100 protein-coding genes, 2 tRNA genes and 5 pseudogenes (2 of these 107 running past the window's edge) are annotated in these 113,782 nt (G+C 70.1%); 61 read left to right on the plus strand and 46 right to left on the minus strand.

What is annotated here, in order from left to right; all coding sequences use genetic code 11:
• On the minus strand, positions 1-765 hold the 5' portion of the coding sequence (locus ACIRP2_RS05325) for a hypothetical protein (protein WP_404246710.1). Its footprint begins 150 nt before the window's first position; the window shows 765 of its 915 coding nt (coding positions 1-765); it begins with the start codon at positions 763-765; its stop codon lies off the left edge, out of view.
• Positions 766-990: 225 nt separating this feature from the next.
• Between ACIRP2_RS05325 and ACIRP2_RS05330 the strand changes: the two genes are divergently transcribed.
• Entirely contained in the window at positions 991-1,767 is a 777-nt protein-coding gene (locus ACIRP2_RS05330) for a S1 family peptidase (RefSeq protein ID WP_404246712.1), read from the plus strand.
• Positions 1,768-1,809: 42 nt separating this feature from the next.
• Here ACIRP2_RS05330 and ACIRP2_RS05335 read toward each other — a convergent pair whose 3' ends face one another.
• The gene (locus ACIRP2_RS05335) at positions 1,810-3,624 is read right to left on the minus strand and encodes a beta-galactosidase family protein (RefSeq protein ID WP_404246714.1); all 1,815 of its coding nucleotides are present in this window, start codon (positions 3,622-3,624) and stop codon (positions 1,810-1,812) included.
• Positions 3,625-3,832: 208 nt separating this feature from the next.
• Between ACIRP2_RS05335 and ACIRP2_RS05340 the strand changes: the two genes are divergently transcribed.
• The gene (locus ACIRP2_RS05340; RefSeq protein ID WP_404246716.1) at positions 3,833-4,726 is read left to right on the plus strand and encodes a helix-turn-helix domain-containing protein; all 894 of its coding nucleotides are present in this window, start codon (positions 3,833-3,835) and stop codon (positions 4,724-4,726) included.
• Between the two features lie 77 nt (positions 4,727-4,803).
• On the plus strand, positions 4,804-5,133 hold the full coding sequence (locus ACIRP2_RS05345; RefSeq protein WP_404246718.1) for a chorismate mutase: 330 nt from the start codon (positions 4,804-4,806) through the stop codon (positions 5,131-5,133).
• Positions 5,134-5,235: 102 nt separating this feature from the next.
• On the opposite strand, the gene ACIRP2_RS05350 is transcribed toward ACIRP2_RS05345, so the two are convergent.
• Complete coding sequence (locus ACIRP2_RS05350) at positions 5,236-5,790, minus strand: TetR/AcrR family transcriptional regulator (RefSeq protein WP_404246720.1); 555 nt, start codon at positions 5,788-5,790, stop codon at positions 5,236-5,238.
• Positions 5,783-6,619: an alpha/beta fold hydrolase gene (locus ACIRP2_RS05355; protein ID WP_404246722.1), complete on the minus strand. Its 837-nt coding sequence runs from the start codon at positions 6,617-6,619 to the stop codon at positions 5,783-5,785. The genes ACIRP2_RS05350 and ACIRP2_RS05355 overlap by 8 nt, the downstream gene beginning before the upstream one ends.
• Before the next feature lie 178 nt (positions 6,620-6,797).
• Between ACIRP2_RS05355 and pepN the strand changes: the two genes are divergently transcribed.
• The 3 genes from pepN (at position 6,798) to ACIRP2_RS05370 (ending at position 12,397) form a co-directional block, all read left to right on the plus strand.
• A complete protein-coding gene (pepN, locus tag ACIRP2_RS05360) occupies positions 6,798-9,302 on the plus strand; it encodes an aminopeptidase N (RefSeq protein WP_404246724.1) in 2,505 nt (834 codons plus the stop codon).
• A gap of 279 nt (positions 9,303-9,581) precedes the next feature.
• Entirely contained in the window at positions 9,582-10,979 is a 1,398-nt protein-coding gene (locus ACIRP2_RS05365; RefSeq protein ID WP_404247187.1) for a pyridoxal phosphate-dependent decarboxylase family protein, read from the plus strand.
• The gene (locus ACIRP2_RS05370) at positions 10,976-12,397 is read left to right on the plus strand and encodes a lysine N(6)-hydroxylase/L-ornithine N(5)-oxygenase family protein (protein ID WP_404246726.1); all 1,422 of its coding nucleotides are present in this window, start codon (positions 10,976-10,978) and stop codon (positions 12,395-12,397) included. The genes ACIRP2_RS05365 and ACIRP2_RS05370 overlap by 4 nt, the downstream gene beginning before the upstream one ends.
• 290 nt (positions 12,398-12,687) lie before the next feature.
• On the opposite strand, the gene ACIRP2_RS05375 is transcribed toward ACIRP2_RS05370, so the two are convergent.
• Positions 12,688-14,499 carry a bifunctional metallophosphatase/5'-nucleotidase gene (locus ACIRP2_RS05375; RefSeq protein ID WP_404246728.1) on the minus strand — a complete coding sequence of 604 codons (1,812 nt, stop codon included), beginning with the start codon at positions 14,497-14,499 and terminating at the stop codon, positions 12,688-12,690.
• A 135-nt stretch (positions 14,500-14,634) separates the two neighbouring features.
• Here ACIRP2_RS05375 and ACIRP2_RS05380 point away from each other — a divergent pair, with 135 nt between their 5' ends.
• Both ACIRP2_RS05380 and pyk read left to right on the plus strand, forming a co-directional pair.
• Positions 14,635-15,336: an SIMPL domain-containing protein gene (locus ACIRP2_RS05380; protein ID WP_404246730.1), complete on the plus strand. Its 702-nt coding sequence runs from the start codon at positions 14,635-14,637 to the stop codon at positions 15,334-15,336.
• A gap of 125 nt (positions 15,337-15,461) precedes the next feature.
• Positions 15,462-16,895: a pyruvate kinase gene (gene pyk / locus ACIRP2_RS05385; protein WP_404246732.1), complete on the plus strand. Its 1,434-nt coding sequence runs from the start codon at positions 15,462-15,464 to the stop codon at positions 16,893-16,895.
• Between the two features lie 15 nt (positions 16,896-16,910).
• Here pyk and ACIRP2_RS05390 read toward each other — a convergent pair whose 3' ends face one another.
• Positions 16,911-17,696 (minus strand): helix-turn-helix domain-containing protein, encoded by a 786-nt coding sequence (locus ACIRP2_RS05390; RefSeq protein ID WP_404246734.1) that lies wholly within the window; start codon positions 17,694-17,696, stop codon positions 16,911-16,913.
• An 86-nt stretch (positions 17,697-17,782) separates the two neighbouring features.
• A tRNA-Leu gene (locus ACIRP2_RS05395) sits at positions 17,783-17,865 on the minus strand.
• A gap of 95 nt (positions 17,866-17,960) precedes the next feature.
• On the opposite strand from ACIRP2_RS05395, the gene ACIRP2_RS05400 reads away from it, so the two are divergent.
• Complete coding sequence (locus ACIRP2_RS05400; protein ID WP_404246736.1) at positions 17,961-18,620, plus strand: ANTAR domain-containing response regulator; 660 nt, start codon at positions 17,961-17,963, stop codon at positions 18,618-18,620.
• Positions 18,621-18,700: 80 nt separating this feature from the next.
• On the opposite strand, the gene ACIRP2_RS05405 is transcribed toward ACIRP2_RS05400, so the two are convergent.
• The 7 genes from ACIRP2_RS05405 to ACIRP2_RS05435 all read right to left on the minus strand — a co-directional run bounded on the left by ACIRP2_RS05405 (position 18,701) and on the right by ACIRP2_RS05435 (position 27,999).
• Entirely contained in the window at positions 18,701-19,417 is a 717-nt protein-coding gene (locus ACIRP2_RS05405) for an ABC transporter ATP-binding protein (RefSeq protein WP_404246738.1), read from the minus strand.
• Positions 19,414-20,361, minus strand: coding sequence for an ABC transporter ATP-binding protein (locus ACIRP2_RS05410; protein WP_404247189.1), 948 nt, complete (start codon positions 20,359-20,361; stop codon positions 19,414-19,416). Before ACIRP2_RS05410 ends, ACIRP2_RS05405 begins: the two co-directional genes overlap by 4 nt.
• Positions 20,362-20,366: 5 nt before the next feature.
• Positions 20,367-22,166 carry a branched-chain amino acid ABC transporter permease gene (locus tag ACIRP2_RS05415; protein ID WP_404246740.1) on the minus strand — a complete coding sequence of 600 codons (1,800 nt, stop codon included), beginning with the start codon at positions 22,164-22,166 and terminating at the stop codon, positions 20,367-20,369.
• A gap of 5 nt (positions 22,167-22,171) precedes the next feature.
• Entirely contained in the window at positions 22,172-23,101 is a 930-nt protein-coding gene (locus ACIRP2_RS05420) for a branched-chain amino acid ABC transporter permease (RefSeq protein WP_351081541.1), read from the minus strand.
• Positions 23,102-23,203: 102 nt separating this feature from the next.
• Positions 23,204-24,412, minus strand: coding sequence for a branched-chain amino acid ABC transporter substrate-binding protein (locus ACIRP2_RS05425; protein ID WP_404247191.1), 1,209 nt, complete (start codon positions 24,410-24,412; stop codon positions 23,204-23,206).
• A 670-nt stretch (positions 24,413-25,082) separates the two neighbouring features.
• Positions 25,083-25,553, minus strand: a complete 471-nt coding sequence (locus ACIRP2_RS05430; RefSeq protein ID WP_404246742.1) for a PaaI family thioesterase — start codon at positions 25,551-25,553, stop codon at positions 25,083-25,085.
• A 124-nt stretch (positions 25,554-25,677) separates the two neighbouring features.
• Entirely contained in the window at positions 25,678-27,999 is a 2,322-nt protein-coding gene (locus tag ACIRP2_RS05435) for an FdhF/YdeP family oxidoreductase (RefSeq protein WP_404246744.1), read from the minus strand.
• A 157-nt stretch (positions 28,000-28,156) separates the two neighbouring features.
• On the opposite strand from ACIRP2_RS05435, the gene polA reads away from it, so the two are divergent.
• Complete coding sequence (gene polA, locus ACIRP2_RS05440; protein ID WP_404246746.1) at positions 28,157-30,868, plus strand: DNA polymerase I; 2,712 nt, start codon at positions 28,157-28,159, stop codon at positions 30,866-30,868.
• Between the two features lie 49 nt (positions 30,869-30,917).
• Here polA and ACIRP2_RS05445 read toward each other — a convergent pair whose 3' ends face one another.
• Positions 30,918-31,745, minus strand: coding sequence for a DUF4184 family protein (locus tag ACIRP2_RS05445; protein WP_404246748.1), 828 nt, complete (start codon positions 31,743-31,745; stop codon positions 30,918-30,920).
• A gap of 186 nt (positions 31,746-31,931) precedes the next feature.
• Between ACIRP2_RS05445 and ACIRP2_RS05450 the strand changes: the two genes are divergently transcribed.
• The 3 genes from ACIRP2_RS05450 (at position 31,932) to ACIRP2_RS05460 (ending at position 34,953) form a co-directional block, all read left to right on the plus strand.
• A complete protein-coding gene (locus ACIRP2_RS05450; RefSeq protein ID WP_404246750.1) occupies positions 31,932-33,623 on the plus strand; it encodes a lytic murein transglycosylase in 1,692 nt (563 codons plus the stop codon).
• A 142-nt stretch (positions 33,624-33,765) separates the two neighbouring features.
• On the plus strand, positions 33,766-33,903 hold the full coding sequence (locus tag ACIRP2_RS05455) for an SPW_0924 family protein (RefSeq protein ID WP_351081551.1): 138 nt from the start codon (positions 33,766-33,768) through the stop codon (positions 33,901-33,903).
• 39 nt (positions 33,904-33,942) lie between these two features.
• Positions 33,943-34,953, plus strand: a complete 1,011-nt coding sequence (locus ACIRP2_RS05460) for a DUF3068 domain-containing protein (protein WP_404246752.1) — start codon at positions 33,943-33,945, stop codon at positions 34,951-34,953.
• A gap of 42 nt (positions 34,954-34,995) precedes the next feature.
• Here ACIRP2_RS05460 and hrpB read toward each other — a convergent pair whose 3' ends face one another.
• Positions 34,996-37,488: an ATP-dependent helicase HrpB gene (gene hrpB, locus ACIRP2_RS05465; protein ID WP_404246754.1), complete on the minus strand. Its 2,493-nt coding sequence runs from the start codon at positions 37,486-37,488 to the stop codon at positions 34,996-34,998.
• A gap of 67 nt (positions 37,489-37,555) precedes the next feature.
• A complete protein-coding gene (locus tag ACIRP2_RS05470) occupies positions 37,556-38,380 on the minus strand; it encodes a class I SAM-dependent methyltransferase (RefSeq protein WP_404246756.1) in 825 nt (274 codons plus the stop codon).
• A gap of 398 nt (positions 38,381-38,778) precedes the next feature.
• Between ACIRP2_RS05470 and rpsA the strand changes: the two genes are divergently transcribed.
• Positions 38,779-40,290, plus strand: coding sequence for a 30S ribosomal protein S1 (rpsA, locus tag ACIRP2_RS05475; protein WP_072483117.1), 1,512 nt, complete (start codon positions 38,779-38,781; stop codon positions 40,288-40,290).
• 103 nt (positions 40,291-40,393) lie between these two features.
• Here the strand turns inward: rpsA and ACIRP2_RS05480 are convergent, their stop codons facing one another.
• Entirely contained in the window at positions 40,394-41,356 is a 963-nt protein-coding gene (locus ACIRP2_RS05480; protein WP_404246758.1) for a right-handed parallel beta-helix repeat-containing protein, read from the minus strand.
• A 727-nt stretch (positions 41,357-42,083) separates the two neighbouring features.
• Here ACIRP2_RS05480 and ACIRP2_RS05485 point away from each other — a divergent pair.
• The 3 genes from ACIRP2_RS05485 (at position 42,084) to ACIRP2_RS05495 (ending at position 44,181) form a co-directional block, all read left to right on the plus strand.
• The gene (locus tag ACIRP2_RS05485; protein WP_404246760.1) at positions 42,084-43,022 is read left to right on the plus strand and encodes a PAC2 family protein; all 939 of its coding nucleotides are present in this window, start codon (positions 42,084-42,086) and stop codon (positions 43,020-43,022) included.
• A gap of 89 nt (positions 43,023-43,111) precedes the next feature.
• Positions 43,112-43,714 (plus strand): dephospho-CoA kinase, encoded by a 603-nt coding sequence (coaE, locus tag ACIRP2_RS05490; RefSeq protein ID WP_404246762.1) that lies wholly within the window; start codon positions 43,112-43,114, stop codon positions 43,712-43,714.
• A 98-nt stretch (positions 43,715-43,812) separates the two neighbouring features.
• The gene (locus ACIRP2_RS05495) at positions 43,813-44,181 is read left to right on the plus strand and encodes a tetratricopeptide repeat protein (protein ID WP_351081567.1); all 369 of its coding nucleotides are present in this window, start codon (positions 43,813-43,815) and stop codon (positions 44,179-44,181) included.
• Positions 44,182-44,240: 59 nt separating this feature from the next.
• Here the strand turns inward: ACIRP2_RS05495 and ACIRP2_RS05500 are convergent, their stop codons facing one another.
• Entirely contained in the window at positions 44,241-44,519 is a 279-nt protein-coding gene (locus ACIRP2_RS05500) for a DUF6343 family protein (protein WP_404246765.1), read from the minus strand.
• A gap of 55 nt (positions 44,520-44,574) precedes the next feature.
• On the opposite strand from ACIRP2_RS05500, the gene ACIRP2_RS05505 reads away from it, so the two are divergent.
• Both ACIRP2_RS05505 and ACIRP2_RS05510 read left to right on the plus strand, forming a co-directional pair.
• The gene (locus ACIRP2_RS05505; protein ID WP_404246767.1) at positions 44,575-45,723 is read left to right on the plus strand and encodes an ADP-ribosylglycohydrolase family protein; all 1,149 of its coding nucleotides are present in this window, start codon (positions 44,575-44,577) and stop codon (positions 45,721-45,723) included.
• Between the two features lie 305 nt (positions 45,724-46,028).
• Positions 46,029-46,484, plus strand: a complete 456-nt coding sequence (locus ACIRP2_RS05510; RefSeq protein ID WP_404246769.1) for a DoxX family protein — start codon at positions 46,029-46,031, stop codon at positions 46,482-46,484.
• A 184-nt stretch (positions 46,485-46,668) separates the two neighbouring features.
• On the opposite strand, the gene ACIRP2_RS05515 is transcribed toward ACIRP2_RS05510, so the two are convergent.
• Positions 46,669-47,016, minus strand: a complete 348-nt coding sequence (locus ACIRP2_RS05515; RefSeq protein ID WP_404246771.1) for a hypothetical protein — start codon at positions 47,014-47,016, stop codon at positions 46,669-46,671.
• Between the two features lie 259 nt (positions 47,017-47,275).
• Between ACIRP2_RS05515 and ACIRP2_RS05520 the strand changes: the two genes are divergently transcribed.
• The 3 genes from ACIRP2_RS05520 (at position 47,276) to ACIRP2_RS05530 (ending at position 52,773) form a co-directional block, all read left to right on the plus strand.
• The gene (locus ACIRP2_RS05520) at positions 47,276-48,262 is read left to right on the plus strand and encodes a slipin family protein (RefSeq protein ID WP_404246773.1); all 987 of its coding nucleotides are present in this window, start codon (positions 47,276-47,278) and stop codon (positions 48,260-48,262) included.
• Positions 48,263-48,508: 246 nt separating this feature from the next.
• The gene (locus ACIRP2_RS05525; protein WP_404246775.1) at positions 48,509-51,460 is read left to right on the plus strand and encodes a DEAD/DEAH box helicase; all 2,952 of its coding nucleotides are present in this window, start codon (positions 48,509-48,511) and stop codon (positions 51,458-51,460) included.
• Positions 51,457-52,773 (plus strand): SWIM zinc finger family protein, encoded by a 1,317-nt coding sequence (locus ACIRP2_RS05530; protein ID WP_404246780.1) that lies wholly within the window; start codon positions 51,457-51,459, stop codon positions 52,771-52,773. Before ACIRP2_RS05525 ends, ACIRP2_RS05530 begins: the two co-directional genes overlap by 4 nt.
• A 291-nt stretch (positions 52,774-53,064) precedes the next feature.
• On the opposite strand, the gene ACIRP2_RS05535 is transcribed toward ACIRP2_RS05530, so the two are convergent.
• Positions 53,065-53,493 carry a DUF3574 domain-containing protein gene (locus ACIRP2_RS05535; RefSeq protein ID WP_404247193.1) on the minus strand — a complete coding sequence of 143 codons (429 nt, stop codon included), beginning with the start codon at positions 53,491-53,493 and terminating at the stop codon, positions 53,065-53,067.
• Between the two features lie 152 nt (positions 53,494-53,645).
• Here ACIRP2_RS05535 and ACIRP2_RS05540 point away from each other — a divergent pair, with 152 nt between their 5' ends.
• The 3 genes from ACIRP2_RS05540 to ACIRP2_RS05550 all read left to right on the plus strand — a co-directional run bounded on the left by ACIRP2_RS05540 (position 53,646) and on the right by ACIRP2_RS05550 (position 55,254).
• Positions 53,646-54,326 carry a hypothetical protein gene (locus ACIRP2_RS05540; protein WP_404246782.1) on the plus strand — a complete coding sequence of 227 codons (681 nt, stop codon included), beginning with the start codon at positions 53,646-53,648 and terminating at the stop codon, positions 54,324-54,326.
• Positions 54,327-54,405: 79 nt separating this feature from the next.
• Entirely contained in the window at positions 54,406-55,137 is a 732-nt protein-coding gene (locus ACIRP2_RS05545) for a hypothetical protein (protein WP_404246784.1), read from the plus strand.
• Between the two features lie 31 nt (positions 55,138-55,168).
• Positions 55,169-55,254, plus strand: a tRNA-OTHER gene (locus ACIRP2_RS05550).
• A gap of 276 nt (positions 55,255-55,530) precedes the next feature.
• On the opposite strand, the gene ACIRP2_RS05555 is transcribed toward ACIRP2_RS05550, so the two are convergent.
• Entirely contained in the window at positions 55,531-56,190 is a 660-nt protein-coding gene (locus ACIRP2_RS05555; RefSeq protein WP_404246786.1) for a peptidase, read from the minus strand.
• A 13-nt stretch (positions 56,191-56,203) separates the two neighbouring features.
• Positions 56,204-57,415 carry a pyridoxal phosphate-dependent aminotransferase gene (locus ACIRP2_RS05560; protein ID WP_404246788.1) on the minus strand — a complete coding sequence of 404 codons (1,212 nt, stop codon included), beginning with the start codon at positions 57,413-57,415 and terminating at the stop codon, positions 56,204-56,206.
• Between the two features lie 86 nt (positions 57,416-57,501).
• On the opposite strand from ACIRP2_RS05560, the gene ACIRP2_RS05565 reads away from it, so the two are divergent.
• From ACIRP2_RS05565 to ACIRP2_RS05580, 4 genes are all read left to right on the plus strand, one after another.
• Positions 57,502-58,170, plus strand: coding sequence for a winged helix-turn-helix transcriptional regulator (locus ACIRP2_RS05565; protein ID WP_404246790.1), 669 nt, complete (start codon positions 57,502-57,504; stop codon positions 58,168-58,170).
• 141 nt (positions 58,171-58,311) lie between these two features.
• On the plus strand, positions 58,312-58,782 hold the full coding sequence (locus ACIRP2_RS05570) for a cupin domain-containing protein (protein WP_404246792.1): 471 nt from the start codon (positions 58,312-58,314) through the stop codon (positions 58,780-58,782).
• A 27-nt stretch (positions 58,783-58,809) separates the two neighbouring features.
• Positions 58,810-59,109: a nucleotidyltransferase domain-containing protein gene (locus tag ACIRP2_RS05575; RefSeq protein ID WP_404246794.1), complete on the plus strand. Its 300-nt coding sequence runs from the start codon at positions 58,810-58,812 to the stop codon at positions 59,107-59,109.
• A 189-nt stretch (positions 59,110-59,298) separates the two neighbouring features.
• The gene (locus tag ACIRP2_RS05580; protein WP_404246796.1) at positions 59,299-59,946 is read left to right on the plus strand and encodes a uridine kinase; all 648 of its coding nucleotides are present in this window, start codon (positions 59,299-59,301) and stop codon (positions 59,944-59,946) included.
• Between the two features lie 29 nt (positions 59,947-59,975).
• On the opposite strand, the gene ACIRP2_RS05585 is transcribed toward ACIRP2_RS05580, so the two are convergent.
• Positions 59,976-60,872, minus strand: coding sequence for a carbohydrate kinase family protein (locus ACIRP2_RS05585; RefSeq protein WP_404246798.1), 897 nt, complete (start codon positions 60,870-60,872; stop codon positions 59,976-59,978).
• Entirely contained in the window at positions 60,869-61,909 is a 1,041-nt protein-coding gene (locus ACIRP2_RS05590) for a pseudouridine-5'-phosphate glycosidase (RefSeq protein WP_404246800.1), read from the minus strand. Before ACIRP2_RS05590 ends, ACIRP2_RS05585 begins: the two co-directional genes overlap by 4 nt.
• 132 nt (positions 61,910-62,041) lie before the next feature.
• Here ACIRP2_RS05590 and ACIRP2_RS05595 point away from each other — a divergent pair, with 132 nt between their 5' ends.
• Positions 62,042-62,404 carry a cupin domain-containing protein gene (locus ACIRP2_RS05595; protein ID WP_259929375.1) on the plus strand — a complete coding sequence of 121 codons (363 nt, stop codon included), beginning with the start codon at positions 62,042-62,044 and terminating at the stop codon, positions 62,402-62,404.
• A gap of 4 nt (positions 62,405-62,408) precedes the next feature.
• Here the strand turns inward: ACIRP2_RS05595 and ACIRP2_RS05600 are convergent, their stop codons facing one another.
• From ACIRP2_RS05600 to ACIRP2_RS05610, 3 genes are all read right to left on the minus strand, one after another.
• On the minus strand, positions 62,409-63,752 hold the full coding sequence (locus tag ACIRP2_RS05600) for an MFS transporter (protein WP_404246802.1): 1,344 nt from the start codon (positions 63,750-63,752) through the stop codon (positions 62,409-62,411).
• A gap of 186 nt (positions 63,753-63,938) precedes the next feature.
• On the minus strand, positions 63,939-64,481 hold the full coding sequence (locus ACIRP2_RS05605; protein WP_404246804.1) for a methylated-DNA--[protein]-cysteine S-methyltransferase: 543 nt from the start codon (positions 64,479-64,481) through the stop codon (positions 63,939-63,941).
• Positions 64,482-64,541: 60 nt separating this feature from the next.
• Positions 64,542-65,486: a glycerophosphodiester phosphodiesterase gene (locus ACIRP2_RS05610; RefSeq protein WP_404246806.1), complete on the minus strand. Its 945-nt coding sequence runs from the start codon at positions 65,484-65,486 to the stop codon at positions 64,542-64,544.
• A gap of 214 nt (positions 65,487-65,700) precedes the next feature.
• Between ACIRP2_RS05610 and ACIRP2_RS05615 the strand changes: the two genes are divergently transcribed.
• From ACIRP2_RS05615 to ACIRP2_RS05635, 5 genes are all read left to right on the plus strand, one after another.
• Complete coding sequence (locus ACIRP2_RS05615; protein ID WP_404246808.1) at positions 65,701-66,588, plus strand: MHYT domain-containing protein; 888 nt, start codon at positions 65,701-65,703, stop codon at positions 66,586-66,588.
• 62 nt (positions 66,589-66,650) lie between these two features.
• Entirely contained in the window at positions 66,651-68,771 is a 2,121-nt protein-coding gene (uvrB, locus tag ACIRP2_RS05620; protein ID WP_404246810.1) for an excinuclease ABC subunit UvrB, read from the plus strand.
• 131 nt (positions 68,772-68,902) lie between these two features.
• Complete coding sequence (locus ACIRP2_RS05625; protein ID WP_351081610.1) at positions 68,903-69,481, plus strand: TerD family protein; 579 nt, start codon at positions 68,903-68,905, stop codon at positions 69,479-69,481.
• A gap of 128 nt (positions 69,482-69,609) precedes the next feature.
• Positions 69,610-71,541: a TerD family protein gene (locus ACIRP2_RS05630; RefSeq protein ID WP_404246812.1), complete on the plus strand. Its 1,932-nt coding sequence runs from the start codon at positions 69,610-69,612 to the stop codon at positions 71,539-71,541.
• A gap of 257 nt (positions 71,542-71,798) precedes the next feature.
• Complete coding sequence (locus ACIRP2_RS05635) at positions 71,799-72,803, plus strand: TerC family protein (protein WP_404246814.1); 1,005 nt, start codon at positions 71,799-71,801, stop codon at positions 72,801-72,803.
• Between the two features lie 199 nt (positions 72,804-73,002).
• Here the strand turns inward: ACIRP2_RS05635 and ACIRP2_RS05640 are convergent.
• Positions 73,003-73,131 (minus strand): annotated as a pseudogene (locus tag ACIRP2_RS05640) (MBL fold metallo-hydrolase); the annotation flags it as partial.
• On the opposite strand from ACIRP2_RS05640, the gene ACIRP2_RS05645 reads away from it, so the two are divergent.
• From ACIRP2_RS05645 to ACIRP2_RS05655, 3 genes are all read left to right on the plus strand, one after another.
• The gene (locus tag ACIRP2_RS05645; RefSeq protein ID WP_404247206.1) at positions 73,111-73,509 is read left to right on the plus strand and encodes a hypothetical protein; all 399 of its coding nucleotides are present in this window, start codon (positions 73,111-73,113) and stop codon (positions 73,507-73,509) included. The pseudogene ACIRP2_RS05640 and the gene ACIRP2_RS05645 overlap by 21 nt on opposite strands.
• A complete protein-coding gene (locus ACIRP2_RS05650; protein ID WP_404246816.1) occupies positions 73,506-73,814 on the plus strand; it encodes a hypothetical protein in 309 nt (102 codons plus the stop codon). The genes ACIRP2_RS05645 and ACIRP2_RS05650 overlap by 4 nt, the downstream gene beginning before the upstream one ends.
• 157 nt (positions 73,815-73,971) lie before the next feature.
• On the plus strand, positions 73,972-74,370 hold the full coding sequence (locus ACIRP2_RS05655) for a hypothetical protein (protein ID WP_404246818.1): 399 nt from the start codon (positions 73,972-73,974) through the stop codon (positions 74,368-74,370).
• 259 nt (positions 74,371-74,629) lie between these two features.
• Here the strand turns inward: ACIRP2_RS05655 and ACIRP2_RS05660 are convergent.
• Positions 74,630-74,920, minus strand: a pseudogene (locus ACIRP2_RS05660) (hypothetical protein); the annotation flags it as partial.
• 55 nt (positions 74,921-74,975) lie between these two features.
• On the minus strand, positions 74,976-75,620 hold the full coding sequence (locus ACIRP2_RS05665; RefSeq protein WP_404246820.1) for a hypothetical protein: 645 nt from the start codon (positions 75,618-75,620) through the stop codon (positions 74,976-74,978).
• Positions 75,621-76,056: 436 nt separating this feature from the next.
• Here ACIRP2_RS05665 and ACIRP2_RS05670 point away from each other — a divergent pair, with 436 nt between their 5' ends.
• The gene (locus ACIRP2_RS05670) at positions 76,057-76,827 is read left to right on the plus strand and encodes a site-specific integrase (RefSeq protein ID WP_404246822.1); all 771 of its coding nucleotides are present in this window, start codon (positions 76,057-76,059) and stop codon (positions 76,825-76,827) included.
• Positions 76,828-77,083: 256 nt separating this feature from the next.
• Here ACIRP2_RS05670 and ACIRP2_RS05675 read toward each other — a convergent pair whose 3' ends face one another.
• Positions 77,084-77,428, minus strand: a complete 345-nt coding sequence (locus ACIRP2_RS05675) for a hypothetical protein (protein WP_404246824.1) — start codon at positions 77,426-77,428, stop codon at positions 77,084-77,086.
• 457 nt (positions 77,429-77,885) lie between these two features.
• On the opposite strand from ACIRP2_RS05675, the gene ACIRP2_RS05680 reads away from it, so the two are divergent.
• Positions 77,886-78,461: a hypothetical protein gene (locus ACIRP2_RS05680; RefSeq protein ID WP_404246826.1), complete on the plus strand. Its 576-nt coding sequence runs from the start codon at positions 77,886-77,888 to the stop codon at positions 78,459-78,461.
• A 344-nt stretch (positions 78,462-78,805) separates the two neighbouring features.
• On the opposite strand, the pseudogene ACIRP2_RS05685 reads toward ACIRP2_RS05680, so the two are convergent.
• The 3 genes and pseudogenes from ACIRP2_RS05685 to ACIRP2_RS05695 form a co-directional block, all read right to left on the minus strand.
• Positions 78,806-78,919 (minus strand): annotated as a pseudogene (locus ACIRP2_RS05685) (MBL fold metallo-hydrolase); the annotation flags it as partial.
• 180 nt (positions 78,920-79,099) lie between these two features.
• Positions 79,100-79,906, minus strand: coding sequence for a hypothetical protein (locus ACIRP2_RS05690; RefSeq protein ID WP_404246828.1), 807 nt, complete (start codon positions 79,904-79,906; stop codon positions 79,100-79,102).
• Between the two features lie 486 nt (positions 79,907-80,392).
• A pseudogene (locus tag ACIRP2_RS05695) lies at positions 80,393-80,602 on the minus strand (MBL fold metallo-hydrolase); the annotation flags it as partial.
• Between the two features lie 84 nt (positions 80,603-80,686).
• On the opposite strand from ACIRP2_RS05695, the gene ACIRP2_RS05700 reads away from it, so the two are divergent.
• Positions 80,687-81,334 carry a DUF6518 family protein gene (locus tag ACIRP2_RS05700; protein WP_404246830.1) on the plus strand — a complete coding sequence of 216 codons (648 nt, stop codon included), beginning with the start codon at positions 80,687-80,689 and terminating at the stop codon, positions 81,332-81,334.
• Between the two features lie 117 nt (positions 81,335-81,451).
• Positions 81,452-81,799, plus strand: a complete 348-nt coding sequence (locus tag ACIRP2_RS05705) for a hypothetical protein (protein WP_404246832.1) — start codon at positions 81,452-81,454, stop codon at positions 81,797-81,799.
• 54 nt (positions 81,800-81,853) lie between these two features.
• On the opposite strand, the gene ACIRP2_RS05710 is transcribed toward ACIRP2_RS05705, so the two are convergent.
• Positions 81,854-82,507: an MBL fold metallo-hydrolase gene (locus tag ACIRP2_RS05710; RefSeq protein WP_404246834.1), complete on the minus strand. Its 654-nt coding sequence runs from the start codon at positions 82,505-82,507 to the stop codon at positions 81,854-81,856.
• Positions 82,508-82,517: 10 nt separating this feature from the next.
• Complete coding sequence (locus tag ACIRP2_RS05715) at positions 82,518-83,207, minus strand: maleylpyruvate isomerase family mycothiol-dependent enzyme (RefSeq protein ID WP_404246836.1); 690 nt, start codon at positions 83,205-83,207, stop codon at positions 82,518-82,520.
• A 175-nt stretch (positions 83,208-83,382) separates the two neighbouring features.
• Between ACIRP2_RS05715 and uvrA the strand changes: the two genes are divergently transcribed.
• Both uvrA and ACIRP2_RS05725 read left to right on the plus strand, forming a co-directional pair.
• Positions 83,383-86,442, plus strand: a complete 3,060-nt coding sequence (uvrA, locus tag ACIRP2_RS05720) for an excinuclease ABC subunit UvrA (RefSeq protein WP_404246838.1) — start codon at positions 83,383-83,385, stop codon at positions 86,440-86,442.
• 300 nt (positions 86,443-86,742) lie between these two features.
• Positions 86,743-87,171 carry a ubiquinol-cytochrome c reductase iron-sulfur subunit gene (locus tag ACIRP2_RS05725; RefSeq protein WP_404246840.1) on the plus strand — a complete coding sequence of 143 codons (429 nt, stop codon included), beginning with the start codon at positions 86,743-86,745 and terminating at the stop codon, positions 87,169-87,171.
• Between the two features lie 18 nt (positions 87,172-87,189).
• On the opposite strand, the pseudogene ACIRP2_RS05730 reads toward ACIRP2_RS05725, so the two are convergent.
• Positions 87,190-87,699: pseudogene (locus ACIRP2_RS05730) on the minus strand (hypothetical protein); the annotation flags it as partial.
• Here ACIRP2_RS05730 and ACIRP2_RS05735 point away from each other — a divergent pair.
• The 13 genes from ACIRP2_RS05735 (at position 87,637) to ACIRP2_RS05795 (ending at position 101,151) form a co-directional block, all read left to right on the plus strand.
• Positions 87,637-87,807, plus strand: a complete 171-nt coding sequence (locus tag ACIRP2_RS05735) for a hypothetical protein (protein WP_404247208.1) — start codon at positions 87,637-87,639, stop codon at positions 87,805-87,807. The pseudogene ACIRP2_RS05730 and the gene ACIRP2_RS05735 sit on opposite strands and share 63 nt — an antisense overlap.
• A gap of 96 nt (positions 87,808-87,903) precedes the next feature.
• Complete coding sequence (gene uvrC, locus ACIRP2_RS05740; protein WP_404246842.1) at positions 87,904-90,078, plus strand: excinuclease ABC subunit UvrC; 2,175 nt, start codon at positions 87,904-87,906, stop codon at positions 90,076-90,078.
• Positions 90,075-91,076: an RNase adapter RapZ gene (gene rapZ / locus ACIRP2_RS05745; RefSeq protein ID WP_404246844.1), complete on the plus strand. Its 1,002-nt coding sequence runs from the start codon at positions 90,075-90,077 to the stop codon at positions 91,074-91,076. Before uvrC ends, rapZ begins: the two co-directional genes overlap by 4 nt.
• The gene (yvcK, locus tag ACIRP2_RS05750) at positions 91,073-92,107 is read left to right on the plus strand and encodes a uridine diphosphate-N-acetylglucosamine-binding protein YvcK (RefSeq protein ID WP_376221333.1); all 1,035 of its coding nucleotides are present in this window, start codon (positions 91,073-91,075) and stop codon (positions 92,105-92,107) included. The genes rapZ and yvcK overlap by 4 nt, the downstream gene beginning before the upstream one ends.
• Positions 92,098-93,087, plus strand: a complete 990-nt coding sequence (gene whiA, locus ACIRP2_RS05755) for a DNA-binding protein WhiA (RefSeq protein WP_030919772.1) — start codon at positions 92,098-92,100, stop codon at positions 93,085-93,087. The genes yvcK and whiA overlap by 10 nt, the downstream gene beginning before the upstream one ends.
• Positions 93,088-93,346: 259 nt before the next feature.
• Entirely contained in the window at positions 93,347-94,357 is a 1,011-nt protein-coding gene (gene gap, locus ACIRP2_RS05760; RefSeq protein ID WP_376282894.1) for a type I glyceraldehyde-3-phosphate dehydrogenase, read from the plus strand.
• Between the two features lie 109 nt (positions 94,358-94,466).
• Positions 94,467-95,678, plus strand: a complete 1,212-nt coding sequence (locus ACIRP2_RS05765; protein WP_404246848.1) for a phosphoglycerate kinase — start codon at positions 94,467-94,469, stop codon at positions 95,676-95,678.
• A gap of 6 nt (positions 95,679-95,684) precedes the next feature.
• Positions 95,685-96,461, plus strand: coding sequence for a triose-phosphate isomerase (gene tpiA, locus ACIRP2_RS05770; RefSeq protein WP_404246850.1), 777 nt, complete (start codon positions 95,685-95,687; stop codon positions 96,459-96,461).
• A gap of 115 nt (positions 96,462-96,576) precedes the next feature.
• Complete coding sequence (gene secG / locus ACIRP2_RS05775; RefSeq protein ID WP_114243929.1) at positions 96,577-96,813, plus strand: preprotein translocase subunit SecG; 237 nt, start codon at positions 96,577-96,579, stop codon at positions 96,811-96,813.
• 109 nt (positions 96,814-96,922) lie between these two features.
• Positions 96,923-97,258, plus strand: a complete 336-nt coding sequence (locus ACIRP2_RS05780; protein WP_072483070.1) for an RNA polymerase-binding protein RbpA — start codon at positions 96,923-96,925, stop codon at positions 97,256-97,258.
• 182 nt (positions 97,259-97,440) lie between these two features.
• Positions 97,441-99,093, plus strand: coding sequence for a glucose-6-phosphate isomerase (pgi, locus tag ACIRP2_RS05785; protein WP_404246853.1), 1,653 nt, complete (start codon positions 97,441-97,443; stop codon positions 99,091-99,093).
• 4 nt (positions 99,094-99,097) lie between these two features.
• Positions 99,098-99,601, plus strand: a complete 504-nt coding sequence (locus ACIRP2_RS05790) for a PH domain-containing protein (protein ID WP_404246855.1) — start codon at positions 99,098-99,100, stop codon at positions 99,599-99,601.
• Positions 99,598-101,151 carry a PH domain-containing protein gene (locus ACIRP2_RS05795; protein ID WP_404246857.1) on the plus strand — a complete coding sequence of 518 codons (1,554 nt, stop codon included), beginning with the start codon at positions 99,598-99,600 and terminating at the stop codon, positions 101,149-101,151. The genes ACIRP2_RS05790 and ACIRP2_RS05795 overlap by 4 nt, the downstream gene beginning before the upstream one ends.
• 207 nt (positions 101,152-101,358) lie before the next feature.
• On the opposite strand, the gene pgl is transcribed toward ACIRP2_RS05795, so the two are convergent.
• Genes pgl through tkt form a run of 5 tightly spaced genes read right to left on the minus strand, consistent with a single transcriptional unit; the run spans position 101,359 to position 107,938 of the window.
• Positions 101,359-102,141: a 6-phosphogluconolactonase gene (gene pgl, locus ACIRP2_RS05800; protein ID WP_404246859.1), complete on the minus strand. Its 783-nt coding sequence runs from the start codon at positions 102,139-102,141 to the stop codon at positions 101,359-101,361.
• Complete coding sequence (gene opcA / locus ACIRP2_RS05805; RefSeq protein WP_404246861.1) at positions 102,138-103,148, minus strand: glucose-6-phosphate dehydrogenase assembly protein OpcA; 1,011 nt, start codon at positions 103,146-103,148, stop codon at positions 102,138-102,140. The genes pgl and opcA overlap by 4 nt, the downstream gene beginning before the upstream one ends.
• Entirely contained in the window at positions 103,145-104,677 is a 1,533-nt protein-coding gene (gene zwf / locus ACIRP2_RS05810) for a glucose-6-phosphate dehydrogenase (protein ID WP_376282907.1), read from the minus strand. The genes opcA and zwf overlap by 4 nt, the downstream gene beginning before the upstream one ends.
• Before the next feature lie 5 nt (positions 104,678-104,682).
• On the minus strand, positions 104,683-105,801 hold the full coding sequence (tal, locus tag ACIRP2_RS05815; RefSeq protein WP_404246863.1) for a transaldolase: 1,119 nt from the start codon (positions 105,799-105,801) through the stop codon (positions 104,683-104,685).
• Positions 105,802-105,835: 34 nt separating this feature from the next.
• Positions 105,836-107,938 (minus strand): transketolase, encoded by a 2,103-nt coding sequence (tkt, locus tag ACIRP2_RS05820; protein ID WP_404246865.1) that lies wholly within the window; start codon positions 107,936-107,938, stop codon positions 105,836-105,838.
• Between the two features lie 480 nt (positions 107,939-108,418).
• Between tkt and ACIRP2_RS05825 the strand changes: the two genes are divergently transcribed.
• Together ACIRP2_RS05825 and ACIRP2_RS05830 are read left to right on the plus strand one after the other, a co-directional pair.
• A complete protein-coding gene (locus tag ACIRP2_RS05825; protein ID WP_404246867.1) occupies positions 108,419-109,372 on the plus strand; it encodes a heme o synthase in 954 nt (317 codons plus the stop codon).
• Between the two features lie 98 nt (positions 109,373-109,470).
• Complete coding sequence (locus ACIRP2_RS05830) at positions 109,471-109,827, plus strand: hypothetical protein (protein WP_404246869.1); 357 nt, start codon at positions 109,471-109,473, stop codon at positions 109,825-109,827.
• 94 nt (positions 109,828-109,921) lie between these two features.
• On the opposite strand, the gene ACIRP2_RS05835 is transcribed toward ACIRP2_RS05830, so the two are convergent.
• The 3 genes from ACIRP2_RS05835 to ACIRP2_RS05845 form a co-directional block, all read right to left on the minus strand.
• Positions 109,922-110,935 (minus strand): heme A synthase, encoded by a 1,014-nt coding sequence (locus tag ACIRP2_RS05835; RefSeq protein ID WP_404246871.1) that lies wholly within the window; start codon positions 110,933-110,935, stop codon positions 109,922-109,924.
• 75 nt (positions 110,936-111,010) lie between these two features.
• Complete coding sequence (locus tag ACIRP2_RS05840) at positions 111,011-111,778, minus strand: ABC transporter permease (RefSeq protein ID WP_404246873.1); 768 nt, start codon at positions 111,776-111,778, stop codon at positions 111,011-111,013.
• Positions 111,775-112,701 carry an ABC transporter ATP-binding protein gene (locus tag ACIRP2_RS05845; RefSeq protein WP_404246875.1) on the minus strand — a complete coding sequence of 309 codons (927 nt, stop codon included), beginning with the start codon at positions 112,699-112,701 and terminating at the stop codon, positions 111,775-111,777. The genes ACIRP2_RS05840 and ACIRP2_RS05845 overlap by 4 nt, the downstream gene beginning before the upstream one ends.
• Before the next feature lie 136 nt (positions 112,702-112,837).
• Between ACIRP2_RS05845 and ACIRP2_RS05850 the strand changes: the two genes are divergently transcribed.
• Positions 112,838-113,578 carry a helix-turn-helix transcriptional regulator gene (locus tag ACIRP2_RS05850; protein WP_404246877.1) on the plus strand — a complete coding sequence of 247 codons (741 nt, stop codon included), beginning with the start codon at positions 112,838-112,840 and terminating at the stop codon, positions 113,576-113,578.
• Positions 113,575-113,782: the start of a Fe-S cluster assembly protein SufB gene (gene sufB, locus ACIRP2_RS05855; RefSeq protein ID WP_266736472.1), read on the plus strand. 1,214 nt of this gene lie beyond the right edge of the window; only the first 208 of its 1,422 coding nucleotides appear in the window; its start codon is at positions 113,575-113,577; its stop codon lies off the right edge, out of view. The genes ACIRP2_RS05850 and sufB overlap by 4 nt, the downstream gene beginning before the upstream one ends.

Raw genomic sequence — 113,782 nt, forward strand, 5'->3', positions numbered from 1 at the left:
GGGGCCCCGGGCCGCCTCCGCGCCCGGATGGTCCCGGGCGTACCGCCGGTCCTTGGCGTAACGGTGACGGCCCGCCCAGCCGGCTGCCGTGAGGGGCGGCTGCCGGATGTCGCGGAGGGCCTGGGTGCGGCCCTCCGTGTAGGCCGTGTACGCCTGCGGGCTCGTGAACCACGGGGAGGGGTCCTCGTCGAAGGCGAACGCCCGCTTGGCGAGGACGTATCCGAACTCCTCCGGGGTGAGATAGCCGAGCTTCTGGCTGGAGACCGCGTCCTCGCGGAAGGCGTCCAGCAGCAGCCAGCCCGCGCCCAGGTAGGTCGTCACGGTGTCGGTGAGGATCTCGTTGTCGGGCGTTCCGGGGAACTCCAGGCCGAGGCGGTGCAGCAGCACGTGCGTGACCTCGTGCGAGAGCGCGGCGCCGATGTCCCTGCGATGGGTGCGGAAGCGGTCGTTGAGCTCGATGAAGTACTCGGGCCCCGCGGCGAGTTCGATGCCGGCGGCGTGCTCCATCGCGCGGAAGCCGACGATCATCCGGGCGTCCGGCAGATGCAGATGCCGGACCACGGACCGCGCCACCCGCTGGGCGCCGAGGTACAGATCGTCCTGGTCGGAGAAGGCGACGTCGGCGGGGGCGAGGCTCGTGGCGTAACCGCGTACGCCGTCGTACGACAACCTCCGGTACAGGGCCGTGATCGCCGACCGGACGGTGTCGAGATGCGGGAATCCGTGTACCACCGGACTCGCGCCGCCCCGGCTGTCGTCCGTCACGTTCCCACCCCCGTCCGCGACGCTCGGCCGGTCCCCACTGTAGCCGCACCGGAACAGGCGATCTTGGCTCAAAAGTGAATCTTGTGAGAGCCGTGATCATTTCCCGATAATCCGAATCGTGTCTTTGTCGGGAGCATGACCATCGGATGTCTCCGTCCGTGGCCGGGCGCCGTGCGAGGACACATGTACCCCCCACAAGAACCCCCCACGAAAGAAGGCAGTCCGTTGAAGCAGCTTCTGCGCGCCGTGAAGAGATGCTCCGTCATAGCCGCCGTGGTCCTCGCGGCCGTCAGTCTCCAGCCGGCCGGAGCCTCCGCGGCCCCCGCCCCGGTCGTCGGCGGAACCCGCGCCGCCCAGGGCGAGTTCCCGTTCATGGTCCGGCTCTCGATGGGCTGTGGCGGCGCTCTCTACGCCAAGGACGTCGTCCTCACCGCCGCGCACTGCGTGGACGGCTCGGGCAACAACACGTCCATCACCGCCACCGCCGGCGTCGTCGACCTGCAGTCGTCCAGCGCGACCAAGGTCAAGTCCACCAAGGTCCTCCAGGCCCCCGGCTACAACGGCGCGGGCAAGGACTGGGCGCTGATCAAGCTCGCCAAGCCCATCGACCTGCCCACCCTGAAGATCGCCACCAACACCACGTACAACAACGGCACCTTCACCATCGCGGGCTGGGGCGCGGCCTCCGAGGGCGGCGCCCAGCAGCGCTATCTCCTCAAGGCCACCGTGCCGTTCGTCTCCGACGCCCAATGCCAGGCCGCGTACGGCAGCGATCTCATCCCCGGCGAGGAGATCTGCGCCGGCCTGATCGACACGGGCGGCGTGGACACCTGCCAGGGCGACTCCGGCGGCCCCATGTTCCGCAAGGACAACGCCGGAGCCTGGATCCAGGTGGGCATCGTCAGCTGGGGCCAGGGCTGCGCGGAGCCCGGTTACCCGGGCGTGTACAGCGAGGTCTCGACGTTCGCCGCCGACATCGCGTCCGCGGCGGCCACGCTCTGACCCCGGTCCCGGGTCGGGCGCCCGCCGCGGCCGGTGCCTGACTCACACCCGGACATCCCCGGGGGTGCCCGTCCGGACGGGCACCCCCGGGCCCAGCTCGGCATACGGCGCACCCGCGCCCTCCAGCTCCAGCACCCACACCTCGTTGGCACCCTCCCGCAGCACCGGACCCGGGACGTACAGCGTCCGCTGCGGGCCCGCGGACCAGTAGCGCCCCAGGCAGAAGCCGTTCACCCAGACGAATCCGCGCGTCCAGTCCGGCAGTTCGAGCCCCGCGTGGCCGATGCCGTCCACCGCCGCGACCTCGAACGTCCCCCGGAAGAGCCCGGTACGCCCGGCCTCCCCGCTGCCCGCGACGCTCCCGAAGGCGAGTTCGGCCAGGGCGTCCGGCTCCTCGAACACCTCCAGCCGCAGCGCCCGTGCCCGCACACCGTGCAGGAACTGCCGTTCGTGCAGCACCCCGCCCGTGATCCCCTTGGGCTCACCGAGCCGCGGCCCGTAGTTGACGCGCCCCAGCGACTCCACCCACAGTTCGACCTCCGCGGGCCCGGCCACCGGCTCGTCCAGGGTGCTGTTCTCATCGCTCAGCACCCCCTCCCGGACACCGTTCACGTACACCACGGCCCGGTCCCGGAGCCCCGTGACGCCCAGGGTGTACGGACGGCGCGGACCGGGCACCGCGACCTGATAGCGCACCAGGCCCCGGTCGACACCCAGCTCCTCGAAGGTCGGCGGAACGCCGGACGGCGCCGACTCCTCGTCGCCCAGCGCCTCCAGCACGGCGGCCAGCGTCGCATGGTCCGTCAGCTGCGCCCGCACCGGAACGGCCGGCGGGGCGGGCTCGGGAGGAAGCTCCGGAAGCGGCCCGTCCGCGTACTCGGCGAGCACCTCGCGGAACAGCCAGAACTTCTCCGTGGGGCGGCCGTACTCGTCGATCGGCGCGTCGTAGTCGTACGACGTCACCGTCGGCAGGAAATCCTGGTCCTGCAGCGGACCGGACCGGTTGGCCCCCGCCCATCCGGCGAAGTTCGTTCCGCCGTGCGCCATGTAGATGTTCACCGAGGCCCCGCACTCCAGGATCTCCCGCAGCGCGTCGGCGGCCCCCGCCGGATCCCGCACGACGGGCTCGGCACCCCAGTGCTCGAACCACCCGCACCAGAACTCCATGCACATCAACGGGCCCTTGGGCTGATGGCGGCGCAGCACCTCGAACGCCTCCCGCGCGCCCGATCCGAAGTTCGCCGTGGCGAGCAGCCCCGGCACGGAGCCGCCCGTGAGCATGTGGTCCTCCGGCCCGTCGGAGGTGAACAGCGGCACGGTCACCCCGCGCTCCCGCAGCATCCCGGCCACCCGCCGCAGGTAGACCCGGTCGGTGCCGTAACTCCCGTACTCGTTCTCCGCCTGGACCATGATCACGGGGCCGCCGCGCCCGATCTGCCGCTGTACCACCTGCGGCAGCAGCGCGGTGAACCACCGCTCCACGGCGCCCAGATACGCCTCGTCACGGGTCCGCACCCGTCGGCCGAAGCGACCCGTCACCCAGGCCGGCAGGCCGCCGTTCTCCCACTCGGCACAGATGTACGGTCCCGGGCGCACGATCGCCCACAGCCCGGCCCGCTGCGCCGCGTCCAGGAACCGGCCCAGCGCCGCCACGTCCCGGAACCGGCCGGGCCGCGGCTCATGGAGATTCCACGGCACGTACGTCTCGACACAGTTGAGTCCCATGGCGCGCAGCATCGACAGCCGGTGGTCCCACTGTGCCTCGTGGACCCGGAAATAGTGCAGGGCGCCCGACAGCAGCCGTACGGGCTTCCCGTCGAGCCGGAAGTGGTCGTCCCCCACGGTGAAATCAGCCATCGTGCTCGTACTCTCCTGTGCGTGCGGTCCCCCGGGCCGCGCGCCCCCGGCGGACCGCACGACGGCGCGCACCACGGAGCGGGCGGACCCGGGAGGAATGTTGCAACCCAGCTTCGCCCCCTGGCGTGCGGCCGGTCCATGGACAAAGATCACTGCTGTTTGGACACAATTGTTCGGACCAATGGATGAAAGGGAGGAAGGAAGGCCGATGTACCACACCTGGATGCGCTTCTTCACTCCCAGCCCGCTCCACCACCGGCTGGGCCTGGTCTGTCTGGGCGTGGGACTGCAGCACGGCGCCCTGCCGACGGTCGGCCCGCGCACCCTGGACCACCACGTGGCCGTCGTCATCAACTCCGGCAGCGGCTGGTTCAGCGGCTCCGACGGCCGCCGGGTGCCCGTCGTCGCGCCCAGCCTGATCTGGCTGACGCCCGGCACCCCGCACCACTACGGAGCCGACCCCGGAACCGGCTGGGACGAGAGCTTCGTGGACTTCACCGGCCCGGCCACCGCCACATACACCGAACTCGGCTACATCGAGCCCGACCGGCCGCTCGTCCCGCTCGCCGACACGGCGGGCCCGCGTGCCGCGGTCGGGCGCATGGTGCGGGCGGCGCGGCGCGGCAATCCGCTGCTGGAGGTCGAGACCGGCGCCGCCGTCCATGAACTCCTCGTCGCCCTGCGCCGGGCCCGCGCCGATGTCAGCCACGACGGCGACCCGGTCCTGCAGGCCCTCGCCCGCGACGCCTTCCAGCCGCTGTCGGTCGCCGAGCACGCGGCCCGGCACGGCATGACCCCCGCCGAACTGCGCACGGCGGTGCGCAGGGGCGCCGGCTGCAGCCCCAAGGACTACCTCCTCGGCATCCGGCTCGGCCGCGCCAAGGAACTCCTCGCCGCCACGGACCTGCCGGTCGCCGCGGTCGCCCGACGCGTGGGGTACGACGATCCGGCGTACTTCTCCCGACTGTTCGCCCGCCGGGTCGGCGCCGCCCCGGTCCGCTTCCGCGAACAGCAGGGCCGCAGCGTCCCGGGCGGCTGGAGCGACCAGGTCCCGGACCCGGAGCACCCCCCGACGATCGCCCCCGCGGGTCCGGCCGTCTGAGCCCGGCCGGGCCCACGGCCTCCCGCGCGACCGGGAGCCCGCTCCCCGTCGTGGGGGAGGCCGTAAGCTCGCTGACCATGACCACGAGGGACATCGACGAGTCCGTACGCGCGGAACTGAACCGGCTGCGCGAGAGCATCGACAACATCGACGCCGCTGTTGTCCATATGCTCGCCGAGCGCTTCAAGTGCACCCAGCAGGTCGGCCACCTCAAGGCCGCCCACCACCTGCCCCCGGCCGACCCGGCCCGCGAGAGCCGGCAGATCGCCCGGCTGAGGCAGCTGGCGGAGAGCGCGCATCTGGATCCGGCCTTCGCGGAGAAGCTGCTGAACTTCATCGTGGCGGAGGTCATCCGCCATCACGAGCGGATCGCGGAGGAGTCGGCGACGCACGGCGAGACCCCTTGAGCGCCGTGGGGCGGCTCCGGAGAGTCACCCCTGCCGATCTCGGCCGTCGCGGTCGGCGCACCGCGCGAGGTGTTCGGCCGGTGGTCCCGCGTCACCGGCCGATCAGCGAGGTGTCCGCAGGCCCGTGACCACCATGTGGATCAGCAGGTCGTAGCTCTCGTCCAGTTCCTCCGGCAGTTCGAAGGCGTCCTCGGTCTCCAGAACCGCGAAGCCGTGGACGGCCGCTCGCAGGCAGCGGGCCGCGTGGATGGCCGCGGAGTCGGCCATTCCGTAGGCGCGGAAGGTGGCGAGCATGATGTTGATCAGTCGCGCCCCGGCCTCGGCCGTGTGCGGCTCGGGCGTCTGGACGAGTGCCGAGCAGCGGTGCGGGTGGCGCAGGGCGTAGTGCCGCCAGGCCACCATGAGCGCGCGGATCGCCTCGTCGGCGGAGCGCCCCAGCACGGCCTCGCCGACCTGGTCCGCGATCTCGTTCATGATGCGCGCCGACATGAGGTCGCGCAGTTCGGCCAGGTTGCGCACGTGCTTGTACAGCGACGGGGTGGCGACGCCCGCCCGGTCGGCCACCGCCGACAGGGTCAGCGCGGCGGGGCCCTTCTCGTCGACGGTCAGCAGCGCGACATCGACGACGGCATCCGGGGTGAGTGCTGCCCTAGCCACGCGCGGCCACCTTGAGGAAGGCCAGGACGGCCGCGGCGACCTCGTCCGGGAACTGGACGTGCGCGTAGTGGCCGGCTCCCTCGATCATCACGAGCCGGCCGAGCCCTGCGGGCATCTCAGCCACGATGCCCGCGCCCTCGGCCCCGGGATCGGCCCAGTCGGGGTCGAGCGTGCCCTCGATGACCAGAGCGGGGCACCGGATGTCGCCGAGCCGGGCACCGGCGTCCGTGGGTGCGGACATGCCCATCCTGCTGACGACGGCCATCCGGCCCGGCCTGCGCAGGTCGGTCTCCAGGGCGGCGACATGGTCGGCGTGGCCGACGGGCCTGACGCCCGGGTAGGCGTGGTCGAGGTAGCGCTTCCACAGCCCGACGCTGCGCAGCAGACCGGCGGCCATCAGCAGGCTCATGCCTTTGCGGTAGCGGGCGTGGGACAGCAGGGCGCGCGGGCTGATCTTCTGCGCGCGGGTGAACGGGCTGATCTCGACGACGGCACCGACCAGTTCGGGCTCCTGGGCCGCCGCGATGGTGGCGGCGCCGCCGGCGAAGGAGTGACCCACGATCACGGCGGGGCCGCCCAGGTGCCGGATCACGGCGAGGAGGTCGGCCGCCACGTCGGTGCGGGTGTAGGACGCCCAGCCGACGCTGGACTCACCGTGACCGCGCTGGTCCACGCAGGCGACCCGCCAACCGGCCGCCGCGAACCGGGCGGCCGTTTCCCGGTAGGCCCCTCTGTTGTCGCCCATGCCGTGGGCGAGCACGATCAGCGGGCCCTCGCCGGTCACGTCGTACGCCAGCCGGCCGCCGTCGATCGTCAGGAACTCGGTCATGTCCACCCTCCGGGCTAATGAATGTAGCTCTGAAGCTAATGGCATTAGCCGATCGTGTCAACCAACGCTTCCGTACCGCCCGGAACCCCGAGCGCACCCCGCAGGGCCCCGCCCGTCACCGATCCGCCTCGGCACAACCCGCCTGCGCCCGGCCCACCCCGTACGGCAGCATGGACGCATGTCCGTACTGACGCGCGACGAAGCGCAGACCCGAGCCCAGTTCCTCGACGTACACCGGTACACGATCGACCTCGATCTGACCGCTGGGGAGGAGACCTTCGACTCCCGCACCGTGATCCAGTTCACCGCGACCGCGGCCGGGGACACGTTCGTAGAGCTCAAGCCGGCCGCCCTGCGCTCGATCAGCCTCGACGGACAGCCTCTCGACCCCGCCGACCTCGTCGAGAACCGCTTCCCGCTCACCGCGCTCACCGCGGGCGCCCACGAACTGCGCATCGACGCCGCCATGCGCTACTCCCGCACCGGCGAAGGCATGCACCGCTTCACCGACCCGACCGACAACGAAACGTACGTCTACACCCAGCTGTTCATGGAGGACGTCCAACGCGTCTTCGCCGCGTTCGACCAGCCCGACCTCAAGTCCGTCTTCGAACTCACCGTCACCGCACCCGAAGGCTGGACCGTCCTCGGCAACGGCATCGCCGAACAGCGGGACGACGGCCGCTGGACCCTGGCCGCCACCCCGCCGATCTCCACCTATCTCGTCGCCGTCGCCGCGGGCCCCTGGCACTCCGTGACCACCGAACACGCCGGACTGCCCTTCGGCATCCACTGCCGCCGCTCACTGGCCCCGTACCTCGACGCGGACGCCGACGAGATCCTCGACATCACCCGCGCCTGCTTCGACCGGTTCCACGAGAAGTTCGACGAGCCCTACCCCTTCGACTCCTACGACCAGGCCTTCGTACCCGAGTTCAACGCCGGCGCCATGGAGAACCCCGGACTCGTCACCTTCCGCGACGAGTTCGTCTACCGCTCCGCCGTCACCGACACCGAGCGCCAGACCCGCGGCATGGTCATCGCCCACGAGATGGCCCACATGTGGTTCGGCGACCTCGTCACCCTCGCCTGGTGGGACGACATCTGGCTCAACGAGTCCTTCGCCGAGTACATGGGCTACCAGACCCTCGCCGAAGCCACCCGCTACACCGACACCTGGGTCGACTTCGGCGTCGCCCGCAAGGGCTGGGGCTACGACGCCGACCAGCGCCCCTCCACCCACCCCGTCGCCCCCGACCCGGCCGCCGTCCCCGACACCGCGTCCGCGATGCTCAACTTCGACGGCATCTCCTACGCCAAGGGCGCCTCCGCACTGCGCCAACTCGTCGCCTGGCTCGGGGAGAAGGACTTCCTGGCCGGCATCAACGCACACTTCGCCCGCCACAAGTTCGCCAACGCCACCCTCGCCGACTTCATCGACAACCTCGCATCGGCGACCGACCGCGACGTCCACGCCTGGGCCGACGCCTGGCTGCGCACCGCCGGAGTCGACACCCTCACCCCCCAGGTCGAGGAGTCCGCCGGGACCTGGTCCCTCACCGTCGACCGTACCGGCAGCCGCCCCCACCGCATCGCCGTCGGCGCGTACGACCACGCCCCCGACGCCCACGCCGGCCCCGACCGCCTCGTCCTGCGCGACCGGTTCGAGATCGACGTCCCGCAGAACGGCACGGCCAAGGACCTCCCCGGCCGACGCCCCGCCCTCGTCGTCCTCAACGACGGAGACCTCAGCTACGCCAAGGTCCGCCTCGACGCCGCGTCCTGGGACACCGCCGTACGCGACCTCTCCGGCATCCCCGACGCGCTGACCCGCGCCGTCGTCTGGAACGCCGCCCGCGACATGGTCCGCGACGGCGAACTCGCCCCCACCGCCTACCTCGACGCCGCCCGCGCGCACCTCCCGCACGAGACCGACCTCGCCCTCGCCCAGGGCGTACTCGCCTTCGCCGGCGCCCACATCACCGGCCGCTACCTCGGACCCGACAAGCGCCCCGCCGCCCTCGCCACCCTCACCGCCCTGTGCCGCGACCTCATCCGCCGCACCGAGGACGGCCACAACCCCGGCCTGCGCCTCATCGCCGTGCGCCACCTCATCGACGCCGCCACCCAGCCCGACACCATCCAGGACTGGCTCGGCAACGGCACCGTACCCGGCGGACCCGAACTCGACCCCGAACTGCGCTGGCGCATCCTCACCCGCCTCGCCGTCCTCGGCGCCACCGACGAATCCGTCATCGCCGCGGAACTCGAACAGGACCCCAGCGCCACCGGACAGGAAGGCGCCGCCCGCTGCCGGGCCGCCCTCCCCACCCCCGAGGCCAAGGCCGCCGCCTGGGACGCCCTGTTCAACGACGACACCCTCTCCAACTACCTCTTCACCGCCACCGCCCAGGGCTTCTGGCAGCCCGAACAGGCCGACCTCGTACAGGACTACGTGCCCCGCTACTACCCCGAGGCCACCCGGCTCGCCGCCCGCCGCGGACCCGCCATCGCCGATGCGGCGGGCCGCTACGCCTTCCCCGCGTACGCCGTCGACACCGACAGCCTCCACCTCGGCGAGCAGGCACTCAACGACAAGACCCTCATCCCGGCACTGCGCCGCAAGCTCATCGACCAGATCGACGACCTGCGCCGCGCCCTCGCCGTCCGCGACGCCCACTGACCCGCTTCCGCAGATCCGCACCACCCCCGACCCCGGGGACCGCACCACACCGCCCCCGGGACCGCACCACCCGTGCCCGGCGCCACCCCCACCACACAGGAGGCGCCGGGCACACCCGTATCCGGCGCCACACCCATACCACCGGGACTCCCGACAACAGCCCCCCGACCCATCCACATCCCCCTTTCGAGTTCAGATCACCGAGCTCCACGGCCGCGCACCCGAAAACCCGGACAAGCTGGCATGTCCACCCGTGCGCACCCGAAGGGCCCCGCCGCCATGCCCACCCCGCCCCTCGCCGGCTCGACCACCGGCCCCGCCGCCCTGCGCCCCCTCATCGACACCGTCCTCACCGCACTCCAGGACGGAGCCCACCGACGCGACGGCCCCCTCCCCGCCGGCGGACCCGACGCCGTCACCCCCAGGATGCGCACCGCCACCCACCCCGCCATCCCCGACCACGGAACCGGCGCCCACGACGCCCTGCGCACCCTCGTCGGCGCCCTCACCGAAGGCGCCGCAGACCCCGCGCACCCCCTCTGCGCAGCCCACCTTCACACCCCGCCGCTCGCCCTCGCCACCGCCGCGGACCTCGCAGCCTCCGCCCTCAACCCCTCCATGGACTCCTGGGACCAGGCCCCCGCAGCCTCCGCGCTCGAAGCCGACATCACCGCCGCACTCGCCACCGAGATCTACCCCCACCACCCCTCGCCCGACGCACTCATCACCACCGGCGGCACCGAAGCCAACCAACTCGCCCTGCTCCTCGCCCGCGAACGCAACGGCCCCGTACAGACCATCTGCGCCGCCAACGCCCACCACAGCATCACCCGCGCCGCCTGGCTCCTCGGACTCCCCGAACCCCTCGTCATCCCCGCCCCGGCCGGCGTCATGGACCTCGCCGCACTCGACCAAGCCCTCACCGAACTCCACCGCCCCCTGCTCGTCACCGCCACCGCAGGCACCACCGACACCGGCCGGATCGACCCCCTCGACGACATCGCCGACCTCTGCACCACCCACGGCGCCGAACTCCACATCGACGCCGCCTACGGCGGGCCCCTCCTCTTCAGCCCCACTCACCGCACCAAGGTCCACGGCCTCGACCGCGCCCACAGCGTCACCCTCGACCTGCACAAACTCGGCTGGCAACCCGCACCCGCAGGCATCCTCGCCGTCCCCGACCGCACCCGCCTCGACACACTCCACCACCACGCCCCCTACCTCAACGCCGCCGACGACACCGAAGCCGGCCTCCCCGACCTCCTGGGCCGCTCCCTGCGCACCACCCGCCGCCCCGACGCCCTGAAGATCGCCGTCACCCTCCAGGCCCTCGGCCGCACCGGACTCGCCGACCTCATCGACCGCACCATCACCGCCGCCCACCGACTCGCCGACCTCATCACCACAACCCCCACCCTCGACCTCTACGACCGCCCCACCATCAGCACCGTCCTCTTCCGTCCCACCGACGCCGACGACAACACCGTCGCCACCATCCGCCGCACCCTTCTCACCCGAGGCCACGCCGTCCTCGGCCGCGCCCGCACCGACGACCGCCTCTGGCTCAAAGCCACCCTCCTCAACCCCCACACCACCCCCGACGACCTCCGCACACTCCTCGACCTCGTCGACCGACTCACCCACGACCTCGCGGAAGGCAACACCCCCCGATGACCGACCTGCCCACCCCCGAGAAACGCCGCCCCCACGACCTCGTCGGCATCGGCATCGGCCCCTTCAACCTCTCCCTCGCCGCTCTCGCCCACGGCATCCCCCCCACCCCCCACCCCCTCACCACCGCCTTCTACGAACAACGCCCCTCCTTCCACTGGCACCCCGGCCTCCTCATCGACGGAGCCAGCCTCCAAGTCCCCTTCCTCGCCGACCTCGTCACCCTCGCCGACCCCGCGAGCCCCTGGACCTTCCTCAACTACCTGCGCAGCCGCGACCGGCTCTTCCCCTTCTACTTCGCCGAGCGTTTCCACATCCAACGCGCCGAATACGACGCCTACTGCCGCTGGGTCACCGACCAGCTCCCCGGCCTCCACTTCAGCCACCAGGTCGACGCCATCCGCTGGAACAACCAACGCGGACTCTTCCAAGTCGACTTCACCCAACTCGACAAGGACGGCGAAGCCGAAGCCCTCGGCCGCGCCCACGCCCGCCACATCGCGCTCGGAATCGGCACCGAGCCCTACATCCCCGAACCCCTCAGACCCCTCACCGAAGCCGAATCCGTCCCCGTCATCCACTCCGCCGACTACCTCCGGCACCGGGACGGACTCCTCGACGCCGAACACATCACCGTCATCGGATCCGGACAGTCCGGCGCCGAGATCTTCCTCGACCTCCTGCGCGCCCGCCCCACCGGGCACGAAAAGCTCCACTGGCTCGCCCGCACCCCCGCATTCGCCCCCATGGAGTACTCCAAACTCGGCCTGGAACACTTCACGCCCGACTACAGCCGCTACTTCCACGCGCTGCCCGAATCCGTACGCGACGAACTCGTCCCCCACCAATGGCAGCTCCACAAAGGCATCGACGCCGACACCATCGCAGCCATCCACGACGAGCTCTACCGCCGCACCCTCCACGGCGGCTGGCCCGACGCCACTCTCACCCCCGGGGTCTCCGTACGCACCGCAGGACGCGTCGCCAACACCCGCATCGAACTCCACCTCGAACACACCCAGCAGAACACCCGCTCCCGCCTCACCACCGACGCCGTCGTCCTTGCCACCGGCTACCGGGAACGCCCACTCGACCGCATCCTCAGCGGTCTGGACCCCTACATGCGCCGCGACGCCTCCGCACGCCCCCGCATCGACGACAGCTTCCGCCTCGTCCTCGACCCCGCCGTCACCGGCAAGGTCTACGTACAGAACGCCGAACGCCACACCCACGGCGTCGGAGCCCCCGACCTCGGACTCGCCGCCTGGCGCAGCGCCACCATCCTCAACAACCTCACCGGCACCGACGCCTACCCTCTCCCCGAACGCACCGCCTTCACCACCTTCGGCCTCACACCCCGGGCCTCACACATCCCCACGCCCCAGAGCCCCGACCTCGTCCCCCTCGTCCAGAGCAACTGAAGCCGGCCACACGCACGCAGACAGCAAACGGCCGCCCCCTCCCGAAGGAGAGGACGGCCGTCGGCCACAAAGCGAGTGCCCAGAGAGTCCCTTCCGAATCAGGCCCGGTCCGAACGAAGGACCCCAGGGCCAAACCTCCCGTCCGGATCACGCCGGGCTCGCGTGCCCCGGTGCCGCCCCTCGCCGCGTCGGCGTCGGTTGCCATGGCGCCGCCATGACTCCCTCCTCCGCCTCGCGATCCACGGCACCGGACCCCGCTCGCCGATCCGGCCCGATCCGAACGAAAGACCCTAGAACACCGGCGTACCCTCACGCGTCAGCCGCCAGTCCACCGAGGCGAACTGCGCCGCGTCCACCGAACCCTTCGCCTGCACCCAGGCGATGATCGTGTTACGGATCTCCTCCGAATTCGCCCACAGCTGCTTGGCACCCGCCACGTGCGGGAAGTTGCCACCACCACTGGCCCGGTAGTTGTTCACCGCCAGCACGAACTGAGCCGCCGGATCGATCGGCTTCCCCTCGAACGACAGATTCACGATCCGCGAACCGTTCGGCTTCGCGATGTCGATGTCGTACGTCAGCCCCGACACCGCGTCATAGTTGTAGTCCGGAGTGTTGTCCGCGTTCGTCAGCTTCGACGTGTCCACCGGAGCACCGGCCGCCGTCTGCACGTAGTACCGGGCCGAGAACTCCAGATAGTCCTTCAGCTGCGCCCCGGTCAACAGCCGCGCCTCAAGGGTGTTCTCGAACGGATACAGCCCCGCCGCGTCCTTGATCGTCACATTCCCGGCCGGGATCTGCGCCGTACGCGAGAAACAGGACGCCTGCGAGAGAACGGGAAGCGCCGCGTACGCACCGCCGGCCAGCGCCGCCTTCACCGTCTCCGCCTGGACGACGTTGATCAGATCGATGATCGGCTCGTCCTTCCAGGCCGCCTCCGCCGTCGTCATCGCCGCCGTGGACGTGCCGATGACCTGATTGACGTACGCCACGACCTTCCTGTGCTCGTCCATGAGCAGCTTCGTGATCTTCGGGTCCTCGGCCACGGTGTTGGAGTTCAGCACCTGCGAACCCGCCTTCTCCACCACCCAACGACCCTTCTCCCACACCAGATCGAAGTCGAACAGCGTCAGCCGCTGCCCCCACTTCAACGGCTCGGAGAGCACCACCTTCTTGCCGGTCTGCTTGTTCTCCACGAAGTACTCGGGGATCTCCAGATGCGCGTGCCCGACCAGAATCGCGTCGATACCCGGCACCTGCTCGGCCACCAGACCGGCCGCGTTCTCGACGTACGGGACCTGATCACCGTACGACGACGTACCACTGGTGCCCGAGTGCGCCGAGACGATCACGACATCCGCACCCATGGAACGCAGCCGCGGCACGAACTTCGCCGCCTGCTCCTCCAGACCGGGGAACACCATCTTCCCGCTGACGTTCGCCTTGTCCCAGATGGCGATGCCCGGGTTGGTCAGACCCAGGATCGCGACCTTCACATCCGGACCGTGCGGAGTACGCATCTTCTTGATCACATAAGGGGCGAACGCCGGCCGCAGCGTCTTCGCGTCCAGCGCGTTCGCACCCAGCAACGGGAAGTCGCACTGCTCCTCGAACTTCCGCAGCACCGGGATGCCGTAGTTGAACTCGTGATTGCCGAGCGCCGCGGCGTCGTATCCGATCGCGTTCATCGCCTGCGCCATCGGATGCACCGGACCGCGCTTGGCCGTGATCGGGTCGATCTTGGCGTAGTAGTACGACAACTGGGTGCCCTGGATCGTGTCACCCGCATCGATCATCAAGGTGTTGTGGCGGCCCTTCTCCCGGCGCACCTGGTCCACCAGAGTGGAGATCTTCGCCAGGCCGACGTCATTGTGCGCCTTGTCGTCGAACTCCTGGTCGGTGAAGTAGTCCCAGTTGAAGACATTTCCATGCAAATCGGTCGTGCCCATCACGGTGAACGAATACCGCTTCGACGGACGCCCCTGCCCATGACCCTGCCCCTTGTCGAGGGCCGCGGCAGGTACGGCGGAGCCTCCGGCGATCGCCACACCGGCACCGGCGGCCGCCGATGTGCCCAGGAACGTCCTACGGTTCAGCGGCATTTCTACTCCCACATCTCAGTTCTCGCAGTACACAACGCGCGTAGATAATGACCCAGGAGCAACACCCGGCAACACCCCCTGCGGGTTTCGATCTGATGACCACCCGCTGTCCTACCCGGATGCGACAGTGAACACATGACCGACACCCCGCCGCCCTACGGCACCCCCGAACACCCCCGCGTCGCCGTCCGCGGAGAGGCCCGACTCGAAGTCGACCCCGAGATCGCCCACATCGGCATCACCGTCGGCGCCCGCGGAAAGGACCGCCGCACCGCCCTCGAAGACCTCACCCGCCGCAACAGCCACGTCCTCGAACTCGCCCGGTCCTACGGACCCGCCATCGAAAAACTCGAAACCGGCGCACTCTCCATCACCCCCGAACCCACCAAACACGGCCGCGACGAAAAAATCCGTGCCTACCACGGACGTGTCCACGTCACCGCAGTCCTCAACGACTTCACCGCGCTGGGCGAATTCACCACCCGCGTCGCCGACCTCGACATGACCCGCGTCAACGGCCCCTGGTGGAGCCTGCGCCCCGACTCACCCGCCCACGCGGCCGCCCGCCGCCAAGCCGTGCACGAAGCCGTCCAACGCGCCCGCGAATACGCCGACGCCCTCGGCGCCCGGCTCACCGCCCTCGTCGAACTCGCCGACCTCGGCGCGGAGAACACCGCCCCGGCGGTCCCTATGCCCGCCGCACCCGGCGGCATCCGCGGACGCGCCGCCTACGGCGGAGCGACAACCGAACCGACCGCCCTCGACCTCGAACCACAACGCCAGACCGTCCACGCCCAGGTGAACGCCCGCTTCACCATGTCTCCCCCACAACTCTGAGACGAATGCTCATCCGAGCACCCCGGCGCACAATTCAACACTTGTCAATAACCCTTCATCCAAAGGTCGTTGGGTAGTCACGCGCAGCCAAATCACTACCCGTAGGTAAGGTCTAGGGTCGAACCATGCGCCGAGCAAAAATCGTTTGCACCCTGGGACCCGCCACCGACACATACGAGCAGATCAAGGCATTGGTCGAAGCGGGAATGGACATTGCCCGCCTCAACCTCAGCCACGGCACCTACGCCGAACACGAAGAGCGGTACCGCCACGTACGCAAGGCCTCCGACGAAACCGGACGCAGCGTCGGCATCCTCGCCGACCTTCAAGGCCCGAAGATCCGCCTCGGACGCTTCCGCGAAGGCCCCGTACTCCTTGAACGCGGCGACACCTTCACCATCACCGTCGAACCCATGGAAGGCGACCGCCACACCTGCGGCACCACCTACGACGGCCTCGCCACCGACGTCACCACCGGCGAACGCATCCTCGTCGACGACGGTCGCGTCACCCTCGAAGTCACCGAGGTGGACGGCCCCCGCGTCCACACCACCGTCGTCGAAGGCGGCATGGTCTCCGACCACAAGGGCCTCAACCTCCCCGGCGTCGCCGTCTCCGTCCCCGCCCTCTCCGAGAAGGACATCGAAGACCTCCGCTGGGCCCTGCGCACCGGCGCCGACGTCATCGCCCTGTCCTTCGTGCGCAGCGGCCGCGACATCGAGGACGTCCACCGCATCATGGACGAGGAAGGCCGCCGCCTCCCCGTCATCGCCAAGGTCGAAAAGCCCCAGGCCGTCGAGAACATCGACGGCATCGTCGCCGCCTTCGACGGCATCATGGTCGCCCGCGGCGACCTCGGCGTCGAAATGCCCCTGGAACAGGTGCCGATCGTCCAGAAGCGCGCGATCAAACTCGCCAAGCGCAACGCCAAGCCCGTCATCGTCGCCACTCAGATGCTCGACTCGATGATCGACAACTCCCGTCCCACCCGCGCCGAGGCGTCCGACGTCGCCAACGCGGTCATCGACGGCACGGACGCGGTGATGCTCTCCGGCGAGACCAGCGTGGGCAAGTACCCCGTCGAGACGGTCCGCACGATGTCCCGCATCGTCGAGGCCGCCGAGGAGGACATCCTCGCCAAGGGCCTCCCGCCGCTGAACGACCGCAACAAGCCCCGCACCCAGGGCGGAGCAGTGGCCCGCGCGGCGGCCGAGATGGGCGACTTCCTGGGCGCCAAGTTCCTGGTCGCCTTCACTCAGAGCGGCGACACGGTCAGGCGCCTGTCCCGCTACCGCTCACCCATCCCGCTCCTGGCCTTCACCCCGGCCCCGGCCACCCGCTCCCAGCTGAACCTCACCTGGGGCGTCGAGACCTTCCTCGGCCCGCACGTGGAATCGACGGACGCGATGGTGGCCCAGGTCGACGAGGAGCTGCTGAAGATCGGTCGCTGCGAGAAGGGCGACGTCGTGATCATCACGGCCGGCTCCCCGCCAGGGGTCCCGGGCTCGACGAACCTGGTCCGGGTGCACCGCATCGGCGAGGACGACAGCCCGAAGTAGACCGGTTCTCAGTGCTCAGTACTTCGGCCCGACGTGGGCGTCCATGAGAGTGACGGACGCCCGTCGGGCGACGGAGATGTTGTACTTTTTGCCCGCGCGCGTGCAGTGCTTCCACTCGACGCCCACCTTGTCGAGAGTGTCGGTGTAGAGCTGCCGGATGTCGTCTGAGACGTTGGTGAACCAGTACCTCGGGTACTCGTAGCGCTTGCGCTCGCCACCCACGATGCGGGTGGTCCAGTTCATGTTTCGACACCCGTCGGAATGGATCAGGCCCCGGATGAAGTCCCAGGGGTGTGCGTCGACGATTTCCTGCTGCCAGGGTTCGAGAATGATGGGGCGTTCGTGCTTCTTGCCGGGGCCGTGTTGCGGAAAGAGACACCAAAGGTGTTTCGAGCTCATCTTCACTTCGTGGCAGCCTTTCCGGCGGACTCTGCATACGGAGTTCTCGGGAAAGACTGCGCGCATGGCCTCTTCGCACAGGTCCATGAGGCCAGGCCATGAGTCGGCGCAGGTGACGGACAGGCTGGGCGTCCGCATGGCACGGTTCTGGATTATGTGTCCGTCGCCGAGGTAGAGGCCGAGCAGGTATGTATACGCCGGCTGATCCAGCTTTCCGTCGCATCGCGGGCAGAAGGAACGATGTGCTCCGGGACACTCATCGCGTTTGGCGCGGTCCATGTGCTTCCAGTAGCCGACGGTGCCTGCTGGCACGTTCAGCTTCCGCGCCACGTCCGCGTTCCTTGCGCCGCCTCGGAGAAGAGTGAGCGCCCTCTGCCGTAGTTCTGGTCCGTGGAAGTTCATACGAACACCATGAGCGACCATTCGCTACGGAGTGCAGCAAAAAGCGGATGTTCACGAGAACGTGAACATCCGCTTTGTCTCATATGTGCCGAGTGCGGGATTCGAACCCGCAAGCCCTTTCGGGCAGATGTGTTTGAGACATCCGTGTATGCCATTCCACCAACCCGGCGAGGCTGCTGCCGGAAAGTGTACCGGGTGACACGCCCAGTCCGCTGCTAGGTAGGCTCGTAGGAGCTGTACCTGCCCTTGGAACGAGGAGTCCCCGTGACCGCCCCCGAGTCGCCCCAGCCCGCCGCCGACGACGACAAGTCGCACGTTCCGCCGCTGACGACCCGCGTCGTCATCGCCGAGGACGAGGCGCTGATCCGTCTCGATCTCAAAGAGATGCTGGAGGAAGAGGGCTACGCGGTCGTCGGCGAGGCGGGCGACGGGCAGAAGGCCGTTGAGCTCGCCCGGGAGCACCGGCCGGACCTGGTCATCCTCGATGTGAAGATGCCCATCCTGGACGGGATCTCCGCCGCCGAGAAGATCGCCGAGGAGTCCATCGCGCCCGTCCTGATGCTCACCGCGTTCTCGCAGCGCGATCTTGTCGAGCGGGCGCGTGACGCCGGGGCGATGGCGTATCTCGTGAAGCCGTTCAGCAAGAGCGACGTGGTGCCGGCCATCGAGATGGCGGTGTCGCGGTTCGCGGAGCTGAAGGCGCTGGAGACGGAGGTCGCCGACCTCGCGCAGCGGCTGGAGACGCGGAAGCTGGTGGACCGGGCGAAGAGCATTCTGCAGACGGATTACGGTCTGTCGGAGCCGGCCGCGTTCCGGTGGATCCAGAAGACGTCGATGGACCGTCGGCTGTCGATGCAGCAGCTTGCCGAGGCGTTGATCGAGGATGCCGAGGAGAAGAAGCGGGCGGCGAAGGACGGCGAGTAGGCGTTCGCGTCCGTAAGGAAGAGGCCCGCATTCCGGAGTGATCCGGGATGCGGGCCTCTTTCGTCCGTACGTCGAGTGCGTCAGTCCTCGCCGAGGTAGGCCTTGCGGACGGACTCGTCGTGGAGGAGGTCCGCGCCGGTGCCGGAGAGGACGATCTTGCCGACCTCCATGACGTGTCCCTGGTCCGCGAGGGAGAGCGCGGCCTGGGCGTTCTGCTCGACGAGCAGGATGGTGGTGCCCTGGGCCTTGAGTTCGACGATGGTCTCCATGATCTTCTGCATCATGATCGGGGAGAGGCCCATGGAGGGCTCGTCGAGCATCAGGAGCTTGGGCTGGCACATGAGGGCCCTGCCCATGGCGAGCATCTGCTGTTCCCCGCCGGAGAGGGTTCCGGCGGCCTGCTTCCGGCGTTCCCCGAGGATGGGGAAGAGGTCGTAGGCGCGCTGGATGTCCTTCTCGATGCCCGCCTTGTCGTTGCGGAGGTAGGCGCCGAGCTGGAGGTTCTCGGTGATCGTCAGCCGGGGGAAGATGTGGCGTCCCTCGGGGGAGTGGGCGAGGCCCAGGGAGACGATCTTGTGGGCGGGGATGTTGTTGAGCGGTTTGCCGTCGAAGACGATGCTGCCGCCGACGGGCTTGAGGAGCCCGGAGAGGGTGCGCAGGGTGGTGGTCTTGCCTGCACCGTTGGTGCCGATGAGGGTGACGACCTGGCCGGCTTCGACGGTGAAGGAGATGCCCTTGACGGCTTCGATCTTGCCGTAGGCGACGCGGAGATCCTCGACCTCCAGCAGTGCGGTCATCGGGTGTCCTCCTCCTCGGTGCCGGTGGTGCCGGTGGTGCCGGTGGTGCCGGTGGTGCCGGTAGTGCTAGTGGTGCTGTTGGTGTCGGCGTTGTCGGCCGTCTTCGTGGCGCCTGCTTCGGCGGCTTCGACCTCGGCGACTTCTTCGGCGCCGGGGGCGCCTTCGAAGGGGGTGCCGAGGTAGGCGGCGACGACGCGTTCGTCGCTCTGGACGACGTCGGAGGTGCCCTCGACGAGCTTTTCGCCCTGGACGAGGACGGCGACGCGGTCGCAGAGGTTGAAGATGAAGCGCATGTCGTGCTCGATGACGAGGACGGCGATGCCCTGGTCGCGGATGGCGAAGATGAGTTCTTCGGTGACGCGGGTTTCCTGGGGGTTCATGCCGGCGGTGGGCTCGTCCAGGAGGAGGAGTCCGGGGTCGCTGGCGAGTGCGCGGGCGATCTCCAGCTTGCGCTGGTCTCCGTAGGGGAGGTTGCGCGCGAGGTGGTCGGCCTTGTCCTGGAGGCCGATGAACTCCAGGAGTTCCATGGCGCGTTCGCGGCTGGCGTGCTCGGCCCTGGTGAATCCGGGCAGCCGCAGGAGGGCGGACCAGAGGCCTTCCTTGGTCCTGGTGTGGCGTCCGACGAGGACGTTCTCCAGGACGGTCATGTTGGCGAAGAGCCGGATGTTCTGGAAGGTGCGGGCGATGCCTGCCTGGGTGACGAGGTGGGGCTTGGGCGGCAGGACGGCGCCCTTGTAGCTGACCTGGCCCTCGGTGGGGACGTACAGGCCGGTGAGGCAGTTGAAGAAGGTGGTCTTGCCGGCGCCGTTGGGGCCGATCAGACCGACGATCTCGCCCGTCTTGACGGTGAGGTCGACGTTGCGTACGGCGGTGAGACCGCCGAAGCGCATGGTGACGCCGTTGGCGTCGAGGACGGTGGTGGCGGTTTTCGTGGTGGTGGTCATGGTGGTCACGCCCCCGCCTTGGCGATGCCGGCGCCGGTCTCTTCGGACTGCCGTGGTTCCGGTACGTCGGGCTGGTCGGACTCGTGGAATTCGAGTTGCTTCCTGCGGTCGGCGACCAGTCCTTCGGGACGCAGGCGCATCAGGAGGATGAGTGCGACGCCGAAGAGGAAGAGCTGGTAGTCCTGCATGAACTGCAGCTTGGCCGGGATGAGGTAGAGGAGTGCGGCGCCGACGAGGGGGCCGCTGAGGGTTCCCATGCCGCCGAGGATGACCGCGGCGAGCAGGAAGGCGGAGTTCGGCGGTACGGAGCCGGCGAACTGGTACTGCTCGGGTGTCACCGTGTAGTTGACGTGTGCCTGGACGGTTCCGGCGAGTCCGGCGAGGGTGGCGCCGAGGGCGAAGGCGAGCAGCTTGAGCCGGAAGGCGTTGATGCCCATGGCGGTGGCCGCGGTCTCGTCCTCGCGGATGGCGACCCAGGCGCGGCCGATGCGGGATTCTCCGGAGCGACGGAAGACGAGGACGACGACGGCGGTGAAGACGAGCATCAGCAGGTAGTAGTTGGCGGACCTGCCGAGGGTGAAGCCGAGGATGTCGTGTTTGAGTCCGAAGTCGAATCCGAAGAAATTGAGGTCGGGGATGCTGGGGATGCCCTGGGAGCCGTTGGTGAGGTCGGGTCCGCTGTTGCCGTTGAGGTTGTTCACGGTGAGGCGGAAGATTTCACCGAAGCCGAGGGTGACGATGGCGAGGTAGTCGCCGCGCAGTCGCAGGGTGGGGGCGCCGATGAGGACGCCGAAGACGAGCGAGGCTCCGGCGCCGGTGAGTACGGCGGCCCAGAAGGGGAATTCGACGCCGATGGCCGACATGGTGGAGCCGGAGACCAGGGCGGCGGCGTAGGCGCCGACGCCGAGGAAGGCGACGTATCCGAGGTCGAGGAGGCCTGCGAGGCCGACGACGACGTTGAGGCCGAGTGCCACGGTCGCGAAGATGAGGATGTTGGCGCCGATGAGCGCGTACTCCTCCTTCTGCTGGGTGAACGGGAAGCAGACGGCTGCGACGAGGGCGGCGGCGAGGGTGACGTTGCGGTGTTTCGCGGTCAGCGTGGTGATGCGGGCGACGAGTCCGGCGCGGTGGAGTGCGGTGAACGCGAATCCGACGGTGATGAGGAAGCCGATGAAGAGTTCGGCGTACCTGGTGTCGACGCCGTAGCTGAAGACGTAGAGGAGTGCGCCGAAGGCGACGGCGATGATGAGGATTTCGGCCCAGGCGGGGAGCGGTTCGGCGCGGCCGGCGGCGGGGGCGCCGAGGCTGTTGCGGAAGCGCTGCCAGGCGGTGGGATCCGTGGTCGTGGTGGGGTGGGGCTGGTCGTCGGGGAGTCCGAGTGCGGCGATGGCGGCGATGAGTGCGCCGATGCCGCTGACCCAGGCGCCGGGTTCCAGGTTGACGACGCCGCCGAGGTCGTAGGCGATGGCGCCGATGGTGTAGCCGGTGGTGCCGAGGGTGCCGAGTGCCAGGAGGCGGACGGGGCTGTTGGTGCCGCCGGGGGTGAGCCAGCCGAGGCCTCGGATGCCGTACCCGGAGAGTGTGAGGAGCAGGGTGAGTGCGGCGCTGATGAGGGTGAGGACCTGGAGGCCGCCGGGGTAGCCGGTGACGGTGAGGTCGCCGGGGAATTCGCTGGTCCAGGTCCAGGCGAGGAAGGTGCCGGCGAGTGCGATGGCGGCGCCTGCGAGGGTGCCGATGCGGGCTGCGGCTGCGGGGACCGGGAGGAAGGCGGCGGGTCCGGGCGCGGTGGTGTGGTTGGTGGTCATGCGTATCACGCCCGATCCGCGACGCGTTCGCCGAGCAGGCCCTGGGGGCGGAGCAGCAGGACGATGATGAGGAGGACGAAGGCCCATACGTCCTTCCAGGCACCGCCGCCGAAGAGTTCCATGCCGGGGACGTTGCTCATGTAGCCGGTGGCGAGGGATTCGGCGACGCCCAGTACGACTCCGCCGAGCATGGCGCCGTAGATGTTGCCGATGCCGCCGAGGACTGCTGCGGTGAAGGCTTTGAGGCCCATGATGAAGCCCATTTTGAAGCCGATCTGGCCGTTCTTGAGCCCGTAGGCGACGGCGGCGACGGCGGCGAACGCGGCGCCGATGGCGAAGGCCATGACGATGATGCGGTCGGTGTTGATGCCCATGAGCTTGGCGGTGTCGGGGTCCTGGCTGGTGGCCTGCATGCCGCGGCCGGAGCGGGTCTTGGAGACGAAGAGTCCGAGGGCGAGCATGCAGATGGGTGCCGTGATGAGGACGAAGAGGTCACCGCGTTGGATGTGGGCGCCGAAGATGTCGATCGCTTCGCCCTTGAACTGGGGGAAGGAGCGGTCCTTCTTGGCGTCGGGGTACCACTTCCAGATGGCCTGCTGGAGTGCGAGGGAGAGTCCGATCGCGGTGATGAGCGGGGCCAGTCTGGGTGCGTTGCGCAGGGGCCGGTAGGCGAAGCGTTCGGCGGCGGCGCTGACGGCGACGGAGCATATGACGCCGCCGATGATCATGAGTGGGATGATCGCGAGGAGGGAGACACCGGCCGGCATCCAGAGGTACACGGTGAGAGCTCCGAAGCCTCCGATCATGAAGATCTCGCCGTGGGCGAAGTTGATGAGCTGGATGATTCCGTAGACCATCGTGTAGCCGATCGCGATGAGACCGTACATCGCGCCGAGGATGAGTCCATTGGCCAGCTGTTGCGGCAGTTCGTTCACCGCAGGGCCTCCGTGGAGTGGTTCGGATATGGCACCGCGCGGGAGCGCTGGTGGCGCTCCCGCGCGGTCTGGTGGGTCAGCGAGGTGTGACCGGGAGCTTGGTTACGGCTTGTAGGCCTCGCTGAGCTTGGACGTCCACTTGCCGCCGTCGACCTGGTAGGCGGTCATCATGGTGTTGGTGGTGTCGCCGAATTCGTCGAAGGAGACGGGGCCGGTGACACCGTCGAACTTGACCTTGCTCATGGCGTCGAGGACCTTGGCGCGGAGGTCGTCGGGGACCTTGCCGTTGTTGTCGGCGACGGCGAGCTTGACGGCTTCGATGATCGACCAGGTGGCGTCGTAGGTGCCGCCGCCGTAGGCCTCGTAGGCGTCCTTGTATCCGGCCGTCTTGTAGTCCGCGATGAACTTCTTGGCGGAGTCGAGTTCTTCGACGGGCTTGCCGACGGAGGTGGCGATGTCGCCCTGGGCCTTCTTGTTGAGCTTGATGAAGTCGGCGCTGTACATGCCGTCGCCGCCCATGAGGGGGATCTGGACGCTGTCCTTGAGCTGCTGGCTCAGGGGTGCGCCGGCGGGGTACTCGCCGCCGTAGTAGACGGCCTTGGCGCCGGACTTCTTGACCTTGGTGACGACGGCGTTGAAGTCGCGGTCGTCGGGGTTGACGTGGTCGTTGCCGACGATCTTGCCGCCGAGGGTGGTGAAGGTGTTCTTGAAGGAGGCCGCGAGACCGGCGCCGTAGGGCTTCTGGTCGTCGATGAGGTAGACCTGCTTGATCTTCGCGTTGTTGAAGAGGTACTTCGCGGCGAAGGCGCCCTGGATCTGGTCCGTGGTGGCGGTGCGGAAGTAGGTCTTGTAGGGGCGCTTCTTGTCGCCGGTCTTCCAGTTCTCGCCCTGGGTGAGCTCGGTGCCGGTGTTGGCGGGGGAGACCTGGGTGAGGCCGGCGTCGTTGAGCGGCTTCTGCATCGACTGGGAGACGCCGGAGTTCAGGGGGCCGACGACGCCGACGACGGTGTCGTCGTCGATGAACTTCTGGGCGTTCTGCTGGCCGACGGAGGGCTGGGCCTGGTCGTCGAGCGGCTTGACCTCGAACTTGATGCCGGGGACGGTCTTGTCCTTGTTGGCCGTCTTGGCGGCGAGGTCCGCGGAGTTCTTGATGCCGAGGCCGAGGGCGGACAGGTCGCCGGTGATGGGCGCGTCGACGCCGATGACGACGGTCTGGGTGTCGCCGCTGCTGCTGTTATTGCTGTCGTCGCGCGACCCGCAGGCGGTGAGTGTCAGTGCTCCGGTGGTGAGCACTGTGGTGAGGATGAGCAACGAACGGTGTCGCACGAAAGGTCCTTTCCCTGGCGCGGCCTCCTCTGCTTGAGGTGCCGTGTCGTTCGCCGGGCCGTACTGGTTGGTACAGGGCCGTGCTGCAGACGCGCCCGGCGGCGCGGTGACTGGCGGTGACTCTAGGCGCAGGTGTGGTGGTCCGGGATGGGTCCGCCGCAGGATGTGACTGTCTTGTTATGCCCTTGAGGAAGGCTTGAGGTGGCTGTGCGGACATGTACGGCTTTTTGCCGGTCGGTGAAGTGACCGCATTCTGAGAACGCGCAGCTCTGCTAAGGGGCTTGAGCAGATCTTGGTGCTGTCGCGCGATGTGGGTCGGGGAGAGGTCCGGGTGGGCGCGACGAACTGCCCGGCGTCCGGAGGCCGGGTTCGGAGTGCTGCGTGAAGGTGTGTGTGTGCCAGGCACGCTTGTTACGCAGTGTTACATATGGCGCTGTGTGGCGACGCGGTGTTGCCTGTGCGGAATGCGTCGGCGGTGTGGCCGGAGTGCTGAGTGGGCCACACAACGATCAGTGAGGTCAAGGGAGTTGGCTGAATCGATTGTTCAACTGTGCTCCTTGTGGCGGTGGTTGTGGGTGGAAATGGAGCTGCCCGGACGGAACGGGGTCCGGCCGGGCAGCGGTGTCGGTGGCGTTGCGCGAGGTGTTTCGGCGGGTCAGGCGGCGCCGGCCTGCGGTGCGTCGCGGAGCATGCAGGTGAGGCGGGCGGTGCAGACCCGCTTGTCGTGCTCGTCGGTGATGACGATCTCGTAGGTGGCGGTGGAACGGCCGCGGTGTACGGGGGTGGCGATGCCGGTGACGAGTCCGCTGCGTACCCCTCGGTGATGGGTGCAGTTCAGGTCGACGCCGACGGCGAGCTTGGTCGCGCCGCCGTGCAGCATGGAGCCGATCGAGCCGAGGGTCTCGGCGAGGACGGCGGAGGCGCCGCCGTGGAGCAGTCCGTACGGCTGGGTGTTGCCCTCGACGGGCATGGTGCCGACGACACGGTCCGCGGAGGCTTCGACGATCGTGACTCCCATGCGTTCGCCCAGGTGGCCGGCGGAGAAGAGGGCGGGCAGGTCGACGCCGAGTGCGGCGTACTCGTCGATGATCTCCTGGGGGAATGTGGGTGCGGTGTGCTCGCCCATGGGCCGGCTCCGATCGTCCGATTCATAGCTTTATTGCTGTGTGCATCGTTCTTATCAGACGACTGAGCGAACGCTTAGTGGGTTGTGGGAGCGGATTTCCCCGGACGTTCCGCTCCCGGCCCTTCTACCCCTGGACGTTCTCCCCGCGGGCGTTCGCCGCGTGGGTGTTCTCTTTCCGGGTGTTCTCGAAGCGGACGACCACGGACTTGCTGGCAGGGGTGTTGCTGGTGTCTGCCGTCGAGCCGAGGGGGACCAGCACGTTGGTCTCCGGGTAGTAGGCGGCGGCGCAGCCCCGGGCGGTCGGGTAGTGCACGACGCGGAAGCCGGGGGCGCGGCGTTCCACACCGTCCTTCCATTCGCTGACGAGGTCGGTGTACGCGCCGTCGGCGAGGTCGAGGGCGCGGGCGTCGTCGGGGTTGACCAGGACGACTCGGCGGCCGCCCTTGATGCCGCGGTAGCGGTCGTCGAGGCCGTAGATCGTGGTGTTGTACTGGTCGTGCGAGCGCAGGGTCTGCAACAGCAGCCTGCCTTCGGGTAGTTCGGGGTATTCCACGGGTGCGGCGGTGAAGTTGGCCCTGCCGGTCGCGGTGGGGAAGCGGCGCTCGTCGCGCGGGGCGTGCGGGAGGGTGAAGCCGCCCGGTTCGGCGACGCGGGCGTTGAAGTTCTCGAAGCCGGGGACGACGCGTGAGATGCGGTCGCGGATCGTCGCGTAGTCCCTCTCGAACTCCTCCCAGGGGGTGGCGGATCCGGGGCCGAGGGCGGCGCGGGCGAGGCGGGCGACGATGGCGGGCTCGGAGAGCAGGTGCGGGCTCGCCGGGGTGAGGTTGCCGCGCGAGGCGTGGACCATGCTCATGGAGTCCTCGACCGTGACGAACTGCTTGCCGCTCGCCTGGACGTCCTTGTCGGTACGGCCCAGCGTGGGCAGGATCAGCGCGCGGGTGCCGGTCACGGCGTGCGAGCGGTTGAGCTTGGTGGAGACATGGACGGTGAGGCGGGCGCGGCGCATCGCGGCCTCGGTGACCTCCGTGTCGGGGGTGGCCGCGACGAAGTTGCCGCCCATGGCGAAGAAGACCTTGGCGTCGCCGTCGCGCAGTGCCTGGATGGAGCGGACGACGTCGTAGCCGTGGTGGCGCGGTGAGGTGATCGAGAATTCCTTGTCGAGCGCGTCGAGGAATTCGGGCGAGGGCCGTTCGAAGATGCCCATGGTGCGGTCGCCCTGGACGTTGGAGTGGCCGCGGACGGGGCAGACCCCGGCGCCGGGACGGCCGATGTTGCCGCGCAGCAGCAGGAAGTTGACGACTTCGCGGATGGTCGGCACGGAGTGCTTGTGCTGGGTGAGGCCCATGGCCCAGCACACGATGGTGCGCTTCGAGGCCAGGATCATGGCGAGCGCCTCCTCGACGGCGCCGCGGTCGAGGCCGGTGGCGGCGAGGGTCTGCTCCCAGTCGGCTTCGCGGGCCGCGGCGGCGAACTCCTCGTAGCCGTGGGTGTGCTCCCGCACGAAGGCTTCGTCGACGGCGCCCTGGGTCTGAAGGATCAGTTTGTTGAGAAGTCGGAAGAGGGCCTGGTCGCCGCCGATACGGATCTGCAGGAAGAGGTCGGTGAGCGCGGCGCCCCTGATCATGCCGAGCGGGGTCTGCGGATTCTTGAACCGCCCCAGACCGGCCTCGGGCAGCGGATTCACCGAAATGATCTTCGCGCCCCCGGACTTGGCCTTCTCCAGGGCGGAGAGCATCCGGGGATGGTTGGTACCGGGATTCTGTCCGGCGACGATGATCAGGTCCGCCCGGTGGAGGTCCTCCAGCGAGACGCTGCCCTTGCCGATGCCGATGGTCTGCGTCAGTGCCGAGCCGGAGGACTCGTGGCACATGTTGGAGCAGTCGGGGAGGTTGTTGGTGCCGAATTCGCGGGCGAACAGCTGGAGGAGGAACGCGGCCTCGTTGCTGGTGCGCCCCGAGGTGTAGAAGAGGGCCTCGTCGGGGGAGCCGAGCGCGCCCAGCTCCTCGGCGATGACGCCGAAGGCGCGCTCCCAGGTCACCGCCTCGTACCGCTCGGCGCCCTCGGGGAGGTACATCGGCTGGGTGATCCGGCCCTGCTGGCCCAGCCAGTACCCGCTGCGCGAGGCGAGGTCGGCGACGGGGTGGGCGGCGAAGAAGTCGGGGGTGACCCGGCGCAGCGTCGCCTCCTCGGCGACGGCCTTGGCGCCGTTCTCGCAGAATTCCGCGGTGTGCCGCTTGTCACCCTCGGGCCAGGCGCAGCCGGGGCAGTCGAAGCCGTTCTTCTGGTTGACCTTGAGGAGGGTCTGTGCGGTGCGCCGCACGCCCATCTGCTGCTGGGCGATCAGCAGGCTGTGGGCCACGGCCGGCAGTCCGGCGGCGGCGTGCTGCGCCGGCTCGATCAGCGGCGCGTCCTGGACCGGGTCACCTTCGGGCGGCTTCGTGGCCATGGTGCGCTCCCCTTCGGGCCGACTGCGGACCTGCGCGGTGCGCGTACGCATCGACGCGGTATGTGTTCGTCCTGCGATTTTGTCACGCGGCACCGACAGAGGTGCCGGGTGTCACGTCCGGTCGGGATTGTCAGTGGTCCGTGGCAGGATCGGGGGCGTGGCTGAGACGGCATCGAAGAAGACGGCAGACAACCGACCGCGCCTGCTCCTGATGGACGGGCACTCCCTGGCGTACCGGGCGTTCTTTGCGCTGCCTGCGGAGAATTTCACGACAGGGTCGGGGCAGCCGACGAACGCGGTGTACGGCTTCGCGTCGATGCTGGCGAACACGCTGCGTGATGAGGCGCCGACGCATTTCGCGGTGGCGTTCGACGTCTCCCGCAAGACCTGGCGCTCCGAGGAGTTCCCCGAGTACAAGGCGAACCGCTCGAAGACCCCGGACGAGTTCAAGGGGCAGGTGGAGCTGATCGGCGAGCTGCTCGACGCGATGAACGCCGACCGTTTCGCGGTCGAGGGTTTCGAGGCGGACGATGTCATCGCGACGCTGGCGACCCAGGCCGAGGCGGCCGGTTTCGAGGTGCTGATCGTCACCGGTGACCGCGATTCGTTCCAGCTGATCACGGACAACGTCACCGTGCTGTACCCGACCAAGGGGGTCTCGGAGCTGACGCGCTTCACCCCGGCGAAGGTCGAGGAGAAGTACGGGCTCACGCCGCAGCAGTACCCGGACTTCGCGGCGCTGCGCGGCGACCCGTCGGACAACCTCCCCGGCATCCCCGGCGTCGGCGAGAAGACCGCCGCGAAGTGGATCAACCAGTTCGGTTCGTTCGACGAACTGGTGGAGCGCGCCGAGGAGGTCAAGGGCAAGGCGGGCCAGAATTTCCGGGACCACCTGGACGCGGTGCGGATGAACCGCAGGCTGACCGAGATGGTCCGCGACGTGGAGCTGCCGAAGATCCCGCAGGACCTGGAGCGCGCGCCGTACGACCGCACCGCGGTGACGGGTGTGCTGGACGTCCTGGAGATCCGTAACCCGAGCCTGCGCGAGCGGCTGCTGGCCGTCGACCCGGGCGCGGCCGAGGACGAGGCCCCGGAGCCCGCCGCGGGCGTCGAGCTGGACGGCGCGGTGCTGGGCGCGGGCGAGCTGGCGCCCTGGCTCGCCGAGCACGGCGGGCAGCCGCTCGGCGTGGCCACCGTCGACACATGGGCGGTGGGTGCCGGCACGGTCACCGAGGTCGCGCTCGCCGCGGCCGGCGGCGCGGCGGCCTGGTTCGACCCGGCGGAGCTCGACGAGGGCGACGAGCAGGCGTTCGCCGCCTGGATCGCCGACGCGCGTCGGCCGAAGGTCATGCACAACGCGAAGAGCGCCATGCGGGTCTTCCCGGAGCACGGCTGGCAGGTCGACGGCGTCACGATGGACACCGCGCTGGCCGCCTATCTGGTCAAGCCCGGCCGTCGTTCCTTCGCGCTGGACGCGTTGGCGGTGGAGTACCTCGGCCGGGAGCTGGCCCCCGCGGCGGCGGCCGACGGGCAGCTGGCCTTCGGCGCCGACGACCGGGCCGAGGCCGACGCCCTGATGACGCAGGCCCGCGCGGTCCTGGATCTGGGCGACGCGTTCACCACCCGGCTGGCGGAGGTCGGCGCGACCGACCTGCTGCACGGCATGGAGCTGCCGACGTCCGCTCTGCTGGCCCGTCTGGAGCGGCACGGCATCGCCGCCGACCGGGCCCATCTGGAAGGCATGGAGCAGCAGTTCGCCGGTGCGGTGCAGCAGGCGGTGAAGGAGGCGCACGCCGCGGTCGGCCGCGAGTTCAACCTCGGCTCGCCCAAGCAGCTCCAGGAAGTGCTCTTCGGTGAGCTGGGCCTGCCGAAGACGAAGAAGACGAAGACCGGGTACACGACGGACGCCGACGCCCTGGCCTGGCTCGCCGCGCAGACCGAGCACGAGCTGCCGGTCATCATGCTGCGCCACCGCGAGCAGGCGAAGCTGCGGGTCACCGTCGAGGGCCTGATCAAGACGATCGCGGCCGACGGCCGTATCCACACCACGTTCAACCAGACGGTGGCGGCGACCGGCCGGCTCTCCTCCACCGACCCCAACCTGCAGAACATCCCGGTCCGTACGGACGAGGGCCGGGCCATTCGCCGGGGCTTCGTGGTCGGCGAGGGCTTCGAGACGCTGATGACGGCCGACTACAGCCAGATCGAACTGCGGGTGATGGCTCATCTCTCCGAGGACGCGGGCCTGATCGAGGCATTCACCTCCGGCGAGGACCTGCACACGACGGTCGCCTCGCAGGTCTTCGGCGTCGACAAGTCCGCCGTCGACCCGGAGATGCGCCGCAAGATCAAGGCCATGAGCTACGGACTCGCATACGGGCTCTCCGCGTTCGGCCTGTCCCAGCAGCTGAACATCGAGGCGGGTGAGGCACGCGGGCTGATGGACACCTACTTCGAGCGGTTCGGCGGAGTGCGTGACTATCTGCACCGTGTGGTGGAGGAGGCCAGGGCCACCGGCTACACGGAGACGGTCTTCGGCCGCCGCCGCTATCTCCCCGATCTCAACAGCGACAACCGCCAACGCCGCGAGATGGCCGAGCGGATGGCGCTCAACGCCCCGATCCAGGGCACCGCGGCGGACATCGTCAAGGTCGCCATGCTCCAGGTCGACCGGGCGCTGACCGAGCGGAAGCTGAAGTCCCGCATGCTGCTCCAGGTCCATGACGAAATCGTCCTGGAGATCGCCGAGGGCGAGCGGGCCCAGGTGGAGGAGATTCTCCGCCACGAGATGTCCACGGCCGTGCAGTTGCGTGCCCCGCTGGACGTCTCGGTCGGCGTCGGTACGGACTGGGAGTCCGCCGCGCACTGACCGCGGCGGTACGCCGGACGGGCCGGGCTCCGGACGGGCCCCTGAGGATTCAGGCCCGTCCGGCGACGACCGGGGGAGCGGACGCGCGCGTACGCCGCAGCCGCATCCACACCCCGTACAGCACCAGGCCCACCGCCAACCCCGCCCCCGCGCCGAAGCAGGCGGTCGGGATGATGTCCAGCGGTGTGTCGATGTGCTGGAAATGCGCATACCAGCGTGCGCACCGGTGCACGACGCCGAGCAGTACGCAGACGCCGAGCAGCACGCCCACCGCCCACCGCCCGCGACGGCCCAGCACCGGCACGGACGGCGGGACGGGGTGCGCCCCGGCCCGCCGCAGCCCCGATGCCGTGAACCACGCGAGCACAGCCAGTGCCGCCGCCGAACTGCCGTACTGCACCAGCTGGAACACCGGAAATCCGCCGACGTTCCCGCCGAGCACCGGAACCAGCCGCACACCCCACCGGTCGTGATGCGTGAAGGCGTCCCAGACGACATGGGTGGCGGCCCCGACGACCGCCGACAGCACGAACCACCCGCCGTCCCGGACCCGCCACGTCCTTCGTCGCCCCCGCACGAAGGCATGCACCCGGCCCTGCCAGGCCTGCGGCAGCAGTGCCACCAGCGGTTCGCGCAGCAGCAGCCACAGCGCCACCACCGCCGCCGCGATCAGCACATCGACCGTGCACACGCCGCCCACCGAGTGGGTGACCCGGCCGAACTCCATGGCACCGGGGATCGCGGTGTCCGCGTAGTACGTCATGTCGGGGGCGAACGAACCCGCGACGAGGGCGGAGGCGAGCAGCGGGCCCCGCGCCGTCCCGTTCCGCCGCATCCCCGGCAGCACGGCGGCGGCATGACTGAGTGTGAACGGCATGGCGGTCAGTATGCGTGAGCCCCCGGCCTCCGCCGGGCCACGGCCGTACAACTTGCTGTCGGGAACGTGAAAAACAGGTAAGAACCGGTCAGGGCACAGTGTCCCGGCGGCACAAGTTGCCGTAGGGTCGCCTGAGTCCTGGCGCTGGGGAGCGCGGACAGCCGTCGACGGGGAGGGACCAGGGGTATGGCAGCGCAATTCGGTCGCCGACTTCGCAAGGGGGCGACCACCACCGCCGTGGCCGCCGTCGCCGTGGCGGCGCTCTCGGCCTCAGGAGCCCCCGGTACACCGCTGGTCGGCGACAGCGGCGACCCGCAGGCCACCGGAACAGCGCCTTCGCCCGACAGCGGCGCGGCCACCGGCAATTCGCCGTACTACACGGACCTGCCCCCGCTGAACACGCCCGACAAACCGGGGACCAGCACGAACCTCCCCGTCACCGGCCGAGCGGAATCGGGCATACCGGCTTCGATCCTGGCCGCGTACAAGAAGGCCGAACAGAAGATCGCCGGCAGCGACGCCGCCTGCCGACTGCCATGGCAACTGCTTGCAGCGATCGGCAAGGTCGAGTCCGGTCATGCCCGCGGCGGCAGGGTCGACGCGAACGGCACCACGTTCTCCCCGATCCTCGGTCCGGTCCTCGACGGCCGGGGCTTCGCCATGATCAAGGACACCGACAACGGGGTGTACGACGGGGACTCGACCCACGACCGAGCCGTCGGCCCGATGCAGTTCATCCCGTCCACCTGGGCGACCTGGGGCCAGGACGGCAACGGCGACGGCCGCGAGGACCCCAACAACATCTACGACGCGGCCCTCGCCGCCGGACGCTATCTCTGCGCCGGCTCCCGCGATCTGTCCGTCGCCGCGGATCTCGACCGGGCGGTCCTGAGCTACAACCACTCGGACGTCTACCTCCGTACGGTCCGCTCCTGGTTCGAGTACTACAAGCGCGGCACCCACGAGATCCCCGACGGCACCGGATCGGTCCCGCCCGGCCTCGGCGGCGGTACGGACCCGGGTCCCGGCAGCCCGACTCCGTCCCCTTCGCCGTCCGGAACGACAAAGCCGAAGCCGAAGCCGAAGCCGAAGCCGAGCCCGAACCCTTCGAAGCCGGGCGGCGGCACCACCCCGACCCCGAAGCCCACCCCCGAGCCGTCGCAGACCCTCGCGGGTGTGGAGAACGCCGGCACCGGCCCGCTGACCGCCACGGCGGGCGACGCGTTCGCCGAGCGGATCAAGGTGCGGGCCAGGAACAGTCTCGGCGGCCCGCTCGCCAAGGTGTCCGTGACCTTCACCGTCGCCGGTGACACGGACGCCACCTTCAGCGGCAAGAAGACCGCCGTCACCCTTCTCACCGGAGCCGACGGCACGGTCACCGCCCCGGTGCTGAACGCGGGCGGGACGACAGGGACGTTCACGGTGCGGGCCGTCGCCACCGGCCGCTCGCTGCCGGCCGTCACCTACTCCGCGACCGTCACCGCCCGACGGGCCGACGCGATCGCCAGGACCGACGACAAGGCACTGACCGCCGCGCCCGGCACCGAGTTCGCCGACATCGTCGAGGTCAAGGCCACCTACAAGGGCGCGATCGCCTCCGGGGTCGCCGTCACCGCCACCATGATCACCGACGCCGACGAGCCGGCCGAGAACGACAAGGGCCCGTACTTCAAGGACGAGGACGGCAAGACCGTCCGTACCCTCACGGACCTCGCGACCGACGCCGACGGCATCCTGAAGCTTCCGAAGATCTACGCGGACGACGCCGAGGGCACCTACAAGCTGCGCCTCACCACCGAGGGCGGTGCCACGATCGTCATCGAGCTCGGGATCGAGGCCCCGGCGGCAACTGAGGCCCCGGAGCCCCCCGCCGCCTGACCCGCCCGGCCGCATTGCCACGACAGCCCCTCCGCCACCACGGCAGAGGGGCTGTCCTACGTGTTCTCATCTCACGCCCGCATTGCTACGGTGCCCCAACCCTGACGACCCATCAGATCCGTGCTTCCCGGGAGGATCCGGCATGCGTGCCTTCGTCGCCGCCGCCATCGGGCTGGCCGCAGCCCTCGCGCTCGTCCTCACCATCAGCGCGATCGGCGCCCCGCCCGGGGAAACCTCGCCCAAACCTCTGCTGACCACCGTCCCGGGCCCCAAGAACTAGTCACCGGAAGAAGCAACAGAAGCTGAGGGAGGCACCACCATGCGCCGTCGAGCCAGCCTCGTACTCCTGGCCTTCGCCGTGTTCTTCGCCGCCATGTCGCCCCTGCTGCGCTGGTACGCCTTCCCGAGGCTGGCGAAGATCCCGCCCAGTCAGTACCAGGAAACGGTGCTGGAGGCGAAACCCGCCACCCTCCTCGACTACAACGACAACATGAAGGTCAAGCGGGTCCCCAAGGTCACCATCGTGCAGACCCTCAAGGGCAATGTGGAGGAGTCCGAGAAGATCGAGCGCAGCGCCGGACGCGACGTCGTCGTCTGGGACGCCCTCAGCTACGTGGTCGGTCCGGACGGCAAGATGGTCTCCGAGATCCCCGAGCGCTACATCTTCGACGCGCACAGCCAGGCCCCCGTCCACGCCACGGGCGAAATGGTCGACGGTGATCCGGTCAGGCGCGAGGGCATCGAGTTCAAGTGGCCCTTCCTCACCCAGAAACGCGACTACGAGTACTTCGACGCCCAGGCCCGCACCAGCTCGCCGATCCACTACAAGGGCACCCGCACCTTCCACGGCATGGACGTCTACTACTTCGAGCAGACCATTCCGTGGACCAAGGTCCCGATGCCGAAGAAGATGCCCATCAAGGGCGTCACCCCGGAGCAGATCGCGAAGACGGGCATGACCCGCTGGTACACCACCAAGCGCATGTTCTGGGTGGACCCGGTCACCGGGGCGCCCGTGAACGGCGAGGAGGTCCACAAGGAGGAGCTGCGCAACGCCAAGGCGATGGGTCTGCCGAAGGACACCGTCACCGTGTTCGCCGGGCATGTGAAGATGCGCGAGGACTACGTCGATTCGATCGTCGCCCTGGTCAAGTCCCAGCGCCTGCTGGTCCTGCTGCTCACCTCGTACCTGCCCTGGGGCTTCCTCGCCCTCGGCGCCGGACTGCTCGCACTCGCCCTGTGGCTGGAGGCCCGTTCGCGGCGCCCGGACGGCGAACTGCCCGACGGGGCACCGGCACCCGCCCCGGACCCGCAACCCGCTCCCGCCTGAGCCGGGCCACGGAGGGTCCGGCAGCAGGCTTCGCGGCGTCGCCTACTGCCGGGCCCTCTTCGTGAACCGGGTCGCCTCCACCGTCGTGGGGTCCTGCGGCCACGGGTGCTTCGGATAGCGGCCGCGCAGTTCCGCCCGCACGGCCCGGTAGCCGTCCCGCCAGAACGACGCCAGGTCCGCGGTGACGGCCGCGGGCCGGCCGGCCGGGGACAGCAGATGGACCAGCACCGGCACCCCGGCCACCCTCGGGGTCTCCTGCAGGCCGAACAGCTCCTGGAGCTTCACCGCGAGTACGGGCTGCGCCCCGCCGTACTCCACCCTGATACGGGAGCCGCTCGGCACCTCGATCCGTTCCGGCGCCAGCTCGTCCAGCCGCGCCGCCTCACCGGTCGCCCACGGCAGCAGCCGCCGCAACGCCTGTCCCGCGTCGATCCGTGCGAGGTCGGAGCGCCGCCGCGCCCGGGACAACTCCGGCTCCAGCCACTCCCCGGTGCGGTCCAGCAGGACACCGTCGGACACATCGGGCCAGGGCGCCCCCGACTCCCGGTGCAAGAACGCGAGCCGTTCCCGCAACTGCTCGCTCTCACGCGTCCAGCGCAGCAGCCCGAGCCCTTCGCGCCGCAGTCCCTCGACCAGCGCCTCGCGCACCAGCCCGGGCACCGGCTCCTTCAGCGGGCGCACCGACAGCTCGACGGCACCCAGCCGCTCCACCCTGCGGGCGACCACATCGCCGTCGGCCCAGCGGACCTCCTCACCCGCGAACCGCAGATGCCCGGCAGCCGTCCGCGCCGTGTCCTCGTCGATCACGGCGGCGAGCCGCACCCGCGCGGACGCCGCGTGCGCGGGCCGGTCGGCGACCGCGACCGCCAGCCACGGCGCACCGCGCAGCCCCGAGCCGTCCCGCACCTGCGCACCCGTGCCCGACACCATCAGGAACGCCCCCTCGCCCCGGGCCCGTGCCACCCGCTCCGGGAACGCCAGGGCGGCCACCAGACCGACGGCTCCGTCGTCCGGGCCCGACCCCCCGCCCGCGTCCCGGACCGAGGAGGAGAGCCGCCGGACCTCCTGCCGCCAGCGCGCCGCATACCCGTCCCCGCCACGCCGGGCGGTCCGCAGCGCGGCCGCCAGATCGTCCCCGTACTCCCGCGGCGGCTCCTCGCTCAGCAGCGCCACCACCTCGGCCGCTCTCCGCCCGCCCACCTCGACCGCGCCGTCCAGCAGCGCCCGCGCCAGCCGCGGATGCAGGCCGAGCCGGGACATCCGTACGCCCCGGTCGGTCACCCGCCCGTCGGCATCCACCGCGCCGACGGCCGTCAGCACCTCGCGTGCCGCGCGCATCGCACCCGACGGCGGTGGATCGAGCAGCGCCAGCCCCGACGCGTCCGGATCGCCCCAGCACGCCGCCTGCAACGCGAAAGCCGCCAGATCCGCGACCTCGATCTCCGGGGACGGGAACCGCGCGAGCCGCCCGTCCTCCGCCTGCTCCCAGCACCGGTACACCGCCCCCGGCGCCTCACGCCCGGCCCGGCCCGCCCGCTGCCTCCCCGTCGCCTGCGACGCCCGCACCGTCGTCAGCGCGCTCAACCCCCGCGCGTGATCGGTGCGCGGCTCCCTGGCCAGCCCCGAGTCGACCACGACCCGCACCCCGGGCACCGTCAGGGACGACTCCGCCACCGACGTGGCCAGTACCACCCGCCGACTCCCGGACGACCCGGCCAGCACCGCGTCCTGCACCGCGGCCGGAGCCCGCCCGTGCACCTGGAGCACCTCGGCCCCCACCCCCGCCAGCTGCCCCGCCACCCGCCCGATCTCGCCGACACCGGGCAGGAAGCACAGCACATCGCCGTCCCGCTCGGCGAGTGCCCGGCGCACCGTGGCCGCGACATGCGTCAGCAGCGCCGGATCGACCCTCATCCCGTGCGGCGGCCTCGCCGGGGCGGCGGGCGGCGCCCAGACCACCTCCACCGGATGCGGGACACCCCGGGCCTCCACCACGGGGGCGTCGCCCAGCAGCCGCGCCCAGCCCGCGGCGTCCGTCGTCGCCGACGCGGCCACCAGCCGCAGATCGGGCCGGATCGCCTCCCGCACATCAAGAAGGAACGCGGCGACCGTGTCCGCGTCCAGATGACGCTCATGGCACTCGTCGATGATCACCGCGTCGACCCCGGACAACTCCTGGTCGCGCTGCAGCCGCTGAAGCAGCACCCCGGTGGTCACCACCTCCACCACGGTGTCGCGCCCCACCACCCGCTCCCCGCGGACCGTGAACCCCACCCGCCCGCCGGCCTGCTCCCCGATCAGCCACGCCATCCGCCGCGCCGCCGCCCGGGCCGCGATCCGCCGAGGCTCGGCGACCACCACCCGGCGCACCGGCCCGCCACCGGTCAGACCGGCCAGGACCAGCGGTACGAGGGTCGTCTTGCCGGTGCCGGGCGGCGCGCAGAGCACCGCGACACCGCGGTCGTCGAGCGCCCGCTCCAGGGCGGGCACAGCGGTGCGTACGGGCAACTGGTCCAGGGCGTCGGTACGGATCACGCCCCCAGTCTCGTACGGCGCGCCCCCGCGCCCGTACCCGATACCGCTCCCGGGAGCGGAGGCGGTATCAGCCCCGTCGCCGGTCCCGTTCGCAGACGAAGATCGCCGTGCCCGGGATCAGGTTCCCGCGCAGCGGGGACCAGCCGCCCCACTCCTGGTGGTTCCAGGCGGGCCATTCCGGTTCGACCAGATCGACCAGACGGAAACCGCCGGCCACCACGTCCCGCACCCGGTCGCCCAGCGTCCGGTGGTGCTCGACGTACACGGCGTTTCCCTGCTCGTCCTGCTCGACGTAGGGGGTGCGGTCGAAGTACGAGGCCGCGACCGAGAGCCCCTCGGGTCCGGGCTCGTCCGGGAACGCCCAGCGGATCGGATGCGTCACCGAGAAGACCCAGCGGCCCCCGGGGCGCAGCACCCGGTGCACCTCGCGGAACACCTGCACCGGGTCGGCGACGAACGGCACCGCGCCGTATGCGGAGCACGCCAGGTCGAAGGAGCCGTCCCGGAAGGGCAGCACGCCCGCGTCGGCCTCCACCAGGGGGACCCGGCCGCCGATCCGCAGCGCGTGCTGCAACTGCCGGTGCGAGAGGTCGAGGGCCACCGGACGGGCCCCCCTGGTGGCGAGCCAGCGCGAGCACTGCGCCGCGCCCGCGCCGATCTCCAGGACGTCCAGGCCCTTCAGCGACTCGGCGGGGCCGAGCAGGCCGGCCTCGGCCTCGTCGAGCCCCTCCGGCCCCCAGATGAATCGGTCGTCGCCGAGGAAGGTGCCGTGGTCGCTCTGGTACTCGTCGGCGTTCCGGTCCCACCAGCCGCGACTGGCCCGGGTGCTCTCGGCTTCCGAGGCGTCGCGGCGGGTCGCCTCGGGTTCGGCCGCGTAGATCTCTTGGCTCATCGTGCCCGTCGTTGTAGTTTGCCTTCACCCCGCCGTACGCGGTATGTACCCAGGGACAGCTGCCCGTACGGCTCCGTACCCGCGGATTGTCCCCTGGGGCCGATGTGGCCTCGGGGAACACGAATTGTGCCGGATATGGGCTGTTGCGCCCCGGGTGTGCGCCTTCGCGCATTGACCGTGCCCGGCTGCCCCCGTATGCTACAAGTTGCGCTGCGAGCCTGCGCGCCTCAGACCTAGCAGGCCGCGCTCGCGTCTGTTGTATGTCCCCTCGGCTCACGAGGCGCCTCCCGTTCGGCGGGTGCGGTGCTTCCCGGGCTGTCCGGCTTCAGCGGAGGCGATACGGGCTCCCGGCGTAGCAGTACCTACGACTCACTGTCCGTACCGGAGCCCTTTCCCACATGACGAGCAGCACCGAGACCACCGCCACCACCCCGCAGGTAGCGGTCAACGACATCGGTAACGAGGAAGCCTTCCTCGCCGCGATCGACGAGACGATCAAGTACTTCAACGACGGCGACATCGTCGACGGCGTCATCGTGAAGGTCGACCGGGACGAGGTCCTGCTCGACATCGGTTACAAGACCGAAGGCGTCATCCCCTCCCGCGAGCTTTCGATCAAGCACGACGTCGACCCCAACGAGGTCGTCAAGGTCGGCGACGAGATCGAGGCCCTGGTTCTCCAGAAGGAGGACAAGGAAGGCCGCCTCATCCTGTCCAAGAAGCGCGCTCAGTACGAGCGTGCCTGGGGCACGATCGAGAAGATCAAGGAAGAGGACGGCATCGTCACCGGTACCGTCATCGAGGTCGTCAAGGGTGGTCTCATCCTCGACATCGGCCTCCGTGGCTTCCTGCCGGCCTCCCTGGTCGAGATGCGCCGCGTCCGCGACCTCCAGCCCTACGTGGGCAAGGAGCTCGAAGCCAAGATCATCGAGCTGGACAAGAACCGCAACAACGTGGTCCTGTCCCGCCGTGCCTGGCTGGAGCAGACCCAGAGCGAGGTCCGCCAGACGTTCCTCACGACCCTGCAGAAGGGCCAGGTCCGCTCCGGCGTCGTCTCCTCGATCGTCAACTTCGGTGCGTTCGTGGACCTCGGCGGCGTCGACGGTCTCGTGCACGTCTCCGAGCTGTCCTGGAAGCACATCGACCACCCCTCCGAGGTTGTCGAGGTCGGCCAGGAGGTCACCGTCGAGGTTCTCGACGTCGACATGGACCGCGAGCGCGTCTCGCTGTCGCTCAAGGCGACGCAGGAAGACCCGTGGCAGCAGTTCGCCCGTACGCACCAGATCGGGCAGGTCGTTCCCGGTAAGGTCACCAAGCTCGTTCCGTTCGGTGCGTTCGTGCGTGTCGACGAGGGCATCGAGGGCCTGGTCCACATCTCCGAGCTGGCCGAGCGCCACGTGGAGATCCCGGAGCAGGTCGTCCAGGTCAACGACGAGATCTTCGTCAAGGTCATCGACATCGACCTGGAGCGTCGCCGCATCAGCCTCTCGCTGAAGCAGGCCAACGAGTCCTTCGGTGCCGACCCGGCGTCGGTCGAGTTCGACCCGACCCTGTACGGCATGGCCGCGTCCTACGACGACCAGGGCAACTACATCTACCCCGAGGGCTTCGACCCCGAGACCAACGACTGGCTCGAGGGCTACGAGACCCAGCGCGAGGCGTGGGAGACGCAGTACGCCGAGGCGCAGCAGCGCTTCGAGCAGCACCAGGCCCAGGTCATCAAGTCCCGCGAGGCCGACGAGGCCGCTGCTGCCGAGGGCGCTGCCGCCCCGGCCGGCGGCGCCCCGGCTGCCTCCGGCGGCAGCGGTGGCGGCTCGTACTCCTCGGAGTCCGCGGACAACTCCGGCGCCCTGGCGTCGGACGAGGCCCTGGCTGCCCTGCGCGAGAAGCTGGCGGGCGGCCAGAGCTGACGCTCTGCCCCTCCGGCCGGTGAGTGATCGCCGTAGCTGAAAGTGAGGCCCGTTCCCTTCGGGGAGCGGGCCTCACTCGTGTCCGCGGCCGTCCGGCGAGTCGTTACGGCGTGACGGTGATGTTGGTCAGCCCCTTGCCACCGGTCACCGTGTTGCTGCTGTAGACGGTGGTCGGGCAGCTCGTGCTGTAGTTGGTGACGTTGAACGCGATCTGCTTGTCACCCTTGGAGCCGGACAGGTTCGAGGTGTTGTTGCGGAAGACGGTGCCGCAGCCCCAGCCGCTCTGCTGGGTGTGGGTCTCGTAGCCGTTGTTGGTCGTACGCGTCCCCTTGTTGCCGTCGACCAGGACGTTGTTGCCCTTCACGTCGACCCAGGAGTCGTCGTAGTTGGCGCCGGTCAGCCCGCTGCCGTCGAAGATGTTGCCGATGATCTTCGCGCCGGTGGTCCCTTCCTTGATGTCGACGTTCTCGCCGCCGACCCCCGGCCCGATCGTGTTGTTCAGGATCTGGACCTGGTCGCTCCTGTCGGAGAGGTCGCCCGCTGTGCCGACGTAGACGCCCTCGCCCATGCCGCGGCCGTCGTGCCCGGTGTCGTAGATCCGTGAGTTCTTGATGACGCCGTTCCTGCTGGACTTGCGGAAGTGGACGCCCTCCATGTCCAGGTCGTGCACGGTGACCGAGTCGATCACGACTCCGGTGGCGGTGTCGGCCATGATGCCCTTCTGGCCGCCGGTGACCGTGATGCCCCGGACGGTCCAGTAGGAGGCGCCGTCGAGGTGCAGCCCGTAGCCGCCGCCGGCGGTGAGGACGGCTCCGGCGGATCCGGTGAGGGTGATCCGGGCGGAGGCGGTGCCGGGGACGGTCGCCTTGAAGTTGCCGGTGTACGTGCCATCGGCGAGTCGGATCGTGTCGCCGGGGGACGCGGCGGCGAGGGCGGACTTGAGCTGGGCCGCGGTGTTCACATCGATGACGGCCGCAGCGTTCGCGTCGGTCGCGGAGGTCAGGGCGAGACCACCGGTGGCGAGCACGGTGGCCAGCAGTGCGGGGAACGGCGTACGGATGCGCATGGGGGTGCCTTCCGTCGAAGGAGTTCAAGACGTTCTCGTACATGAATGTGGGGCGAGTGTCTGAACGTGCTGCCCAGTGACGGTAGGGAGGGCGTGTGGGCCTGTCAAGGTATGGACCATTGTTCGTGGGGCATCGGGCGGGCCGAAGAGGGGAAAGCGGCGCGATGCGCCAAGAACTGACGGTTCGTGACAAGCCCGGCCGGGACCCCGGCAACCTCAACATCCCGGGGCGGGCGGGGGCATGACGCATGCTTCGCGCAACTCGCCCGTGGCGCCGGGCACGAGCCGCCGTGCGTTTCCGCCCGAGGCCGGCACCACCGGTGGCGGGGCGCGATGTCCACGGTCGCGGGGCCCTCGGCCTCGCCCTCACCGCTCGGCCGTCCGTGATCCCGCTCCTCCGCTGTCACGAACTCGGCGTTCCGGCCGAGGTGTTCACCGACGTGAATGCCTGGGTCCATGTCTTCCACGAGAAGGCAGGGACGAGGACTCCGGTGCGCCACCGCACCGCCGGGCCGTCGGGTGCGTCCGCTGCGCGGGTGACCGCCTCGGTCACACGGATGCCGGGCGGCACGGCGCGTCCACCTCTGTGCGGAAGGTGGTGACGGCGCTCCGCGTCCGCGTTCTCGCATAGGTTCTGGCATGAACCACCGGGTGAGGGGGCACGGTCCGGGAATGCCCGTGCCCTGCCGGACGTTCTGCTCTAGGAACATGAGGAGGAGCGGTAACCGTGCCTGATCCGCAGAGTTTGTACGAATGGGAGCCGAAGGGGCTGGCCGTCGTCGACATGGCGCTCGCCCAGGAGTCGGCCGGCCTGGTCATGCTCTACCACTTCGACGGATACATCGACGCGGGTGAGACGGGCGAGCAGATCGTCGACGGACTGCTCGAAACGCTGCCGCACCAGGTCGTCGCCAGCTTCGACCACGACCGGCTCGTCGACTACCGCGCGCGGCGCCCACTGCTGACCTTCCGGCGTGACCGCTGGGCGGCCTACGAGACCCCGACGCTCGACGTCCGGGTCGTCCAGGACGCCACCGGCGCGCCCTTCCTGCTGCTTTCCGGGCCCGAACCCGATGTGGAGTGGGAGCGCTTCGCCGCTGCCGTCGAGCAGATCGTCGAGCGCCTCGGTGTCCGCCTGGCGGTGAACTTCCACGGCATCCCGATGGGCGTTCCGCACACGCGCCCGGTCGGCGTGACCCCGCACGGCAACCGCACGGACCTCGTGCCCGGCCACCGCAGCCCGTTCGACGAGGCGCAGGTGCCCGGCTCCGCCGAGGCCCTGGTGGAGTACCGGCTGATGGAGGCCGGACACGACGTCCTGGGCGTCGCCGCCCACGTGCCGCACTACGTCGCCCGCTCCGCCTACCCGGACGCGGCGCTCACCGCCCTGGAGTCGATCACGGCCGCCACCGGCCTGGTCCTGCCGACCGTCGCCCACGCGCTGCGCACGGAGGCCCACCGGACCCAGACCGAGATCGACCGGCAGATCGGCCAGGGGGACGAGGAACTCGTCTCGCTCGTCGAGGGCCTCGAGCACCAGTACGACGCGGTCGCGGGTTCCGAGACCCGGGGCAATCTGGTCGCCGAGCCGGTCGACCTGCCGTCCGCCGACGAGATCGGCCGCGAGTTCGAGCGGTTCCTCGCGGAGCGTGAGGGAGACGCCTGACCGGACGACGATTCCTCGCGGGGCGTGAACAGAACGTCCGACCCGCCGCCCCGGTCCCCCCGATCGCCCTTCGTACTAGGCTTCCCGGCATGCTGAAAGTGGGCCTGACCGGTGGGATCGGCGCCGGCAAGAGTGAAGTGTCGCGGCTGCTCGTCGGATACGGAGCGGTGCTGATCGACGCGGACCGGATCGCCCGGGAGGTCGTCGAGCCGGGGACGCCCGGACTCGCCGCCGTCGTCGAGGCGTTCGGCGAAGCCATCCTGACCGCCGAGGGCACCCTGGACAGGCCGAAGCTCGGCTCGATCGTCTTCTCCGACGCCGACCGGCTCGCCACCCTCAACGCGATTGTCCACCCGCTGGTCGGCGCCCGCTCCGCCGAACTGGAGCGGGCCGCGGGCCCCGACTCGGTCGTCGTCCACGACGTCCCCCTCCTCGCCGAGAACGGCCTCGCGCCGCTCTACGACCTGGTCGTCGTCGTGGACGCACGTCCGCAGACCCAGCTCGACCGGCTCGTACGGCTGCGCGGCATGACGGAGCCCGAGGCCCGCGCCCGGATGGCCGCACAGGCCACCCGGGAGCAGCGGCGGGAGGTGGCCGATCTGATCATCGACAACGACGGATCGCTGGAAGCGCTGGAGCCGCAGGTCCGCAAGGTCTGGTCGGAACTGACTCAGCGGGCCGCGACCGGCTGATCCCCGTGCCGGTCCGGCCCGCTCCGGATCGATCTCCACCGGAATAGTGGAAGCCGCCAGGACGTTGGGGATCCGAGACCGAAGGGAAGGATGCGATCGTGCCCGAGAGGACCCCGGAGACAGATGTCATCGACTTCCGCGCGGCCGAACACCTGCTGGCGGCCCGCGACCCCCGGGGCGCGGTCAAGCTCCTGGACTCGGTGATCGCGGCCCATCCGGAGAACACCGCGGCCCGTCTGCTGCGGGCCCGGGCCTTCTTCGCCGCAGCCCAACTGCGCCCTGCCGAACTCGAATTCGAACTCGTCCTGGAGCGCGAACCGGACAACGCCTTCGCGCACTTCGCGCTCGCCCGCACCTTCGAGCGCTCCGGCCGCTCCGACCGGGCCGCCCGACACTTCCGGCTGGCCGCCGCGCTCGACCCGAACCCCGAGTACCTGAAGGCGGCCCGCTTCCGTACGGAGGACTGACCCCTCCTCGCGAAGGACCGGCCGAGGCCCGCCGGGTACGCGTCCGTGCCCGGCAGCCCTCAGTGCCCGTATCGGCCGCGCCCGCCGTGATCGGGTTCGTACGGCGGGATGTCGCGGCCCGGCTGGTAGTGCGGTCCCTGGTGGATGTGGTGGACGATCACCGCGATGTCCACCAGGACGAGCAGGAGCAGCAGTCCGCAGGCGGCGGCCCAGCCCGGCCGGCCGGTCAGCGTGAAGGCCGCCAGGCCGAAGACGGCCCAGGCCAGCCCCCATAGACTCAGGCCGAGCCGCAGTCGCAGAGGACTGCGGGCAGTCATCGGTTCATTGCCGGTACGCATGGCGATCGCCTCTCCTACCCAGGATGGACCCGCGACGGCGTTTTCGGAGATGGCGATGCCGGATTTCGGATCGAGGGGATCGTGCGTGAACAGCACATCGTGGGGGGACCGCAACGGCCGCAGGGCGAGGGTCCGCGGCTGTCTGCTGGGCGGGGCGATCGGGGACGCCCTGGGAAATCCGGTGGAGTTCCTTTCGCTCGCCGGTATCCGCCGCGCGCACGGTGAACACGGAGTACAGGGGCTTCTCGCGGACGACGAGGGGGTCGTCGGACGTGTCACGGACGACACGCAGATGACCCTGTTCACGGCCGAGGGGCTGATCAGGGCCCATTCCCGGGCGATGTCGAAGGGGACGGGCGGCGCCGAGATCGACACCGTGCGGAACGCCTATCTGCGCTGGCTCGACACCCAGAACCACCCGGCTCCACCGGCCCGCGGCGGCGACAACCCGGTGCGGACGGGCTGGCTGAGGCAGGAGGCCTGGCTCTACGCGCGCCGGGCCCCCGGGAATGCCTGTCTGACCGGGCTGGCGACCGGCCATGTGCCCGAACCCACGGAAAGGCTCGGTGTGCCCGGCCCCGTGAACACCGGGTCCAAGGGCTGCGGCACGGTGATGCGGTCCGCCCCCTTCGGCTTGGTGGGCGAGGACGCCCAGAGGGGCTTCCGGCTCGCCCATTGGTGCGCGCAGATCACCCATGGTCACCCGACCGGTGCGTACGCGGCAGGGGCGTTCGCCGCGATCGTCACCCATCTCCTGGAGGGGGACTCGACGGCGGGCGCGGTCCTGCGGGCCATGGAGTTGTTGGGCCGTCATCCGGGACACGAGGAGACGACGGCGGCTCTGCGCGCGGCCGTGGACCTGGCTGCCGAGGGCGAACCGACCGCCGAGAAGGTGGAGACGCTGGGCGCGGGCTGGGTCGCGGAGGAGGCGCTCGCGATCGCCGTGTACTGCGCCCTGGTGCTGCCGGCCGCCGACCAGGTGGCCCGGTCGCTGCTGCTCTCGGTCAACCACTCGGGCGACAGCGACTCCACGGGCGCGATCTGCGGCAATCTGCTCGGAGCCCGTCACGGGGACGTGCATCTTCCGCCGTCCTGGCTGGTGGCGACCGAAGGGCGAGCGGTGATCACCGAGGTGGCCGACGATCTGTGCCTGGAGTTCGAGCACGCCGTCGCGTGGCCGGCCGACCGCTACCCGGCGTACTGACGAGTGACCCGCACGTCGCGCGCCGACGGTCTGCCGACGTGGCGGACGGGCCGGGTGGACGGACGCGATCCGTCGGCGCGAACCGTGCTGACGTCCCGTCCGTCCGTCGCCCCGTCAGCGCCATGAGGGTGGAGGCGACTGCCGTCGCCCGAGGCCTCGCGGATGCCGTGGCGGGGGCGCAACCGTGCCGAAGCGGCCGCCGAACGAGGGATGTCCGAGGGCCGGGAAACGATGAGTTCCGGACCGCGGACCGGTCTACCTCTTCGTAAGCGACACACTGCGAAGCTTCCCGAGGAGAGATCCGGATGACCGAGTCCACAGCGGCCCACACCAACCTTGCTGCCACCCTTGGCACCCGTGCCGATGCCCGGGCCGGGGAGCGGGGCCGCGGGGCCGTGGCACTGACCGTCGCACGCGTCGTACTCGCCCTGTTCTTCGGCTTCAGCGCGTTCGCCAAGCTGATCGCCCATGAGACGGCGATCGAGTCCTTCGACCGGATGGGCTGGAATCAGGCGGCGATGTACACCATCGGAGGGCTGGAGATGGCGGGAGCCATCGCCCTGTTGATCCCGGTTCTGGCCGGAGTGGCCGCCATGGCCTTCTGCGGACTGATGGCGGGCGCCTCCATCGTCCAGCTGACACTGCTCGACCGGGTGAACGCGATCATGCCGGCCCTGCTCATCGTGCTGCTCGTGCTGATCGCGAGGGAGCGCCGGGACCGTACGGCGGATCTGGTCGCGCTCATCCGGAGACACGCGTAGCGGCACGGCTTTCCCGGGCGCGGTGGTGCGCGACGGTGTGCACGCGGCGGCCGGGGGTTCGGCGGAAGCCGAGTCGATGGCGCCGGCGGTGTCCGACGTCCGGCCTCCGTGCGCGGTCCGTGTCCGGCTCGCCGCACGTTCCGGCATCGGACCCCGCGCGTGGTCCGCGTCCGGGCTCCGCCGGTCAGTGGACCGTGCTGAAGCTGCGCCACGGGAGCGCGCCGGTCCCGTTGACGTCGGTGAATGTGGTCGCGAGGTACGTCGTACCCGGCCCGGTGCAGTCGGGTGTGCGGTACAGGATGATGTCGATCAGGGTGCCGTTCTCCACTTCCTTGGCGCCCGCGGGAGCGAGCCGGTGGCAGCCCTTCACCGAGGGGCTGTTCACCATGATCACGGCGTCTCGCTCGGTGGTGTAGGTGACCGGCCCGACCGCGGTCCGGCCGAGGCCGGAACAGCCTGCGACGGTGAGGGTCAGGAGCGCTGTCCCGGCTGCGAGGCCGAGGTGGCGGCGCCGGTGGTCGATCGCGGGCATGGCAGGTCCTCGTCTGTCTCGTCCGGCTCATCCGTCAGCCCGCCGCGGACCACGCACCGCGTACGCCACGAAGAACGTGCTGACGCTGGTCACCCTGCCTGCTCCCGGGAGCCCCGGCATCCGGTGCACGGCCGGGCGGGCGACAGCCGGGGCGCCGGAGGCCCCAAGCAATGTTCCTATCGGTTGGTAGTGGGCATACCGTGGTAATAGCGACAGATTGATCCTGTATTCAGGTGTTCCCGGCTTTCAGGGGGCCGTCATGGTCCAGGAGCTTGTAATCGCGGCAGTGGCGGGGGCCTCGGCAGGTGCGCTGTACCTGATGGCCGCAGCCAAGATCGTCAAGCAGTACGAGCGGGGCGTCGTGCTGAGGCTCGGCAGGCTCCGTGAAGGCGTGCGAGGGCCCGGCTTCACCATGGTGCTCCCCGGTGTGGAGCGGCTGCGCAAGGTCAATATGCAGATCGTGACGATGCCGGTGCCCGCGCAGGACGGGATCACGCGGGACAACGTGACGGTGCGGGTGGACGCGGTCATCTACTTCAAGGTGGTCGACGCGGCGAGTGCGGTGATCCAGGTGGAGGACTACCGGTTCGCGGTGTCGCAGATGGCGCAGACCTCACTGCGGTCGATCATCGGCAAGAGCGACCTGGACGATCTGCTGTCCAACCGCGAGAAGCTGAATCAGGGCCTCGAGCTGATGATCGACAGCCCGGCGGTCGGTTGGGGCGTGCAGATCGACCGGGTGGAGATCAAGGACGTCTCGCTGCCGGAGACGATGAAACGCTCCATGGCCCGGCAGGCGGAGGCCGACCGTGAGCGGCGGGCCCGGGTCATCAACGCGGACGCCGAGCTCCAGGCGTCGAAGAAACTCGCCGAGGCGGCGAAGGAGATGTCCTCCCAGCCGGCCGCGCTCCAGTTGCGCCTGCTGCAGACGGTGGTGGCGGTCGCTGCCGAGAAGAACTCCACGCTGGTGCTGCCGTTCCCGGTGGAGTTGCTCCGCTTCCTGGAGAGGGCGCAGCAGCCCCCACAGCAGCTGACGGCGCAGCCGCAGCAGGCCGTGCAGCCGCCGCAGCAGCCCGCGCAGCCGCAGCGTCCGGTCCAGGCGCAGCCGCGTCCGCGGCCTCAACCCCGTCGGCCTCAGCCACCGCCGTCGACGGCTCCGGCACCCTCGCCGACGTCCATGCCCGGCGTGTCCCCGGCCGCAACGCCCGCGCCGCCCGCCCGCTCCAAGCCGCTCGCCAGGCACTGACCGCCGAAGCGCACCGAGCCCACGAAGGGCGCCGACGTTCCGCGTAGGGAAGGTCCGTTCTCCGGGCCGACCCGGTCCGCTCCTGAGCCTGCCGGTCCGCTCCCCGGACCGGCAGGCCTCTTCCATATCGTCTTTGACGTGCTGGAACGCAGGGGCACCATCGGTTGTCAGACCCCCCGCCTAGACTCGCAGGAGTCATGAGGATCGAGACGATCAAGAGGATGAGGGCGGGAGGGGAGGGGACCGATGACCACGGCACAACAGCAGTCGGACACGTCGGCCGTCCGCCTTCTGAGCTGCGCGGCCGTCTTCCTTCCCGCCTCGCTGCCGAGAGACGGACGCGTCGCCTTCTGGGATCCCGACGGCGGTCCGCTCCCGCAGCCCGGTGACTTCTCCGGGTACGCCGCGGATCCCGAGGGATCCGTCCCCGACGTGGTCGTGGAGGAGATCACCGTCGTCCGCGGACACGGGCGGGAGAACGGTGTCCGTCGGCGTGCGGTGCCCGCTGTCCTGATGGCCGTGACCGATGCCCTGCCGCTGCTGGTCCGCGCCCGGAATCAGCGGTCCGCCCACCCCGCCACCCGCTGCTGGGGCGCCGCCGCGCTCCAGGCACTCAATCTGGTGGCGCGCGGCAGGCTGCTGCCCGGTCTGACGGGCGAGGACCACGACGCCTGGCGGGCCGGACCGCGCGACGCCGAGGACATCGCTCACCTCCGGGCGATCGCCGCCGCTCTGCCCGCCGAGGGGTACGCGGTCCCGCTGCCGGACCGCACACCGCTCCAGGTCCCCGAGCCGGAGTGGCTGCTCGGGGCGTTCCTCGACGCGGTCGCCGACACCCTGCCCCGTACACCCGCGGCGGCGTACGCGATGGGGGCGCCCTTCGCGGCCCGTGCGGCCCAGCATCTGCCGCAGGCCCGGGACTGGGCCGTCGAGGTCGCGGCCGGGCTCGACGCGGGCGTACGGATCTCGCTGCGCCTCGACCTCTCGGCCCACGAGCTCTTCGACACGGCCGATACGTACGACCGTCCCGACGAGCCGGACGACACCGACGCCGACTCGGGCCGGATGGACGCCCGTCGCGGCGCGGCTCGGCACGCCGCCGCGGCCATCACCCAGGTGCACAGCCTGGCCGACCCGACCTATGTCGTCGACGCCGCCGCGCTGTGGAACGGAGGGGCGGGAGAACCGTTCGGCCCGCGCGCCAGGATCGATGCCGTGCTCGCGCTGCGCCGCGCCGCCCGTGTCTGGGCACCGCTGGAGCGATTGCTCGACCAGCCGGTGCCCGATGTGCTCGCACTCGAGGAGGACGAGCTGTACGAGCTGCTCAGCGATGCCGGAGCCCGGCTGGCGGCGGCCGGGGTCGACGTCCACTGGCCCAGGGAGCTGGCCCGTTCCCTCACCGCCGCAGCCGTCGTGCGGCCCGCCCCCGGTTCGGCCACCGACGGCACCTCGTTCTTCGACGCCGAGCAGCTCTTCTCCTTCAACTGGCAGCTCTCACTGGGTGACGAGCGGCTCACCGAGGCGGAGATGGACGTGCTCGCGGAGGCCCACCGGCCGGTGGTACGACTGCGGGACCAGTGGGTCGTCGTCGATCCCGCGCTCGTGCGCAAGGCACGCAAGCGGGAACTGGGCCTGCTCGATCCGGTGGACGCCCTCGCCGTCGCGCTGACCGGCAGCGCCGAGGTCGACGGCGAGCAGGTCGACGCGGTGCCCGTCGGGGCACTGGCCGCGCTCCGGGCCCGCATCACCTCCGACGACACCATCATCGCCCCGCCGCCCGGACTCGACGCCACGCTCCGCGACTACCAGCTGCGCGGCCTCGCCTGGCTGGACCGGATGACCTCGCTCGGCCTCGGCGGCTGCCTCGCCGACGACATGGGCCTGGGCAAGACGATCACGCTCATCGCCCTCCATCTGCATCGCGCCCACCCCGCGCCCACCCTGGTGATCTGCCCCGCGTCCCTCCTGGGCAACTGGCACCGGGAGATCAACCGCTTCGCCCCCGGTGTCCCGGTACGCCGCTTCCACGGCACCGACCGCACCCTCGCCGAACCCGACGGCGGCTTCGTCCTCACCACGTACGGCACGATGCGTTCGAGCGCGGCGCAGCTCGCCGACCACACCTGGGGGCTGATCGTCGCCGACGAGGCCCAGCACGTGAAGAACCCGCATTCGTCCACGGCGAAGGCGCTGCGCACCATTCCGGCCCCGGCCAGAATCGCCCTCACCGGCACCCCCGTGGAGAACAACCTCTCCGAGCTGTGGGCCCTGCTCGACTGGACCACTCCCGGACTGCTGGGCCCTCTCAAGGCGTTCCGGGCCCGCCACGCCCGCATCGTCGAGAGCACCGGGACGGCTGCCGGCCTCGCCAACGACGAAGCGGTCGAGCGGCTCTCCCGGCTGGTCCGGCCCTTCCTCCTGCGCCGCAAGAAGTCCGACCCGGGCATCGCCCCCGAACTGCCGCCCAAGACGGAGACCGACCACCCCGTCTTCCTGACGCGCGAGCAGGCCACGCTCTACGAGGCGGCCGTCCGCGAGACGATGGCGTTCATCGAAGCCTCGGAAGGCATCGCCCGGCGCGGTCTGATCATGAAGCTGCTGGCCTCGCTGAAGCAGATCTGCAACCACCCCGCGCAATACCTGAAGGAGGAGCCGACCCGACTCGACGGCCGTTCGGGAAAGCTCGCCCTGCTCGACGAACTCCTGGACACGATCCTCGCCGAGGACGGCTCGGTCCTCATCTTCACCCAGTACGTGACGATGGCCCGGCTGCTCTCCGCCCACCTCGCCTCGCGCGCCATCCCCTCCCAGCTCCTGCACGGCGGCACCCCGGTGACCGAACGCGAACGGATGGTGGACCGCTTCCAGTCCGGCGAGGTCCCGGTCTTCCTGCTCTCCCTCAAAGCGGCGGGCACCGGACTGAATCTCACCAGGGCCGCCCACGTCATCCACTACGACCGCTGGTGGAACCCGGCCGTCGAGGAACAGGCCACGGACCGGGCGTACCGCATCGGCCAGACGCAACCCGTGCAGGTGCACCGGCTGATCGCGGAAGGCACGGTCGAGGACCGGATCGACGAGCTGTTGCGGACCAAGCGGGTCCTGGCCGACGCGGTCCTCGGCACGGGGGAGACCGCGCTGACCGAGCTCAGCGACCGTGACCTGGCCGATCTCGTCTCGCTCCGGAGGCCGTCATGAGCCCCCGCCCCCGGTCCCTCGCGCACGACCGTTCCCAGTCCCGGCCGGTCGCCCGGCCACGCCCGGGCCCCGACGATCTGCGGCGCACCTTCGAGGCCGTGCCGCCCCGCACCTCCGACGGCGACGAACCCTTCGCGGACAGCTGGTGGGGCCGCGCCTGGGTGGCCGCCCTGGAGTCCCTGTCGATGGACGAGGGACGCCTCTCCCGCGGTCGTACGTACGCCGACAGCGGCAAGGTCGCCGCGATCACGGTCACCCCCGGACGGGTCGTCGCCTACGTCCACGGAAGCCGCCCCCGCCCCTACCGCGCCGAGCTGCGTCTGCGGCCGCTCGCGGACGCCGACTGGGAGACATTCCTGGACGCGGTCGCCGCCCGTCCCGGTCATCTCGCCGCGCTGCTCGGCAAGGAGATGCCGCACTCGCTCGTCGACACGGCGGCCGAGGCCGGTGTCGCACTGCTGCCCGCCGCGGGCGACCTCGACCCCGGATGTTCCTGCCCCGACCACGGCTGGCCCTGCAAACACGTGGCGGCCCTCTGCTACCAGACGGCCCGACTCCTGGACACCGATCCGTTCGTCCTGCTGCTGCTGCGCGGCCGGGGGGAGCGCGAACTCCTCGAAGACCTGGGCCGTCGCAACGCCGCACACTCCGCCCGGGAACGTCCCTCGGCCCCCGCCACCCCCTCCGTGCCGGCTCGCGAGGCCCTCGCCGACCGCTACCTCCCGCCGCTCCCCGCCCCGCTCCCGCTCCTGCCGCATCCCGGGCAGCCGCCTTCGTACCCGAGTCTTCCCGGCGCCCGTGACCCGCTCGCCCTTGACCACCTCGCCACGGAGGCGGCCGTCCGTGCGCACACGCTTCTCGTCAGCGGCCTCGACCCGATCGCCGGCCTCAGCCCCTGGCAGGACGCGGTACGCCTGGCCGCGTCCCGTCCCACCGCAGGGCTGACCGCGACCACCCGGGCCCTCTACCGCGAGCTGGCGTACGCCACCGGCCGCACACCCACCGACCTGGCCCGAGCCGTCGCGGCCTGGCGGCAGGGCGGCGCCGAGGGGCTGGCCGTCCTCGAAACCCCCTGGGATCCTCCGGCCGGCCCCTTCGACCGGGCCCGGCCCGCACTCGCAGCCGCCGACTTCCCCCGCTTCCACCCCTGGCGCAACCACCTCACCCACCCCGGTGGCACCCTGCAGCTCCGCTTCGGACACGACGGCCGTTGGTACGGCTACGAATCAGAGCCGGGCGAGGACGACTGGTGGCCCCGCGCCACCCCGGACGCCGATCCGGTGGGCGCGCTCATGGAACTGAGCGGAGGCTGACCCCCCGGCCCGTCCTCGGCCGCGGCACCGTGCCCGACCGCTCCGGCAGTCGGCCTCGCCGGGGGAGCGCGGTATCGACGAGCTCGCGGGCGTCGTCCCGTACCCGGCCCGGGCGGTCCGGCGGCCGAGAGCGGCCGGTACCGGGGGTGGCGGTGTCGGCACGGCGGCAGCGGCGCCGACGATCCTCCCGGCGACCGCCGCGGGGTGCACGCGCCGGCACCGGCTCGATCGGCCGCACGGCCGCGAGGCTCGTACAGCCGTGCGGCCGGGGAGTCGGGGCGGCGGGCGATGTCAGAAGTCGGCGGTCGCGGGTTCCTCGATCCGGGCCACCGAGTCCTGGGCGTAAGCCTTCTCGTAGGCGTTCCGGATCCGCTCGATCTGGGCGTCTCGCAGGCGTGCTTCGGACGCAGGGTAGAGCAGGATCAGTTCGTAACTGCGCTCCCGTTCGATCACGCCGTGGGAATCCCGCCACTGTCCCCGGCCGTCCTGGACGGTCAGCCCGTTCGGGAAACGTGGTGTGACCTCCTCGTCGATGAAGGACTGGAATTGACGATCGGTCACACTCGGTCCGCCGTCGGGACGTGCGGTGCCGAAGAACAGCCGGGTCTCGATGTATGCCTTCCCCCGCACGGCGACGGCCGCCGCCGACTGCGAGGTGGTGGAGGCTTGGTCGCCGAGCGTGGCGTAGGCGACGGGCGCGCCCGCGGCCAGTACGGCCAGGACGGCGGTCGCGGTGAGCGCGCTGGGCCGCTTGGAGCCGGTGAGACCCTTCGTTCGGGTGAGGCGGGGGAGACGAGGCACGGCGGGGACCTTTCTGCGGAGTCGGGGAAGGCGGGGGACGGAATGCGGGAGCGCGGGGTCCGCATCGGTCCGTGGCGTGGACAGACGGACGCACCACGGGCCGACGCGGGCGGATGAACGCGCGGACACAACGACGCCCGGACACGCGGCGCCACTGTGACAAGCTGTCCCCGACGAGCGGCGGCAGGACATGGGCGTCCGCTGGAAACCACCCGTACGGATCGGTCGACGGGCTCGCCGAGAACCAGCCGCCCCTCACTCGGCGGGCTGTCGGACTCGCCCGCACGACTGAACGGATCACCCGGATCGATCCGGACCGGCCGCACCCCGCGCCCGGCCGCCACCACATCACCGTGGTGGAAGCGGGACGGACCGCGTACCCGGCGGGGCGGTGCCCGCTCGACCGCTCCGGCACACGGGTGGGTCCGGGGGACCTCGATGCCGGGATCGACCGGGTGGTGGCCGACTCCCTCGCCGCTCAGGCGGCCGTGGGCGCCGAACCGCCCCGGGGCGTCCGATCGGAGATCTACGTGGGCGGTGACGATGTCACGGCCCTGGGAGTCGCCCGGCGCGGGCTCACCGGCTCGGCCGCCGGGCCCGCGTCCACCACCGCGAGCACGCTGCTCGGCGTCAGGCGGTTCGGTTTCCGTGGACAGCTGATCGAGCTCGGCCTCACCGCTGTGCTGCCGGCTGAACGTCCACCCGTGCCGTCCTGTCCGCCGCGGGCGCGGCCGGGAGGGGGTGCTGCATGACGTGGGCGGTCCGCTGGAAGGACCGACTCCGCAAAAATCCTTTGGTTCTGCGGGACTTGACGTTGATAGGTTCCTCGACGTGGCGAAACTCAATCAGATCATCGCAGTGGAGAAGGGCGTCAAGTCCAAGGCTCACCAGGACCTGACGGCGGCGCATCACGGCCTCCAGAAGACCGGTCTGCTGGCCGGGATCTCCCGGACCTATCAGCCCAAGGACGAGGAGGGCGAACAGCTGCCGCCCGAGTCGACCCTGGTGCAGATCAAGGCCGAGGACGTGCTGCGGGAGACCGCGACGACCCTGACCCGGCTCTTCGATGTGACCGCCACGAAGGACTGGGCGAACTGCTCGGCCCGCGCGGACGTGAAGGTCGACGGACGGGTGCTCGTGAGCGAGGTGCCGGTGTCGTACCTGCTCTTCCTGGAGAAGCAATTGACGGACCTCAACACCTTTGTCCGCAAGCTTCCGGTGCTGGACGCCTCCGAGGCCTGGACGCAGGACCCGTCGACGGACTCCTGGAAGACCGAGCCGGTGAAGACCCTTCGTACGAAGAAGGTGCCCCGCAACCATGTGAAGGCGGAGGCCACCGAGAAGCATCCGGCGCAGGTCGAGGTGTACTACGAGGACATTCCGATCGGGTACTGGACGACGGTGAAGTTCTCCGGAGCCCTTCCCGCGCGACGGGTCAATGAACTGCTGGACCGGGTGGAGAAGCTCCAGCAGGCCGTGAAGTTCGCCCGCGAGGAGGCCAACGGCATGGACGTCAGCGACCAGCGGGTGGGTGATGCGGTATTCGGTTACCTCTTCGGGTGACCGACCATGGATTCCCCGGCCGTTCATCACGGCCGGGGTGCGCGAGGAGCGCAAGCTGAAACTGAGGCTTGTCGTGATGACGCGGTTCCAGTGGAGGTTCGAATCCTCCCCCCGGCATTCGGTGCGTTCCGCACACGGACGGGCCGGGGTGGCCCAATCGGCAGAGGCAGACCGCGATCAATCTCAGACTCTTGCTCCAGACTCAGCATTCGCCACCGATCGCCGAATCGATCGGGCCCGTGCCCACGGGCGTCGAGATGCCGGTTCGACTCCGGCCCGCGGAGCTTCGATCTGCGGTCGTCTAAAGGCAGGACGCGACGACATAAACCTGACACGGGTCCTTAAAGGTGTCGGCGTGCCGCATGGGTGGCATCTACAGGGCTCGGGGGCCGGCTACGCCCCCGGGCCCGCTCCCGTTTCCACGGGTGTCCCGCTCACACCCTCCATGGGCAGCGACACCCCGCGCCCCGCGAAGAAACGCTCGAATTCGGGCAGCGCAAGCTCCGCGGTCCGTGTCCCGGCCGTCGTACCGGACGGGTTGTGGAAATGGACGCCGGTACCGTCGGCCGTACGGGACGTCAGCAGCACCAGATGCCCGCCCCGCCCCGGAGCGGGCCGCAGCGGATGGCGGATGCCGTAGTGCACCGAGGCCATGACGGTCCGGCCGCCGTCCAGCAGACCGAGGATCTCCTGCGTCGAGAGATGGCGGTGGACCGTGGCGTCGAGGCCGTGCATCTCCCGTGCGTACTGCGCGAAGGGGGCGTAGATCAGGCCCCGGATCACCCCTTCCGCGTCCTCGGTGTACGCGCCGTACTCGAGCGCCCCGTCGCGCAGTGCGAACAGGGACGGGGCCCCGGAGCCGAGCGCCATGCGCAGACAGGTCATTCCGCACAGATGACCCGACCAGCGCGCGTACTCGGCCGGTGATGTGGCGCCCGACTCCGCCCAGGCCGGGTCGGTGGCCGGATCGAGTCCGCCCTCCACGATCGGGCCGACGAGTTCGGGCGAGGCGAACTGGGTGTGGACGGGAACGCGGCAGGCGGGGCAGGTCACCGGGGGCATCCGATCACTGGCGGTATCCGGTCAGGAAGCGGCCGATGCGGCTGATCGCCGCGTCGAGATCGTCAGCGTACGGGAGCGTCAGGATCCGGAAGTGGTCGGGACGCGGCCAGTTGAAGCCCGTGCCCTGCACGACCTGGATCTTCTCCCGCAACAGCAGATCCAGCACGAACTTCTCGTCGTCGACGATCCGATGCACCTTCGGGTCGATGCGCGGGAACGCGTACAGCGCGCCCTTCGGCTTCACGCACGACACGCCGGGGATCTCGTTCAGCTTCTCCCAGGCCCGGTTGCGCTGCTCGTAGAGCCTGCCGCCGGGCGCCACCAATTCCCCGATCGACTGCCGGCCGCCGAGCGCCGCCTGAATGGCGTACTGCGCGGGCGCGTTGGGGCACAGGCGCATGGAGGCGAGTGTGGTCAGCCCCTCCAGATAGCTGCGGGCGTGCTGCTGCGGGCCGGAGATCACCAGCCAGCCGGAGCGGAAACCCGCCACGCGGTACGTCTTCGACAGGCCGCTGAAGGTGAGGCAGACGAGGTCGGGAGCGAGGGCCGCCACGCTGTGGTGCTCGGCGTCGTCGTAGAGGATCTGGTCGTAGATCTCGTCGGCGAACACCATCAGGCCGTGCCTGCGCGCCAGATCGAGGATTCCTTCGAGGACCTCGCGCGGATAGACCGCGCCGGTCGGGTTGTTCGGATTGATGATCACGACGGCCTTGGTGCGGTCGGTGATCTTCGAGGCCATGTCGGCGAGATCGGGGTTCCAGTCCGAGGCCTCGTCACAGGTGTAGTGCACGGCCTTGCCGCCCGCGAGGGTGATCACCGCGGTCCACAACGGATAGTCGGGGGAAGGGACGAGCACCTCGTCGCCGTCCTCCAACAGCGCCTGGACGGCCATGGAGATCAGCTCGGAGACGCCGTTGCCGAGGAAGATGTCGTCGACCCCGACGTCCGCCAGCCCCATGGCCTGGTAGCGCTGCGCCACTGCCCGGCGGGCGGACAGGATGCCGCGCGAATCGGTGTAGCCGTGGGCCTGCGGAAGCATCCGGATCATGTCCTGGACGACCTCCTCCGGCGCCTCGAAGCCGAAGAGTGCCGGGTTGCCCGTGTTGAGGCGAAGGACGCTGTGGCCCGCCTCCTCCAGGGCGTTGGCGTGCTCGATGACCGGGCCCCGGATCTCGTAACAGACCTCGTCGAGCTTGCTGGACTGCCGGAATTCCATGCGGTGGCCTCCCCGACCTGATTGCGATACTTGGTTTTACCAAGCTCGGGCTTGGAAAGTCCAACAACATGTCTAGACTGCGTCGCATGCCTCGTCAGCCACAGTCCCCGACCCGCCCGGCCCGCCGCCGGAGTTACGACCAGTTCTGCGCCACCGCGCGCTCCCTCGACTCCGTGGGCGACCGGTGGACCCTGCTGATCGTCCGTGAACTGCTGGCGGGCCCCCGCCGCTACACCGACCTCCACGCCGACCTGCCCGGTGTCAGCACGGACGTCCTCGCCTCCCGGCTCAAGGACATGGAGCAGAGCGGACTGGCCACCCGTCGACGGCTTCCGCCGCCCGCCGCGGCCTCGGTGTACGAGTTGACGGAGCGCGGCCGCGGGCTGCTGCCCGTGCTCGCCGCACTCGCCGAGTGGGGCGCGCCCGCGCTCACCGACCGGCGGCCCACGGACGCGGTGCGGGCGCACTGGTTCGCGCTTCTGCTGCTGCGCGCGCTGGACGGACTGACGCATTCGGGAGTCGTCGAAGTCCAGCTGGACGAGGGCGAGTTCCATGTGCGCGCGGGCGGCGCCGAGGCCGGTGCCGCTGTGTACGGGGACGGTCCGGCCGCCCACGCCGATGTCCGGATCGCGCTCGACGTGGAGGTCTGCCTGGCGCTGGGACGGGGTGAGCTGACGTTCGCCGGGGCCGTCGAGGAGGGGCGTGTCGAGGTGTCGGGCGACGGACCGCTCGCCACCGAACTGCGTGGCGGGTGATCGCCGGATCGCCGAGGGTTCCGTGGATCAACTCATGGGTAGCGTCGGGGCATTTGGAAGGTCCCGGATGCTTCCGGGGACGCTGAGGCGGAGGAGTCGCACATGAGGGTCGGCGGACAGCGGGGGAGCAGAGGACCGCGGATGAGGCAGGGGCGACTCGCCAAGTCCCTGGTCGTGGGCGGCTGTGTGGCCGCGCTCGGCTTCGTGCCGTCGGCGGCCGTCGCCACACCCGGCAGCGGTGTGAGCGGCACCGTGCTCGCGCAGGGCACCTCGGCGGGGAAACTGAAGGTGAAGACGCCGAACGGCCGTACGGATGTGACCTTTCGGACCATCACCGTCGAACCGGGCGGCTCCACCGGCTGGCACACCCACGGCGGACAGCTGATCGCCGTCGTCAAGTCCGGGACGCTGACGCGCACTCTGGACGACTGCTCGGTCGAGGTGACACCGGAGGGCTCGTCCTTCATCGAGCCGTCCGGCACCGGTCACCGCCACATCGGACGCAATCTGGGGACCGAGCCCGTCGTGCTCTGGGTGACGTATCTGCTGCCCGAGGGCAGTGCGCTCTCCGACGACGCCGACGCCGTGGACTGCGGCGCGAAGAAGCGGTGAGTACGGGGCCGACGGGAGCGCACGGGCGTGGACGCACCGAGCCCGAAGGACGACGCGAAGGTCGTGGATGATCTGGACCCGGCGCGACGCGACGCGTTCGCGCAGGCGTTGTCGCATGCGCTCGCCGCTCACTGCCCCGGCTCGCGCGCGGAGCCGAAGGGCTCGCTCGCCCGTGGAACGGCCGATGCGTACAGCGACATCGACCTCGTCCGGACGGTGCCGGACGACCGGTTCGACGCCTGTGTCGCCGCCGCCGGGAAGGTGCTCGAAGCGGTCCGCCCCCTCCGACTCCCCGCGTACGGAACCCGAGTTGCGGAACTCCCGTGAGAGGCGGCTGCTCTTCGTCGCCTTCCATGGGCTTCCGCTCTTCCGGCGCATGGACCTGGGGATCGGGGCGGCAGCGGTCGCCCGGCCCGCCGACGACGACCGGGACGACCCCATGGCGGGGCCGGTGAGGAAGGACGCGGTCGGGGGACGGCCGCAGCCGGCGCGCGGGGCAGGGGTGATGATGGTCGCGTGCGATGGGAAGCGATCACCTGGGAGCGGCTGACCGACGAGTTCGCCGCGCACGCCGACGGTCTGGGACCGGCCGACGCGAGCCCGTGGCTGAAGGTCGCCGTGGACGGCGCTCCGGCGGCCCGTACCGGCGAACTGGCCGGACAGCTCGCGCAGGCGCTGCGGGTCCGGGGACGCGCGGTGCTCGTCGTGTCCACCGAGGGGTTCCTGCGACCCGCGAGCCTGCGGTACGAGTACGGCAAACAGGACCCCGACTCCTACTACGACAGCTGGTTCGACACGGGCGCGCTGTGGCGTGAGGTGTTCGGGCCGCTGGAGGCGGGCGGGAGCGGGCGGGTGCTGCCCGATCTCTGGGACCCGGTGACGGACCGTGCCACGCGCAGTCCGTATCGAGTCCTGCCCGAGGGCGGTGTGCTGGTGGTGCACGGCCCGCTGCTGCTGGGGCACTGGTTCCCGTTCGACCTGAGCGTCCATCTGCGGTTGTCGCCGGGCGCACTGCGGCGGCGCACCGAGGAGAGCGAGCGGTGGACCCTGCCCGCCTTCGCGCGGTACGAGGACGAGGTGGCGCCCGGCGGCCGCGCGGCCGCGGTCGTACGGGCCGACGACCCGCTGCACCCCGCCTGGACCGGGTGGCGGCGGGAGGAGTAGGGGCCGGGAGCCGTGGTGCGCCGGGCACGTCACGGGCCGGGGCGGCCCCCCACGGTGGCGACCGCCTCCGCTCCCGACCGGCAGCCCGCCGCCACGGCCGAGGCGTCGTCCGCCCCGGACAGCCGGGCCGCGAGGAATCCGCCGGTGAACGCGTCGCCCGCCCCCGTCGAGTCGACGGCGCGCCGCATCCGAACAGCCGGGATGCGCCGGGTCACCGCGCCCGCGGCGGCCAGCAGGGCGCCGTGGGCGCCGAGTGTGACGACCACTCGGGGCACTTGAAGGCTCAGCTCGGCGGCGGCCTGCGCCGGTTCGGGGAGTCCGGTGAGCAGCCGGGCCTCGTCCGCGTTGGGCAGCAGCAGATCCACGCCCTCCACCGAGGCCAGGAACCGGTCGACGCCCAGCTCGGCGAGGAAGCCGGCCGAAGCCGGGTCGACGCTCACCGTGATCCGCCGCCGACGGGCCTCCCGCAGGGCGAGCAGGGCCGTGGCCCGACTCGTCGTGGCGAAGAGCAGGTACCCGGAGAGATGGAGATGGGCGATGCCGTCGAGCATCGACGGCGACCAGTCGTCGGGGGAGAGCCGGAGCACGGCACCGCTGTCGGTGAGGAAGGTGCGCTCGGCGGCGGAATCGACGAGGGCGACGACGGTGGCGGTCGGTACGTCCTCGTCCACGGCCAGCAGGGGACGGACCCCTGCCCTTCGCAGTGCGTCCTGGTGCCAGGCCGCGCTGTCGGCGCCGACCCGGGCCAGCAGCCGTACATCGCGGCAGCCCGAACGTGCCGCCCAGCAGGCGACGTTGGCGCCCGCCCCGCCGGGGAGGGTACGGATCCGTGCCGCGGTGTCCGTGCCGTGGATCAGCGCGGTCCCGTGGCGGGCCACCACGTCGGTGACCACGTCGCCGACGACGAGGAGGCCGCCGTCGGTCATCGGCCGTCCGCCGGGCGGCGGAGCGATGTGGAATCCTGCGTGTTCCGGTGTGCCGTCGTGTCCCGCGCGTCCGGGTGCGTCGCCGGGTCCCGGACGGTGACGGTCCACGCCCCGGAGATCCGCGCGGCGAGCGACACGTTCCCGCGCACGGCCGCCAGATTGGCCTCCAGCGATGCGCCTTCGGTGCCTCGCATCAACCGGTCCAGCAGGAACGGCGTGACGGCCTGGCCCACGATGCCGCGCTCCCGGCACGCGGCGAGTGCCTCGGCCAGCACACGGTCGTGGAGTGCGGGATCCAACTGGTCCTGGACGGATACGGGGTTGGCGACGATCAGCGCCGAGCCGGGGCCTTCGAGCGCGTCCTGGGCGCGCATCACCTCCGCGACCTCCTCGGGCGTCCGCACCGTCCAGTCGACCGGTTCGCCCGAACTGTTCAGATAGAAGCCGGGGAAGCGGTCGGTGCCGTATCCGAGCACCCCGACGCCGAGTGTTTCCAGGCGCTGCAGCGTGGCGGGCACGTCCAGGATCGACTTCACCCCCGCGCACACCACGGTGATGCCGGTCCGCGCGAGGAGCCGGAGGTCCGCGGACTCGTCCTGGGTCCGCGTCCATTCCCGGTGCACACCGCCGAGACCGCCGGTCGCGAAGACGCGCAGGCCCGCGTGTGCGGCCAGGAACGCCGTCGCGGACACGGTCGTCGCTCCGCTCGCTCCCGCCGCCAGGGCCGGTGCGAGGTCCCGGTGGCCAAGCTTCCGCATCGCCGGGTCGGCGGCGACCCGCTCCAACTGGTCCCTGTCCAGACCGATGTGGGCCCGGCCGTCGAGCACGGCGATCGTGGCGGGCACCGCGCCCTCGGACCGTACGAGCTCTTCGAGCTCTTCGGCGACCCGCAGATTGCGGGGGCGCGGCAGGCCGTGGGCGATGATCGTCGACTCCAGGGCCACGACGGGGTGGTGCGTGGCGAGGGCGGCCCGGACCTCGGTGGAGAGGACGGGGGCGTAGGAGGACCGCACGTCGTGCGACGCATTGAATGACATGTCCACATCCCTGTCGCGGGTGCGCCGGCCTCAAACGTGCGGCCGGGACACCGGCCGGAAAGTCCACCCTCCGGCAGGGTTTCCCGGTCCTGCTGCCGAGCGACCTCGAAGCGGTCGCTAGGGTGACCGGCCATGACCACATTTGATCAAGCTCCTGCCTCGTTTGCCGTCCACATTCCCGACGCCGAACTCGAACCGGAACCGCTCGACCCGGCACAGATCGTCTCGGGCGAGCCCGTGGTGACCGGCAAGGTGCTCTGGGAGTCGCCCGACGGCAAGCAGGTGCGCGGAATCTGGCAGATCACGCCCGGCGTGGTCACCGACACGGAGGCCAATGAGCTGTTCGTGGTCGTGAGCGGGCGTGCGACCGTGGTGGTCGAGGGCGGAGCGACGCTGGAGATCGGGCCGGGGGACGCCTGCGTGCTGCGCGAGGGCGACCGCACGACGTGGACCGTGCACGAGACGCTGCGCAAGGCGTATCACATCAGCCTCTGAGGCCTCAGGGTTCGGTGGGCGCAGTCGCTGACGTCGATGTGACGGGATCGGCGGGCGCAGCCGGTGCGGCCGAGCGGGTGAGCACCCGGCGCAGTGCGAGTGCCGCCATCGGAAGAAGCAGGCATGCCGCGACCACGTTCAGCCAGCCGTAGCTCGCCCGGGCGACGATCACCCCGGCGATCGCGCCGCCAAGGCCCGCCGCCGTGTTCATGGTCAGGTCCGACAGACCCTGCACGGCGGCACGGGCGGGCTGCGGTACGGAGTCGGTGAGCAGTGCCGAGCCGGCGACCAGCCCGGCCGACCAGCCGAGCCCGAGCAGGAACAGGCCTGCCGCGGTCCGGCCGTGGCTCGGACCCGCGGTGCCGGCCAGAAGCGCGGCACAGGAGAGCAGTCCGACCGCCAGCCCGATCACCGTGAGCCGGCCGAAGCGGTCGGACAGCCAGCCCATCACCGGTGAGAACGCGTACATACCCGCGATGTGGCCGCTGATGACCAGGCCGATGAGCTGGAGACCGGCGCCATGATGGCCCAGATCGACCGGGGTCATCACCATGATCGAGACCATCGCGGTGTGCGAGACGGCCACCGTGACCAGGGCGAGCCGTGCCGACGCGGACGCCCGGACCGCCGCGATGCCGGCCCGCAGTGAACGGCCCGAGGAGGACGCGTCGTCCTGCGGTGCCAGCGCTCGTGCCGTGAGCAGCGGGTCCGGCCTCAGCAGCACCCCGACCACCACGGCGGCCAGCAGGAAGATCCCGGCAGCGAAGAAGAAGGGACCGGCCTTCTCGGATATCGCGGTGCCGCGGAAGACATGTCCCACCGGCGCCGCGATGTTCGGCCCCAGAACCGAACCGATCGTCGTGGCCCAGATGACGGTGGAGATCGCCCGGCCGCGCCGGTCGGGCTCGACCAGATCCGCTGCGGCGAACCGGGCCTGCAGATTGGCCGAGGACCCGGCGCCGAACCCGGCCATGCCGAGCAGCAGCAGCGGGAAATTCTCGACGAGGGTGGACAGGACCACGAGCCCCGCGCCGAGCGCACCGATCAGATATGCCAGCACGAGACCGGGGCGTCGGCCGCGCGAGGTCATCAGTGCCGCCAGCGGCAGCGAAAGCAGCGCGGTACCCGTCACCGACGCGGTCGGGGCCAGGCCGGACAGTGCCTCGGAACCGCTCACCTCCGTGGCCAGGACCGGGGCCAGGGCGATTCCGACGGGCACGCCGAGGCCGCCGAGTATCTGGCTGGCGATGAGTACCGCGGACGTTCTGCGCCGCAGTCGGGGCAGCTCGGCCGCCGTGACCCGGCCGGGTCCGGCGGCGGTGTCAGGTGCGTCGGGGGTGTTGGTCACCGACGCAGTGTGCCAGCCCGTACGCGGGCACGAAACCGGGGCAGGGCCGCCCGGTACGGAGGACAGGAGCGACGGGTTCGCCGGAGCCCGGATCGGAACGGTGACGGGGCGCCGGGGCCCGGACCGGGCAGCGGCAGGTCGCCGGGGTCCGGATCAGTACAGCGCCCTGGCCAGGAAGCGGCCGGGTCAGAAGAGCGGCTGGGGAAGCACGCCCTCCAGCGCCAGCAGCTTCCGTTTGGTTTCGCGACCACCGCCGAACCCGCCGAGGCCGCCGTCGCTCTCCACCACGCGATGGCACGGCACCACCACCGGCAGGGGATTGGATCCCATCGCGGCCCCGACCGCCTGCGCCGCCCCCGGCTGCCCCACGCGCTCGGCGAGATCGCCGTACCCGACGACCGTCCCGTACGGCACCCCCGCCGCCAGCTCGCGCAGCACCTGGCGGTTGAAGCCGGACGTCAGTGACCAGTCCAGATCGAGCGAGAACTCCCGCGACGTGCCCGCGAAGTACTCCGCGAGCTGGCGTATCGGCTCGGCGAGCCGTGCGGAGCCGGGGCTCTCCTCCGGCTCCGCACCGAGTCGCGTCCGCAGCTGCTCGACCGCTCTCCTCCGCACCTCGGGGCGGGCGTGGAACACCACACTCACCAGGCCCGCGCCGGTCGCGGCGAGCAGGAGCGGGCCGATGTCGCTCTCGACGACGGCCCACTCGACGACCCCGTTGCTGTTCATGGGGACCACCGTACGACCGGCCACTGACAATGCGCCGTGGCGACGGGGGCGGTGGCGCTGTCAGCCCGTGGCCCCGCGCACCACGTCAGGGGTGTTGGTGATGATCCCGTCGACACCGAAGCCCGCCACCCTGGTCGCGTTCGCCGCGTCGTTGACCGTCCAGGTGTTGACCTGCAGCTTCTTTCCGTGTGCGCCCTTCAGCGCGTGCACCGCCTTTACGTAGTCGGCGGAGATCGACGTGTACGAGGGGTTGATCTGATCGGTGAACGCCGCGTACGAAGGCAGATCGGCCACCGCGGGAGTGCCGAGGAAACCGGTCGTGACGTCCGGACGCCGCTGGTGCACCTTCTTCACGCTGTCCGCGCCGAAACTCTGGATGACGAGCCTGTTCCTGACGTGGTCGCGGTCGAGCCACCCCTTCTGGCCCAGCACCCGCAGGGTCTCCTTCTCGATGCCCGGGTAGAGCTCCGGGCTCTTGATCTCCAGCAGCAGCTTCTGGTGATTGCGTTCGATCCGGTCCAGGTACTGCTTGAGGGTGGGCACCCGGGTTCCGGCGAACTGCGGACCGAACCAGCTGCCCGCGTCCAGCCGGGCGATCTCGGCGGCCGTGAAGTCCTTGACCGCCCACGGCGCGCGGTCCGGGAAGACCTCCTCGACATCGGTGGTCCGCCTCAGATCGGTGTCGTGCACGACCACCAGCACACCGTCCTTGGTGAACTGGACGTCGTTCTCCACCCAGTCGAAGCCCAGGGCGTCGGCCTTGTCGACGGCGGCCAGGGTGTTCTCCGGCGCGTAGGCCGAGGCGCCCCGGTGGGCGACGACGACCGGGGCGGCCCGCTCCTCGTCCGTGGCCCGGGCGCTGACGGTCCGGATGCCCGTGACCGTGCCCGTGTGCCCGGCTGTGGGCCGGCCCGTCGACTGCGTGTCGGTGGTCGACATCAGCAGCGCGCCGGCACCCATGAGGGCGGCGGCTGCGACGGCGGCGGTGGCGGTGCGTGCGTACACGTGTACTCCTCGCGTCAGAGTTACGGACGGGCCGAGAGTGGCAGTCACCGCCCAACGAGGGACAGGCGAAGGATGGCCACAACGTGAACGCCGCTGTTGAGACCGGGTCACGGGCCGATTTCCTTGTCGATAAAATGCGGTTCATCTGTTTGTCTGCCGGGCCGCGCGCCTTAGGGTCACCCCGAACCCGGGCTTCCGCGAAGGGCGTACGAGCATGCAGGGCACGATCGACGGTTTCAGCTATGGAGCGGTGACGCCCGTCGCGGCCTTCCTCATGGCCTGTCTCGGCGCGGCCCTGGGGCTGCGCTGCACGATCCGTTCGGTGCGCACCGGACGCTCCTTCAGGGCCGGCTGGCTGGCCCTCGGCGCGACCTCCATCGGCTCCGGCATATGGACGATGCACTTCATCGCGATGATGGGCTTCTCCATCGAGGGGCTCACCATCGGCTACGACAAGCCGATCACCTTCGCCAGTCTCGCGGTCGCGATCGGCATGGTCGCCATCGGCATCTTCATCGTCGGGTACCGGGGCGCCACCCGTATGGCGCTGGTGACGGGTGGCACGATCACCGGGCTGGGGGTGGCCACCATGCACTACCTGGGCATGGCCGGAATGCGCCTTGAAGGACAGTTCGAGTACGACACCGTCACCGTGGCCCTCTCCGTCGTCATCGCCGTGGTGGCCGCCACGACCGCGCTCTGGGCAGCCGTCTCCATCCACGGCTTCCTGTCCAGCCTCGGCGCCGCGGTCGTGATGGGTGTCGCGGTGAGCGGCATGCACTACACGGCCATGGCCGGGCTCAGCGTCCATCTGCACCCCGGCGCCCTCGCCGGCGCCGCTTCGACCGAGGGGCGCGGCGCCTCCCTCGTCCCCCTGCTGATCGGCCCCGGTTGCTTCCTGTTCCTGGCCGCGGTGGTCGTGATGTTCGACCCCCTGATGGTGATGGGCACCCCGGACCGGGACGACCTCGCAGCCGCGCACGGGGCCGGACGCCCCCTCGGGATCCCGGCGCAGCGGCACGTCCCGCGGTTCGGTACGCACGCCGATCCGGCGTCGTTCCACTCCCGGCCGCACGATCCCGCGCCGCCGTCGGAACGGTGACCCCGCCCCGGCACGACGGCCGACCCGGCCCGGTTGTCAGTGGGGGGTCGTACGGTGGTTGCATGCGGCCCGTTTCGAAGATCGAACGTTCGGTGGCGCCTTTCGAGGTCGTCAGTCCCTACCAGCCCAGCGGCGACCAGCCCGCGGCCATCGCCGAGCTGGAGCGACGCATCCGCGCGGACGAGAAGGACGTCGTCCTGCTCGGTGCGACCGGCACCGGCAAGTCGGCGACCACCGCCTGGATGATCGAGAAGCTGCAGCGCCCCACCCTCGTCATGGCGCCGAACAAGACGCTCGCGGCCCAGCTGGCGAACGAGTTCCGCGAGCTGCTCCCCAACAATGCCGTCGAGTACTTCGTCTCGTACTACGACTACTACCAGCCCGAGGCGTACGTCCCGCAGTCGGACACCTACATCGAGAAGGACTCCTCGATCAACGAGGAGGTCGAGCGGTTGCGTCACTCCGCGACGAACTCGCTGCTCACCCGGCGCGATGTCGTCGTGGTCGCCTCCGTCTCCTGCATCTACGGCCTGGGTACGCCCCAGGAGTACGCGGACCGGATGGTCCAGCTCAAGGTCGGCGACGAGATCGACCGCGACCAGCTGCTGCGCCGCTTCGTCGAGATCCAGTACACCCGCAACGACCTCGCGTTCACCCGCGGCACCTTCCGGGTGCGCGGCGACACCATCGAGATCTTCCCGGTCTACGAGGAGCTCGCCGTCCGCATCGAGATGTTCGGTGACGAGATCGAGGCGCTCTCCACCCTCCACCCGCTCACCGGCGAGGTCATCAGCGAGGACCAGTCCCTCCACGTCTTCCCCGCCAGCCACTACGTCGCGGGCCCCGAGCGCATGGAGAAGGCGGTCAACGGCATCGAGCGGGAGCTGGAACAGCGCCTCGCCGAGCTGGAGAAGCAGGGCAAGATGCTGGAGGCCCAGCGGCTGCGGATGCGGACCACGTACGACATCGAGATGCTCCGGCAGATCGGCACCTGCTCCGGTGTCGAGAACTACTCGATGCACTTCGACGGCCGCTCGCCCGGCACCGCCCCCAACACCCTCCTCGACTACTTCCCCGAGGACTTCCTTCTCGTCCTCGACGAGTCGCACGTCACCGTGCCGCAGATCGGCGCGATGTACGAGGGCGACGCCTCCCGCAAGCGCACCCTCGTCGACCACGGCTTCCGGCTCCCCTCCGCGCTCGACAACCGTCCGCTGAAATGGGAGGAGTTCCTCGGCCGGATCGGCCAGACCGTCTATCTCTCCGCAACGCCGGGAAAGTACGAGCTGTCCAGGGGCGACGGCTTCGTGGAGCAGATCATCCGTCCCACCGGTCTCGTCGACCCGGAGGTCGTGGTCAAGCCCACCGAGGGCCAGATCGACGATCTGGTGCACGAGATCCGCAAGCGCGCGGAGAAGGACGAGCGGGTCCTGGTCACCACTCTCACCAAGAAGATGGCCGAGGATCTCACCGACTACTTCCTGGAGCTCGGCATCCAGGTCCGCTATCTGCACAGCGACGTCGACACGCTGCGCCGCATCGAGCTGCTGCGGGAGCTGCGCTCCGGCGAGTACGACGTACTGGTCGGCATCAACCTCCTGCGCGAGGGCCTGGACCTGCCCGAGGTGTCGCTCGTCGCCATCCTCGACGCGGACAAGCAGGGCTTCCTGCGCTCCGGGACGTCTCTGATCCAGACCATCGGACGCGCCGCCCGAAACGTGTCGGGGCAGGTCCACATGTACGCGGACAAGATCACCCCGGCGATGGCACAGGCCATCGACGAGACCAATCGCCGTCGCGAGAAGCAGATCGCCTACAACACCGAGCGCGGCCTCGATCCGCAGCCGCTGCGCAAGAAGATCAACGACATCGTCGCGACGATCGCCCGCGAGGAGGTCGACACCGAGCAACTGCTCGGCACCGGCTACCGCCAGGGGAAGGGTGCCAAGGCCCCCGTACCCACGCTGGGCGCGAAGACGGCAGCAACCAAGAAGGCCAGGGCTGCCGGCGCCGTGGTCACCGACCGTCCCGCCACCGAACTCGCCGGGATCATCGAGGAGATGACCGACCGGATGCGAGCGGCCGCCGCGGACCTGCAGTTCGAGGTGGCGGCCCGACTGCGCGACGAGGTCGGTGAGTTGAAGAAGGAGCTGCGTCAGATGCGCGAGGCGGGCCTCGCCTGACTCTGTCGAGTCCTGTGTGTTGCAGGACCGACACAAAAACGTCCTGCGCGGCCGTGTTTCCGGCACGACTGCGTAGGGTTCTGGAAAGCCGCGCACGGACGGGCGCGGGGAAAGCGGAGAGGGGACAGCGCGTGACGGTCAATATGACCAAGGGTCAGGCCATCAGCCTGCAGAAGAACGACGGGGGGACCCTGACCGCGGTACGGATGGGGCTCGGCTGGCAGGCGGCGCCGCGCCGGGGTCTGTTCGGTTCGCGTACGCGGGAGATCGACCTCGACGCATCGGCGGTGCTGTTCGCCGACAAGCAGCCGGTCGACGTGGTCTTCTTCCGTCACCTGGTCAGTGACGACGGCTCGGTCAAGCACACCGGTGACAACCTGGTCGGTGGCGCCGGTTCGGGCGGGGACGACGAGGCGATCCTCGTCGACCTGCAGCGGGTGCCGGTCCACATCGACCAGATCGTCTTCACGGTGAACTCCTTCACCGGCCAGACGTTCCAGGAGGTGCAGAACGCCTTCTGCCGCATCGTCGACGAGACCAACGGCCAGGAGCTCGCCCGCTACACGCTGGACGGCGGCGGGCAGTACACCGCCCAGATCATGGCGAAGGTGCACCGCTCGGGGAACGGCTGGCAGATGACCGCCCTCGGCAACCCGGCCAACGGCCGCACCTTCCAGGACCTGATGCCGGCGATCCTGCCGCACCTGTAGACACGGCCGGACCGACCGGTCGACATCGGTACGCGCAGCTCCCGGAGGCATCGGCCGCCGGGAGCTGCATCACATGGCACCACGCCTCACCGCACCGCGCGGCGGCGACTCATCGAGGGGACAGAGCAATGACGGCCGAGCTGGTCCGAGGGCAGAACCACACCTTGCCCCAGACCCGTCTGGAGATCCGGGTATCGGCCGGCACGCCCGTCGTGGCCGGTGCCACGCTCGGCGACGAGAACGGCACCGTGCACGGCACCGAGTGGATCGCGCACCCGGGGTCGCCCCAGTTGCCCGGGCTCGAAGTGTCCAGGCAGGCCGCAGCGGACCACCGGCTCGCCGTGGACCTCGACGCCCTGTCCGCCTCGGTGCACCGGGTCACCGTGCTGCTGGCCCTGCCCACGGGCGTCGGCGGCCCGGCCCGCTTCGGCGCGGTCTCCGCGCCGTTCGTCGCCGTCACCGGCCTCGAAGGCACCGAGATCGCCACCTTCACCCTCACCGGCCTGGACACCGAATCCGCGGTCGCCGCACTGGAGCTCTATCGCCGCCAGGGCGCCTGGAAGGTCCGCGCCGTCGGTCAGGGCTACGCGGGCGGTCTCGCCGCCATGCTCGCCGACCAGGGCCTGGCCCAGGCGGCCGAGCTGGCCCGCTCGATCCAGGACGCGGTCGCCCGGGGGATGGCCCGCTCGGTCGCTCCGCCTCCGCCGCGCACCCCGGGCGCAGACAGGGTCGGCCACGGCACGGGCTCCGTGCCGTCCTCGGACGGCCACAGGCCGCCCGTCCCACCGCCGCCGGCCGCGCAGCCCTCCGAGCCCACCACCCCGCTGCCCACGGCCGGCACCGGCGGCCCCATCGACTACACGCACCCGCGCCGCCGGACCTCCGCTCCCCCGCCGCCCCCGCCCACCGCGCCGCCCGCCGAGCCGGGCCGCCCCGCCCGGCCCGTCGCCGGAGACGCGACCGGCTGGTCCATGGAGGAGCGCCTCTACAACCAGATCTGGGGCATGTTCGAAGACCTGGCCCGTACCACCGCCGCGTACCGCAGCGCCGTGGACTTCGCCGAGTCCCGCATGGACCAGGAGCTCGACCGGACCCTGTCCGATCCGCGCAACCGGATCGGCGGCGCAGGCGACCGGGCCCGCGAGCAGGCCCGCGCCAAGCGCGACGAGCTGACGGCCCGGGCCCGCGAGGTCCTCGACCGGGACCTCGCCCAGCTCGCGGCCGAGTCCGCCGTGGTCGAACCCGCACTGCCCGCCGCGTTCGCGGGTTGGGACAACCCCGTCTGGCACGCCTACCGCGTCCCGATGGAGATCCCCATGGCGCTGCGCATCGGCGACCTCCATCTGCCCGAGAACACCGGGCTGCGCATCCCGTTGCTGGTCCGGCTCCCTCTGGAGCGCGGCCTGTGGATCGACAGCAGCCGTACGGCGTCCGAGGCCGCGTCCCTCATGGACACCGCCCGACTGCACCACCTGGCCATGGAGAACGCGGTCGCGCACGCGGCCCGGCTGCTGGCCGTGTACCCGGCCGGCGAGTTCTCCGTCCATGTCATCGACCCCGCGGGCTCGGCGGCCGGAGCCCTCGCGCCCCTGGTCGGATCGGGGGCCCTCGCCGGGCCGCCGGCCACCGGAGCCGGGGGAGTGGCCCCGGTCCTGGCCCAGCTCACCCGGCGCGTCGACCTGGTGCAGATGGCGATCCGGGCCGGCGCGTCCGATTCGCTGCCACCGGACCTGGACCTGGGCCAGCAACTGCTGATCGTCAACGACTTCCCGCACGGATTCGACGACCGGTCCGTCACCCAGCTGCGCTACCTGGCCGACGAGGGGCCCTCGGTCGGCGTCCATCTCCTGATGGTCGCGGACCGCGCGGACGCCAGTGCGTACGGGCCGGTGCTCGACCCGCTGTGGCGCTCGCTGCTCCGGATCACGCCGGTCGCCGACGACCACCTGGCCGATCCCTGGGTGGGCCACGCCTGGACGTACGAGCCGCTGAGGATGCCGCCCGGCAGCCGGGTCCTCGAACAGGTGCTTGCCAAGGTGGCCGCGGCCCGGCGTTCCTGAGCGTGGCTGCTACGCCTCGTTGCCTCTGACCTGCCCTTTTGAAAGATCTTTACCTTTTTCTTTACCTTCCCTTGGTTTTCCCTGTACTGTTCTTTGGGCGGAGGGGAGTATTCCCATACGCGGCGTGCCCGTCAGTACGGACTGTGACCGGTCCCGGGGCGCCGGCCCGTGGCGCGCAGTCCGTGCGCGCCCGGGTGGAAGAGACCTCCGGCAGCGACGACGCTGATCAGTAGCCGTAGCGAACTGCCGGAGGCGCAGTGGACGTTTCATGGACCCTTTGGGTGCTGACCATTCTCGGTCTGTCAGCACTTGTCGCCGTCGACTTCTTCATCGGGCGCAAGCCCCATGACGTGACGACGAAGGAAGCCGGAATCTGGACGGTCATCTGGATCGCGCTGGCCGTGATCTTCGGACTCGGTCTGCTGGTGTTCGGCGAGAGCCAGGCCTCGGGCGAGTTCTTCGCCGGCTTCATCACCGAGAAGTCGCTCAGCGTCGACAACCTCTTCGTCTTCGTCCTGATCATGGCGAAGTTCTCGGTCCCCTCCCACCTCCAGCAACGGGTGCTGCTCGTCGGTGTGCTGATCGCGCTGGTGCTGCGAGCGGTCTTCATCGCCGCCGGCGCGGCCGTCATCGCCAACTTCTCGTGGGTCTTCTACATCTTCGGCGCGTTCCTGATCTACACCGCCTGGAAGCTCATCCAGGAGGCGCGGGCCGACGAGGACGAGGAGGAGTTCGAGGAGAACCGCCTTCTCAAGACGATCGAGCGCCGCTTCGGCGTCGCCGACCGCTACCACGGCACCAAGCTCTTCATCCGTAACAACGGCAAGCGCGTCCTGACGCCGCTGATGGTCGTCATGCTCGCCATAGGAACGACCGATGTGCTGTTCGCCCTGGACTCCATCCCGGCGATCTTCGGCCTGACCCAGGACCCGTACATCGTCTTCACCGCCAACGCCTTCGCCCTGATGGGGCTGCGGCAGCTGTACTTCCTGATCGGCGGTCTGCTGAAGAAGCTGGTCCACCTCAGCTACGGCCTCTCGGTCATCCTCGGCTTCATCGGCGTGAAGCTGGTGCTGCACGCACTGCACGAGTCCGGAGTGCACGTTCCCGAGATCTCCATCCCGGTCTCGCTGGGCGTCATCTGCGGTGTGCTGGTGATCACCACGATCACCAGCCTCGTCGCCAACAGGAAGCGGGAGCGGGCCGAGGCGGCCGCGGAAGCGGACGAGCCCGCGGACCGGGGTTCCGGCATCGGCGCCTGAGCGGGGCGGACGGCCCGGTTCCCGTCCGGCCGGACGGGAACCGGGCACCGGCCGGGGCGGCGACCACGCGTCACCTGCCCCGGCCGGTGCCCGTGCGGGTGGAGAGCCCCGGTCCGGGGGCGGCGGTCCTTCGGCGGCGCTCAACTCCCGCGCGGGCCGGATGGCCGCGGTGCGGCCGCCGTCACCAGCCGCGGGCGCGTCACTGCGGCAGCTGCGGACGCTCGTCGCCGAGCGTGGTGTCGTGACCGTGGCCCGGATAGACCCGGGTCTCGTCCGGCAGCTGGTCGAAGAGCTTGGTCTCCACGTCGTGGAGCAGGTTCGCGAAGGCCAGCCTCCACCGGCCCCGGCCGGGGTCATTCCCGACACGTTCATCGCCGTCCTGCGCCACCAATGGGTGCCGAACATGCCCGCCCCGCTACGGCGCTGCCGGTTCGTCGCCGCCCTGTACGCCGCCCACCGCCTGGCCGACCCGTCCGGGGCCCTGCGCGACAGCGGCGGCCGCCCCGTCCCCGTGGGCGCCATCGCGTACGCCTCCGCCACCAGCGAGACGACTGCCACCCGCTACCTCGCCGCGGCCATCGCTGCCGGCGTCCTCACCGAACGGCGCCCGGGCCTCTTCGCCCTGGCGCCTGGCGCCGTCCCTGACTGGCAGGCCGCGGCCGCCGTCATCGACCACCACCGCATCCCCGCCGGGAGCTCCGCGTGACCTCCGTCCCTTACGCCCGTGCCACCACCGCACGGGTCCGGTGCTGGCTCTGCGGCACCACCAAGACCCCGTTGCGGTCCGACGTCCACGTGAACGGCCACCTGTGCCCGCCTTGCTGGGCCGTCCAGCCGCGCGGTTACAACGCCTGGGTACGCGCCGCGTCCGCCCTCGCTCTCCGCCTGGGGCTCGGCCGCCACTGGACCGACAACGGGCTGCGCCAAGGATGGCTCCGGGATGTCGCCGGCCGGTACCGCATCACCGCATGGCACGACGCCCCCGCCGGGACGCCCGACGCGCCTACCTGACCGGCTTCGCCCTGGGCCGGATGCGCAGGGTCGCGATCCTCGCCGCCGCCGGGCACAGCTACCACCTCATCGCCCGTGGCCTCTCCGTGACGCCCGAGACGGCCCACCAGTGGGCCAAGGCCGGCGCTCTCCTGCGAACGCCCCTGGAGGCCGTCCGATGCCGTCTCAGCCCCTCACCACCCGCGTCCCGCCGGGCGTCCATGACCGCCTCCGGGAGATGTCCGTACGGCGCGGGACGTCCCTCGCGGCGACGGCCGCCGACCTACTGAGCGCCGCCGTGGCGGAGGGCAGCGAGGGTGCCGTCCCGCAGCCGGACGGCACCCTCGTCGGTGCGGTCCGTTCCCTCCTGGCCGACGTGACCGCGCCTCAAGCCGTGGTGCACCGAGAGTTGGCCGTCCGCCCGGCTCGCACCGTCGAGCGTGGGGAACGCGGGGCCGTCGCCGCCGCCGACCTGATGACGGACGTCGTAGACAAGGCGCTGCGGGCGCAGCACCAAGAGGACAACCCCAACGCCGGTGACTCGTTGGACTCCATCCTCTCCAGCCTCCAGTTCTAGGCCGGCCGATCCAGGCATGTACGTCAACGCAACCGTTCAACACCGCGAGCCCCAGCGTGAGGCCCGCCGACAAATTGTCAGCATCCGAGTGTGAGTAGTTGGCGTACAGAAAGGTCCGTTGAGATTGATCTCGCTGGCTAGCGCACCGACCGGGGGCGCGGTTGGGGTTCGGGAAAGCCCGCCGGGCGGGCCTGGGCGCTGGCTACGCGATCTGCTGCCTCTTGGCAACGATCAGGTCCTGCGGCGTGGGCTGATCCTGGGCTGCGGGCACTGCCCCATTCCACGACCCGGCCAGCAGCGCGGTGTCGATCTCCGCCTCCACCGCCTTCTTGCGGCCCGTCAACTCCGGCAGCGACAGGAAGGCCCGCAGCACCGGCGCGCCCTCGGCGGTCGCGTCGAGGTCCACCACCTCCACCAGCAGCTTCAAGAACGGCCGCACCGTGGAGAACCGGCTGACCAGCATCCGCCGCCACGCCTCGTTTGCGTCCGAGTCCAGCGGCGGCGCCAGCTCGACCATTGCGGCCACCGCCGAGGTGAGCTCGCCCCGCGGGCCGGGCATGCCGTCAGGGGCGGGATGCCCGGCCCGCGGACACGGGAACGGCTGATCAGCTGGTCCAGAGGACCGGGCTGTCGCTGTACGCGTCACCCTCCTCGAACGAGGCAACCGCGATGGGATCGGTTTTCGTGGCGCTGAGCGAGCAGGTCTCGTACGACGCGCCCTTGGTGGTGAAGTCGCGGGGTGCCGTCTTGCTGTCGCACTTGCCGGGGAGGTCGCCGATCAGAACGACGCCCGTGGGGCCTCCGCCTTCCAGATTGCCGCGCAGCCTCAGCGACGCGTACGACAGGTCGGTGCCGCCGACGTTCTCCACCTTCATCCGGATGTAGTAGGGCGTCATGCCCTTCGCCTTGTCACCGAAGGAGGCCATGTCGGCCTCGGTGCCCTTCTCGATCGCCGTGACGGTCACGGCCACGGTGCCCTTCTTGTCGGTCCCGTACTTGAACGGCAGGACCGCTCGGTCACCGATCTTGAACTTCGTGCCCGGTGCGGCGACGTCACCACCGGCCGGAGCGGCAGCGTCATCGCTGGGGTCCGCGGACGGGCTCTTGCTGCCCGGGTCGGACGACGCCGGGGCGGAGGCCGGCGGCGAGTCCTGCGCCGATGCCGCGTCCTCGCCGTCGTTGCAGGCCGTGAGCCCGAGCCCCAGGGTGGTGAGGGCAACTGCGGAGACGATACGTACCTTATTTATCATTTTGGCCTAACTGGCAGTGAGGGCTGCCCATGCGGCAGCCGGAACGTTCAACTGGGCGAAGCGCCCGGCCATGTGACCGGACGCGCCGACGCGGCACGACGACGGCGGTGCGTCAACCAGGCGCGCCGCGAAGCCATCTCAGACTGAGGCGGGAATGACACAGGCGCGGCACAGGCGCGGCACAGGCACGGCACAGGGCGCGCGGCGGGCTCCACCGTCTCCGTCGCCGCGATGCGCCGACGTCTCGCGCGGGGTGAAAGGGGATGATCCCGCTAACCTCCGCCGAGACGCCCTTCGGCGCGTTCTGCAGCGGCGGAGGGCCGCACGGCCGTCCCCGCGTCCCGCGAGACGATGGCGGAGTGGGTGCGGCACCTGACCGTCACCCCCCCGGCAGCGGACCAAGGCGCCGGCCGGGCCGTCGACCATCGAGCGGGCTATGTCCGCCGTGACCTCCTGGCACGAGGAGCAGGGGCACCCGAAGCCGACCATGCGCGGCGCCCGGGCCGTCCTCAACGCCTACAAGGACCGGCTTGCGGAGGCGAAGGCGGCGGCCGCTCAGCCGAAGCAGGCCGCCGCGGCCCTGCCCGCGCAGATCCGTGCCATGCTCGCCGGGGCTGACCGGACCACTCTCTCGGGGAAGCGGAACGCCGCCCTCGTACTGGTCGGCTTCGCCACGGCGGCCCGCGTCTCCGAGCTGGTCGCGCTGGACCTCGACACCGTTGTGGAGACGGACCACGGCTACGACGTGACCGTGTACCGCAAGAAGGTCCGCAAACACACTGCGAACGCGATCTTGTACGGCACCGACCCGGCCACCTGTCCCGTCCGCGCGCTGCGCGCCTACTTCGCCGCCCTCGCGAACGCCGGACGCACCGAGGGCCCACTGTTCGTCCGCGTCGACCGGTGGGACCGCCTGGCTCCGCCGACGACCCGGGGTGGCCGCACGGTCGGGGACCCGGCCGGGCGGATGACGGCGGAGGCCGCCGCCGAGGTCGTCGAGCGCCTGGCGGTCGCCGCCGGCCTTTCCGGCGACTGGTCCGGGCACTCCCTGCGCCGCGGCTTCGCCACCGCCGCCCGGGCCGCCGGACACGACCCGCTGGAGATCGCTCGCGCGGGCGGATGGGTCGACGGCTCCCGCGTTCTCGCCCGGTACATGGACGACGTCGACCGCGTGAAGAACTCCCCGCTGGTCGGGATCGGCCTGTAACCGCCTGGGCCGATCGAAGCCGCCGGGCGTGGCTTTAGCTCGTCGGTGGCGTCAACGCTACCGTTCAACGCACCCGCAGTACCGCCGCAGAACCGGTGCGGGAACACCAAAGCGGGGAGACTCCTTGCGGGGAGATCGAGAGACCCACAGGGCCCGGGAGCTTTGCGGCTAGGGACGATGCCGGCACGCAGAGCGGCGAGCGGACGACGCCCTTGGGTGCTGTCGTGGCGCGCCGCTCGCCGTTCATGTGGGGCGGTTACTCCACGTGGAGGCAGAGCCGTCCCTCGACCCGAGACGGGAGGCTCGCGATGCCGGTCACGAAGTAGGGATCCGGGATGCCGGGGGGAATCTGGCAGCGTACGGTTCCGCCGTCGAAGATGCCCTCGATGCGGAACGCGCCGTAGATGGGGCCTCGCTCGGGCGCCCCGTTGAGGGCCGTACAGTCTTCGCCCTCTGCGCGGGGATTGCCCGCAGTTGACCACACCACCGCGCACCGGTAGGTGGGCTCTTCCTGTGCCTGAGCGGCTGTTGCGGTTGCCAGTGCTGTTCCGGCCAGTGTCACCGCTGCTGCGGTGGCTGCTGCCCATCGGCGTGCTGTCATCCGGCTTCTCCGTGTCGTCATTCGGCCTTCCATCCGGGGGTGCCGAGGTTGCCGGGGTGCGCCCGCCTGCAGGCATGCCAGTAGGCGGGTGAAATTCGGGTTGAGTGAACCAAGGTTTGCTGCGGCGGGCCGTGGCTGCCGGGAAAGCGTCACTCGTCGGATGCCCTCAAACCGCTCGCGTGGGTGAAGCCCCGGCGCACGCCCCGGCCTCCTCAAGCTGGTCCGAAGGCCGCGGCGGCGCCCGCGGCGAAAGTCCGAAGGCCACGGAGTCTCGCCTTGTCCGGCTTCTCCAGGATCACGTTGAGTGTCAAGGATGTTCCCACTAAGGGGTGATCATCTGGTTCGTCCGGGCGTGTCGGTGGCGATCGCCGGAAGCATGTGACATTGCCGGATCGGTTGGCGCGTGGGCCCAACAGCACGGCTTCGGCGTGAAGTTCCGAGTGAAAGGACTCGATACATGGCGAACGAGTTGCACTACGGAGACCGGTTCCACCTGCTCAACCTCTACAACGGTGACGGGGGATACCTCGACGTCAACGGTGGCGCCAGCGCAGGCGGGGCGAAGTACCAGGTGGCAACCGCAACGGTCGCCAACCGCCAGAGCGACAGCGGTACGTGGGAGATCGTTTCCGGGTCCTGCGCGGCCACCGGCGCGTCGGTCAAGAGCGGCGACATCGTCTACTTGCGCAACCTCTACCAGGGCAACGGCGGCTTCCTCGACGCCGGCGGCAGCCCCACCGCCGTCCAGCAGCAAAAGGGCGGCCTGTACGACGTCACCACCGCGTGGGGCAAGGACCGCGACGGCAACAGCAGCCGCTGGCAGATCTTCGACCAGACCGGCTCCCCGTTCGACGGCCTCGTCCGCTTCAACGACACCGTCCAGCTGTGGAGCACCTACGCCAACCGCGGCGGTTTCCTGGAAGTCAGCGAGGCCAGCACCCTCACCGGCGCCCGGAACGACGTCGACACCAACGCCTATGCCAACCCCGGCAACGCCAACGTCACCTTCTGGAAGATCCTGCCCGCCACCTGACCGACCCGGTTGAGGGCATCGGTTCCTCGGTCTCTGCAGGCCGCTCACGGCATGTTTCTGCGGGCTATGGGGTCCACAGACACCTTCCCTGGTCCCTCGCGTCGTCATCGGCAACGCGGAGGACCAGGGCACATCGGCCGGCCAGTTGCCCGCCGACACCAGTTTCCTTGGCCAGGGTGCAGCAACCGCCCTGGCCCTACGGCGGTACAGGTTCAGCCCGCGATCGCAGCGATGATCTTGCCCATGAACGCACGCGCAGTACGCCGCGGAACCGGCACGGGTTCGGGAACACCAAAGCGGGGCCAGCCCTTTTCAGGGCGGCCCCGCTTGTACGAGGTTCCGGTTCACCAGCCTCGGGCTCTCCACTCCGCCAGGTGCGGGCGCTCTGCACCGAGCGTGGTGTCATGGCCGTGGCCCGGGTAGACCCACGTCTCGTCTGGCAGCGGATCGAAGATCTTGGCCGCTGACCCTCGCGCCCGATGCAGCCCCGAGCATCACTCAGCGCTACATGTCCGTTTGCCGTAGCTATACGAGAACAGGGCCAAGTCCGGAGAACACCTTCCGGGTGCCGCTGCGGTGACGAGCCGTTGTTCCGCGGGTACTTCACCGAAGTGGCCGGGCTCCGGGCTCCGGTAGGTCTACGCGGGCGGCTCGATCGTTACCGGTTCGCCCAGATCGTAGAAGCGCTGTGTGGTCGTGGTCATCTCGCCGCCTGCTCTGGATTCGGCCTGCCCGCCGTAAGGCGTGAAGTCGTCCCCGAACCAAAGGATGTGCTCCCGCACGTCCGCGCCCAGGAACGTGTACGGCTTCTTGTTCACGATCCGCCACGCCTCGACGTCCTCCCCATTGTCCAGGGAGATCACGGGCCGTTCCCGCTCCACGGTCCACTCCGGCGCCGACGCGATCATCTGGGCTGTCACCGCCGGATCAGCGAGCGCGCGATAGAGCTTCCCCGTGGCGGCCACCACCCGCTCCTGCGGGTCGGTGCTGCTCTCGTCCCCCTTGACCCACTTGCCGAGCCCCGGGGTCTTGATCCACTCGTCGTCGCCCTTGAAGACGTATGCGTTCTCCCCCTCCGGTCCCGTCATCGAGCCGGACAGCGAGGGCTCGTCCCCGAAGACGAACTGCGAAGTCCCCGACTCGTCCCCCGACTGCACGGACTCCGTACCCGATCCGTACGCCTTCAACGCGGCCACCAGACACTTCGACAGGGCCGAACCGGCGAAGGTCGCGTCGCCCCTGAGCTGGAGCCCGCCGCACTCGGCCGGGGTGGTGAACGCCGGGGACGACGCCTTCGGGCTGCTGCTCTCGTGCGCGGGCCGGCCGGACGACGATTCTGTCCGCGTCGGCTCGGCCGACCCGTCCGACGAGGAGCATCCGGCCAGGGGGCCGACAGCGAGGAGGGTTCCTATGCACACATACCGGCGCAGGCGTCTGGGTCTCATGTTGTTCGAACTCCACTGGTCACGGATGACCTGCGGCCGCAGGCCTCCTTGGGCTCTCACAGGTGAATCCGTCGCCCGCGCACCCAGTGGCAAAGGTGTTTGCCCCACGGGCCGCAGCCGCGGACGCTCGTATGCTAACGGCCGGGGGCGTCCGCTCCCTCCTGCTTGTCGGACCGTCAGCCGTGCGGGCAGGCACGGTGGCCGCACCTCGGAATCCTTGCGACGAGCAAGCGGTCCTCAGGTCGATGCCAGAAACACGGTCGAGCGCCGCCCGGCCCGCGGGGCCCAGGTCGACTTCCCGCCGGGCACGGCCCAAAGAGCGGCCATCGGTCTGGTGAGTGTCCGGCTGCGGTCAGTCGTCGTCCTCGTCGAGCCCAAGTGTGTCCGGGTTTTGCAGTGGCCTGAGGCCGCCGCCGACCGGGGTGGACGCGGTGAAGCTGTAGCGGCCGAGTACCGATGTTCCCCGAGGCCGTGCGAGGTACCGACTTACCAGCCTCGGGCTCCCCACTCCGCCAGGTGCGGGCGTTCCGCACCGAGCGTGGTGTCGTGACCGTGGCCCGGGTAGACCCACGTCTCGTCCGGCAGCCGGCCGAAGAGCTTGGTCTCGATGCCGTTCATCAACGACTCGAAGTCCTTCGGAAGCGTTGTCCTCCCAGGACCGCCCGGGAACAGGGCCGGGGCAGAGCAGGTCACGGGAACGCGCCGTTGGCACCACGCATCCTTACAACTGCACCAAGAGGTGTGAGCCATGCAGCCCTCGACAGAGAAGTGAGCACGACCATGAGCGCGTCCCCGGCCATCGCCTCAGTGCCCGATACGAGCGGAAGGGCCTGGGCCTACGCAACGGCGTCGGCATTCGCCGGAGGACTCCTTCTCGGCGTCCTGACCAATCTGGTCCAGGGCTGGCTTCCGGGTGCGTGGAATCAGATCGCCAACTCCGGTGCGGTCTGGTCCGTCGCCGCGTTCGTCGCAGGCGCACTGCCGGCCCGGAAGGTCGGCTTGCCCGCGGCCGCCGTTGCGGGCCTGTTCGCCGAGTCCGGTCTCGTCGTCGGCTACTACGGCTATGCGGAGGTCGCGCGCGACGGCATGGGCTCTCTGTTCGCTCCCCTCGTCTGGCTCGGCATGGCGTTCATCGCCGGCCCCCTCTTCGGGGTGGCGGGCTTTGGGTGGCGAGGCATCAGCCCGCGCCACCGCGTCATCGGCCTTGCCGCCCTGGCGGGCGTTTTCGGCACGGAAGCCATCCACTACGCCTGGGTTCTGCACTACGCCTCCCAGGCATGGACCTGCCTCGCCGTTCTGGTTCTCGTGCCCCTGCTCATGGGCCGCACCCACAGAGAACGCGCGCTGACCCTCCTGACCGCCATTCCCTTTTCACTACTGGCCTACCTCGTCTTCTACAAACTGATCCTGACGACACTCCTCGGCTGAGAGTGCATGGGCGAGGGGAGTGGCAGCAGCGCGGGCGCCCGAAGCCGTAAGAGGTGGCTCCGGGCCTCGGCATGAGCCCTACGACGTGCTGGCGCCGGGCGCCGGGCCTGGTGGTTCATGGACCGCGTCCTGCCGCTCACGTACGGCCGCCCCCTCGGCCCGCTGCCCCCGCAGGGAGGAACCCGAGCCTGCCCCCGTGGCCGCCCCTGGCTCCCCACCCCGGACGGTCCCCGCGACCGGCCGATGAGGTCGCGGACCGTCCACCGCGACGGCGAGGACTTCCCCGACCCGGAGGCCCCGAAACCGCTCGACATGGCCGCGCTCCCGGAGGCCATCGAAGCGCCGTGGGACGACCAGGACGACGACTCGGAGGGCCTGGACGGTGGCGGACCGGCTGAGCCCGCCACAAGCCCCGTCCTCCGGGGTGGGGAACACATCAAGCTCCCAGAGCGCTGGCTCGCCTGAACGCAGCGACCGCCCTCGCTTCACTTCGAGCGGGGGCGGTCGTCGTTGGTAGGGTCACCAGCCTCGTGCGCGCCACTCCGCGAGGTGGGGTCGCTCCTCGCCGAGGGTGGTGTCGTTGCCGTGGCCGGGGTAGATCCAGGTCTCGTCCGGCAGGACGTCGAACAGCTTGGTCTCCAGGTCGTCCATGAGGGAGTTGAACTCTTCCGGACGTGTTGTCCGACCAGGGCCGCCCGGGAAGAGGCAGTCCCCGGTGAACAGGTGCGGAGCGCCGTGCGGGTCGTCATAGACCAGCGCGATGGAGCCCGGGGTGTGGCCGGCCAGGTGACGGGCGGTCAGGCGGACCCGGCCCACCTGGATCGTGTCGTCGTCGTCGACCAGGACATCGGTCGGGACCGGGATGCCCTCCGCGTCGTACCGTCCGGCGTACGTACGCGCGCCGGTGCCGGCCACCACCTCGCCGAGCGCCTGCCAGTGGTCGCCGTGCCGGTGGGTGGTGACGACGGAGGCGATGCCGTCGTCACCGATCAGCCGCAGCAGGGTCCCGGCCTCGTTGGCCGCGTCGATCAGGAGCTGCTCGCCGGTGGCCCGGCAGCGCAGCAGATAGGCGTTGTTGTCCATCGGGCCGACGGCGACCTTCGAGATCATCAGATCCGTCAACTCGTGTACATCCGCACGACCGCCGACCTTGACCGCTCCGCTGTACGTCATGCGTCTCAGCCTATAGCGGGGGCAGTGCGGGGAGGGGGCCGCCTTCGACGGTCAGCGCCGCCCCGTCGCGACGCCCGCAGAGCCAGCCCAGCAGCTCGGGGGCCGTACCGCGGACCGAGACGGGACCGCCCTGTGCGCCGCCGCCCGTCGTCCACACCCGGCCCTCGTCGTCGGCCACGGCCGTGGACACGACATCGGGGTGACCGCCGAACCGTTCGGCGAGGAAGTCGATCTCCCGGGCGACGAACTCGTCGGAAAGATCCTCCAGCTCGTAACCGATTCCCAGGTCGACATGGTGCAGTTCGACCTCGACGCGGCGGCGGAAGGGGACCCGGGAGGCCGAGTCGGTCACGCCGTTGCGCAGCGTGACCGTGCGGGACCAGTCGGCCGGGGCCGAGGCGGCTGCCGCGAACCGGGCCGCGCTCTCGGCCAGGTCGGCCAGCTGTCCGGCTCTCGGCCGGGTCGCGTCGCGCTCGATGTCGCGGTCGCGGGTTTCGCTGTCTGCGTACATGGGCCGGCCCTGGAGAACATTTACGAGCGCGTCGGCGTTACGAGAGAGATGCGCAACGACATGGCCCCTGCTCCAGCCCGGCAGACGCGAGGGCCGCGCGAGCGAGGCGTCGTCCAATTTCCCTGTGGCGCTGAGCAGTCGATCAGTCGCTTCACGTAGGGCTTCCAGGTCGTGCGCGTGATCAATCATGAGGCTGAGCCTAGCCTCGCCACTCATTCGGGTGAAGGAGTCCATGGGCGTCCGTAAATCGAATGTGCGTGCTATACGCTCGGAGTCGAAAGCTTCGTACATCGCTGTGGCGCCCCCCATACCCTGGGACAGGGGCTCAGTTCCCCCATTTCTCTCTAGAAAGGTGCGGACCGGCGTGGCCGACCGTCTCATCGTCCGTGGCGCTCGCGAGCACAACCTCAAGAACGTCTCGCTCGACCTTCCCCGCGACTCCCTCATCGTCTTCACCGGGCTTTCCGGGTCGGGCAAGTCGTCTCTCGCGTTCGACACGATCTTCGCCGAGGGCCAGCGGCGCTACGTGGAGTCCCTCTCCTCGTACGCCCGCCAGTTCCTCGGTCAGATGGACAAGCCGGACGTCGACTTCATCGAGGGCCTCTCGCCCGCCGTCTCCATCGACCAGAAGTCGACCTCGCGCAACCCGCGCTCGACGGTCGGCACCATCACCGAGGTCTACGACTACCTCCGGCTGCTCTTCGCCCGGATCGGCAAGCCGCACTGTCCCGAGTGCGGGCGGCCGATCTCGCGCCAGTCGCCGCAGGCCATCGTCGACAAGGTGCTCGGCCTGCCCGAGGGCAGTCGCTTCCAGGTGCTCTCGCCACTGGTGCGCGAACGCAAGGGCGAGTTCGTCGATCTCTTCGCCGATCTCCAGACCAAGGGCTACAGCCGGGCCCGGGTCGACGGCGAGACCATCCAGCTCTCCGAGCCGCCCAGGCTGAAGAAGCAGGAGAAGCACACCATCGAGGTGGTCATCGACCGTCTCACGGTGAAGGACAGTGCCAAGCGCCGGCTGACCGACTCGGTCGAGACCGCGCTCGGGCTCTCCGGCGGCATGGTCGTGCTCGACTTCGTCGACCTCCCCGAGGACGACCCCGAGCGCGAGCGGATGTACTCCGAGCACCTCTACTGCCCGTACGACGACCTCTCCTTCGAGGAGCTGGAGCCGCGCTCCTTCTCCTTCAACTCACCCTTCGGCGCCTGCCCCGACTGCACGGGCATCGGCACGCGGATGGAGGTCGACCCGGAGCTGATCGTCCCCGACGAGGAGAGGTCGCTCGACGAGGGTGCGATCCACCCCTGGTCGCACGGCCACACCAAGGAGTACTTCGGCCGGCTGATCGGCGCGCTCGCCGAGGCGCTCGGATTCCGCACGGACATCCCCTGGGCGGGGCTTCCGCAGCGTGCCAAGAAGGCCCTGCTCTTCGGCCACAAGATCCAGACCGAGGTCCGCTACCGCAACCGCTACGGGCGCGAGCGCGCCTACACCACCCCCGCCTTCGAGGGCGCGGTCCAGTTCGTCAAGCGGCGGCACTCCGAGGCGGAGAGCGACTCCAGCCGGGAGCGCTTCGAGGGCTATATGCGGGAGGTGCCCTGCCCGACCTGTGAAGGCACCAGGCTCAAGCCCATCGTCCTCGCGGTGACGGTGATGGAGAAGTCCATCGCCGAGGTCTCCGCGATGTCGATCAGCGAGTGCGCCGAATTCCTCGGCCGGATGAAGCTGAACGCCCGCGACAAGAAGATCGCCGAGCGGGTCCTGAAGGAGGTCAACGAGCGGCTGAGGTTCCTGGTCGACGTCGGCCTCGACTACCTCTCGCTGAACCGTGCGGCAGGCACCCTGTCCGGCGGCGAGGCCCAGCGCATCCGGCTGGCCACCCAGATCGGCTCCGGCCTCGTCGGTGTGCTGTACGTGCTGGACGAACCGTCCATCGGCCTGCACCAGCGGGACAACCACCGGTTGATCGAGACCCTGGTCCGGCTCCGCGACATGGGCAACACGCTCATCGTCGTCGAGCACGACGAGGACACCATCAAGGTCGCCGACTGGGTCGTCGACATCGGCCCCGGCGCCGGTGAGCACGGCGGGAAGGTGGTCCACTCCGGATCGCTCAAGGAGCTGCTGGGCAACGACGATTCGATCACCGGCCAGTACCTGAACGGCAAGAAGTCGATCGCGATGCCCGACATCCGGCGCCCCGTCGACCCGGCGCGCAGGCTCACGGTGCACGGTGCCCGCGAGAACAACCTCCAGGACATCGACGTCTCCTTCCCGCTCGGTGTGCTCACGGCCGTCACGGGTGTCTCGGGTTCGGGAAAGTCGACGCTGGTCAACGACATCCTCTACACCCACCTGGCCCGCGAGCTGAACGGCGCGAAGTCGGTTCCCGGGCGGCACACCCGGGTCGACGGGGACGACCAGGTCGACAAGGTGGTCCACGTCGACCAGTCGCCCATCGGCCGTACGCCCCGGTCCAACCCGGCCACGTACACCGGTGTCTTCGACCACGTCCGCAAGCTGTTCGCGGAGACGATGGAGGCGAAGGTGCGCGGCTATCTGCCGGGCCGCTTCTCCTTCAACGTCAAGGGCGGCCGCTGCGAGAACTGCTCAGGCGACGGCACGATCAAGATCGAGATGAACTTCCTGCCGGATGTGTACGTCCCGTGCGAGGTCTGCCACGGAGCGCGCTACAACCGCGAGACCCTGGAGGTCCACTACAAGGGCAAGTCCATCGCCGAGGTGCTGGACATGCCGATCGAGGAGGGCCTGGAGTTCTTCGAGGCCGTCCCGACGATCGCCCGCCACCTCCGTACGCTCCACGAGGTCGGCCTCGGATACGTCAGGCTCGGCCAGTCCGCGCCGACGCTCTCCGGTGGTGAGGCACAGCGCGTGAAGCTCGCGAGCGAGCTGCAGAAGCGCTCCACCGGCCGCACGGTCTACGTACTGGACGAGCCGACCACGGGTCTGCACTTCGAGGACATCAGCAAGCTCATCAAGGTGCTCTCCGGGCTGGTCGACAAGGGGAACTCGGTGATCGTCATCGAGCACAACCTCGATGTGATCAAGACCGCGGACTGGGTCATCGACATGGGCCCCGAAGGAGGCAACGGCGGCGGTCTGGTCGTTGCCGAGGGGACACCGGAGCAGGTCGCCGGGGTTCCGGCCAGCCACACCGGCAAGTTCCTCCAGGACATCCTGGACCCGGATCGGGTGAGCGAAGCCGCGGTGCCCGCGGCCCGCAAGCCGGTGCGGAACGTGGTGGCGAAGAAGGCCGTCGCCGCGAAGTCGGCCCCGGCCAGGAAGACGGCCACGGCCAGGACGAGCGCGGGGCAGGCCGCCAAGTCCGCCACTGCCAGGACCGCCAAGACGGCAGCGGCGAAGAAGCCCGCGGCGAAGAAGACGACACGCACGCGCAAGGCCTGAGGCCCGCGTACGGGCGGCGGCCCCGGAATCCGGGGCCGCCGCCTTCGTCGGCACGGGGGTGCCCCGCCGGTGCCCGTCGTTGCGGCCGAACGCCCCACACACTCCGATCCGTGGCACGTGCACCCTCCTGACCAGGGACGACTCGTCCGGGGTGGCCCGGCCGACAGGACCCTGGTCCCCGCCGGTATCGTCGGTTCTGTCACCGATGGCTCTGATACCCGCGGTACCTCCGGTATTGGCGTGCCTCAGTCGCCCGCGGTAACTCTCTGCACCCTGCACCCTCTGACCAGTGGAGACCGCATGCCCGGCCAGCCCGCCGCCCGCCGTACCGTGCTGAAGGGTGCCGCGCTCGCCGGCGCCGCCGGGCTGGGAGTGGCGGCCTGCTCGACCGAGTCGAAGCTCGGCCACGCCGTGACGCCGACGCCGACCGCGCCCGTCGAACTCGGCGCTCCGGAAGAGGTTCCGGTCGGCGGATCGAAGCTGTACCGGGACCAGCGGGTCATCGTCAACTGCCCGGCCAAGGGCCAGTACAAGGCCTTCAGCGCCCAGTGCACCCACGCGGGCTGCCTGCTGAACAAGATCGAGGACAACGTGGGGGAGTGCCCCTGCCACGGCAGCCACTTCGACACGACCACCGGCAAGGCGCTGCACGGGCCGGCGACCGCGCCGCTGCCCGAGGTGCCGGTCCGGCTGGAGAGCGGAAAGCTCATCGCGGGCCCCGAGGCCTGACCTCCGCCGCGAACGGATTCACTCCCCGTCCCGGTCGATGCCGACGAGGCCGGGCCGTACATCCTGCTCCACCAGGTGAACGGTCCGGTGTCGGCCGGTGAGAGCGAGATCCGTACGGGCACCGCGCGGTGCGCCCGCCGAGACCTGGGCGAGGCTCCGGCACCGCACCGGCAGCGCGGCCTCGTCGAATCCCACCTGCAGCACGTACTGTCCGAAGCCGAAGCCGAAGCCGAAGCCGAAGCCGAAGCCGAAGCCGAAGCCGCGATCGTACTCGCCGCACGGCCCTCCCACGGCGTCGTCGAAGCCGTGGCCCAAGAGGTACGTGACACCCGCCCTCGGCCGGGTGTCGAAGAACAGCTCCGCGGCGATCACCGCCGTTCCCCGGTCCCAGTGAACCCGCCCTGTCCTGCAGTTCTCCCGGGCCGGCGCCTCCCCCCGCGCCGGATCGCAACCCGGACCGCCCCGGTGGACGGCGAGACGGTGGTCGATGCCGGCGTGGTGCGCGCGCACCACATGCTGCGATACCCGCCGGACGCCTCCTCGGGGAACGGTACGCACGCGGGCCGGAACGGCAGCCCGCGCGCCGCGAGTGCGGTGCGCGGCGCCGGCCCCGTGACCGACGACCGCACCTCCTGACCCGTGCTCCGGGGGCGCGTTCCCGGTCCGCGCCCCGGAGCACGGCTCCACCGCCGACAGGCAGCACTGTCACTGCCCGCAAGTAGGGTGGGACACATGGCAGACCCCTCCAGCTACCGCCCCAAGCCGGGACAGATCCCCGACTCCCCGGGGGTCTACAAATTCCGAGACGAACACCGCCGGGTGATCTACGTCGGCAAGGCCAAGAACCTGCGTCAGCGCCTGGCCAACTACTTCCAGGACCTGGCCGCGCTCCACCCGCGTACGCGCACGATGGTCACCACGGCCGCCTCGGTGGAGTGGACGGTCGTCTCCACGGAGGTCGAGGCGCTCCAGCTGGAGTACTCCTGGATCAAGGAGTTCGACCCCCGGTTCAACGTCAAGTACCGCGACGACAAGAGCTATCCGTATCTCGCGGTCACGCTCAACGAGGAATTCCCGCGGGTCCAGGTCATGCGCGGGGCCAAGAAGAAGGGCGTGCGCTACTTCGGCCCCTACGGGCACGCCTGGGCGATCCGCGAGACGGTCGACCTGATGCTCCGGGTCTTCCCGGTGCGCACATGTTCCGCAGGGGTCTTCAAGAACGCCGCCAGGACCGGCCGCCCGTGCCTCCTCGGCTACATCGGCAAGTGCTCGGCCCCCTGCGTGGGCCGGGTCACCCCCGAGGAGCACCGCGAACTCGCCGTCGACTTCTGCGACTTCATGGCCGGCCGCACCGGTACGTACATCCGCCGCCTGGAGAAGGACATGATGGCGGCGGCCGAGGAGATGGAGTACGAGCGGGCGGCCCGGCTCCGCGACGACGTGGAGGCCCTCAAGCGGGCCATGGAGAAGAGCGCCGTCGTCCTCGCCGACGCCACCGACGCCGACCTGATCGCGGTCGCCGAGGACGAACTCGAAGCCGCCGTCCAGATCTTCCATGTGCGCGGCGGGCGGGTGCGCGGCCAGCGCGGCTGGGTCACCGACAAGGTCGAGAACGTCGACACCTCGGGCCTGGTCGAGCACGCCCTGCAACAGCTGTACGGCGAGGAGACGGGCGACTCCGTCCCCAAGGAGGTGCTCGTCCCGGCCCTCCCCGAGGACCCCGACTCGATCTCCCAGTGGCTCGCCGACCGCCGGGGCTCCCACGTCAGCCTGCGCATCCCGCAGCGCGGTGACAAGAAGGACCTGATGGCGACGGTCCAGCGCAACGCCCAGCAGGCCCTGGGGCTGCACAAGACCAAGCGCGCCTCGGACCTGACGACCCGCTCCCGCGCCCTGGAGGAGATCGCCGAGGCGCTCGGCCTCGACACGGCCCCGCTGCGCATCGAATGTTTCGACATCTCCCACCTCCAGGGCGACGACGTGGTCGCGTCCATGGTCGTCTTCGAGGACGGACTGGCCCGCAAGGGCGAGTACCGCCGTTTCCAGATCAAGGGCTTCGAGGGCCAGGACGACGTCCGGTCGATGCACGAGGTGATCGGCCGCCGTTTCAAGCGCTACCTCCAGGAGAAGGAGCGGACGGGGGAGTGGGAGGAGACCCCCGCTCCGACCGGTCCCGTCCCGGCCGCGGACGGCGACACGGTCGCTCCCACGGGGGCCGCAGGGGGTACGGGCACGGCTCTCCTCCCGGCTGTCGCCCCCCGCACCAACACCTCTCCCGGTCCGGAGACCGCGCTCACCGGGGAGACCGTGACCGGACCGGGTGCCGACCCTGTCCCGGACAGCGCCCCGGACCCGGACACGGAGCCCCGTGAGGACGACGGCCGGCCCAAGCGGTTCGCCTATCCGCCGCAGCTCGTCGTGGTCGACGGCGGTCAGCCGCAGGTCGCCGCGGCCAAGCGGGCCCTCGACGAGCTGGGGATCGACGACATCGCCGTCTGCGGCCTCGCCAAGCGCCTGGAAGAGGTCTGGCTGCCCGATGACGACGACCCCGTCGTCCTGCCCCGCTCCAGCGAGGGCCTCTATCTCCTCCAGCGCGTCCGTGACGAGGCCCACCGCTTCGCGATCACGTATCAGCGCGCCAAGCGTGCCAAGCGCATCCGTTCCAGCCCCCTGGACGCGGTCGTAGGCCTCGGAGAGACCCGGAAACAGGCGTTGATCAAGCATTTCGGCTCCGTGAAGAAGCTGAAGCAGGCGACAATCGACGAGATTTGCGAGGTTCCGGGGATAGGCCGCAGAACGGCGGAATCAGTGGCTGTCGCCCTGGCCTCGGCCGCCCCGGCCACGCCCGCCGTGAACACGGCGACAGGAGAGATCATTGAAGAGGACGACGGGGGCAGCACGACATGACTGAGCACGAGAACGAACACGAGCACGAACACGACGTCGAGCAGGACCGCGATGTCGAGCACGACAGCACCGACCGAACAGACGGAGCAGGACACGTGAGTACGGGCACCACCATCGACACGGGCGACGGGAACGCGGCCATCCCCGAGCTGGTGATCATCTCGGGGATGTCGGGCGCCGGACGCAGCACGGCGGCCAAGTGTCTGGAGGACCTCGGCTGGTTCGTCGTCGACAACCTGCCACCCGCCCTGATCCCCACCATGGTCGAGCTCGGCGCCCGCTCGCAGGGCAACGTGGCCCGTATCGCCGTCGTCGTCGACGTGCGTGGCCGCCGCTTCTTCGACAACCTCCGTGACTCCCTCGCCGACCTGGAGGCCAAGCACGTCACCCGGCGGATCGTCTTCCTGGAGTCCTCCGATGACGCCCTGGTCCGCCGCTTCGAATCGGTCCGCCGCCCGCACCCGCTCCAGGGCGACGGCCGGATCGTCGACGGCATCGCCGCCGAGCGCGACCTGCTGCGCGAGCTGCGCGGCGACGCCGACCTGGTGATCGACACCTCCAGCCTCAACGTGCACGAACTGCGTGCCAAGATGGATGCCCAGTTCGCCGGAGACGAGGAGCCGGAGCTGCGTGCCACGGTGATGTCCTTCGGCTACAAGTACGGCCTGCCGGTCGACGCCGACCTGGTGGTCGACTGCCGCTTCCTGCCCAACCCGCACTGGGTTCCCGAGCTGCGGCCGTTCACCGGGCTCAACGAAGAGGTCTCCGCCTACGTCTTCGACCAGCCCGGCGCCAAGGAGTTCCTCAACCAGTACACGGAACTGCTCCAGCTCATCGCCACCGGGTACCGCCGCGAGGGCAAGCGCTACGTGACGATCGCCGTCGGCTGCACGGGCGGCAAGCACCGCTCGGTGGCCATGTCGGAGAAGCTCGCGGCCAGGCTCGCGACCGAAGGCATCGAGACCGTCCTCGTCCACCGGGACATGGGGCGCGAGTGACCAGCCGTAATCTGCGCCTGCGGCGGCTGCGCAGAGCCACCGCTGCGCTGCCCGGCCGCAAGCGCGGCGCGCAGCCCAAGGTCGTCGCGCTCGGCGGCGGCATGGGTCTGTCCGCGTCACTCGCCGCGCTCCGCCGGATCACCGGCGATCTCACGGCCGTGGTCACCGTCGCCGACGACGGAGGTTCCAGCGGCCGGCTCCGCGAGGAGCTCGGCGTCCTGCCGCCCGGCGACCTGCGCAAGGCGCTCGCCGCCCTGTGCGGTGACGACGACTGGGGCCAGACCTGGGCCCGGGTCATCCAGCACCGTTTCCAGTCCAAGGGCGATCTGCACGAGCACGCGGTCGGCAATCTGCTGATCGTCGCCCTGTGGGAGCAGCTCGGTGACCATGTCCAGGCCCTGGACCTGGTCGGCAAGCTCCTCGGGGCGCACGGCCGGGTGCTGCCCATGTCCGCCGTGCCGCTGGAGCTCCAGGCGCTCGTACGGGGCCACGACCCGGATCGCCCGGACGACGTGGACACGGTACGCGGCCAGGCCACCGTGGCGCTCACCCCGGGCGAGGTGCAGTCCGTCCATCTCGTCCCGCACGACCCGCCGGCCGTTCCCGAGGCCGTCGCCGCGGTCCTGGACGCCGACTGGGTCGTGCTCGGTCCGGGGTCCTGGTTCTCCTCCGTGATCCCGCATCTGCTCGTCCCGGAACTGCTCGACGCGCTCGTCGAGACCAAGGCCCGCAAGGTTCTCTCGCTCAATCTCGCACCGCAACCCGGCGAAACTGATGGCTTCTCTCCGCAGCGTCATTTGGAGGTTTTGGGACGACACGCCCCTAAACTCGCCATGGACGTGGTGCTGGCCGACGAAGCCGCCGTGCCCGATCGTGAGTCCCTCGCCGACGCCGCCAAGCGGCTCGGCGCCGCGGTCGAGCTGGCGCCGGTGGCCTCACCCGACGGCGTTCCGATCCATGATCCGGAGCTGTTGGCCGCCGCGTACGACCGTATTTTTCGGATGCATGGAAGGATCGGCCCATGGCGATGACGCCGGCGGTGAAGGACGAAATCTCTCGGCTTCCCGTGACCCGGACCTGCTGCAGGAAGGCAGAAGTCTCGGCGATCCTCCGGTTCGCCGGCGGGCTGCACCTGGTGAGCGGTCGGATCGTGATCGAGGCGGAGCTGGACACCGCGATGGCTGCGCGCCGGCTGAAGCGGGACATCCTCGAAATCTTCGGGCACAGCTCGGAGCTGATCGTGATGGCTCCCGGCGGGCTGCGGCGCGGCTCCCGCTATGTCGTCCGGGTGGTGGCGGGAGGCGACCAGCTGGCCCGCCAGACCGGCCTGGTGGACGGTCGCGGCCGTCCCATCCGCGGTCTGCCGCCGCAGGTGGTCTCGGGGGCCACCTGCGATGCCGAGGCCGCCTGGCGCGGGGCCTTCCTGGCCCACGGCTCGCTCACCGAACCCGGCCGCTCCTCCTCGCTGGAGGTGACCTGCCCGGGTCCGGAGGCGGCACTCGCACTGGTCGGCGCGGCCCGCAGGCTCTCCATCGCGGCGAAGGCCCGCGAGGTGCGGGGGGTGGACCGGGTCGTCGTCCGCGACGGCGACGCGATCGGTGCGCTGCTCACCCGGCTCGGCGCCCATGAGTCGGTGCTGGCCTGGGAGGAGCGGCGGATGCGTCGTGAGGTCCGCGCCACGGCCAACCGGCTCGCCAACTTCGACGACGCCAATCTGCGCCGTTCCGCGCGGGCTGCGGTCGCCGCGGGCGCCCGGGTGGGGCGCGCGCTGGAGATCCTCGGCGAGGAGGTGCCCGAGCACCTCGCGGCGGCCGGACGGCTGCGCATGGAGCACAAGCAGGCATCCCTGGAGGAGCTGGGCGCGCTCGCCGACCCACCGCTGACGAAGGACGCGGTCGCCGGCCGGATCCGCCGACTCCTGGCGATGGCCGACAAGCGGGCCCAGGACCTGGGTATCCCGGGGACGGAGTCGACCCTCAGCGAGGAGCTCGCCGACGGACTGGTGGGGTGACCCGCGAAGGCTGTGAAATCAGCCGAATTCAGAACGCCCGGAAATCCCCGGGGCGTTGACGCTCCGTAGTTGTGACTGCGTGTCCGGCAGGGCATCGGGAGCCCGTACTCCTACCAAGGAGTACGGGCCTCGGCGCTTCTTACGGCCCCGCTCGATGTCACCCCGGGGCCCTCGGAGAGGTAGGGTCGGAGGCGGTCGGGGACATCTCATACAACTCGCCGGGGTGAAAACCCCGCGTACCTAACGAGGAGATCGGTTCGTGACGATCCGCGTAGGCATCAACGGCTTTGGCCGCATCGGTCGTAACTACTTCCGCGCGCTGCTGGAGCAGGGTGCGGACATCGAGATCGTGGCTGTCAACGACCTGGGTGACACCGCGACCACGGCCCACCTGCTGAAGTACGACACCATTCTGGGACGTCTGAAGGCAGAGGTCAGCCACACCGCCGACACCATCACCGTCGATGGTCACACGATCAAGGTGCTCTCCGAGCGCAACCCGGCCGACATCCCCTGGGGTGAGCTGGGCGTCGACATCGTCATCGAGTCGACCGGCATCTTCACGAAGAAGGCCGACGCCGAGAAGCACATCGCAGGCGGCGCCAAGAAGGTCCTCATCTCGGCTCCGGCCAAGGGCGAGGACATCACCATCGTGATGGGCGTCAACCAGGAGAAGTACGACGCGGCCAACCACCACGTCATCTCCAACGCCTCCTGCACCACCAACTGTGTCGCGCCGATGGCCAAGGTCCTGGACGAGAACTTCGGCATCGTCAAGGGCCTGATGACGACGGTCCACGCCTACACGAACGACCAGCGCATCCTGGACTTCCCGCACTCGGACCTGCGTCGCGCCCGCGCCGCCGCCGAGAACATCATCCCGACCACCACCGGCGCGGCCAAGGCCACCGCCCTGGTGCTCCCGCAGCTGAAGGGCAAGCTGGACGGCATCGCCATGCGCGTCCCGGTCCCGACCGGCTCGGCCACCGACCTGGTCGTGGAACTGCAGCGCGAGGTCACCAAGGACGAGGTCAACGCCGCGTTCAAGAAGGCCGCCGACGACGGCGACCTCAAGGGCATCCTCTACTACACCGAGGACCCGATCGTGTCCTCGGACATCGTCGGCGACCCGGCGTCCTGCACCTTCGACTCCTCGCTGACGATGGTTCAGGAGGGCAAGTCGGTCAAGATCCTGGGCTGGTACGACAACGAGTGGGGCTACTCCAACCGTCTTGTCGACCTGACCGTCTTCGTCGGCAACCAGCTCTGACCTCCGGGTCGGCAGGCACCTCGATGTGAGCACGGGGCTCGAACAGCGCAACGCCGCGCCGTTCGAGCCCCGTTGCATGCTCCCTCGTCCTTCCAAGGAGTCCAGCAAGATGAAGACGATCGACGAACTTCTCGCCGAAGGGGTCACCGGCAAGCGCGTATTCGTCCGCGCCGACCTCAACGTGCCGCTGAGCGGCACCACCATCACCGACGACGGCCGCATCCGCGCCGTCCAGCCGACCGTGGAGAAGCTCGCCGCGGCCGGGGCGCGGGTCATCGTCGCCTCGCACCTGGGTCGTCCCAAGGGGACCCCGGACCCCGCCTTCTCCCTGGCGCCCGCCGCCGCCCGCCTCGGCGAGCTCCTCGGTGCCGACGTGGCCTTCGCGACCGACACGGTCGGCGAGTCCGCCCGCGCCACGGTCGCCGCGCTCACCGACGGCCGGGTCGCCGTCATCGAGAACCTCCGCTTCAACCCCGGTGAGACCTCCAAGGACGACGCCGAGCGCGGCGCGTTCGCCGACCGGCTCGCCGAGCTCGCCGACGTGTACGTGGGCGACGGCTTCGGGGCCGTGCACCGCAAGCACGCCTCGGTCTTCGACCTCCCGGCCCGGCTGCCGCACGCCGCCGGTGACCTGATCGCCACCGAGGTCGGAGTCCTGAAGAAGCTCACCGAGAACGTCGAGCGCCCCTACGCCGTCGTGCTCGGCGGCTCCAAGGTCTCGGACAAGCTCGGTGTCATCGACCACCTGCTGGAGCGCGCCGACCGCATTCTCATCGGCGGCGGCATGGCGTACACCTTCCTCAAGGCCCAGGGACACGAGGTCGGCAGCTCCCTTCTCCAGGAGGACCAGATCCCGGCGGTGCTGGAGTACCTCAAGCGCGCCGAGGAGAAGGGCGTGGAGTTCGTGCTCCCCGTCGACGTCGTGGTCTCCGAGCAGTTCCCGGACCTCGGGGCCAAGGCCCCGACGCAGCACCGCACCGTGCCCGCGGACGCCATTCCGGCCGGTTTCATGGGGCTGGACAACGGTCCCGAGACCAACAAGCTGTACGCCTCGAAGCTCGCCGACGCCGTCACCGTCTTCTGGAACGGTCCGATGGGCGTCTTCGAGCACCCCGACTACGCCGAGGGCACCCGGGCCGTCGCCCAGGCCCTCGCCGACTCCTCGGGCTTCAGCGTCGTCGGCGGTGGTGACTCCGCCGCCGCCGTCCGCATCCTGGGCTTCGACGAAAACGCATTCGGACACATCTCGACCGGTGGCGGCGCCAGCCTCGAATACCTTGAGGGCAAGACGCTTCCCGGCCTCGCCGCACTGGAGGACTGACCTTTCATGACCACTCGCACCCCGCTGATGGCGGGCAACTGGAAGATGAACCTCAACCACCTCGAGGCCATCGCACACGTCCAGAAGCTCGCCTTCGCCCTGGCCGACAAGGACTACGAAGCCGTCGAGGTCGCCGTCCTGCCGCCCTTCACCGACCTGCGCTCCGTGCAGACGCTGGTCGACGGCGACAAGCTGAAGATCAAGTACGGCGCCCAGGACATCTCGGCGCACGACTCCGGCGCGTACACCGGTGAGATCTCCGGCCCGATGCTCGCCAAGCTGAAGTGCACCTACGTCGCCGTCGGCCACAGTGAGCGCCGCCAGTACCACGGCGAGACCGACGAGATCTGCAACAGCAAGGTGAAGGCCGCCTACAAGCACGGCCTGACCCCGATCCTCTGCGTCGGCGAGGAGCTGGAGGTCCGTGACGCGGGCAACCACGTCGCGCACACGCTCGCGCAGGTCGACGGCGGTCTGCAGGACATCCCGGCCGAGCAGGCCGAGTCGATCGTGATCGCGTACGAGCCGGTCTGGGCGATCGGGACCGGCAAGGTCTGCGGCGCCGACGACGCCCAGGAGGTCTGCGCGGCGATCCGCAGCCGCCTCGCCGAGCTGTACTCCCAGGAGCTGGCCGACAAGGTCCGCATCCAGTACGGCGGCTCCGTGAAGTCGGGGAACGTCGCCGAGATCATGTCGAAGCCGGACGTGGACGGCGCCCTCGTCGGCGGCGCTGCGCTGGACGCCGACGAGTTCGTCAAGATCGTCCGCTTCCGCGACCAGTGAGTATGCGGTAGCGCGGATCCGTCGTACCCTTGCGGGGGCCGGGGGAGGTGTAGCCTCCCGGCCCCCGTTGTTCGTACATGCAGTCCAGAGAAATTCCGGAAAGTAGGGACCAGCCGTGATTTTGGCGTTCGAGATCGCCCTGATCGTCTTCAGCCTGCTGCTGATGCTGCTGGTGCTGATGCACAAGGGGAAGGGCGGCGGTCTCTCCGACATGTTCGGTGGCGGCATGCAGTCGTCCGTGGGCGGCTCCTCGGTCGCCGAGCGGAACCTCGACCGGATCACCGTGTTCATCGGTCTGGCCTGGTTCGCGTGCATTGTTGTGCTTGGTCTGCTGATCAAGCTGGACAACTGACCCGTCGTACGCGATTCCCGGTGAGGGTGTAACTCCTTTCACTGGACGCGCGTTGGGCCTTACGTAGACTGGGGCATCTTCGAGCACCATCACGCAGGGAGTTACGACCGTGGCAAGTGGCAACGCGATCCGGGGAAGCCGGGTCGGAGCGGGGCCGATGGGGGAGGCCGAGCGTGGCGAGTCCGCGCCACGTCTCCGCATCTCCTTCTGGTGCTCGAACGGGCACGAGACGCAGCCGAGCTTCGCCAGTGACGCGCAGGTACCGGAGACTTGGGACTGTCCGCGCTGTGGTTTCCCGGCCGGCCAGGACCGGGACAGCCCGCCGGACCCGCCGCGCACCGAGCCGTACAAGACACACCTCGCGTACGTACGTGAGCGGCGGAGCGACGCGGACGGCGAGGCCATCCTCGCCGAGGCTCTGGCGAAACTCCGGGGCGAGATCTAGCGCCGCTCCCGGCACCAGCGCCGCGCACCGGAAGTTCACCGGCCGGGCACCCACAGGGTGCCCGGCCGGACTGCTTTTGTCGTGCCACGGCTTCCCGTCGTCTCGTCAACCCCTCTGATCAATTAAGTTGGAGAGGCAGCGGGGCATCTGCAGGCACGAGAAGAAGTGGGCTGATATCCGGGATGAATACACCTAGCCGAACCAGGCTCAACCAGACACCCGAATGGAACGCTCTGGGCAAGCACCGCGAGCAGCTCGGGACGACACATCTGCGGCAGCTCTTCGCGGACGATCCGCAGCGCGGTACCGGATACACCCTCCGGGTCGGCGATCTGTATGTCGACTACTCCAAGCACCTGGTCACCGACGAGACGCTCCGGCTGCTGCGCGAACTGGCCGCGGCCACCGGGGTGGCACAGCTGCGGGACGCGATGTTCCGCGGCGAGAAGATCAACACCACCGAGGACCGCGCCGTCCTGCACACCGCACTGCGTGCCCCGCGCGATGCGGTGATCGAGGTCGACGGCGAGAACGTGGTGCCCGGTGTGCACGCCGTGCTCGACAAGATGGCGTCCTTCTCCGACCGCATCAGGTCGGGGGAGTGGACCGGTCACACCGGCAAGCGCATCAAGAACGTCGTCAACATCGGCATCGGCGGCTCCGACCTCGGACCCGCCATGGCGTACGAGGTGCTGCGTTCCTTCACGGACCGCTCGCTCACCGTCCGCTTCGTGTCGAACGTCGACGGTGCCGACCTCCACGAGGCCGTGCGCGACCTCGACCCGGCCGAGACGCTCTTCGTCATCGCGTCGAAGACCTTCACCACCATCGAGACCATCACCAACGCCACCTCCGCCCGCGACTGGCTGCTGACCGGTCTGAGGGCCGGTCAGGAAGCGGTCGCCAAGCACTTCGTGGCACTGTCGACGAACGCCGGGAAGGTCGCGGACTTCGGCATCGACACCGCCAACATGTTCGAGTTCTGGGACTGGGTCGGCGGCCGCTACTCGTACGACTCCGCCATCGGTCTCTCGCTGATGATCGCCATCGGCCCGGACCGGTTCCGCGAGATGCTCGACGGCTTCCACCTCGTCGACGAGCACTTCCGCACCGCCCCCGCCGAGGAGAACGTCCCGCTGCTGCTGGGCCTGTTGGGCGTCTGGTACGGGGCGTTCTTCGACGCCCAGTCGCACGCGGTGCTGCCGTACAGCCACTATCTGTCCAAGTTCACCGCGTACTTGCAGCAGCTGGACATGGAGTCCAACGGCAAGTCCGTGGACCGCGACGGCGAGCCGGTCGACTGGCAGACCGGACCGGTCGTCTGGGGCACCCCCGGCACCAACGGGCAGCACGCGTACTACCAGCTGATCCACCAGGGCACCAAGGTGATCCCGGCCGACTTCATCGGCTTCGCCGAGCCGGTCGCGGACCTGCTGCCCGGCCTGGTCGCCCAGCACGATCTGCTGATGGCCAACTTCTTCGCCCAGACGCAGGCGCTGGCCTTCGGCAAGACGCCGGACGAGGTCCGTGCCGAGGGGGTCGCCGAGGAACTGGTGCCGCACAAGACCTTCAAGGGCAACCACCCGACGACGACGATCCTGGCCGACCGCCTGACCCCGTCCGTCCTCGGGCAGCTGATCGCGCTGTACGAGCACAAGGTCTTCGTCCAGGGCGCCGTCTGGAACATCGACTCCTTCGACCAGTGGGGCGTCGAACTGGGCAAGGTGCTCGCCAAGAGGATCGAGCCGGTGCTGACCGAAGGCCGGGGAGGCGAGGGGCTGGACAGCTCGACCGCCGCGCTCGTCGAGGCGTACCGCGCCCGCAGGGGGCGCTGAGCCGATGGCCACGGGGGAGCGGACGGTGCGGCTGAGGCCGCCGAAGAACACCCTGGACCCGAGGGCCGTCGGTTGGTGGCGGGCCCAGTGGCTGCTGCTGACCGCGGCACCGGTGGTCGTCCTGGTCGTACTGGGCGTGCTCATCGAGCCCGCCCGGTTCTGGCTGCTGCTGCCCGCCGCGGTCCTCGCGGTCCTCGGCGGCGGCTGCGCCGTCCTCTTCCCCCTCTGGTGGTTCCGCACCCACCGCTGGGAGGTCACCGACGAAGCGGTGTACGTCAGAACCGGCGTGCTGCGTCAGGAGTGGCGGATCGCCCCGATGTCGCGGATCCAGACCGTGGACACCGTGCGTGGCCCGCTCGAACAGCTCTACCGGCTCGCCACGGTCACCGTGACCACCGCGTCGTCCAGGGGCGCGGTGCGGATCGAGGGGCTGGGTCATGAGGTGGCGGCCGAGCTGGCCGAGCGGCTGACCCGGATAACCCGGGAGACCCCCGGGGACGCCACATGAGCGTCGGGACGACCGTCTTCCCGGAGGCCGACGACGACAGCCCCGGTGCCGCTGCCGACTGGCGGCGGCTGGACCGGCGTACGGTCCTCGTCAGCGCACTCGTCACGGCCGGGGTGGTGGCCGGCGCGGCCGTCCCCACCACGCTGGGGCTCTCCGGGCGGTTCGGGCTCGGCCATGCGGTCGCCTGGGTGCTGACCGGTGCCGTCCTGCTGATCGCGGGCGCCGCGGCCGGCGACCACGTGCGATGGCGCCGCACCCGCTACCGCATCGGCGCCGAACGGGTCGAGCTCCACTCCGGGCTGTTCCTGGTCAAGAAGCGCTCACTGGCCCGGACACGCATCCGCAGCGTCGACCTCACCGCCCACCTGCTGCAACGGGTCCTGGGCCTGGTCACCGTCCGCATCGGCACCGGCGAGCACTCCGGCAACGAATCCACCCTGGAACTGGACCCGGTCCCCAGGGCCGAGGGCGAACGGCTCCGCCGCGAACTGCTGGAACGTGCGGCCACCGGAGCCCCGGGCACCCATCGCGAGGGCGAGCTCGTCGCCCTCGACCCGCGCTGGATCCGCTACGCACCGGTCTCGTTCGTCGCCCCCGCGCTCGGCGGCGCGGCGGCCGGCGGGGTGATGCAGGTCAGCGACTGGTTCGGGGCGCAGGGACAGGTGATCGACTGGATCGGTGACCGGTTCCGGGACACCTCGCTGATCACCATGATCGTGATCCTCGTCGTCGCCGCGGTCGCCGCCGGGGTCGTCGGCGCGCTCGGCCTGTGGGTCGAGATGTGGTGGAGCTACCGGCTGGAGCGCGAACCCGGCGGCACCCTGCGCGTCCGGCGCGGACTGCTGACCTCCCGCTCCGTCTCCATCGAGGAGCGGCGGCTGCGCGGTGTCGACCTCGTCGAACCGCTCGGCGTCCGGCTGTTCGGTGCCGCCAGGGTGGACGCGATCACCACCGGGCTCGCCAAGGACGACGAGGAGCAGCACGGCGACCACAACACCCTGCTGCCCGCCGCGCCGCGCCGCGTCGCCGACGCGGTGGCCGCCGACGTCCTGCGCGAGGTCACGTCCCCGACGGGCGCCCCGCTGACCGGGCACCCCCGCGCGGCCCGGGGCAGGCGGTTGCGCCGGGCGTGCGGGGCCGTCCTCGCCCCCGTCGCCGTCCTCGTCCTCCTGGGGGTGCTGCTGACACCCGTCCTGCTCTGGATCGCGCTCGCCTGCGCGGTCGTCGGGCTGCCCGTCGGGGTGCTCCTCGCCCGGGACGCGTACCGCGGCCTGGGACACACCGTCGACGGCGACTACCTGGTGGTCCGGTCCGGCACGCTGCGCCGCTCGACCGCCGCCCTGGAGCGGGCCGGCGTCATCGGCTGGACGGTCGGGCAGACGTACTTCCAGCGGCGGGCCGGGGTGCTGAGCCTCACGGCGACGACGGCTGCCGGAGCGGGCGCGTACACGGCGTACGACGCGGATGCGAGCGAGGGACTGGACTTCGCCTCCAAGGCCGTTCCCGGCCTGCTGGAGCCCTTTCTGGAGCGCACTCCGCCCGCCGGGTGACCGGGGTGCCCGGCCGTGCGTCGGGTCGGCGAGCAGAGCCCGTCCGACGCTCTCGGCACGTGCGGTGCGTGCCGGAGCGGGCTCGGCCCCTCCTGAATCCTGCCGCGCCCGTCACCGCAGTGGCAGCCGGGCCGTGCCCGGCACGCCGCAGGCCCGGTTCGCTCCGAGGAGCGAACCGGGCCTGCGCACAACGGCACTGACGACTGTTCAGGAAGAGGCCGGCGGATACAGCGCGCGCGGCAGCCGCGAGGCCGCCGCCGCGTCCAGCAGCCACAGAGTGCGGCTGCGTCCGTACGCACCGGCCGCCGGGGCCTGGATCTCCCCGGCGCCCGAGAGCGCGATCTCCGCGGCCTCCGCCTTGTCCTCGCCCGCGGCGAGCAGCCACACCTCGCGTGCCGCCCGGATCGCGGGCAGCGTGAGCGAGACGCGGGTGGGCGGCGGTTTGGGGGCGCCGTGCACACCGACGACGGTGCGCTCGGTCTCCCGTACCGCCGGCAGCTCCGGGAAGAGCGAGGCGACATGCGTGTCCGGGCCGACGCCCAGCATCAGGACGTCGAACGTCGGCACCGGACCGTGGTCCTCGGGGCCGGCCGCGGCGGCCAGTTCAGCGGCGTACGAGGCCGCCGCCGCGTCGGCGTCGCTGCCGTACGGACCGTCCGAGGCAGGCATCGCGTGCACCCGTGACGGGGTCAGCGGCACCGAGTCCAGCAGGGCCGCGCGGGCCTGCGTGACATTGCGCTCCGGATCGCCCTCCGGCAGGAACCGCTCGTCGCCCCACCACAGGTCGAGCCGCGACCAGTCGATCGCGTCCCGGGCGGGCGCTTCGGCGAGGGCGGCCAGCAGGCCGTTGCCGTTGCGCCCGCCGGTGAGGACCACCGAGGCGTAGCCGCGTGCGGCCTGGGCGTCCACGATCCTCGTGATCAGCCTGGCCGCGGCGGCCTGTGCCATCAGCTCCTTGTCGCGGTGCACGACGAGCTGAGGAGCACTCACTTCGCCGCCGCCTTCTTCGCCGCGGTCTTCTTCGCGGCGGCCGGGGCGGCGGCGGGAGCGGGCTCCGACGGCTTCTGCTCCGGCCCGGCGAGCTTCTCCACGCCGAACTTCACCGTTGCCGCATAGGTGTTGTCCGGGTCCAGGCGCCGCAGTTCCTCGGCGAGCAGCTCGGCCGTTTCCCGCCGCTTGAGCGCCACCGCACGGTCCGGCTGCCCCTGCATCGAGAGTGTGGCCAGCGAACCGTCCGGCCGGTCCAGGACGATGACGCCGTTCTTGGTCTCCATCCGCACGGCCGTCAGCCCGGGACCGTCGGACAGGGTGCGTGCCACCGGTACCTGGAGCCGGTCGGCGAGCCACATGGCGAGCAGCTCGCAGCTCGGGTTCTCCGACTCGCCCTCGACCGTCGCCGAGACCACCTCGACCTGCTGCTGGTCGAGCGCGGCCGCCAGCATCGAGCGCCACGGCGTGATGCGGGTCCAGGCCAGATCGGTGTCGCCCGGGGTGTACGACCGGGCGCGCACCGCGAGTTCGTCACCCGGGCGCTCCGATGCGTACGCGTCGGTGATCCGGCGCTGGGCGAGTGCGCCCAGCGGGTCCTTCGCCGGATCGGCGGGCGCGTCCTCGGGCCACCAGACCACGACCGGGGCGTCCGGCAGCAGCAGCGGCAGGACCACGGACTGGGCGTGGTTGGCCAGCTCGCCGTGGAGGCGCAGGACGACGGTCTCGCCGGTGCCCGCGTCGGAGCCGACCCGCACCTCGGCGTCGAGCCGGGCGTCCCGGCGGCTGCGCGGCGAGCGGCTGACCCGCTTGATCACCGCGATGATCCGCGAGGGGTGCTCGCGCGAGGCGTCACCGGCCGACTTGAGCGCGTCGTACGCGTTCTCCTCGTCGGTGACGATGACCAGGGTGAGCACCATGCCGATGGCCGGGGTGCCGATGGCGCGGCGGGCCGACACCAGCGCCTGGTTGATCTTGCTGGAAGTGGTTTCCGTGAGATCGATCTTCATGGCCGGCGCCAGCTCCGTCCGTCTCGTGCAAGCATCTCGTCCGCCTCGGCCGGGCCCCAGGTGCCCGCCGGGTACTGCGCGGGCTTGCCGTGCTTGTCCCAGTACTCCTCGATCGGGTCGAGGATGTTCCAGGAGAGTTCGACCTCCTGGTGCCGCGGGAAGAGGTTGGCGTCGCCGAGCAGCACATCGAGGATGAGCCGCTCGTACGCCTCCGGGCTGGACTCCGTGAAGGACTCGCCGTACGCGAAGTCCATCGTGACGTCCCGCACCTCCATCGAGGTGCCGGGCACCTTGGAGCCGAACCGCACGGTCACGCCCTCGTCCGGCTGGACCCGGATGACCAGGGCGTTGCCGCCCAGCTCCTCCGTCGCGCCGGACTCGAAGGGCAGATACGGGGCGCGCTTGAAGACGACCGCGATCTCCGTGACCCGGCGGCCGAGCCGCTTTCCGGTCCGGAGGTAGAACGGCACGCCCGCCCAGCGGCGGTTGTTGATCGTCAGTTTGATCGCGGCGAAGGTGTCGGTCGTCGACTTGGGGTCGATGCCGTCCTCCTCCAGATAGCCGAGGACCTCCTCGCCGCCCTGCCACGCGTGCGCGTACTGACCGCGCACCGTGTGCTTGCCCAGGTCCTCCGGCAGCTCCACCGCCGTGAGCACCTTGAGCTTCTCGGCGACCAGGGCCTTCGGGTGGAAGGAGCCGGGCTCCTCCATCGCCGTCAGCGCCAGCAGCTGGAGCAGGTGGTTCTGGATGACGTCACGGGCGGCGCCGATGCCGTCGTAGTAGCCGGCCCGGCCACCGATGCCGATGTCCTCGGCCATCGTGATCTGGACGTGGTCGACGTACGACCTGTTCCAGATCGGCTCGAACATCGTGTTGGCGAATCGCAGCGCCAGGATGTTCTGGACCGTCTCCTTGCCCAGGTAGTGGTCGATCCGGAAGACCTCGTTGGGCGGGAACACGTCATGGACGATCTGGTTGAGCTCCTGTGCGCTCTTCAGATCGTGGCCGAACGGCTTCTCGATGACGGCACGCCGCCAGGAACCCTCCTTCTGGTCGGCGAGCCCGTGCTTCTTGAGCTGCTGGACGACCTTGGGGAAGAACTTCGGCGGCACGGAGAGGTAGAAGGCGAAGTTGCCGCCCGTGCCCTGTGCCTTGTCGAGGTCCTGGATCGTGGCCTTCAGAGTCTCGAAGGCGTCGTCGTCGTCGAAGTTGCCCTGGACGAAGCGCATCCCCTGGATGAGCTGCTGCCAGACCTCTTCGCGGAACGGCGTACGCGCGTGCTGCTTGACGGCGTCGTGGACCTCCTGTGCGAAGTCCTCGTCGTGCCACTCGCGGCGCGCGAAGCCGATGAGTGAGAAGCCCGGCGGCAACAGGCCGCGGTTGGCCAGGTCGTAGACGGCGGGCATCAGCTTTTTACGGGACAAATCGCCCGTGACGCCAAAGATCACCAGACCCGACGGTCCCGCGATGCGCGGGAGCCGTCGGTCCTGGGGGTCACGAAGCGGGTTGGCTCCGGGAACACCAGACAATGTGGTCAGCCCTCCGAAGGGGCGAGGCGCTTGAGCTCCGCCTCGGTCGAGTTGAGCAGGTCGATCCAGGACGCCTCGAACTTCTCGACGCCCTCGTCCTCGAGAAGCTGGACGACGTCGTCGTAGGAGATCCCGAGCTTCGCGACCGCGTCGAGCTCGGCACGGGCCTGCTCGTAGGTGCCGGCGATGGTGTTGCCGGTGATCTGCCCGTGGTCCGCCGTGGCGTCCAGAGTGGCCTCGGGCATGGTGTTCACCGTGCCGGGGGCGACCAGGTCGACGACGTACAGGGTGTCCTTGTACGCGGGGTCCTTGACGCCGGTCGAGGCCCACAGCGGACGCTGCTTGTTGGCCTGCGCCTTGTCCAGGGCGGCCCAGCGCTCCGAGCCGAAGACCTCCTCGTACGCCTGGTAGGCGAGCCTGGCGTTGGCGAGTGCCGCCTTGCCCTTGAGGGCCTTGGCCTCATCGGTGCCGATCGCGTCGAGACGCTTGTCGATCTCGGAGTCCACGCGGGACACGAAGAAGGAGGCCACCGAGTGGATCTTGGAGAGGTCCAGGCCCGCGGCCTTCGCCTTCTCCAGACCCGCCAGGTAGGCGTCCATGACCTCGCGGTAGCGCTCCAGCGAGAAGATCAGCGTGACGTTGACGCTGATGCCCTTGCCGATGACCTCGGTGATCGCCGGGAGACCGGCCTTCGTCGCCGGGATCTTGATGAGCGTGTTGGGCCGGTCCACCAGCCACGCCAGCTGCTTGGCCTCGGCGACGGTGGCGGCGGTGCGGTGCGCCAGACGCGGGTCGACCTCGATGGAGACCCGGCCGTCCTGGCCGTCCGTGGCGTCGAAGACCGGACGCAGGATGTCCGCCGCGTCCCGTACGTCGGCCGTCGTGATCATGCGGATGGCCTCGTCGACGGTGACCTTGCGGGTGGCGAGGTCGGTGAGCTGCTGCTCGTAGCCGTCGCCGTGCGAGATCGCCTTCTGGAAGATCGACGGGTTGGTGGTGACGCCCACGACGTGCTGCTCGTCGATCAGCTCGGCGAGGTTGCCCGAGGTGATCCGCTTGCGCGACAGGTCATCGAGCCAGATCGCCACGCCCTCGTCGGAGAGGCGCTTGAGTGCGTCTGTCATGAGAATTGCATCTCCTACTAGTCGTATAACGGCGTCAGCGCGTGGCGGCGGCGAGAGATTCCCGCGCTGCGGCGGCGACGTGCTCGCCGGTGAAGCCGAACTCACGGAAGAGGACCTTGGCGTCGGCCGAGGCACCGAAGTGCTCCAGCGAGACGATCCGGCCGACGTCTCCCACGTAACGGTGCCAGGTCAGACCGATACCGGCCTCGACCGCCACCCGGGCCTTCACGGACGGCGGCAGAACGCTGTCCTTGTAGGCCTGGTCCTGCTCCTCGAACCACTCGACCGACGGCATCGACACCACCCGGGTCGGGATGCCGGCCGCCTGCAGTTCCTCGCGCGCCTCGACGGCGAGGTGCACCTCGGAGCCCGTACCGATCAGGAGGACCTGGGGCGCCGCGTTCTGCCCATCGGGCCCTTCGGCCTCGAAGAGCACGTAGCCGCCCTTGGCCGCGTCCTCGTTCGCCTCGTAGGTCGGCACGCCCTGTCGGGTCAGCGCCAGACCGTGCGGGGCCCCCTTGCCGAACACCTTGGTGTAACGGCGCAGGATCTCGCGCCAGGCGATGGAGGTCTCGTTGGCGTCGGCCGGGCGGACGATGTTCAGGCCCGGGATGGCGCGCAGCGAGGCCAGGTGCTCCACCGGCTGGTGGGTCGGGCCGTCCTCGCCGAGACCGATCGAGTCGTGCGTCCACACGTACGTCACCGGCAGGTGCATCAGCGCGGACAGCCGAACGGCGTTGCGCATGTAGTCGGAGAAGACCAGGAACGTGCCGCCGTAGATGCGGGTGTGGCCGTGCAGCGCGATGCCGTTCATGGCCGCGGCCATGGCGTGCTCGCGGATACCGAAGTGGATCGTGCGGCCGTAGGGGTCGGCACCGGGCAGCGGGTTGCCCACCGGGAGGAACGACGACGTCTTGTCGATCGTCGTGTTGTTCGAGCCCGCGAGGTCGGCGGAGCCGCCCCACAGCTCGGGGATGACCTCGCCGAGCGACTGGAGAACCTTGCCGGAGGCGGCACGGGTCGCGACGCTCTTGCCCGGCTCGAAGACCGGAAGCCTGTCCTCCCAGCCCGTGGGCAGTTCGCCCGCGGAGATCCGGTCGAACTCGGCGGCGCGCTCCGGGTTGGCGGTGCGCCAGGCGGCGAGGGACTTCTCCCACTCGGCCTTGGCCTCACGGCCGCGGTCCAGCGCCTCACGGGTGTGGGAGATGACCTCGTCGGAGACCTCGAAGGACTTCTCCGGGTCGAAGCCGAGGACCTTCTTCGTCGCGGCGACCTCTTCGGCCCCGAGCGCCGAGCCGTGCGAGGCCTCGGTGTTCTGGGCGTTCGGGGCGGGCCAGGCGATGATCGAGCGGGCCGCGATGAACGAGGGGCGCTCGGTCTCGGCCTTGGCGGCCTGCAGCGCCTCGTACAGACCCGCCGGGTCCAGGTCGCCGCTGGGCAGCTGGTCGACGCGCTGGACGTGCCAGCCGTACGCCTCGTAACGCTTCAGGGTGTCCTCGGAGACCGCGGTCTCCGTGTCGCCCTCGATGGAGATGTGGTTGTCGTCCCACAGCAGGACCAGGTTGCCGAGCTTCTGGTGGCCGGCCAGCGAGGACGCCTCCGCGGAGATGCCCTCCTGGAGGCAGCCGTCACCGGCGACGACCCAGACCATGTGGTCGAACGGGGAGGTGCCGGGGGCCGCCTCCGGGTCGAACAGGCCGCGCTCGTAACGGGCGGCCATCGCCATGCCGACGGCGTTGGCGACACCCTGGCCCAGCGGGCCCGTGGTCGTCTCGACGCCGGTGGTGTGGCCGTACTCCGGGTGACCGGGGGTCTTCGAGCCCCAGGTGCGGAAAGCCTTGAGGTCATCGAGCTCCAGGCCGTAGCCGGCCAGGTAGAGCTGGATGTAGAGGGTCAGGCTGCTGTGACCCGCGGAGAGCACGAACCGGTCGCGTCCGGTCCACTCCGCGTCGGCGGGGTCGTGCCGCATCACCTTCTGGAAGAGGGTGTACGCGGCGGGAGCCAGGCTCATCGCCGTGCCCGGGTGGCCGTTTCCGACCTTCTGTACGGCGTCGGCGGCAAGGACGCGGACAGTGTCCACGGCCCGCTGGTCCAATTCGGTCCACTGGAGATCTGTGGTGGTCGGCTTGGTGCTCACCCTGAGTCAGGGCTCCTCTCCACTGTTTGAAAACCGGTGACTGTGACCGCACCGGGCGTTGTCGAGCCTACCCCCGTCGGAACAAGCATTTTCCGGCTGCTTTCCAGGGTGCAGGCGGCCTGCGGAGTTCGCCTCCCGTATGAGCGCAACGGCTCACTTCTGGGCCCTCCGATGAGCGCGCCCTGTAACCGATGCGCCCTCCGATGAGCGCATCCTCCTACTGATGCGCATCGACCGGCTTGTCCTCTTATCGGTGTCCTCCGCGTGCCGTCTCCCGGCTCCCCCGTCGCTCCGGCCGGCGCGGGCACGCCTCTGCTCCCCCGGCACTCCGAGGGGCCGGACGCCGTGCCTCCGCGCCACTTCAACACGACCCCACCCCCGCGAAGGGTGGCCTGTCCGCCAACGTCTACAGTGGTCTGGTTCGCGCAAGTCTTTACCGGGCTCTCACGCCCGGAGCTTGCTGGGATTTCTCTGTCAGGGGTGTGCGTGACGGCCGTCGAGTCCCGACCCGCAGGGGTCGCCTTGACTCCCAGCCCGGGGGGCCACCGCCCGTTCGGGGCCCGTGTCAAGGCATTCGTGGCGCTGACCAAGCCTCGGATCATCGAGCTGTTGCTGATCACCACTGTTCCGGTGATGTTCCTGGCCGCTCAGGGTGTGCCCGATCTGTGGCTCGTTCTCACCACCACCATCGGGGGATATCTCTCCGCTGGTGGTGCCAACGCGCTGAACATGTACATCGACCGCGACATCGACGCGCTGATGGACCGTACCTCGCAGCGCCCGCTGGTCACCGGCATGGTGAGCCCGCGTGAGTGCCTGGCCTTCGGTATCACCCTCGCGGTGATCTCCACGGTCTGGTTCGGACTGCTCGTCAACTGGCTGTCGGCCGCGCTCGCGCTCGGCGCGCTGCTGTTCTACGTCGTCGGCTACACGATGCTGCTCAAGCGCCGCACCTCGCAGAACATCGTCTGGGGCGGCATCGCCGGCTGCATGCCGGTCCTCATCGGCTGGTCCGCCGTGACCAACTCGATGTCCTGGGCCGCGGTCGTCCTCTTCGCTGTCATCTTCTTCTGGACGCCGCCGCACTACTGGCCGCTGTCGATGAAGGTCAAGGACGACTACGCCAGGGTCGGCGTGCCGATGCTCCCGGTCATCGCCTCCAACCGGGTGGTGGCCCGCCAGATCGTCCTCTACAGCTGGGTGATGGTCGCCGTCTCGCTGCTGCTGACCCCGCTCGGTTACACCGGCTGGTTCTACACGGTGGTGGCGCTGCTGACCGGCGGTTTCTGGCTCTGGGAGGCGCACGGCCTGCAGAACCGGGCCAAGGCCGGGGTGAGCGGCGCGAAGCTCAAGGAGATGCGGCTGTTCCACTGGTCGATCACCTACGTGTCGCTGCTCTTCGTCGCCGTGGCGGTCGACCCCTTCCTGAGGTAGTCGCACTTCTTCGACTCCTGCCGACGGGCGGGGTACGTGGTCCATGCCACGTGCCCCGCCCGTCGCACGTCGTTCTACCCATCGGTAGCATCCTGACCATGGCAGAGACGGCAGAGACCCAGGTGGAGAGCGGCAAGCAGGCGGCCCGCGCGGAGCGCAGGGCGGCCAGGCTCGCCAAGCAGATCGGTGCCTTCGCCAAGGCGCACGGCGGCGCGGAGGGCCAGCTCGCCTACATCGGGCAGATGGGCACCCGCATCGTTCTCGTGGGCGAGGACGGTGGCTGGGGCGATCTGGTGGCCCCGTCGTACGCGGTCGCCGAGAGCGCCGCGCAGAAGGCCGGGATCACGATGCACGAGTCCTTCGACGGGGAGTTCGCCGCGAAGGTGCGTACCGGCCCGTACGAGTGGACGCGAATGGCGGGCATCCAGGTGGGCGGCCCCTCCGACAAGGCCTGACCGGACGGACCCTCGTACGCCGATCGCCGGACGGACCCGCGTACAGGTCCGTCCGGCGATCGACGTGTGAGGAGGGCGTCCGGGCGCCCGGAGCTCAGCCCGCAGCGGCGGGCTGAGGCTGCTCGACTGCGGGGCCGGACACCGGGGCGACGGCCACCGGGCGCTCACGCAGCGACAGCAGCACCCGCACGACCGCGATCCACACCAGGCACGAGCCGAACATGTGCAGGCCGACGAGGATCTCGGGGGTGTCGGTGAAGTACTGGACGTAACCGATGACGCCCTGCCCCATCAGCACCAGGAAGAGGTCACGGGCACGGTGGAGCGGGCCGATGGGCGCGTCCACGGCCTTCAGCACGAACCAGAGGGCCACGGTGAGCGCCACCACGGCCCAGGCCAGATCGGCGTGCAGCTGCGTGATCATCTTCCAGTCGATCGGGATGCGGTGGACGTCGCTGGAGTCACCCGCGTGCCGTCCGGCGCCGGTGACGACCGTGCCGACCGCGATCAGCAGCCCCGCCACGACCGCGAGCAGCCAGGCCAGCTGCGACACCGCCTTGCCCACCAGCGGACGCGGCGCGGAGTCACCCTCGCGGACCCGCTGCCAGGTCACCATCGCGACGGTGAGCAGCGCCGTGGACAGCAGGAAGTGCGCCGCGACGGTGTACGGGTTGAGGCCGACCAGCACCACGATGCCGCCGAGCACCGCGTTGCCCATGACCACCCAGAACTGCGTCCAGCCGAGCCGGGTGAGGCTGTGCCGCCAGGGCTTCGCGGACCGGGCGGCGATGATCGCCCACCCGACGGCCGCGCACAGGACGTACGTCAGCATCCGGTTGCCGAACTCGATGACGCCGTGGAGGCCCATCTCGCTGGTCGCCGTGAGGCTCTCGTCGGTGCACTTGGGCCAGGTCGGACAGCCGAGGCCGGAGCCGGTCAGCCGCACCGCGCCGCCGGTCACGACGATGAGCACGGCCATGACGACGGCCGACATGGCCGCACGGCGCACCGTACGGGGGGACGGAGTCCATCGCTCGGCGATGAAGAGAAGCGGGTTCCGCGCGGCTTGAGCGACTTCGGCTCGGGTCAGCTTGGGCACGTGCACCATCGTAGGCGGCGGCTTGTGCAAGCTTTCACGAGGGGGACGAGTTACCCCGAACCGGCTCCGCGGCGCGCCGCGGGCTCACTCCCAGCGGAAGAACCTGGCCGCCGCGCCCAGCCCGAGCACAGCCCACACCACGAGGACGCCGAGGTCGCCCCACGGCATCGACGCGCCGTGCTGGAGCACGTCGCGCAGCCCGTCCGACAGGGCCGCGATCGGCAGCAGGCCCAGCGCCGACTGCACGGCGTCCGGGAACTTGTCGAGGGGCACGACGATCCCGCCGCCGACCAGCAGCAGCAGAAAGACCAGATTGGCCGCGGCGAGCGTCGCCTCCGCCTTCAGCGTCCCGGCCATCAGCAGACCGAGCCCGGAGAAGGCCGCGGTGCCGAGCACGAGCAGCAGCAGGACGGCGAAGGGGTTGCCGTGGGGCGACCAGCCCAGCGCGAACGCGATCACCGTGAGCAGCACCACCTGCAACACCTCGGTGACGAGCACCGCGAGCGTCTTGGCGGCCATCAGCGCCCAACGGGGCAGCGGCGAGGCGGCCAGCCGCTTGAGCACCCCGTACCGCCGCTCGAAACCGGTGGCGATGGCCTGGCCGGTGAAGGCCGTGGACATCACGGCGAGCGCGAGGATGCCGGGTGTCAGGAAGTCGACCGACCTGCCCTCGCCCGTGTCCACGATGTCGACCGCGCTGAACAGCACCAGCAGCAGCGTCGGGATGATCACGGTCAGCAGCAGCTGCTCCCCGTTGCGCAGCAGCATCCGCGTCTCCAGCGCGGTCTGCGTGGCGATCATGCGGGAGAGCGGGGCGGCGCCCGGCCGCGGGGTGTACGTACCGGCGCTCATGCGCGCAGCTCCTTGCCGGTCAGTTCCAGGAAGACGTCCTCCAGGGTGTGCCGCTCGACGGAGATGCCGGACGGCATCACTCCGCGCTGCGCGCACCAAGAGGTGACGGTGGCCAGCAGCTGGGGGTCGACGTCGCCGGTGATGCGGTACGTGCCCGGGGTGAGCTCCGCCGCCTCCGAGCCGTCGGGCAGTGCTTTCAGGAGGGAACCCAGGTCGAGACCGGGCCGGCCGGTGAAGCGCAGGGTGTTCTCGGCGCCGCCGCGGCAGAGCGTCTCGGGGCTGCCCTGGGCGATGACCTTGCCCGCGTCGATGACGGCGACGTCGTCGGCGAGCTCCTCGGCCTCGTCCATGAAGTGGGTGGTCAGGACGGTCGACACACCGTCGGCGCGCAGCTCGCGCACGAGGTCCCAGGTGGAGCGGCGGGCCTGCGGATCGAGGCCGGCGGTCGGCTCGTCCAGGAAGACCAGCTCGGGGCGGCCGACGACGGCCATCGCCAGGGCGAGTCGTTGCTGCTGGCCGCCGGAGAGCCGGCGGTAGGTCGTCCGGCCGCAGCTGCCGAGGCCCAGGCGCTCGATCAGCGCGTCGACGTCCAGCGGATGGGCGTGGAGCTTCGCCATGTGCCGGAGCATCTCGTCGGCGCGGGCACCGGAGTAGACACCGCCCGACTGGAGCATCACACCGATCCGGGGGCGCAGCTCCGCGGCGTCGGCGACCGGGTCGAGGCCGAGGACCTTCACCGTTCCGCCGTCCGGACGGCGGTACCCCTCGCAGGTTTCGATGGTGGTGGTCTTGCCGGCGCCGTTGGGGCCGAGGACGGCGGTGACGGTGCCGGTGCGTACACACAGGTCGAGGCCGTCCACAGCGGTCTTGGGGCCGTACCGCTTCACCAGGTTCCTGACCTGTACGACGGACTCGCTCTTCATGGCCGGTAAGTGTAGGCAGGGGCGGAACGACGCCGGGTCGCGGGGCCGAATTAGGTAACCCTAAGTGATGAACCGCACCGTAGATCGTTTCGGACCGTGGTTGTCAGGGCCCGGCGAATTACGCAACAATGGCGTTGTGAAAAACGTTGGCGAGGCTCCGCAGGAGGAACTCGCGACCGGCGAGCGCTCGACGCGCAACCGGGTCGCGCGCTCCATCCTGGACCACGGCCCGTCCACGGTCGCCGATCTGGCGAAGCGCCTCGGCCTGACCCAGGCCGCCGTCCGCCGCCATCTCGACGCCCTTGTCTCCGACGGGGTCGTCGAGGCCCGTGAGCAGCGGGTGTACGGGGCGCGGACCCGGGGCCGGCCGGCCAAGGTGTTCGCGCTGACGGACTGCGGGCGCGACGCCTTCGACCAGTCCTACGACAAGCTCGCGGCGGACGCCCTGCGGTGGATCGCCGAGACCTCGGGCGACGAAGCGGTCGTCGCTTTCGCGCGGGCCAGGATCGCGGCCCAGTCCGAGGCCTACCGCTCGGCGATCGAGGCCGCCGACCCCGAGGCGCGCACGGAGGCGTTGGCCAAGGCCTTGTCCGCCGACGGGTACGCTGCTACGGCGCGTAGCGCGCCCGGCCCGCAGCAGGGTGAACAGCTGTGCCAGCACCACTGCCCGGTCGCTCATGTCGCCGAGCAGTATCCGCAGCTGTGCGAGGCGGAGACGGAGTTCTTCTCCAGCCTCCTCGGGACACATGTACAGCGTCTGGCCACCATCGCCCACGGCGACGGTGTGTGTACGACGTACATTCCGCGCAGCGGCCACTCAGCACCACAGACCATCAATTCAGCATCTGCAAGCACGGCCGGGAGGAACCCCGCATGACGCTCCCTACGGAGACTGCCCACCCTGAGCTCGAGGGTCTGGGCACGTACGAATTCGGCTGGGCCGACTCCGACGCGGCAGGCGCCGCAGCCAAGCGCGGGCTCTCCGAGGAGGTCGTCCGCGACATCTCGGCGAAGAAGAACGAGCCCGAGTGGATGCTGAAGCTGCGCCTCAAGGGCCTCAGGCTCTTCGACAAGAAGCCCA

This window comes from Streptomyces sp. NPDC101194 (genome assembly GCF_044767885.1).
Lineage (GTDB): Bacteria > Actinomycetota > Actinomycetes > Streptomycetales > Streptomycetaceae > Streptomyces.

Coding starts and splice junctions, on each gene's coding strand:
- ACIRP2_RS05335 (WP_404246714.1), bottom strand. CDS start 3,624: ATGGCTGATTTCACCGTGGGGGACGACCACTTCCGGCTCGACGGGAAG.
- ACIRP2_RS05340 (WP_404246716.1), top strand. CDS start 3,833: ATGTACCACACCTGGATGCGCTTCTTCACTCCCAGCCCGCTCCACCAC.
- ACIRP2_RS05345 (WP_404246718.1), top strand. CDS start 4,804: ATGACCACGAGGGACATCGACGAGTCCGTACGCGCGGAACTGAACCGG.
- ACIRP2_RS05355 (WP_404246722.1), bottom strand. CDS start 6,619: ATGACCGAGTTCCTGACGATCGACGGCGGCCGGCTGGCGTACGACGTG.
- pepN (WP_404246724.1), top strand. CDS start 6,798: ATGTCCGTACTGACGCGCGACGAAGCGCAGACCCGAGCCCAGTTCCTC.
- ACIRP2_RS05365 (WP_404247187.1), top strand. CDS start 9,582: ATGCCCACCCCGCCCCTCGCCGGCTCGACCACCGGCCCCGCCGCCCTG.
- ACIRP2_RS05370 (WP_404246726.1), top strand. CDS start 10,976: ATGACCGACCTGCCCACCCCCGAGAAACGCCGCCCCCACGACCTCGTC.
- ACIRP2_RS05375 (WP_404246728.1), bottom strand. CDS start 14,499: ATGCCGCTGAACCGTAGGACGTTCCTGGGCACATCGGCGGCCGCCGGT.
- ACIRP2_RS05380 (WP_404246730.1), top strand. CDS start 14,635: ATGACCGACACCCCGCCGCCCTACGGCACCCCCGAACACCCCCGCGTC.
- pyk (WP_404246732.1), top strand. CDS start 15,462: ATGCGCCGAGCAAAAATCGTTTGCACCCTGGGACCCGCCACCGACACA.
- ACIRP2_RS05390 (WP_404246734.1), bottom strand. CDS start 17,696: ATGAACTTCCACGGACCAGAACTACGGCAGAGGGCGCTCACTCTTCTC.
- ACIRP2_RS05405 (WP_404246738.1), bottom strand. CDS start 19,417: ATGACCGCACTGCTGGAGGTCGAGGATCTCCGCGTCGCCTACGGCAAG.
- ACIRP2_RS05410 (WP_404247189.1), bottom strand. CDS start 20,361: ATGACCACCACCACGAAAACCGCCACCACCGTCCTCGACGCCAACGGC.
- ACIRP2_RS05415 (WP_404246740.1), bottom strand. CDS start 22,166: ATGACCACCAACCACACCACCGCGCCCGGACCCGCCGCCTTCCTCCCG.
- ACIRP2_RS05430 (WP_404246742.1), bottom strand. CDS start 25,553: ATGGGCGAGCACACCGCACCCACATTCCCCCAGGAGATCATCGACGAG.
- ACIRP2_RS05435 (WP_404246744.1), bottom strand. CDS start 27,999: ATGGCCACGAAGCCGCCCGAAGGTGACCCGGTCCAGGACGCGCCGCTG.
- ACIRP2_RS05445 (WP_404246748.1), bottom strand. CDS start 31,745: ATGCCGTTCACACTCAGTCATGCCGCCGCCGTGCTGCCGGGGATGCGG.
- ACIRP2_RS05450 (WP_404246750.1), top strand. CDS start 31,932: ATGGCAGCGCAATTCGGTCGCCGACTTCGCAAGGGGGCGACCACCACC.
- ACIRP2_RS05455 (WP_351081551.1), top strand. CDS start 33,766: ATGCGTGCCTTCGTCGCCGCCGCCATCGGGCTGGCCGCAGCCCTCGCG.
- ACIRP2_RS05460 (WP_404246752.1), top strand. CDS start 33,943: ATGCGCCGTCGAGCCAGCCTCGTACTCCTGGCCTTCGCCGTGTTCTTC.
- ACIRP2_RS05470 (WP_404246756.1), bottom strand. CDS start 38,380: ATGAGCCAAGAGATCTACGCGGCCGAACCCGAGGCGACCCGCCGCGAC.
- rpsA (WP_072483117.1), top strand. CDS start 38,779: ATGACGAGCAGCACCGAGACCACCGCCACCACCCCGCAGGTAGCGGTC.
- ACIRP2_RS05480 (WP_404246758.1), bottom strand. CDS start 41,356: ATGCGCATCCGTACGCCGTTCCCCGCACTGCTGGCCACCGTGCTCGCC.
- coaE (WP_404246762.1), top strand. CDS start 43,112: ATGCTGAAAGTGGGCCTGACCGGTGGGATCGGCGCCGGCAAGAGTGAA.
- ACIRP2_RS05500 (WP_404246765.1), bottom strand. CDS start 44,519: ATGCGTACCGGCAATGAACCGATGACTGCCCGCAGTCCTCTGCGACTG.
- ACIRP2_RS05505 (WP_404246767.1), top strand. CDS start 44,575: ATGCCGGATTTCGGATCGAGGGGATCGTGCGTGAACAGCACATCGTGG.
- ACIRP2_RS05510 (WP_404246769.1), top strand. CDS start 46,029: ATGACCGAGTCCACAGCGGCCCACACCAACCTTGCTGCCACCCTTGGC.
- ACIRP2_RS05515 (WP_404246771.1), bottom strand. CDS start 47,016: ATGCCCGCGATCGACCACCGGCGCCGCCACCTCGGCCTCGCAGCCGGG.
- ACIRP2_RS05520 (WP_404246773.1), top strand. CDS start 47,276: ATGGTCCAGGAGCTTGTAATCGCGGCAGTGGCGGGGGCCTCGGCAGGT.
- ACIRP2_RS05525 (WP_404246775.1), top strand. CDS start 48,509: ATGACCACGGCACAACAGCAGTCGGACACGTCGGCCGTCCGCCTTCTG.
- ACIRP2_RS05530 (WP_404246780.1), top strand. CDS start 51,457: ATGAGCCCCCGCCCCCGGTCCCTCGCGCACGACCGTTCCCAGTCCCGG.
- ACIRP2_RS05560 (WP_404246788.1), bottom strand. CDS start 57,415: ATGGAATTCCGGCAGTCCAGCAAGCTCGACGAGGTCTGTTACGAGATC.
- ACIRP2_RS05565 (WP_404246790.1), top strand. CDS start 57,502: ATGCCTCGTCAGCCACAGTCCCCGACCCGCCCGGCCCGCCGCCGGAGT.
- ACIRP2_RS05570 (WP_404246792.1), top strand. CDS start 58,312: ATGAGGCAGGGGCGACTCGCCAAGTCCCTGGTCGTGGGCGGCTGTGTG.
- ACIRP2_RS05585 (WP_404246798.1), bottom strand. CDS start 60,872: ATGACCGACGGCGGCCTCCTCGTCGTCGGCGACGTGGTCACCGACGTG.
- ACIRP2_RS05590 (WP_404246800.1), bottom strand. CDS start 61,909: ATGTCATTCAATGCGTCGCACGACGTGCGGTCCTCCTACGCCCCCGTC.
- ACIRP2_RS05595 (WP_259929375.1), top strand. CDS start 62,042: ATGACCACATTTGATCAAGCTCCTGCCTCGTTTGCCGTCCACATTCCC.
- ACIRP2_RS05605 (WP_404246804.1), bottom strand. CDS start 64,481: ATGAACAGCAACGGGGTCGTCGAGTGGGCCGTCGTCGAGAGCGACATC.
- ACIRP2_RS05615 (WP_404246808.1), top strand. CDS start 65,701: ATGCAGGGCACGATCGACGGTTTCAGCTATGGAGCGGTGACGCCCGTC.
- uvrB (WP_404246810.1), top strand. CDS start 66,651: ATGCGGCCCGTTTCGAAGATCGAACGTTCGGTGGCGCCTTTCGAGGTC.
- ACIRP2_RS05630 (WP_404246812.1), top strand. CDS start 69,610: ATGACGGCCGAGCTGGTCCGAGGGCAGAACCACACCTTGCCCCAGACC.
- ACIRP2_RS05655 (WP_404246818.1), top strand. CDS start 73,972: ATGCCGTCTCAGCCCCTCACCACCCGCGTCCCGCCGGGCGTCCATGAC.
- ACIRP2_RS05665 (WP_404246820.1), bottom strand. CDS start 75,620: ATGATAAATAAGGTACGTATCGTCTCCGCAGTTGCCCTCACCACCCTG.
- ACIRP2_RS05670 (WP_404246822.1), top strand. CDS start 76,057: ATGTCCGCCGTGACCTCCTGGCACGAGGAGCAGGGGCACCCGAAGCCG.
- ACIRP2_RS05675 (WP_404246824.1), bottom strand. CDS start 77,428: ATGACAGCACGCCGATGGGCAGCAGCCACCGCAGCAGCGGTGACACTG.
- ACIRP2_RS05680 (WP_404246826.1), top strand. CDS start 77,886: ATGGCGAACGAGTTGCACTACGGAGACCGGTTCCACCTGCTCAACCTC.
- ACIRP2_RS05690 (WP_404246828.1), bottom strand. CDS start 79,906: ATGAGACCCAGACGCCTGCGCCGGTATGTGTGCATAGGAACCCTCCTC.
- ACIRP2_RS05700 (WP_404246830.1), top strand. CDS start 80,687: ATGAGCGCGTCCCCGGCCATCGCCTCAGTGCCCGATACGAGCGGAAGG.
- ACIRP2_RS05705 (WP_404246832.1), top strand. CDS start 81,452: ATGGACCGCGTCCTGCCGCTCACGTACGGCCGCCCCCTCGGCCCGCTG.
- ACIRP2_RS05710 (WP_404246834.1), bottom strand. CDS start 82,507: ATGACGTACAGCGGAGCGGTCAAGGTCGGCGGTCGTGCGGATGTACAC.
- ACIRP2_RS05715 (WP_404246836.1), bottom strand. CDS start 83,207: ATGATTGATCACGCGCACGACCTGGAAGCCCTACGTGAAGCGACTGAT.
- ACIRP2_RS05725 (WP_404246840.1), top strand. CDS start 86,743: ATGCCCGGCCAGCCCGCCGCCCGCCGTACCGTGCTGAAGGGTGCCGCG.
- uvrC (WP_404246842.1), top strand. CDS start 87,904: ATGGCAGACCCCTCCAGCTACCGCCCCAAGCCGGGACAGATCCCCGAC.
- rapZ (WP_404246844.1), top strand. CDS start 90,075: ATGACTGAGCACGAGAACGAACACGAGCACGAACACGACGTCGAGCAG.
- whiA (WP_030919772.1), top strand. CDS start 92,098: ATGGCGATGACGCCGGCGGTGAAGGACGAAATCTCTCGGCTTCCCGTG.
- ACIRP2_RS05765 (WP_404246848.1), top strand. CDS start 94,467: ATGAAGACGATCGACGAACTTCTCGCCGAAGGGGTCACCGGCAAGCGC.
- tpiA (WP_404246850.1), top strand. CDS start 95,685: ATGACCACTCGCACCCCGCTGATGGCGGGCAACTGGAAGATGAACCTC.
- pgi (WP_404246853.1), top strand. CDS start 97,441: ATGAATACACCTAGCCGAACCAGGCTCAACCAGACACCCGAATGGAAC.
- ACIRP2_RS05790 (WP_404246855.1), top strand. CDS start 99,098: ATGGCCACGGGGGAGCGGACGGTGCGGCTGAGGCCGCCGAAGAACACC.
- ACIRP2_RS05795 (WP_404246857.1), top strand. CDS start 99,598: ATGAGCGTCGGGACGACCGTCTTCCCGGAGGCCGACGACGACAGCCCC.
- opcA (WP_404246861.1), bottom strand. CDS start 103,148: ATGAAGATCGATCTCACGGAAACCACTTCCAGCAAGATCAACCAGGCG.
- tal (WP_404246863.1), bottom strand. CDS start 105,801: ATGACAGACGCACTCAAGCGCCTCTCCGACGAGGGCGTGGCGATCTGG.
- ACIRP2_RS05830 (WP_404246869.1), top strand. CDS start 109,471: ATGGCAGAGACGGCAGAGACCCAGGTGGAGAGCGGCAAGCAGGCGGCC.
- ACIRP2_RS05835 (WP_404246871.1), bottom strand. CDS start 110,935: ATGGTGCACGTGCCCAAGCTGACCCGAGCCGAAGTCGCTCAAGCCGCG.
- ACIRP2_RS05840 (WP_404246873.1), bottom strand. CDS start 111,778: ATGAGCGCCGGTACGTACACCCCGCGGCCGGGCGCCGCCCCGCTCTCC.
- ACIRP2_RS05845 (WP_404246875.1), bottom strand. CDS start 112,701: ATGAAGAGCGAGTCCGTCGTACAGGTCAGGAACCTGGTGAAGCGGTAC.